Source organism: Streptomyces roseofulvus (genome assembly GCF_039534915.1).
Lineage (GTDB): Bacteria > Actinomycetota > Actinomycetes > Streptomycetales > Streptomycetaceae > Streptomyces > Streptomyces roseofulvus.
The window spans coordinates 6,089,731-6,205,073 of the sequence record NZ_BAAAWE010000001.1 but is presented as its reverse complement, the minus strand read 5'-3'; the positions used below and the strand labels follow the sequence as shown (position 1 = coordinate 6,205,073).

Below are 115,343 nucleotides of genomic sequence, written 5' to 3'. Positions count from 1 at the left end.
GCGTCCTGGCATCACGCAGACCGCTGCGTGGTACTGAAAGCGGGTCCACACCTGTTCCGGCGGGAAGGCCCCCCTTCATGGCAGTGACACGACGTCAGATCCTGGCCCGCACCGGCGCCTCCGTCGCCGGGATCGCCTTCACCGGCGCCCTGGCCGACCTCTTCGCCGGCTCCTCCGCCGCCGCCGAACCGCGCGGCGGCTACGGCCCGCTCCTCCCCGACCCGGCCGGCCTGCTCGACCTCCCCGCCGGCTTCTCCTACCGGGTCCTCTCCCGCCAGGGCGACCCGCTCCGCTCCGGCGAGGGCACGGTCCCCGGCCGCTTCGACGGCATGAGCGCCTTCGCCGGACCCCGCGGCGGCGTCCGCCTCGTCCGCAACCACGAGAACCGCCCCGACGCGCCCCTCGCGGTCCCGCACGTGCCCGGCCTGGTCTACGACCGGGGCGGCAAGGGCGGCTGCACCGTCCTCGGCCTCGACGCCGCCGGCGCGGTGCTCCCGGGCGCGCCCGGCGAGCGCGTCGGCATCGCCGGCACCGCGGTCAACTGCGCGGGCGGGCCCACCCCCTGGGGCACCTGGCTGACCTGCGAGGAGACCGAGGACAAGGCGGGCAGCAAGGGGTACGAGAAGGACCACGGCTTCGTCTTCGAGGTCGACCCGGCCGACCCGCAGCGCACCGGGGCCGTCCCGCTCACCGCCCTGGGCCGCTTCGCGCACGAGGCCGTCGCCGTCGACCCGTACACCGGGATCGTCTACGAGACGGAGGACGCCTTCGACCGCCCCTTCGGCCTCTTCTACCGCTTCCTGCCCGAGCGCCCGCTCGGCGGCACCGGCTCGCTCCGCGCGGGCGGCACCCTGGAGGCCCTGCGGGTGCCCGGCGTGCCCGACCTCTCGGTCGTCCAGGAGGCCGGGACGGTCTTCGACTCCGTCGAGTGGGTGCCGGTGCCGGACCCGCAGGCGGTCTCGACGCCCATCCGCTTCCAGGACTTCGGGCGGGGCGGGATCACGCACGCGCAGAAGCTGGAGGGCTGCTACTGGGGCGGCCGCTGCGTCTACTTCGTCTCCTCCTTCGCCCGGGCCTCCGACGGCTCCGGCGCCACCCACTTCGGGCAGGTGTGGAAGTACGACCCGCACCGCCGGCGGCTCACCCTCGCGGTCGTCTTCGGCCCGGACACCGACCTGCAGCTGCCCGGCGAGTCCCCCGACAACATCTGCCTGGCCCCCACCGGCGGCCTGATGGTCTGCGAGGACGGCGACGGCGCGCAGCACGTCTTCGGAGTGAGCCGGCGGGGCGAGGTGTACGCGGTCGCCCGGGGGCGACAGGACATCGGAGGCCCCGGAGCCCCCGAGTGGGGCGAGTTCGCGGGCGTCACCTTCTCCCCCGACGGCGCCACGATGTACGTGAACTGCTACACCCCCGGCACCACCTTCGCCGTCACCGGCCCCTGGCGCTGACGCCCGGGCGATCCCGGGGCGCGCTCGCGGTCTCCCCCGATCCGGCGCAGGATCGGGGGAGGGCGAGCGGCACGGCGAAAGGGGCGCACGGTGGCGAAGAAGGACGGCGGCAGGAAGGACGACGGCCGGCGGGACGGCGGGAGGCACGGGGGTGCCGGGCCGGCCGCGCCGCTCGGCGACGCGCTGCGGCTCCCGCCGGGCGAGCCCGTCGACCTCTCCGCGTACGACCCCCGGGCCACCCCCCGCGCCCCGGAGGGCGGCCCCGACCGCAAGACGGCCGGGCGCGCCGCCACCGCCCTCCTCGCCCCCCGGCTCGCCGCCCTCCAGGAGCGGCTGTACGCGGCGAGCACGGCCGGCGACCGGCGCAGGGTGCTCCTCGTCCTGCAGGGCATGGACACCAGCGGCAAGGGCGGCACGGTCAAGCACGTCGTCGGCACCCTCAACCCGTCCGGCTGCCGGATCCACGCCTTCAAGGCGCCCACGCCGGAGGAGCGCGCCCATCCCTTCCTGTGGCGGATCACCCGGGCGCTGCCGCTGCCGGGCGAGATCGGCGTCTTCGACCGCTCGCACTACGAGGACGTGCTGATCGCCCGGGTGCGGGAGCTGGTCCCGCGCGAGGAGGTGGAGCGGCGCTACGAGGAGATCGCCCGCTTCGAGCGGGCGCTCGCCGACGAGGGGGTGACGGTCGTGAAGGTCTTCCTGCACCTGTCGTACGAGGAACAGCGCAGCCGCCTTCTCGAACGCCTGGACAACCCGGAGAAGCACTGGAAGTTCGACCCCGGCGACATCGAGGAGCGGACCCGCTGGCCCGCCTACCAGGAGGCGTACGAGCGGGCCCTGGAGCGGTGCTCGGACCCCGCCGCGCCCTGGTACCTGGTCCCGGCGGACCGCAAGTGGTACCGGAACTGGGCCGTCAGCACGCTGCTCCTGGAGCATCTGGAGGCGCTGGACCCGCAGTACCCGCCGGGCGGCTTCGACGTGGCGGAGTGCCGGCGCCTGCTGCTCGCGACCTGAGCCGCCGGGCCCTGGGTCCTGACGGGTGACGCGGCGCGCCGCGTGCCCGGGTCCGACGACGGGGCTTCATATCCGATCGGATAACTTCCGTTCGTGACCATTTCAGTACGTAATGTGGCGGCGCTCGGTCTGCTGGGCGCCGTTCTCGTCGGCTGCGGCGGGGGCGCCGACACCGTTTCCTCCCCGGCGGCGGGCGCCTCCCCCACGGCGGCGACGGCGAAGCCGACCGCGGCCCCGGGCCCGAAGCACGCGCGGCCGGCCCCCGCCGCGCCACCCACGATGGCGGCCGGGCCCCAGGGCCGTACCCCCGTCTACGAGCGGCGGACCGGACGCGGTGCCGAGAAGGTCGTCGCGCTCACCTTCGACGCCGACATGACCGCCGACCAGGGCCCCCGGGCGGCGCGCGGCGAGCGCTTCGACAACCCGGAGCTCATCGCGACCCTGCGCCGGCTGCGGGTGGACGCGACGGTCTTCATGACCGGCCGCTGGGCGGAGGAGTACCCCGACCAGGCGCGGTCCATCGGCACCGACCCCCGCTTCGAGATCGCCAACCACTCCTACAGCCACTACGCCTTCGCCGAGCCCTGCTACGGCCTGCCGACCGTCGCCGAGCCGGACATGGCGGCGGACGTGAAGCGCGCCTTCGACTCCTTCCGGGACGCCGGCGCCGTCAACGTCGTGCCGTACTTCCGCTTCCCCGGGGGCTGCTACGACGACGCGGCGCTGCACGCGCTCGCCCCGGCGCGGGTCACCGCCGTGCAGTGGGACGTGGTCGGCGGGGACGCCTTCGCGAAGGACCCGGACGCGGTGGCGGAGCAGGTGCTCTCCGGCGTCCGCCCGGGCTCGCTGGTGGTGCTCCACTGCACCCGCAGCGCCGCCCCCGCCACGGAGCGCGCGATCCGCCGGATCGTCCCCGAACTCCGCGCCCGCGGCTACCGCTTCGTGAAGGTCTCCGAGCTGATGCGCGCGGGCTGAGCGGCGCGCCCCGGGTCAGCCGGAGCAGGCGGTGCGCTGGGCCTCCTGCCACTCGCAGACCGGGCACAGGACGACGCCCTTCACCGACTCCGCGTACTCGGTCGGCTCCAGGCACAGCACGCAGCGCGCGTACGGGCCCTCGGCCGCCTTCGGCGGGCGGGGCGCGGGCTCGGGGGTGCAGAAAGCGCCGGATTCCGTGGTCATGACACCGAGGCTACTCCGGTGCGCACCCTGGACCGGAGCGGACGGGACTCACTCCAGGCGCGCGGCCGCCAGGCAGGACGCGGCCGCCGTCGCCGCGGCGGCGAGGACGGCGGCGGCGCAGGCGGCCCACGGCGGGCTCGCCGCCCCCTCGGCGGCGACCAGGGCGGTGACCGCGTGCTTCGCGGGCGAACCCGTGGTCACCAGGACCAGCAGCGAGCCCAGCAGCAGCGCCGCCACCGACCAGCCCGCCGCCCGCACGAAGGGGCGGGCGGCGAGCGCGCCGACCGCCCCGCCGGTGAGGGCACAGGCGGTGGCGGCCAGGACCCCGGCGAGCAGGGCGTCCGGCCCGCTCGTCCCGGCGTGGTCGCCGGTGGCCGTCACCGCGACCGTCGCGACCGCCCCGGCGAGCACCGGCCAGCCGGCGCCGGTGAGCAGGGCGGCCAGGTGCGCGCGGGACCGGCCGCCGGCCGCGGCGGCCACGGCGCGGGCGGCGGCCGGTTCCTGCGTCAGACAGATCCGCACCGACCAGGCGGAGACCGGCACCAGACCCGCCGCCGCGATGCCGAGCGACCCGAGGACGGGATCGCCCGGCCGGACGCCGACCGCGACGAGGGCCGCGTACAGGAGCAGCGGGGCGAGCCACCGCTGGGAGCGGAAGAACAGGGCCGAGTGGTACCGCAGCAGCGCCGTCACGCCCGCTCCCCCGCCCGGCCGGACTCCACCCGGTGCACGTGCCAGGCGGCGTCGAGCAGCACGCGGAGCAGATCGTCGGAGGCGGCGGCGTCCACCCGGAAGAGCGTGCCCTCGCCGGTCGCGGCCGGGACGGCCCCGCCGGGGAGGCGGTCGGGCAGCGGCCGGTCCCCGGAGGCGACGATCCGCACCGGGGCGGGACCGGCCGGGTGCGCCTCCGCACGCACCCGGCCGCCCTCGACGCGCAGGGTCGTGTCCGCCTCGCCCGCCAGCCGGCGCGGGTCGTGGTCGACGAAGACGACCGTGGCGCCGGCCGCGACCCGCTCGCGCACGGCGCGGTCGAGCTCCGCGCGGGCCCCGGCGTCGAGCCCCGTCCACGCCTCGTCGAGGACCAGGAGGCCGGGCGCGGCGAGCAGCGCCTGGGCGACGGCCACCTTCTGCGCGCTGCCCTTGGACAGGCCGGCCAGGGCGGTCCCGGCGTACGCGCCCGCGCCGAACCGTTCCAGCCACTCCCCCGCCCGGGCCCGGGCCGCGGCGCGGCCGAGGCCCTGGAGGCGGCCGAGGTGGACCAGATAGCCGAGGGCCGTGAACGGCAGGGCGGGCGGGAAGCGCTCGGGGACGTACGCGGTGCGGGACGGGCGGCCGGTGATCCGGCCCTCGGCGGGGGCGTCGACCCCGGCGACCAGGCGGAGCAGCGTCGACTTGCCGGTGCCGTTCGCGCCGGTGGCCCGGACGAGCCGTCCGGCGGCCAGGTGCAGGTCGACCCCGCGCAGCACCCACGGGCCGCGCGCGCCGTACCGGCGCCCGACCCCCGCGAGCCGCACGGGCTCCCGTTCCCTCACCGACGTCGTCATGCCGCCGATCCTCGCCCGGCCGCCGCCCCGGCGACAAGATCCGGCGGTCGGGACCGGCCACAAGATCCGGCTGTCGGACCGCGGTGGCAGACTTGCCGGGTGAGCAGCCACGACACCGACCCGAGCACCGAACCGAGCGCCGATCCCCGCGACGAGAAGCCGCAGTTCGTCCTGCCCCTGGTGGTGCGCATCGAGAAGGACGCGCCGCCGGCCCGTACCGACGCCCTGGAGACCGCGGCCCGGGCCGTGCTCCGGCTCCTGACCGACGGGCGGGCGGCCGGCGAGGGCGCGTGGGCGCGGGCCGTCGCCGACTGGGAGGACGCCCGCATCCGCAAGGTCGTCCGGCGGGCGCGCGGCGCGGAGTGGCGGCGCGCCGGGGCCCTGCCCGGCATCACCGTGACCGGCGCCGGGGCGGAGGTACGGGTCTTCCCGCCGGTGCCCCTGGACGGCTGGCCCAAGGACCTGGCCAGGCTCCAGGTCTCCGGCACCGACCTCGACGACCCGGCCGCGCCCGGGCCCGTCCCGGACGGTGCGGCCGTGCTCTGGCTCAACCCGGGGCTCGCGATGTCGGCCGGCAAGGCGATGGCGCAGGCCGGGCACGGCGCCCAGCTCCTGTGGTGGGCGCTGGACGAAACCGCCCGTACGGCCTGGCGGGAGGCCGGCTTCCCGCTCGCCGTCCGCACGGCGGCCGAGGCCGACTGGCCCGCCCTGGCCGCGAGCGGCCTGCCGGTCGTCCGCGACGCGGGGTTCACGGAGATCGCGCCGGGCAGCGCCACGGTGGTGTCGGCGTTCCCGGGCGTCCTGGACGCTCCCGGGGCGCCGGTGGCCGGGAACCTCAAATGAAGCTCTGAACCTCTTCCCTCCGGGGTTCGACCGGCGTCGCCGGGGTCATCACGTGGATGACTGAGGACCGAAGGAGGGGGACATGACGGAACTCGGCATCGGCATCGGCTGGCGTCCCGAGATCGCGGACGCGGTCGGGGAGCTGCCCGTCGACTGGGTGGAGGTCGTCGCGGAGAACGTGTGCGCCGGCCATCTGCCCGACGCGCTCGCCCGGCTGCGGGCGCGCGGCGTCACCGTCGTACCGCACGGGGTGTCGCTCGGGCTCGGCGGTGCGGACCGCCCCGACCCCGAGCGGCTGGCCGCGCTCGCCGCGAAGGCGGAGGCGCTGGGGGCGCCGCTCGTCACCGAGCACATCGCCTTCGTCCGGGCCGGCGGCCCGCTGACGGCGACCCCGCCGCTGGAGGCCGGGCACCTGCTGCCGGTCCCGCGCACCCGGGACGCCCTGGACGTGCTCTGCGAGAACGTGCGCATCGCGCAGGAGTCCCTGCCGGTGCCGCTGGCGCTGGAGAACATCGCCGCGCTGTTCTCGTGGCCGGACGAGGAGCTGTCGGAGGGGCGCTTCCTGGCGGAGCTGGTGGAGCGCACGGGGGTACGGCTCCTCATCGACGTCGCCAACCTGTACACCAACCACCGCAACCGGGGCGAGGACCCGGCGCGGGCCCTCGCCGAACTGCCGGTGGAGGCCATCGCGTACGTGCACGTGGCGGGCGGGGTCGAGCGGGACGGGGTCTGGCACGACACCCACGCCCACCCGGTCCCGGCGCCCGTCCTGGACATCCTGGCCGACCTCGCCGGCCGGGTCGCCCCGCCGGGCGTCCTCCTGGAGCGCGACGACCACTTCCCGGCGGCGAGCGAGCTGGCCGCCGAACTCGCCGCGATCCGCACCACGGTGACGACGGCCCGCCGCGCCGCACGCCCGGCCCCGGCCGGCCCGCTCGCCGCCCGCCACGGCGTCGGCGCCGCCGCCCTGCGCGCCGGCCGCGCCCTCACGGGTGGCGACGCCCTGCACATCGGCGCGGGCGCCCGCGTCTCGGGCGGTCCGATGCCGACCTCCCGGCCGGCCGCTTCGGCTCCGGAGCCGGGCCGGGCCCCCGTGGCCGGCGGCCCGGACACGGACACGGCCCCGTCCGACGGCCCGCTGGCCGTCCTGACGCGCCCCGGCCCGCCGGCCGGGACCTCCGGAGCCGCCGTGGCCGCCGACGAAGCCGAGCCCTCGGCGACCGGGGCCGCGCGGCAGCGGCTCGGGGTCGCGCAGGCGGCGCTGCTGTCGGCGCTGGTCGCGGGGACCCCGGTGCCGGAGGGCTTCGACGTGCGGCGGATCGGCGTGCAGAGCCGGGCGCTCGCCGCCAAGCGGGCCTCCGTCGTGGCGCGGATCGCGCCCGAGCTGCCGAGGATCCTCGGCGACGAGTTCCGGCCCGCCTTCCTGGCCTACGCCCGCAGACGGCCCATGCCCGGGAGCTACCGGCGGGACGCGCTCGACTTCGTCGAGGGGCTGCTCCTCGACGGGCAGCGTCCCGACCGGCGGGAGCTGACCCGCTGGTGGCGGGAGCGGACCGAGAGCCGGCCGCCCGGCCTGGTGACGCGTGCCGCCCGGCGCGTGTTCGGGGGGCGGTGACCGTCATGGACCTGCTCCTCCTGGCGCTCCACCTCGCCGCCGCGGCCGCGCTCGTCCGGCTGTTCGTGCTGGCCCGCCGCATCCGGGGCGGGGGCGGCGGACCGCTCCACGACGTCTACGAGGCCGCGTTCCTCGGCGGCGGCCCCGGCCGGGTCGCCGACACGGCGCTCGCCGCCATGCACCTGGACGGCCGGATCGTCATCGGCGGGCCCGGCGTGGTCGCCGTCGTCCACCGGATCGCCCACGACCCGGTGGAGCGGGCCGTGCTCGACACCCACGCGGCCGCCCCGAGCGGCTCCCTGCGCGGGTTGCGCCTCGGGGTGATGACCCACCCGGCGGTGCAGGAGATCGGCGACGCGCTCGCCGACCGGGGACTGGTGACCGCGCCGGGTCCCCGCCGCGCCCTGCGGCGCTGGTGCGTCGGTCTGGCCGTCGGCTCCGTGCTGCTGTTCCCGGTCGGCATCGCGGCGACCGTCGTCCAGTTCGCGGCGGACGGGCCCACCGTGCCGTTCTTCGTGATGCTGCTGCCGCTCTTCTTCGTCTGCTTCCTCACCGCGCTGATCTGCGGCACCGGCTCCACCCGCCAGGTGAGCACGGCGGGGCTCGCCGCGCTGGCCGCCTACCGGAACGCGTACGGCCACGGCGGCGCCAACACCGTCGCCCTCGGCGGGATCCGGGCGCTGCCCGACCGCGACCTGTGGGAGCGGCTGCGGAACGCGGCCCGGCCCGGCGGTCCGTCCCGCGGCGGCCGGAGCCGTACCGGGTCGTCGACGCACTCCTCCGACGCGACCGCCGCCGCGGCCGTGGTCGTGTGGTGCGCGGGCGCGGCCACGGGCGGCGGGGACGGCTGGGGCTCGGACTCCGGATCGGGCGGCTCGTCCTGCTCGTCCTCGTCCTGTTCGTCCTCCTCCTGCGGTTCCTCCTCCTCGTCCTGCGGCTCCTCGTCGTCGTCCTGCGGGTCGTCGTCGTCCTCGTGCGGCGGAGGCGGCGGCTCCTCCTGCGGCGGGGGCGGCGGCTGAGCCGTTCGGGTGGCGGGGCCGGCGGTCCTGCCGTACAACTCGATCATGGTCTGGATCCCGCTGCTCCTCGTCGCGTGCGCCGTGACCGCCGTCGCCTGCGCCCGGCTCTGCCGGGCCGCGGTGGCCGCCGGCGGGACCGGCGCCGGGACGCCCGGGGAGGCCGAACTCACCCTGGGCGAGGCCGCGTTCCTCGCGGGCGGGCCGCGCCGGGTCACCGATCTGGCGCTGGTCTCGATGCACCGGGCGCGCCGGCTGCTGCTCGCGCACACCGGCTGGGCCACGGTCGTCGACGGCTCCGGCGGGGACGAGCTGGAGCGGGCGGTGCTCGGCGCGATCGGGCCGGACGGCCAGGCACCGGTGCCCCGGCTGCGTCCCGCGGTCGCCGCCGCCCCGTGCGTACGCCGGATCGAGGAGGGTCTGGTGGAGCGGGGACTCGCGGTGCCGGGGGCGGGCCGGCGGGAGGTCGCGGCCGGGCTGCGGGCGGTGCGCGGGGCGTTCCTGCTGACGCCGGCGCTGGCGGCGGTCTCCGTGCCGCTGGCGGCGGAGGCCGAGAGGGCTCCGGCACTCGCCGGGTTCGCGCTGCCGCTGACGGCCGCGGGGCTCTGCTGGGCGATCGGCCGGCACCCGCGCGGGCGGTGGGCCTCGCACGCCGGTCAGCGGCTGCTCGCCGGGCTCTCGGCGGAGGATCCGCTCACGGCGCTCGCCACCCGGGGGCCGGCGGTGCTGGAACCGGAGCTGCGGGACGCGCTGGGAGGGCCCTGAGGGGAGGGGACGCCGGTGCGGCGCGCTCGCGCGCGCCGCACCCGGTGCCGGACCCGGTGTCGCTGGAGCGGCCGGCCATGGCGTGGCGGCCGTCTGATCTTCCGGGTCGAGGGGCGAACGCCCCGGCTGGGAGCCGGGGCGCCACCAGGTCGTGGGGCGGCCGTCAGGCCAGGCCCGCCACCAGGTCCGCGACGCTCTTGCGGCGGCCGGTGTAGAAGGGGACCTCCTCGCGGACGTGCATCCGCGCCTCGGAGGCGCGCAGGTGGCGCATCAGGTCGACGATGCGGTGCAGCTCGTCGGCCTCGAAGGCGAGGAGCCACTCGTAGTCGCCGAGCGAGAAGGAGGCGACCGTGTTGGCCCGGACGTCCGGGAAGCCGCGGGCCATCTTGCCGTGGTCGGCGAGCATCCGTCGGCGGTCCTCGTCCGGCAGCAGGTACCAGTCGTAGGAGCGGACGAAGGGGTAGACCGAGACGTAGTCGCGCGGGGTCTCGTCGGCGAGGAACGCCGGGATGTGCGACTTGTTGAACTCGGCCGGGCGGTGCAGCGCCATGTTCGACCAGACCGGCTCCAGGGCGCGGCCCAGCTTCGTGCGGCGGAAGAGGTTGTACGCCGCCTGGAGCTCGTCGCTCGTCTCGGCGTGCCACCAGATCATGACGTCGGCGTCGGCGCGCAGACCCGAGAGGTCGTACGTGCCGCGGACGGTGATGTCCTTGGCCGCGAGCTGGTCGAACAGCTCCTGGACCTCGTCGGCGTAGCCGGCTCGGTCGGCGGGCAGGACGTCGCGCAGCTTGAAGACGGACCACAGGGTGTAGCGGATGACCTCGTTGAGGTCCTTCGCCTTCTTACCGGCGTTCGGGATCTTTTCGGGCGCACTCATACGCCTATTCTCGCCCGTCACGAGGAGTGCCCCGCACCGGGGTGCCCCGTTTCCGACGTGGCGATGATCTCGTCCGCGACGGCGTCGGCCGCGCGGTGCGCCGAGGCGACGCAGGCGGGGATGCCGACACCGTCGTACGCGGCCCCGGCGAGGCGCAGTCCGGGCAGTCCGGCGAGGGCGGCACGGGCCCGGGCGACGCGGTCCAGGTGGCCGACGGGGTACTGGGGCAGGCCGCCGGTCCAGCGGGTGACGGTGGTGGCGACCGGGCGGGCGGCGAGGCCGGTGGCGGCGCCCAGGTCCTTGAGGGAGGCGGCGACCAGGTCCTCGTCGTCACGGTGCAGCCAGCTCTCCTCGCCGTGCCGGCCGACCGAGGTGCGGAGCACGAAGAGCTCGGGGGCGGCCTCGCCGACCCAGCGCCACTTCTGGCTGGAGAAGGTGGACGCCTTGATGGTGTGGCCGTCGACCGGCGGCACGAGGAAGCCGGAGCCGGGCAGCTCCGGCAGGTCCGCGCGGCGGAAGGCGAACGTCACCAGGGCCATGGAGGCGTAGGCGATCGCGTCGAGGAGCGCGGCGGCCTCGGGGGCGAGACCGCCGAGGAGGCGGGCGGCGACCGGCGCGGGGGCGGCGAGGACCACGGCGTCCGCGTCGAGGGTCCGCTCCGGGGTGACGACCCGCCAGCCGGTCCCGGCCCGCAGCAGCGCGGTCGCGGGGGTGTCGGTGAGGATCGTGCCGCCGGCGGCACGGACGGCGTCGGCGACGGCGCCGGGGAGGATGCCGATGCCGCCGACGAGGCCGGCGAAGGCGGACCCGCCGAGGCCGGTGGCCGCGCCCGCCGCGTCGGCGGGGACGGCGGCGCCGGCGGCCTGGACGGCCCGGACGGCGGCGGTGAGGGTGGGGTGGCGGCGGGCGGCCTCGAAGAGGGCGGGGACGGCGGCCCGCATCGAGATGCGGTAGGCGTCGCCGGCGTAGACGCCGCCGAGGAGCGGTTCGACGAGCCGGTCGACGACCTCGCGGCCCATGCGCTCGGCGACGTACGCGCCGATGGCGGTGTCGTCGCCCGGCTCGGTGGGCGGCAGCTCCAGGTCCCGGCCGATCCCGCGCAGCCCCTCCGCGGAGAGGAGGCCGGCGACGGCCGCGGCGTCGCCGGGGACGCCCATGACGTGGCCCTTGGGCATCGGGACGAGCCGGCCCCGGGACCAGACGGAGGCGGTGGTGGTGCCGGGGGCCTGGAGCCGGTCGCCGAGGCCGACCGCCTCGGCGAGGGCGACGGCCTCGGGGCGGCGGGCGAGCAGCGACTCGGCGCCCAGGTCCACGGGGGCGCCGGCGATCTCCCCCGCGAGGAGCTTGCCGCCCAGCCGGTCGCCCGCCTCCAGGAGGGTGACGCGCGCCCCGGCGGCGAGGAGCCGGCGGGCGGCGGCGAGGCCGGTGATGCCGCCGCCGACGACGACGGCGTGAGGTCCGGCGTGGGGTCCCGTGGTGTCCGCGTTCATGGGACCACTCTCTCAAATCGCCCGCCCGGTCCGTTCCGAGGCCGGAACGTGACCGCATCGCTACCGGGAAACGCAAACCCGCGGCGGGTCCCGTGCGTCCTAGGAGCATCGATTCCGGCGACCCTGGGGGGCTCGGTGCACGTTTCGGACAGGACGAAGAGGTCGTCCCGGCGCGGCAGAGCGGGGGCGGCGCTGCTGCTCGCCGCCTCGCTGGCGCTGACGGCCGGCTGCGGCGCGGACTCCGCGGACGGCGGCAACGACGGCAAGGCGGCCGCCGCGCAGGGCAAACTCGACCACAAGGGGGCGGCGGACGGGACCACGGGCGGCTCCTCGGGCGCGGAGGCCGACGCGAAGCCGGGCGCGACGAAGCCGGGCGGGACGCGGGCGCCGGCCGTGCAGCACCTGATCCGCACGGCCTCGCTGTCGGTGGAGGTCGAGCGGGTCGCGGAGACCGCCGGCCGGGTGCGGGCGGTGGCGACGGCGGCGGGCGGCCGGGTGGAGTCCGAGTCCACCGAGCGCGTCGACGAGCGGTACGACCACTCCACCCTGGTGCTGCGGGTGCCGCAGGACCGCTACGACCAGGTCCTCGCCGACCTGGCCGGCACCGGGAAGCTGCTGTCGCGCGAGGCGAAGGCGCAGGACGTCACCGACCAGGTCGTGGACGTGGAGAGCCGGATCGCCACCCAGCGGGCGAGCGTGGCCCGGGTGCGAACGCTGATGGACCGGGCCGAGCGGCTGGCCGACGTCGTGACGCTGGAGGGCGAGCTGAGCCGGCGGCAGGCGGACCTGGAGGCGCTGCTGGCCCAGCGGGCGTCGCTGAAGGACCGGACCTCGCTGGCGACGATCACGGTGAGCCTGAGCCAGCAGGAGCGGCCGGCCGCCGGGGACGAGGTGACCGACGACAGCCGCCCGGCGTTCGGCGACGCCCTGTCGGGCGGCTGGAACGCGCTGGTCGCCGTGGTCGCCTGGACCCTCGTGGTGCTCGCCGCGCTCGCGCCCTGGCTGGCGGTCGCGCTGGCGGCGTACGCGGTCTGGCGCTGGGGCGTCCGTCCGCGCCGCCGGGCCCGCGCCGCCGTCGCGGCGCCCCGGCCGGAACCCGTCCCCGCCGCCGTACCGGGGCAGGGGGCGCGGACGAACGCGGCCGGGCTCCCGCTGCCCGAGGAGGAGCCCGCCGGAGCACCGGACGAGGAGGGCTCGGCGCCGTAGCGTGGGCGCATGAGCGAACGACTGGTGGTCATCGGGGGCGACGCGGCGGGCATGTCCGCCGCGTCGCAGGCGCGCAGGCTCAAGGGGCCGGAGGAGCTGGAGATCACGGCCTTCGAGCGGGGCCGGTTCTCCTCGTACTCGGCCTGTGGCATCCCGTACTGGGTCGGCGGGGACGTGACCGGGCGCGGGGAGCTGATCGCCCGCTCCCCCGAGGAGCACCGGGCGCGCGGGATCGACCTGCGGACCCGGACCGAGGTGACGGAGATCGACCTCGCCGGACAGCGGGTTCTGGCCAGGGACCTGACGGCCGGTACGGAGGCGTGGACGGGCTTCGACAAGCTGGTGATCGCGACCGGGGCGCGCCCGGCCCGGCCGGCGGTGCCGGGGATCGACGCGGCGGGCGTGCACGGGGTGCAGACCCTGGAGGACGGGCAGGCGCTGCTCGACTCGCTCGCGGGGACGGCGGGGCGGCGGGCGGTGGTCGTCGGCGCCGGGTACATCGGCGTGGAGATGGCCGAGGCGCTGCTGAACCGGGGCTACGAGGTGACGGTCCTCAACCGGGGCGAGCAGCCGATGGCGACGCTCGACCCGGACATGGGGCGGCTCGTGCACCGGGCGATGGACGGACTGGGGATCCGTACGGTCGGCTCGGCGCCGGTGACGAAGATCCTCACCGGTGACGACGGCCGGGTCCGGGCGGTGGCGACGGACGCGGACGAGTACCCGGCGGACGTGGTGGTGCTCGGTACGGGCGTGGTGCCGGAGACCTCGCTGGCGGAGGCGGCGGGGCTGCCGCTCGGCGCGCACGGCGGCCTGCTGACCGACCTGGCGATGCGGGTGCGGGGGCACGGGAACGTGTGGGCGGGCGGCGACTGCGTGGAGGTCCTGGACCTGGTGTCGGGCCGGGAGCGGCACGTGCCGCTGGGCACCCACGCCAACAAGCAGGGGCAGGTCATCGGCTCGAACGTGGGCGGCGACTACGCGACCTTCCCCGGTGTGGTGGGGACGGCGGTGTCGAAGGTCTGCGACCTGGAGATCGCCAGGACCGGGCTGCGGGAGAAGGACGCCCGGGAGGTGGGGCTGCGGTTCGTGGCGGTGACGGTGGAGTCGACCAGCCGGGCCGGCTACTACCCGGGGGCGGCGCCGATGACGGTGAAGATGCTGGCCGAGCGGCGGACCGGGCGGCTGCTCGGGGTGCAGATCGTGGGCCGGGAGGGCGCGGCGAAGCGGGTGGACGTCGCGGCGGTGGCGCTGACGGCCGGGATGACGGTGGAGCGGATGACCGCCCTGGACCTGGGGTACGCGCCGCCGTTCTCCCCGGTGTGGGACCCGGTGCTGGTGGCGGCCCGGAAGGCGGTGGCGGCCGTTCGGGCGGCCGGATGACCCGAGCGGCAGAGTCACGCGCGGTGACGGGTTGCGCGCTTTTCGTCACCGTGCGTGACTCTTCACATGATCAGACACACCGCGCGTGCGCTCTGCGCCGCCTCGCTCGTCATCGCCCCGCTCGCCCTCACCGCGACGCCCGCCCACGCGGCGACGGTCTGCCGCGTCAACGGCGTCCCCGCCTCGGGCCCGACGGTCAACGGGACCGCCGGGGACGACTTCATCGAGTGCTCCTCGGTGGACCCCGGCCACACCGTGAACGGCCTCGGCGGCCGTGACCACATCGCGCTGACCGGCCCGACCGCCGGCACCGTCACCGGCGGGCTGGGCCGCGACTACATCACCTCGCGGTCGGACGTCGTGGTCAGCGGCGTCCTCGACGGCAACGAGGACTCGGACTACCTCGTCGTCGACGGCCTGCTGGCCGCCGGCGGCATCGTCCGCGGGAACTTCGGCAACGACTACCTCAAGGTCGACGTCAGCGACGGCACCACCAACGGCGGCCCGGGCTTCGACGTGTGCCGGGTGACCACGGGCAACCCACCGGTCAACTGCGAGTACTGACCCCGTCCCGGCACCGCCGCGCGGACGGCTCGCCTCAGCGGGCCGTCCGCGTGTGCACGTACTCGACCAGACGGGTCAGGGCGTCCGGGTCCATCGACGGCATCACGCCGTGGCCCAGGTTGAAGACGTGGCCCTCCAGGTCCTTCGCGGCGGCCAGCACCTCGTCGGTCTTGGCCTCGACGACCTCGGTGGCGGCGAAGAGGACGGCCGGGTCGAGGTTGCCCTGGAGCGCCTTGCCGGGGCCGACGCGGCGGGCGGCCTCGTCGAGCGGGACGCGCCAGTCGACGCCGACGACGTCCGCGCCCGCCTCGCCCATGAGGCCGAGGAGCTCGCCGGTGCCGACGCCGAAGTGGATGCGGGGGACGCCGTAGCCGGCGACCGCGTCGAAGACCTTCGAGGAGGCCGGGAGGATCGAGCGGCGGTAGTCGGCGGGGGCGAGGGCGCCCACCCAGGAGTCGAAGAGCTGGATCGCGGAGGCGCCGGCCTCGATCTGCACCTTCAGGAAGGCGGAGGTGATCTCGGCGAGGCGGTCGAGCAGGTCGGCCCAGAGCTGCGGGTCGCCGTACATCAGCGCCTTGGTGTGCTCGTGGTTGCGGGACGGGCCGCCCTCGACGAGGTAGCTCGCGAGGGTGAAGGGCGCGCCGGCGAAGCCGATCAGCGGGGTGTCGCCGAGCTCCTCGGTGAGCATGCCGATGGCCTCGGTGACGTAGCGGACGTCGTCCGGCGTGAGGTCGCGCAGCCGGTCGAGGTCCGCCCGGGTGCGGATCGGGTCGGCGACGACGGGGCCGACGCCGGGCTTGATGTCGAGGTCCACGCCGATGGCCTTGAGCGGGACGACGATGTCGCTGAAGAAGATGGCGGCGTCGACCTTGTGGCGGCGGACGGGCTGGAGGGTGATCTCCTTGACCAGCTCGGGCCGCATGCAGGACTCCAGCATGGGGATGCCCTCGCGGACCTTCAGGTACTCGGGGAGCGAGCGCCCGGCCTGCCGCATGAACCAGACGGGGGTGTGCGGCACGGGCTCGCGCCGGCACGCCTTGAGGAACGCGGAGTCGTACGTCCGCGACTGCTGCTTCGTCTGCTGGCCCGTCGGGCTGTTCATGGCGCTCACGCCCAAATCTTCGCATGTGGCCGGAAGCCGCTCGTGCCGGGCGGGTGTCCCTCCCCGCATGGCGGCCCCGTTCCGCCTACTCTTCCCCGCATGGCTGCGGCTCAGGGACATTTTTCCGATCATTCCGACGGCATTCGAGGGACGGGCGACAAGGCGGACAGTACGGCGGGGACCCCGGTGCCGGCGGCGTTCCGGAGGGCGGTGGACGCCCTGCGGACGGCACGGCTGCGGTCCGAGATGGAGGTCGAGCCGACCCGCCCGCCGCAGCGGCTCGCGCCGTACGCGTACGCGGTGGAGGCGGCGGTCGTCGACGGCGAGGAGGACCTCGCGGACGGGCGCCTGGTGCTGCTGCACGACCCGGCGGGCCACGAGGCGTGGAAGGGCACCTTCCGGCTGGTGACGCTGGTGCGGGCGGAGCTGGAGCCGGAGATGGCGGCGGACCCGCTGCTGCCGGAGGTGTGCTGGTCCTGGCTGACCGGCGCCCTGGAGGCGCGCGGCCTGGCGTACGGGGAGGCGAGCGGGACCGTCACGATGGCGGGCTCGCACTACTTCGGCGGGCTCGCGGAGCGCCGGCCGGCCACCCAGATCGAGATCCGGGCCTCCTGGACGCCCCGGGAGGGGCTCGGCGGGGTACCGGACACGGCGGCCCACCTGGCGGCCTGGTCGGACCTGCTCTGCCAGATCGCGGGCCTGCCGCCGGCACCGGTCGAGCCCCCGGGGGCGACCGGCCCGACGGGGGCGACGGGTCCGGCGGGGACGGTGTCGGGGGCGGGGGTCGTCTCGTTGCCCCAGCGCCGGGGGCCGCAGGGGGCCTGAGCGCCGTCCGGAGCGTGTGCGCGAGGGGCCCTTCGGGGCCCCTTCCCGCGTTCGTACAGGGGTCCCCCGTGGGGGTGAGAGAACGGGGGCTGCTCGTAGGATGATCGATCGCGCGTCCGAATTGCCCCAATTGTTACTCACTAAATCGTGATCTTTCCCTAAAGGCGGGCGCCCCTGCTGCCGAAGGATTCCTTGACCCCTTCAGAGCACGGGTTCGCCCCCGGCTTCTTCCCCGAGCCGGCTCCGTCCCGCACCTTCCCCCCAGGAGGCCGAGTGTCCGTTCTGCTCGAGCAGCCCGCTAGCCTGGTCGCCTACCGCCCGAACAAGCCGACGGCCATGGTCGTCGTGGCCGACCCGCGCGTCCGCTCCACCGTCACCCGCCACCTGTGGGCGCTCGGCGTACGGGACGTGATCGAGGCGTCGTCCATCGCGGAGGCCCGTCCCCGCGTCGGGAACCCGCGCGACATCTGCGTGGCCGACGTCCACCTTCCCGACGGCAGCGGCCTCACCCTGCTGTCCGAGACCCGCGCCGCCGGCTGGCCCAACGGCCTCGCCCTCTCGGCCGCCGACGACATCGGCGCGGTGCGCAACGCGCTCGCCGGCGGCGTGAAGGGCTACGTCGTCACCGGCACGCGGACCAATATCGGCCACCCGACGCGCCCCGGCGCCGCGCCCATCGGCGCCGCGGCCGCCCGGCTCGGCCACCGCCGCCCCCCGGGTGCCCCGAGCCACCCGGGCGGCTACCGCGAGCTCTCCGGCCGCGAGGTCGAGGTGCTCCGCCTGGTCGCCGAGGGCCAGTCCAACAAGGCCATCGGCGTCTCCATGGGGCTCTCCGCGCTCACCGTGAAGAGCCACCTCGCCCGGATCGCCCGCAAGCTGGGCACCGGCGACCGGGCCGGCATGGTCGCGGTGGCCCTGCGGACCGGGATCATCCACTGACACGAGGGTGACGGAGACGCGGCGCCTGCCGACGGAACGTTCCGTCGGCAGGCGCTTGCCGTCGGCGGATACCCTTGACAGGTGACCGACGCCCAAGAGACCGCAGCAGACACCGCACTGCGCACCACCGGGGGCGGCCCCCCGGACGAAAACGTCCCTGCGAATGGGCTTCCGATCCCGTTGCTGGAGCCCCGTGAGGGCATCCCGCCGGTCGTCGCGAGCGAGCAGGCCCTCGCCGAGGTGATCGCCGCCTTCGCCGCCGGGCGCGGGCCCGTCGCCGTCGACGCCGAGCGCGCCTCCGGCTACCGCTACGGCCAGCGCGCCTACCTCGTCCAGCTCCGCCGCGAGGGCGCGGGCACCGCGCTCGTGGACCCGGTGGGCTGCCCCGACCTCTCCGGCCTCGGCGCGGCCCTCGACGGCACCGAGTGGATCCTGCACGCGGCCACCCAGGACCTGCCCTGCCTCCGCGACATAGGCATGCGCCCCTCCTCGCTCTTCGACACCGAGCTGGCCGGCCGGCTCGCCGGCTTCCCCCGGGTCGGCCTCGGCGCGATGGTCGAGTCCGTCCTCGGCTACGCCCTGGAGAAGGGCCACTCGGCGGTCGACTGGTCCACCCGCCCGCTCCCCGAGCCCTGGCTGCGCTACGCGGCCCTCGACGTCGAGCTCCTGGTCGACCTGCGCGACGCGCTGGAGAAGGAGCTGGACCGGCAGGGGAAGCTGGAGTGGGCCCGCGAGGAGTTCGACGCCATCGCCGCCGCCCCGCCCGCCCCGCCGCGCAAGGACCCCTGGCGCCGCACCTCCGGCATGCACAAGGTGCGCCGCCGCCGCCAGATGGCGGTCGTCCGCGAGCTGTGGACGGCCCGCGACCGGGTCGCCCAGCGGCGTGACGTCTCCCCCGGCAAGGTGCTCAGCGACGCGGCGATCGTCGAGGCGGCGCTCGCCGTCCCGGTGAACGTCGCCGCCCTCACCGCCCTGCCCGGTTTCGGCCACCGGATGGGCCGGCGCCAGCTGGAACAGTGGCAGGCCGCGGTGGACCGGGCCCGCGCCCTGCCCGAGAACGAGCTCCCGCAGCCGGGTGCCCAGGTGGCCGGGCCGCCCCCGCCGCGCGCCTGGGCCGACAAGGACCCGGCCGCCGCCGCCCGCCTCTCGGCCGCCCGGGCCGGCGTCACGGCCCTCGCGGAGGAGCTGAACCTCCCGCAGGAGAACCTGATCACCCCGGACACCGTCCGGCGCATCTGCTGGGAGCCCCCGGCCCCGCCCACCCCCGACACGGTCGCCGCCGCCCTCACCGCCCACGGCGCCCGCCGCTGGCAGGTCGGCCTGGTGACCCCGCTCCTGGTGGAGGCGCTGTCGGCGGGCGCGTAGCCCTGCCTGCGAGAGCCCCCGGCGCCCCTCCGGGCGCCGGGGGCTCTCGCCGTTCCCGGGAGGGGTTTCCGGGAGGGCCGGGAGGGGTTACGGGGCCGGACTGAGGATGCCGTCGGGGTCCATGTCGAAGACGCCCTGGGTCTTGCCGTCGACCTTGAGGTGGTCGAGCCAGTGCTTCGAGAGGTTGTGCAGGTTCTTGTGCTGCATCTCCCACACCACCGAGTGCCCGGCGCAGGCCAGCCTGACCATCAGCTTGTGGGAGCCCGCGATGGAGTCGTAGAGCTCGGGGACGGAGAAGTTGAGCTCCGGGTCGGGGTTGTGCGGCGAGGTGTTCGCCTGGGTGTCGTTGTCGCCGTACACGATGAGCACCGGCACGCTGCCGCCCAGCACGCCGCCCTGCGCCGCGGTGGTCCTGTTCCAGCCCCACCGGACGAAGTTCCTGATCCGGTTGAACCCGGTGGGCGGCCCCCAGGTGCTGCCGACCGGGTCGCACTTCATGATCGTGGCCCATGCCGCGTCGGCGACGCCGGGTTCACGCTGGTCGACGCAGTGCACCTCGCTGTCCAGGGCCCGGACGAAGCCCGTCTTCCCGCCGATGAACATCGGGAAGCCGGGCTGGGGCAGCGGGGACGGCGGGGTGGACGAGCCGTCCGCCGGGAAGATCGGGGCCAGCAGGAACAGGCTCGCGACCCGGTCGGGGTGGTCGATCGCGTACGGCCCCATGTGGAAGGCGGCGGCGGACCAGCCGATGAAGGCGACCTTCGCGGCCCCGGTCTGGTCCAGGACGAACTGCACGACGGTGTCCAGCTCGTCCCGGTCGCTGGAGGAGTTGGTCAGCTGGTACGGGTAGCTGGGTGGGCCGGGGGTGAATCCGGGTGGCCTCGGCGTCAGCAGCTGCTGCTGGGACGGGTTCACGTTGTGGGGGTCGTCCATCTCGGGGCGCGGCGACAGACCGGATCCCTGGAGCTCCATCAGGAAGACGTCGTACCCGGCCTTCGCCAGCGACTCGGCCCAGCTGTACGTCTTGTACGGGAGGTCGAAGCCGGCGACCGCCGGGACGCTCCGGCCGTGAAGCATCAGGACCGGCTTGCGCGGCTGCCCCGGGGGCGTGCCGTTCCGCTCCCGCACGAAGAGCTCGACGATCTCGTCCTTGTTCGCCGGAACGGTGGACTTGTGGGTGACCTTGTGGTCGGTCGTGACGACGGGCATGGAGGTCCCTTCTGTGCGCCGGTCGCCGGGTCTTCGCGCCCGGCTCCCGGCCAGCCTCCGTTCGGCCCGGAAGCGGCGCCACGGCACGGCTTCGCGTCTGGGCCCATCGGGTTGTGGAACCCTCCGATCGGGCGGGCGCGCGGCGGGGGCGCGCGCCCGGGCCGGATGTGACCTTCGCCGCTTGGCCCCCAAGGGGTGGGCAGTCTGGTTACCCGCAAGTAGCATGGGGGAAGCAAGCGCACGCTTAGTGGTGCGCCGCAGCAGTGCCGTCCCGCACCTGGAGGAGAGCCATCGTGCCTCGTACCGTCAGGGACGTCGTCTTCGTCGACGGCGTCCGCACCCCGTTCGGCAAGGCGGGCCCGAAGGGCATCTACCACGAGACCCGCGCCGACGACCTCGTCGTGAAGGCCATCCGGGAGCTGCTGCGCCGCAACCCGGCCCTCGACCCGGCGAAGATCGACGAGGTCGCGATCGCCGCGACGACCCAGATCGGCGACCAGGGCCTCACCCTCGGCCGTACCGCCGGCATCCTGGCCGGGCTGCCGCAGTCCGTGCCGGGCTACTCCATCGACCGCATGTGCGCCGGCGCGCTGACCGCGGTGACCTCGGTGGCCGGCTCCATCGCCTTCGGCGCGTACGACGCCGTCATCGCCGGCGGTGTCGAGCACATGGGCCGTCACCCCATGGGCGAGGGCGTCGACCCGAACCCGCGGTTCGTCAGCGAGAAGCTGGTCGACGAGTCCGCCCTCTTCATGGGCATGACCGCCGAGAACCTGCACGACCGCTACCCGCACATCACCAAGCGCCGCGCCGACGAGTACGCCGTGCGCTCGCAGGAGAAGGCCGCCAAGGCGTACGCCGACGGCAAGATCCAGCAGGACCTGGTGCCGATCTCGGTGCGCCGCACCGACGCCTCCACCGGCGAGACCGGCTGGGGCCTGGTCACCGCCGACGAGCCGATGCGCCCGGGCACCACCCTGGAGTCGCTGGAGGGCCTGAAGACGCCGTTCCGCGTCCACGGCAACGTCACCGCGGGCAACGCAGCCGGCCTGAACGACGGCGCCACCGCGTCGATCATCGCCTCCGAGGAGTTCGCCCGCGAGAACGGCCTCCCGGTCAAGATGCGCCTCGTCTCGTACGCCTTCGCCGGCGTCGAGCCGGAGGTCATGGGCTACGGTCCGATCCCGGCCACCGAGAAGGCCCTGGCCAAGGCCGGTCTGACGATCGACGACATCGACCTGTTCGAGATCAACGAGGCGTTCGCCGTCCAGGTCCTCGCCTTCCTCGACCACTACGGCATCGCCGACGACGACGCGCGCGTCAACCAGTACGGCGGCGCCATCGCGTTCGGTCACCCGCTCGCCTCCTCCGGCGTCCGTCTGATGACGCAGCTGGCCCGCCAGTTCGAGGAGCAGCCCGAGGTCCGCTACGGCCTCACCACCATGTGCGTCGGCTTCGGCATGGGCGCGACGGTCATCTGGGAGAACCCCCACTGGGAGGGCAAGTGAGCACCACCGCCGAGCTTCTGAAGGGCGCCGCCGAGCTCTTCCCCGACGAGGTCGTCACCCAGGCCCACGTGCGCCACTTCGAGCTGCCCTTCGGGGCCGGCCGGTTCGCGCTCATCACCCTGGACAACGGCTTCGACCACACCAAGCCGACCACCTTCGGCCCGCAGTCCCTCGCCAACCTGAACGCGGCGATCGACCAGGTCGAGGCCGAGGCCGCCAACGGCGAGATCGTCGCCGCCGGCCTCACCGGCAAGCCGTTCATCTTCGCGGTCGGCGCCGACCTCAAGGGCGTCGAGCTGCTGAGGAAGCACGACGAGGCGCTCGCCATCGGCAAGGGCGGCCACGACGTCTTCAAGCGGCTCTCCGCGCTCGCCGTGCCGACCTTCGCGTACTACAACGGCGCGGCCATGGGCGGCGGCGTCGAGGTCGGTCTGCACTGCACCTACCGCACCGTGTCGAAGGCCCTCCCGGCCTTCTCGCTCCCCGAGGTCTTCCTCGGCCTGGTGCCCGGCTGGGGCGGCTGCGCGATCCTCCCGAACCTGATCGGCGCCGAGAAGGCCGTCCAGGTCATCATCGAGAACTCGCTCAACCAGAACCGTCAGCTCAAGGGCAAGCAGGTCTTCGAGCTCGGCATCGCCGACGCGATCTTCGAGGGCGCCGACTTCCTGGAGCAGTCGCTCGTCTGGACCGCCGGTGTCCTCAACGGCACCGTCACGGTCGAGCGTCCGGAGATCGACCGGGGCGAGGGCTGGGACGCCGCCGTCGCCAAGGGCCGCGCGATCGCCGACTCCAAGGTGCACGGCGCCGCCCCGGCCGCCTACCGTGCCCTCGCCATCATCGAGGCCGCCAAGGACGGCGACCTCCAGAAGGGCTTCGACGCCGAGGACCAGGCCCTCGCGGACCTGATCATGGGCGGCGAACTCCGCTCCGGCATCTACGCCTTCAACCTGGTGCAGAAGCGGGGCAAGCGCCCCGCCGGCGCCCCGGACAAGAACCTGGCCCGCCCGGTCACCAAGGTCGGCGTCGTCGGCGCCGGTCTGATGGCCTCCCAGCTGGCCCTGCTCTTCCTGCGCCGCCTCGAGGTGCCGGTCGTCCTGACCGACATCGACCAGGAGCGCGTGGACAAGGGCGTCGGCTACGTCCACGGCGAGATCGAGAAGCTGCTCGGCAAGGGCCGCATCAACCAGGACAAGGCCAACCGTCTCAAGGGCCTGGTCTCCGGTGTCCTCGACAAGGCCGAGGGCTTCGCGGACGCGGACTTCATCATCGAGGCCGTGTTCGAGGAGATGTCCGTCAAGCAGAAGGTGTTCGCGGAGGTCGAGGCGGTGGCCCCGGCGCACGCGATCCTCGCCACCAACACCTCCTCGCTGTCGGTCTCCGAGATGGCGTCCAAGCTCCGGCACCCGGAGCGCGTGGTCGGCTTCCACTTCTTCAACCCGGTCGCCGTCCTGCCGCTCCTGGAGATCGTCAAGGGCGAGCAGACCGACGACGCCTCCCTCGCCACCGCCTTCGGCGTGGCGAAGAAGCTGAAGAAGACCGCGGTCCTCACCAAGGACGCCCCGGCGTTCGTCGTGAACCGCATCCTGACCCGCTTCATGGGCGAGATCCAGAACGTCATCGACGAGGGCACCCCGGTCGAGACGGCGGAGAAGGCGGTCGAGCCGCTGGGCCTGCCGATGTCGCCGCTGGTCCTCCTGGAGCTCGTGGGCCCGGCCATCGGCCTGCACGTCTCCGAGACCCTGAACCGCGCCTTCCCGGAGCGCTTCACGGTCTCCCCCAACCTGAAGGCGGTCGTCGAGGCCGGCAAGCGCGGCTTCTACGTCTACAAGCCGGAGAACGGCTTCAAGCCGGAGCTCGACCCCGAGGTCGCCGCGCTGCTCAAGCAGGGCGACACCGTCCTCACCGAGCAGCAGGTCCGCGACCGCGTCCTCGACGCGGTGGCGCAGGAGATCGGCCTCATGCTGGAGGAGGGTGTCGTCGCCGAGGCGCAGGACATCGACCTCTGCCTGATCACCGGTGCCGGCTGGCCCTTCCACCTGGGCGGCATCACGCCGTACCTGGACCGCGAGGGCGTCTCCGAGCGCGTCAACGGCAAGCGTTTCCTGGCGCAGGGCGTGGCGAGCGTTCCCGCGTAAGACCCGGGACCTCATGAGGAAGGGGCCGGTGGCAGTCGCCACCGGCCCCTTCTTCCGTTCTCTCCCGCCCCGGGTCCTACAGCCGCGTCCAGGCGGCCAGGGCGAGGCCCGGCTCGGCCTTCTGCCGGGTGACGACCACGCCGCCGTCGGCCGCCAGCGCGGCGACCGCCGCCGCGCCGTCGGCGTCGGCCGTCAGCGTCGGCGGGCCGAGCACGGGCGGGCCGGACGGGGTCCAGTGCAGGCCGGTGTCCTCGCGCTCCGTGAGGTACGCCGCCAGGGCCGCGCCGCCCTGGTCGTCGCACTGGGCAAGCAGGGTGCAGTCGTAGCCGTCGATCATGCAGCGCCCGGCGTTCAGCGGGCCCGCGCCGACCGCGTCGGCGAACGGGGTGGGCTCCAGGCCGCGGCCCGGGGACCAGGCGCAGATCCGACCCTCGCCGTTCGCGTAGAAGAGCGTCACGTGCCCGGACTCGCCGGTCACCGCGGCCAGGGTGCCCTGGACGACCGGGGTCGTCAGCAGCGGTTCGAGGACCGGGCGGGCGCCCGGCTCCTTCTGCACGTAGCGGAGCAGTCCGCGGTCGGTGGCGGTGTACAGCTCGACGAGGCCGTCGCCGTTCACCGCGGCCACCGGGTTCTGGTCGGTGCGGCCGCCCTTCAGGTCCCACCAGGGGTGCCAGCCGCCGGCGTCCTTCTGGACCCGGGCGCTGACGCCGCCGCCGCGGTTGCGGACGAAGACGTGGACGCGGCCCTTGGCGTCCACGGCCACCGCCGGGTTGCCGTACCACTCGGCCTTGCCGTTGGCGTTGCCCACGGACTTCCACTCGACGTTGGGTCGGCCGGTCTGGAACTGGACGCTGTGCACCAGCTCGACGTGGTCCTCGCCGGCCTCCGCGCCGGTGTCGGTGGGCCGGAGGCCGACCAGGTGCACATAGCGGTCGGGGCCCTGGGCGGCCGCCAGGAAGGGCAGCAGACCGCCGCCGCCGAGCTTCTCGGGGCCGGTGAACCGGCCGTCGGCGCCCTCGGTCCAGCGGACCACCTCGCCGTCCCGGGGGACGTACACGCTGAAACGTCCTTCGGCACCCCGGGCCAGCCAGCCGCCGTGCATGCGGGGGGCGCGCGGGGTGCCGCGGGAGGGGTCGGCGGGGGCCTGGGGTCGGTTCACCATGGGGGGATCCAGCGCTCCGGGTCGAGTGGGGGTCGGTTCCCACCGACTGTATCGGCCCGGCCCGGCCGCCTTCCCCGCGCCCGCCGCTACGCGGCCGGAACCGGATCTAGTACGGGGCGTCCCGGCCCTCCCGGCCCAACCGGCTGTGCCCGCGCCCGTACAGGAAGTACACGACGATGCCGATCGCCATCCAGACCGCGAAGCGGAACCAGGTCTCGCCGGGCAGGTTGAGCATCAGCCAGAGCGAGGCGGCGATGGAGAGGATCGGCAGCACGGGCACCCACGGGGTCTTGAAGGCGCGGTGCAGGTCGGGGCGGGTGCGGCGGAGGACCATGACGCCGGCGGCGACCATCACGAAGGCGAAGAGGGTGCCGATGTTCACCAGGGTCGCGAGCTCGTTGATGCTGGTGAAGCCGGCCACGACGGCGATGATCACGCCGAGCAGGATGGTCGGGCGGTACGGGGTCTTGAACCGCGGGTGGGTGACCGAGAAGAAGCGGGGCAGCAGTCCGTCGCGGCTCATGGCGAAGAAGACGCGGGTCTGGCCGAGCAGCAGGATCAGACAGACCGTGGTGAGGCCGACGGCGGCGCCGAAGCTGATCACGCCCGCGTAGAAGGGATGGCCGGCGGCCTTGAAGGCGTCGGCGAGCGGGGCGCTGACGGACAGTTCGGTGTAGTGCTGCATGCCGGTGACGACCAGGGCGACCGCCACGTACAGCACGGTGCAGATGAAGAGCGAGCCGAGGATGCCCCGGGGCATGTCGCGCTGCGGCAGCTTGGTCTCCTCGGCGGCGGTGGCGACCACGTCGAAGCCGATGAAGGCGAAGAAGACGATGGAGGCGGCGGTGAAGATGCCCATCACGCCGAAGTTGGTGGGCTCGTAGCCGAAGAGGAGCTGGACCAGCGGGGAGTCCCAGTTCGAGCCGCCGCCCTCGGGCGTCACGGCCGGCGGGATGAACGGCTTGTAGTTGTCGCCGACGATGAAGAACAGGCCCGCGACGATCACGATCATCACCACGGTGACCTTGATCGCCACCACGACGGCGGTGATCCGGGCGGAGAGCTTCATGCCCAGGACCAGGATCACGGTCAGCACCAGCACCAGCAGGAAGGCCAGGATGTCGAAGGTGCCTCCCGGCGCGTCCGGTCCCTCCAGAGCGGCCGGCAGATGCCAGCCGATGTTGTCCATCAGCGAGCGCACGTACCCGGACCAGCCGACCGCCACCACCGCCGTGCCCAGCGCGAACTCCAGGACCAGGTCCCAGCCGATGATCCAGGCCGGCAGCTCGCCGATGGAGGCGTACGCGAAGGTGTACGCCGATCCGGCCACCGGCACCGTCGAGGCGAACTCGGCGTAGCAGAGGGCGGCCAGGGCGCAGACGATGCCGGCCGCGACGAAGGCGAGCGCGGTGGCCGGTCCGGCGTTCTCCTTGGCGACCTTGCCGGTCAGGACGAAGATGCCGGTGCCGATGATGACGCCGACGCCGAAGACCGTGAGGTCCCAGGCGGACAGGGACTTCCGGAGCGCGTGCTCCGGTTCCTCGGTGTCCCGGATGGACTGCTCGACCGACTTGGTCCGGAACATTCCGGTGTTGGCCCGTGGGGGGCGTTGGTCCGTGCTCACCGTCGTACCTCCGCGTCGTCTCTGACGTCGGGTCTCGTGCCCCGCGGACGGGGGTGCGAGGGGACGCTGCCCGCGGTGAAGCCAGGATGCACGCGAAAGGGCCGGTCGGCACCCCGGAGGGTGAGCCGCCCGGCCCCATGGTGACGCCGTGTGAGCGGTCCGCCGGGGCGGAGGTCAGTCGCGGGCGGGCTCCACGGCCTGCTCCCGGGCCTCGAAACGTCCGTCGAGGCGCGAGACCAAACCGGTGACCTGGCGCGCGATGTCGGGGGCGGTCAGGCCGATCTCGGCCATGACCTCGCCGCGGGAGGCGTGGTCGAGGAAGACCGGCGGGATGCCGAAGTCACGCAGCGGCACGTCGACGCCCGCGTCGCGCAGCGCCTGGGCGACGGCCGAACCGACGCCGCCGACGCGGCTGTTGTCCTCGACCGTGACGACGACCCGGTGGTCGGCGGCGAGCGGGGCGAGGGCCTCGTCGACCGGCTTGACCCAGCGGGGGTCGACCACGGTGGTGGTGATGCCCTGCCGGTCGAGGAGGCCGGCGATCTCCAGGCACATCGGGGCGAGCGCGCCGACGGAGACCAGCAGGACGTCGGGCCGGTCGGTGCCGGCCTCGCGGAGCACGTCCATGCCGCCGACCCGGCCCACGGCGGGGACGGCGGGGCCGACCGCGCCCTTGGAGAAGCGGACCACGGTGGGGGCGTCGGTGACCTCGACGGCCTCGCGCAGCTGGGCGCGGACCTGGTCGGCGTCGCGCGGGGCGGCGAGCCGCAGGCCGGGGACGACCTGCAGGATCGACATGTCCCACATGCCGTTGTGGGAGGCGCCGTCGGTGCCGGTGACGCCGGCCCGGTCGAGGACGAAGGTGACACCGCACTTGTGCAGGGCCACGTCCATCAGGACCTGGTCGAAGGCGCGGTTGAGGAAGGTCGCGTAGACCGCGAAGACCGGGTGCAGACCACCGGTGGCGAGGCCCGCCGCGGAGACCGCGCCGTGCTGCTCGGCGATGCCGACGTCGAAGACGCGCTCCGGGAACTCCTTGGCGAAGCGGTCGAGGCCGACCGGCTGGAGCATGGCGGCGGTGATCGCCACGATGTCCTCGCGCTCCTTGCCGAGCGCGACCATCTCGTCGCCGAAGACGCTGGTCCAGTCGGCGCCGGAGGTGGCGATCGGGAGGCCGGTGTCGGGGTGGATCTTGCCGACGGCGTGGAAGCGGTCGGCCTCGTCCTGCAGGGCGGGCTGGTAGCCGCGGCCCTTCTCGGTGAGGCAGTGCACGATGACCGGGCCGCCGAAGCGCTTGGCGCGGGTGAGCGCGGACTCCAGGGCCTCGATGTCGTGGCCGTCGATGGGGCCGACGTACTTCAGGCCCAGGTCCTCGAACATGCCCTGGGGGGCGATGAAGTCCTTGAGGCCCTTCTTGGCCCCGTGCAGGGTCTCGTACAGCGGCTTCCCGACGACCGGGGTGCGCTCCAGGATGTCCTTGCCGCGGGCGAGGAAGCGCTCGTAGCCGTCGGTGGTGCGCAGGGTGGCCAGGTGGTTGGCGAGGCCGCCGATGGTGGGCGCGTACGAGCGCTCGTTGTCGTTGACGACGATGACGAGCGGGCGGTCCTTGGCGGCGGCGATGTTGTTGAGCGCCTCCCAGGCCATGCCGCCGGTGAGGGCCCCGTCGCCGATGACGGCGACGACGTGGTCGTCCTTCTTCAGGATCTGGTTCGCCTTGGCGAGGCCGTCGGCCCAGCCGAGGACGGTCGAGGCGTGCGAGTTCTCGATCACGTCGTGCTCGGACTCGGCCTGCGAGGGGTAGCCGGAGAGGCCGCCCTTCATCTTGAGCTTCGAGAAGTCCTGGCGGCCGGTGAGCAGCTTGTGCACGTAGCTCTGGTGGCCGGTGTCCCAGAGGACCTTGTCCTTCGGGGAGTCGAAGACGCGGTGCAGGGCGATGGTCAGTTCGACCACGCCGAGGTTGGGGCCGAGGTGTCCGCCGGTCTTGGACACGGCGTCGACGAGGAAGGTCCGGACCTCCGCGGCCAGCTGGTCCAGCTGTTCCGGGGAGAGCCGGTCCAGGTCGCGCGGTGTCCTGATACGGGTCAGCAGGGCCACCCGTGCCTCCTTGCGTTCTGAGCTGGTCGAGCTTGCCGATTTTGCCGAGTCTAATGTTCCGTCTTGGATCGTGGGCATCGGGCCAGGCGGAGCGGCGTCACCCGGATGGGGGATGTACTGCTCCGGACGCGACGGTGCCCGGCACCGGTTCACCGGTGCCGGGCGAATGTGGCGCGTCTTACCCGAGACGTGTCACACGCGTCGCGCGTGTCCCGCGTGTCACGCCCGTCCCGCCGACTTCTGGGTCTTGCGGGAGACGGAGTCGATGATCACGGCGATGAGGAGCACCGCGCCGGTGATCATGTACTGGATGGCGTTGGACTCCAGGTTGAGCTGGTTGAGGCCCTGGACGATCGACTGCAGCACCAGGATGCCGAGGAGCGCCGACCAGACCTTGCCGCGGCCGCCGAAGAGGGACGTGCCGCCGATGACCGCCGCGGCGATGCACATCATGAGCTGGTTGCCGCCGCCGAGGGAGCGGTCGGCGCCGCCGGTCGCGGAGGCCAGGAAGAGGCCGCCGATGGCGCCGAGGGTGCCGGAGATCATGAAGACGGAGATCCGGATCCAGGCGACGTTGATGCCGGCCCGGCGGGCCGCCTCGATGCCGCCGCCGACCGCGAAGACCTGGCGGCCGTAGGTGGTGCGGCGCAGGACGAAGTCGGTGACCAGCAGGATCACCAGGAAGATCACCAGGGAGAGGGGCAGGCCCTTCTCCTGGTTGAAGCCGTACGCGGCGACCAGGACGAGGGCCGCGAGGACGCCGGTGCGCAGCAGGATCTCGCTGTGCGGGCGGTGCGGCAGCTCGGCGGCCTTGCGGCGGCGGGAGTCGCGCAGCTGGGCGAGGTAGAAGGCGGCGACCACGACGACGGCGAGGCCGTAGGCGGCGGCGACGTCGGAGAAGTAGTACTTGGTGAGGTCGCCGACGAAGCTGCCGATCGGGGTGGGGATGGTGGAGCGCTCGCCCATCACCCAGGTCTGGAGGCCGGCCCAGCCGAGGAAGCCGGCCAGGGTGACGACGAAGGCGGGAACGCCGATCTTGGCGAAGACCAGGCCGTGGAAGGCGCCGAGGAGGGTGCCGGAGAGGATGCCGAGGAGGATCGCGAGGGAGTCCGGCATGTCGGTGGCGAAGACGCCCCAGACGGAGCCCGCGAGGCCGGCGACGGAGCCGACGGCGAGGTCGATCTCGCCGAGCAGCAGCACGAAGACGATGCCGACGGCCATGATGCCGGGGCCGGCCGCGTACAGCGTGATCTGGTCGAGGTTGTACGAGGTGATGAAGTTGCCGGTCAGCGCCTGGAAGACGATGCCGATGACGATGAGGCCGACGACGACGGGCAGGGAGCCGATCTCGCCGGAGCGGATCTTGCGCTTGAACTCGTCGACGTAGCCCTTGAAGCCCTGCTCGCGGACGAGGAGGCGGGGGTCGACGGCGGGGATCGCGGCGGCGGCCGGGGCCTCGGTGGCGGCGTCCTCGGAGGTACGGGGCTCGGGCACGGGCGCCTCGTCGGTCGCCTTCGGGGTCGTGCTCACTGGGCTACCTCCGCGGTGCGGGCCTGCCGGCGGGTCACGGCGTTGTCCGTGGCACCGGTGATCGCGGCGATGATCTCTTCGTGCGTGGTGGTGGCGACCGGGAAGGTGCCGTTGTTGCGGCCGAGGCGCAGGACGGCGACGGTGTCGGCGACCGCCTTGACGTCGGCCATGTTGTGGCTGATGAGGATGACGCCGAGGCCCTGCTCGCGCAGCCGCTCGACCAGGTCGAGGACCTGGGCGGTCTGCTCGACGCCGAGGGCGGCGGTGGGCTCGTCCAGGATCACGATCTTGGGGTCGCCGACCAGGGCGCGGGCGATCGCGACGACCTGGCGCTGGCCGCCGGAGAGGGCGGCGACGGGGATCCGCACGCTGGGGATGCGGATGGAGAGGGTGGAGAGCAGGTCCTTGGCGCGCTTCTCCATGGCGACCTCGTCGAGGACGCCGCCCTTCTTGAGCTCGCGGCCGAGGAAGAGGTTGGCGACGACGTCGAGGTTGTCGCAGAGGGCGAGGTCCTGGTAGACGGTCGCCACGCCGAGGTGCTGGGAGTCCTGCGGGCGGGAGATCTCGACCGGGCGGCCCTCCCACTCGATGACGCCCTCGTCGATCGGGTGGACGCCGGCGATCGTCTTGACCAGGGTGGACTTTCCGGCGCCGTTGTCGCCGACGAGGGCGACGACCTCACCGGCGTGGACTTCGAGGTCGACACCGGAGAGGACCTGGACCGCTCCGAATCGCTTGAAGATCCCGCGCAACGCCAGGACAGGCGTCTGGGACACGTGAACCAACTCCTTCGCCGCCCGTGCGGTGGGCGGCGGCATGTCGCGCCGTGCGGCGCCGAGTTCGAGGGGGGCTGTGCTCGTCCGGCCCCGGACCGACAGCGGGGTCTGGGTCGGCCGGGGCCGGACGGGTCGAGGGCGGAACCGCGGCTCGGGAGCGCGTTCCGCGCCCTGCCGGGGCCTGACGCCCCCGGCGGGCGGGTCGGGCCCGGAAGTCCGGGCCCGGGGGCCTTACTTGATGCCCAGCTCGGCGCACTTGGCGGCGAGGTCCGCGGAGCAGATGTCGGCGGCGGCGTAGATGCCGTCCTTGATCACCGTGGACTGGATGTTGGTCTTGTCGACGACCACCGGGGCGAAGAGGGTGGACTTCACGCCGTCGGTCTCGCCCTGGGCGCCGAGGTCCTTGCCCTTGAGCAGGTTGACCGAGAACTTGGCGGCCTCGGGGGCCAGCTGGAGCGGCGACTTGTAGATGGTGAAGGTCTGGGTGCCGGCGACGATGCGCTGGATGCCCGCGACCTCGGCGTCCTGGCCGCCGACCGGGATGCCCTTGATGCCGGCGTTCTCCAGGGAGGTGATGATGCCGCCCGCCATGCCGTCGTTGGCGGAGTAGACGGCGCCGATCTTGTCCTTGCCGACGGAGGAGATGGCGGCGGCCATCTTCTCGCCCGCGACCTTCGGGTCCCACTCGCCGGACGCCTCGTAGGCGATCTTGCCGACCTTGCCGTCGAGGGCGGTGTGGGCGCCCTTCTTGAACAGACCGGCGTTCGGGTCCTTCTCGTCGCCGTTGATCATGACGATCTGGGCGGTGGCGGCCTTGGCGCCGAGGGCGGAGAGCAGGGCCTGGCCCTGGAGCTCGCCGACCTTGTTGTTGTCGTGGCTGACGTAGGCGTCGGCGCCCTCGATCGCGCGGTCGTACGCGACGACCTTGACGCCCTTGCCCTGCGCCTCCTTGACCCAGCCGGCGGCCTTGGCGGAGTCGACCGGGTCGAGCGCGATGACCTTCACGCCGTCGGCGATGAGCTGGTCGAACTGCTGCTTCTGCTTGACGACGTCGGCGACGGCGTTGTTGTACACGACCTCGCAGTCGCCGCAGGCGTCCTTGACGGCCTTCTCGAACTGCGGCTTGTCCAGGGCCTCGTACCGCGCGGTCTTGTTCTCCGGGAGGAGCAGACCGATCTTGGTCGAGCTGCCCTTGTCCTCGCCGTCACCGCCGCCGGCCTGGCCACAGGCGGAGAGCGCGAGGGCCATCGAGACCGCGGCCGAGCCTATGACGACACGACGAGTCATTGCGTTCATGTGGGGTTGCCTCCCTGACGAGGCCGCGACGGTGCGGCCGAGGTGTCACGAAGTCAACTCGGCCGCAACACCGTCGTCAAGAAGTGAAAACTTAACGAGATGACAACGGTGGTTATCGTTCTCTAAGTGAAGGCGGGCACCGATACCGGCAGCGTGGTCGGCTGAGCACTCTCCGTTCCCGCCAGCAGGGTCGCGTCCCCCATCTCACTCAGCACCAGCGCCAGCGCGCCCAGCACCTCGGCGCGGCCGCCCAGCGCCCCCTGGACCAGGGAGAGCTGGCGGGCGGCGCTGGGGATCGCGTAGCGGCCGACCGAGTCCCGGATGGGGGCGAGCACCAGCTCGCCGGCCTCGGCGAGGTCGCCGCCCAGCACGACCCGGCTCGGGTTCAGGAGATTGCAGAGGTTGGCGATGCCGCTGCCGATGTGGCGCCCGACGTCGGCGATGACCCGCCGGCAGCCCGGGTCGCCCTCGCGGGCCAGCTGCACCACCCGCTCCATGGTGAGGTCCGGCCCGTGGCTGGGCTGGAGCAGCGGCAGCACGTACCGGGCGGCGGTGAAGGTCTCCAGGCAGCCGCGGTTGCCGCACCGGCAGACCGGGCCCGACTCGTCCAGGGTGATGTGGCCGATCTCGCCGGCCGTGCCGCCCGGCCCCCGGTAGACCCGCCCGTCGATCACCAGCCCGGCGCCCACACCGCTCGCCACCTTGATGTACGCCAGGTCCTTCACGCCCCGGCCGCTCCCCCACACCAGCTCGCCGAGCGCGCCCAGGTTGGCGTCGTTGTCGACGTGGACGGGGACCCCGAGCCGGGCGGAGAGCTCCTCGGCGGGGTTGATGCCGCTCCAGCCCGGCAGGATCGACGTCGAGCCGAGCGTGCCGGAGGAGACGTCGATGGGGCCGGGGACGCCGAGACCGACGCCGATCACCTTGTCGCGGCCGATGCCGGTGGCCTCGATCAGCCGGTTGACCAGCTGTTCCGCCCGGTCGAAGCCCTCCGCGGCGGAGGCGTCCACGTCGAGCGGTTCGGCCTCCTCGGCGAGCACCTGGTGGGCGAGGTTGCCGACCGCGACCCGCAGGTGGGTGTGGCCGAAGTCGACGCCGATGACGATGCCGGCGTCGCCGGAGAGGGAGACGCTGCGGGCCCGGCGGCCGCCCGCCGAGGTCGGGGTGACCTCGACCGTGCCGCCGTCCTTGAGCTCGCGGACGATGTTGGAGACGGTCGCCGCCGACAGTCCCGTCGCCCGGGCGATCTCCGCCTGGGTCAGCGAACCGGCCATCCGCACCGCCCGCACGACCCGCTCCAGATTGGCCCTGTGCAGCGACGTCTGCGACCCCGGAGTCTCCATCGACTCTCTCACTCCCACCGTTTTCTCCAACATGTGAACTCTAAGGGGACGCTTTCGCCTTCGCTTCCGTCAAGACCCGGAGCACCCCAGGGGGCGCGCGGAGACAGGCGAAGGCCCCCGCGCGCCGAAGCGCGCGGGGGCCTGAGAGCGCTCTCCCCCTTCCGGGGCGCCTTTTCTCCTACTTGACGGCGCCGGCCGTGAGTCCCGCCACCACCTGCCGCTGGAAGACGATGTACGCGGCGAGCACCGGCAGCATCGCCATCACCAGGCCGGCGAAGAGCCCGGACCAGTCGCCCTTGTAGCCCTGGCTGACCGCGAGCTGCACCAGGCCCTGGGAGAGCACCTTGTTCTCCGGGTCGGTGTTGAGCACCGTCGGCAGCAGGTACTGGTTCCACTGGCCCAGGAAGTTGAAGATGCCCACGCTGATCAGGCCCGGCTTGGCCATCGGCAGCATCACCTGGAAGAAGGTGCGGGTGTGCGAGGCCCCGTCGATGAAGGCCGCCTCCGCCACCGAGGTCGGCAGCGTCCGGAAGAAGGCGGTCAGGAAGAAGACGGTGAAGGGCAGCGAGTACGCGATGTAGACCAGGATCAGGCCGTGCACGGTGTTCAGCAGGGCCATGTTCTGCATCACGTAGAAGAGCGGCACCAGCGCCAGGATGATCGGGAAGCTCATCCCCCCGATGAAGAGGAAGTAGAGGAAGCGGTTCCCGGGGAACTCGAAGCGGGCCAGCACGTACGCCGCCATCGAGCCGAAGAGCAGGGTGCCGGCCAGCGAACCGCCGACCACCAGGATCGTGTTGAGGAAGTAGTCGCTCATGTGCGCCTGGGTCCAGGCGCGCGACCAGTTCTCGAAGTGCAGGGTGTCCGGCAGCGACCACGGCGAGGTGAAGATCGCCCGGTCGGCCTTGAAGGAGGTCATGACCGCCCAGAGCAGCGGCAGCACCACCATGATCGCCCAGATGATCAGGACGCCGTGCGAGAAGACGTTGAGGACGGCGCCCTCGCGCTTCTCCCCCGCGGGGGCGGCGACCTTCCTGACCTCGGGGCCCTGGCCCGCCCGGGGGGCGGGGATCTGCGCGTCGCCGGTGGGCGGGGTGTCGGTGGTCTTCATCAGAACTCCAGCCGCTCGCGCCGGCCCAGCTTCATCACGACCGCGGCGAAGGCGAGCGTGACGAGGAGGAGCGCGACACCGATGGTCGTGGCGTAGGCGGCCTGACCGTCCCGGAACGCCTTCTGGTACACGTACAGCGGCATGACGATGGTCGAGTAGTCGGGCCCGCCGCCGTTGGGGCCGACGGTCATGATCTGCACGACCGCGAAGGACTCCGCGCCGAGCGCGAGGATGCCCATGTAGATCCAGCCCGACTGCACGGTGTCCCAGAGCAGCGGGAGGGTGATGCGGAAGAAGGTGGTGAAGCGGCTGGCGCCGTCGAGCAGCGCGGCCTCGTAGAAATCGCGCGGAATGGACGCCATGCCCGCCGAGAAGAGGACCACGAAGAAGCCGACGGTGGACCAGACGAGAACCACCATCACGCAGATCAGGGCGAGATCCGGGTCACCGAGCCAGTCCGGCTGGATGGCGCCGAGACCGACCGCCTTCAGGAACGAATTGATGGCCCCGCTGTTCGGGTTGTACGCGAACTGGAAGAGCAGCGCCACGATGACGATGGACAGCACCTGCGGGAAGAAGTAGACGATCTTGTAGAACGAGGAGCCGCGCACACCGGTGACCGCCGCCCCCTTCCTCCGCCGGCCGCCGACATTCAGCATGAACGCCAGGAAGAGCGCGAATCCGACCGTCACCAGCGGAAGGACGACCGCGAAGGTCAGACTGTGCTGGAGCGACTTCCAGAAGATCTCGTCCTGGAACAGCCGGGTGTAGTTGTCGAGTCCGACGAACCCGAATTCGGGACTCAGGCCGGTCCAGTCCGTGAGCGAGTAGTAGATGGACTGGATGAACGGCCAGATGACGAAGAGCGCGTACAGCGCCAGGGGGACCGCCAGGAACCCCACGATGAAACGGTACTTGCCGTGCTGCATTCCTAACCGACCCCGATCTCCGGCGAAGGGCGCGCCGCGGCGCCGCGCGCCGAGGGGCCGGGGCCCGCTCCCGGTCGGCGGGAAGGGGCCCCGGCACGGCTGTCACTGGTGCTTGTAGTGCTTGATGTTCGGGTCCTTGGCCGCGTCGTCGGCGAACTTCTGGATCTTCTTGATCGTCTCGGCCGGAGTGGCGCGGCCCGCCATCATCTCGCCGATGCCGGCGACGCCGATCTTCTCCTTCTGGAGGGCCACGTACCAGTCCTGGAGGCGCGGGTTGACGACGTTGGCGCCGGCCTTCTCCAGGGCCGCGACACCGGACTTGAGGCCCGGGGACAGCTCGATGCCGTCCGTGCCGCCGTTGAGCGCGCTGAGCGACTTCACGGACTGGGTGAAGTTCTTGGAGGAGGCCTCGCTGAGCATGATGCGCAGCTGCTCCATGGCGCCCTCGGGGTTCTTCGCCTTCGCCGGGACGATGAAGGGCTCGCCGCCGGCCGCCCACAGGGTGCCGAACGGCATCTTGTCGGAGGAGTCCAGGCCGGTCGGCGCGGAGACCGCCAGGCCGAAGTCGGCCGGCATGGTCTTGGCGGCCTCGTTCTCGACCCAGGAGCCGTTCGGGATGAACAGCGCCTTGCCCTCGGTCCAGGCGGTCTGCGACTGGATGTGGTCGAGGCCGGGGGTGCCCTGGAGGATGTACCCCTTCTTGTAGAGCTCGTAGTACGCCTCGAAGCACGCCTTGACGGCGGGGTGCTCCCAGGCCTTCGGCTCCAGGTTGTCGATGGCGTCGAGGACCTCGCGGCCGCCGACCTTGCCGATCATCGGGTAGAGCGAGAAGGGGATGTAGTACGGGTGCTTGCCCGCGTACGTCCAGGGCGCGATGCCCTTCTTCTTGGCCTTCTCGCAGAGGGCCAGCATCTCGTCCCAGGTCTCGGGGTACTTGGCGTCCAGCGAGTCCAGCGCCTTCTGCGAGTACCACACGCCGTAGACGGTGTAGGCGTAGTTGAGCATCCAGCAGGGCTCGCCGTCGAACTGGCCCATCTCGATGATGCCGGGGCGCAGGGTGTCGCGGACCTTCTTCGACGGGTCGTCGACGGAGGGCGCGTCGAGCAGCGGGGTCAGGTCGGTGAGCTGCTTCTGGCCGACGAGGACGCCCATGTCCATCTGCTCGGCGCCGGAGTTGTCGATGAGGTCCGGCGGGGTGCCGCCGTTGAACCGCGGCTGGAGCTCCGTGGTGATCTTCTGCGTCGGGGTGAACTTGACCTTGGCCTGGGGGTGCGCCTGCTCGTAGAGCTTGATCGCGTCCTTGGCGTACTGCTGGCCGAATCCGCCGTCGAAAAGGACGAAATCGAGCTCGGCCGTCTCATTGACCCCGAGCGGGTTCTTGTCGGACTTGACGCCCTTCTCGACCTTGTCGTTGGTCTTTCCGCCGCCGCTCGCGCAGGCGGAAAGGAAGCCCATGGCCGGCACGGAGACCAGACCGAGAGCGGCGGAACGCTTGATCAGATCACGACGGCCGAGGCCGCCCTCGTTCGAGTGGGCGGAGGTGGATCCCATGCTCAAGTCCTCGCCTTCATTCAGGACTCAGGCGGTGTGCCGGTCGCCCGTACTTCGTCTCGCCACCGGCGAAGGGCCCCGCCACCGCGGTCATTTGAAGCTGGGTCGTGCAGGCGTCGGGCCGTCGCCGGAGGATTCCGACGGGCTGGACGCCGACAGGTATAGTCCACTTCCCTCGACCGGAGCAAGATCGAAAGCAGCATTCGTCAGGCTTCTTTCCCGAGTTGAGACCTCGGGGATTTCCCGGCCCCCTCCGCGGCAAGCCTGCCCCGCCGAGCCGGAGCGCATCCCTCCGTAACGCCTTCAGAAGATGAATGGTCCATTCGAAATCCGGCGAAGCGGACGGGACCCGGGAGAAGTTGCGGTGTGGCTGGAACCGGAGGGGCGCGGGCGCCGTCTTCCTGTCATGTACGGACTCGCCGCCGGGTGGGTGGAAACGGGGGAAATCCCGCCGAACCGGGCCGAGTTCGGTGGCCGTCCGTACTGTCCTGTTCTCGATACGGATCTGGAGATTTACGTGGCCAAGACTTCTGGCCTGAACCGCACGGGCGTGCTCGCCCGTGTCACGGTCGCCGCGCTGACCGCCGCCCTGGTGGGCACCACGACGGCCGCCGTGGCGGCGGAGCCGGGCCCGACGTTCAAGCCCGCGCAGCAGGCGGACCTCGCGGGCTCCGCGAGTGCCGCCTCGGCGACCTCCGCGGCCGCCGCGGCCGCCCCGGCGGCGCTCAACAACCTCTACGGCGTGCACAGCAACGGCGACGTCGTCGGCTACACCCCCGTCGGCGGGGGCGCCATCCAGCGCATCGCCGGCCTCTCCGGCACCGGCTGGGTGAACTACAAGCACATGAACCAGGCGGACACCGACGGGCGTCTGGAAGGCGACTGGTACCACTCCGACGGCTGGTACGCCGTCACCACCGGCGGTCGGCTGCACTACGCCAGCGACGGCCCGGTCCGGGACCTCGGCGGCGGCTGGAACATCTACAACAAGGTCGTCTCGGCCGGCAACACCGGTGGCGGCGCCCCGGACGACGTGCTGGCCCGCGACTCCTACGGCGTGCTCTGGCACTACCTGGGCAACGGCAACGCCTCGCTGACCCAGCGCTACCGCGTCGGCTCCGGGTGGAACGCGTACACCCAGATCGCCGGCAAGGGCGACGTGACCGGCGACGGCCGCGCCGACGTCGTGGCCCGCGACCGGAACGGCATCCTGTGGCTGTACAAGGGCACCGGCAACTACCGGGCGCCGTTCACCACCCGGACCCGGGTCGGCTCCGGCTGGAACACGTACAACCTGCTGTTCTCCCCCGGTGACCTGACCGGCGACGGCCGCGCGGACCTGGTCGCCCGCGACGGCGCCGGCGCGCTGTGGCTGTACAAGGGCAAGGGCAGCTCGACCTCGCCGTACACCACCCGCACGAAGATCGGCACGTCGGGCTGGAACGGCTTCCGCATGATGTTCTGATCTCTCCGGAGAGACGGAAGGGCCCCGCTCCTCGTGACGAGGAGCGGGGCCCTTCCCGCTTGCTACCGGATCAGCGGGGTCAGCCGCGACTGTGCTTAGCCACGAATGAGGTTGCGGAGCACGTACTGCATGATGCCGCCGTTGCGGTAGTAGTCCGCCTCGCCGGGGGTGTCGATGCGGACGACCGCGTCGAACTCGACACCGGTGTCGGTGGTGACCTTCACCGTGCTCGGGGTGGTGCCCTCGTTCAGCTCGGTGATGCCGGTGATGGAGAAGGTCTCCTCGCCGGTCAGGCCGAGCGAGTCGGCCGACTGGCCGGCCGGGAACTGGAGCGGGAGGACGCCCATGCCGATGAGGTTCGAGCGGTGGATGCGCTCGTACGACTCGGTGATGACGGCCTTGACGCCGAGGAGCGCGGTGCCCTTGGCGGCCCAGTCGCGGGACGAGCCGGAGCCGTACTCCTTGCCGCCCAGGATGACCAGCGGGGTGCCGGCGGCCTGGTAGTTCTGCGAGGCGTCGTAGATGAAGGAGACCGGGCCGCCCTCCTGCGTGAAGTCACGCGTGAAGCCGCCCTCGGTGCCCGGCGCGATCTGGTTGCGCAGGCGGATGTTGGCGAAGGTGCCGCGGATCATGACCTCGTGGTTGCCTCGGCGCGAGCCGTAGGAGTTGAAGTCACGACGCTCCACACCGTGCTCGGTGAGGTACTTGCCGGCCGGGGTGTCGGCCTTGATGGCGCCGGCCGGGGAGATGTGGTCGGTGGTGACCGAGTCGCCGAGCTTCGCGAGCACGCGGGCGCCCGTGATGTCGGTGACCGGGGTGGTCTCCATCGTCATGCCCTCGAAGTACGGGGGCTTCCGGACGTAGGTGGACTCGGCGTCCCACTCGAAGGTGTTGCCGGTCGGGATCGACAGCGCCTGCCACTGGGCGTCGCCGGCGAAGACGTCCTGGTAGGACTTGGCGAACATGTCCTCGCCGATCGCGTTGGCGACGACGTCGTTCACCTCGGCCTCGGAGGGCCAGATGTCCTTCAGGAAGACCGGGTTGCCCTCGGTGTCGACACCCAGCGCGTCCTTGGTGATGTCCACCTTCATGGAGCCCGCGATGGCGTACGCGACGACCAGCGGCGGGGAGGCCAGGTAGTTCATCTTGACGTCGGGGTTGATGCGGCCCTCGAAGTTGCGGTTGCCCGAGAGCACCGAGGTCACGGCCAGGTCGTGGTCGTTGACCGCCTTGGAGACCTCCTCCGGCAGCGGGCCGGAGTTGCCGATGCAGGTGGTGCAGCCGTAGCCGACGAGGTTGAAGCCGACCTTGTCGAGGTACGGGGTGAGACCCGCCTTGTCGAAGTAGTCGGTGACGACCTTCGAGCCCGGGGCGAGGGTCGTCTTGACCCACGGCTTGCGGGTCAGGCCCTTCTCCACGGCCTTCTTCGCGACGAGCGCGGCGGCGACCATGACGTACGGGTTCGACGTGTTGGTGCAGGAGGTGATGGCCGCGACCGTCACCGCACCGTGGTCGAGGGTGTAGGTCGAGCCGTCGGGGGCGGTGACCTCGACCGGGTTCGACGGGACCGTGCTGGAGACGGCCGGGGCGTCGGAGGCCGGGAAGGACTCCTTGCCCGCCTCGTCGACCGAGTCGACGTAGTTGCGCACGTCCTGGGCGAACTGCGCGGCGGCGTTCGCGAGGATGATGCGGTCCTGCGGGCGCTTCGGGCCGGCGATGGACGGGACGACCGTGGAGAGGTCGAGCTCCAGCTTCTCGGAGAAGTCGGGCTCGGCCTTCGGGTCCAGCCAGAGGCCCTGCTCCTTGGCGTACGCCTCGACGAGCGCGACCTGCTGCTCGGAACGGCCGGTCAGCTTCAGGTAGTTCAGGGTCTCGTCGTCGATCGGGAAGACCGCGGCGGTGGAGCCGAACTCCGGCGACATGTTGCCGATGGTGGCGCGGTTGGCGAGCGAGGTGGCGGCGACGCCCTCACCGTAGAACTCGACGAACTTGCCGACGACACCGTGCTTGCGCAGCATCTCGGTGATGGTCAGCACCAGGTCGGTGGCGGTGGTGCCGGTGGGCAGCTCGCCGGTCAGCTTGAAGCCGACGACGCGCGGGATGAGCATGGAGACCGGCTGGCCGAGCATGGCGGCCTCGGCCTCGATGCCGCCGACGCCCCAGCCGAGCACACCGAGGCCGTTGACCATGGTGGTGTGGGAGTCGGTGCCGACGAGGGTGTCGGGGTACGCCTGGCCGTTGCGGACCATGACGGTGCGGGCCAGGTGCTCGATGTTCACCTGGTGGACGATGCCGGTGCCCGGGGGGACGACCTTGAAGTCGTCGAAGGCGGTCTGGCCCCAGCGCAGGAACTGGTAGCGCTCCTTGTTGCGGCCGTACTCCAGCTCGACGTTCTGCGCGAAGGCGTCGTTGGTGCCGAACTTGTCGGCGATGACGGAGTGGTCGATGACCATCTCGGCCGGGGAGAGCGGGTTGATCTTCGCCGGGTCGCCGCCGAGCGCCGCGACGGCCTCACGCATGGTGGCGAGGTCGACGACACAGGGGACACCGGTGAAGTCCTGCATGATCACGCGCGCCGGCGTGAACTGGATCTCCTGGCTCGGCTGGGCCTGCGAGTCCCAGTTGCCGAGGGCCCGGATGTGGTCGGCGGTGATGTTCGCGCCGTCCTCGGTGCGGAGCAGGTTCTCCAGGAGGACCTTCAGGCTGTAAGGGAGGCGCGCGGAGCCCTCGACCTTGTCCAGCTTGAAGATCTCGTACGACTCGTCGCCCACGCGCAGCGTGCTGCGGGCGTCGAAGCTGTTCGCCGACACGACAGTCTCCTTCATCAATGTGCGCGTACTACCGTCATGCTGCCGCCACGGCTCCTCGCCGATCCGCTAAGGTAAGGCTAAGTTAGGTAACCCTCACCGACCAGGCGGCCACGGTGCGCCGTAAGCAGTTATCTCGATGTCGAGATAACTCTAGTGCATCCCCGCCGATCGGTCATGCCTGGGCCGGGGTGGATGTGCCGTGGCGCGGGCCGACGTGCGGCGGCGCGGGCGAAGCCGTGCCCCGCCGGCCTCAGCGGCACCGGGGCCCACGCACCACGGGTATCCGGCGGCACCGGCGGATCCCACGCACCACAGGCATCCGGCGGCACCGTCGGATCCCGCGCACCACCTGCACCCGGCGGCACCGGCGGATCCCGCGTACCACCGGCGGGTCGCGCGCCGCCGGTCGCCCCGAGGCTCCCACCCGTCCGGCCGCGCGCGCGTTGCCGGGATGGCGGGGCGGGCCGAGGATCGGGGCATGTTCAGCGGCGCGCACGTGATTCTGTACACCCGGGACGCCGAGGCCGACCGGGCCTTCCTCCGGGACGTCGTCGGCTTCCCGCACGTGGACGCCGGACGGGGCTGGCTGGTCTTCCGGCTGCCTCCCGCCGAGGTCGCGGTCCATCCGACCGACGGCGAGCCGAAGCACGAGGTCTATCTGATGTGCGAGGACCTCACCCGCACCCTCACCGCCCTGGAGGACAAGGGCGCGGAGATCTCACGGGCCATCACCGACCAGGGCTGGGGCCTGCTGGCGGCGGTACGACTGCCGAGCGGGACGGAGCTTCCGCTCTACGAGCCGCGCCACCCCACGGCGCTCGACCTCCCGGCATGACCCGAACAGGGCCTATAGCCTGATTCCTCACGAGATGTCACCCGACTGGCGCACCCCGATGATCGCCACATCTCATATCTGAGATAACGTGACGGCATGGCAGACGACTACCTCGTACGCATCGGCAAGCTCATCCGTGACGCCCGGCAGCACCGTGGCTGGACCCAGACGCAGCTCGCCGAGGCCCTGGCCACCAGCCAGAGCGCGGTCAACCGGATCGAGCGCGGCAACCAGAACATCAGCCTTGAGATGATCGCCCGCATCGGCGAGGCCCTCGACAGCGAGATCGTGTCCCTGGGCTACGCCGGACCGATGCACCTCCGCGTCGTCGGCCGCCGCCGGCTCTCCGGCTCCATCGACGTCAAGACCAGCAAGAACGCCTGCGTCGCCCTGCTCTGCGCCACCCTCCTCAACAAGGGCCGCACGGTGCTGCGCCGGGTCGCGCGCATCGAGGAGGTCTTCCGCCTCCTCGAAGTCCTCAACTCCATCGGCGTCCGCACCCGCTGGATCAACGACGGCGTGGACCTGGAGATCGTGCCCCCGGCCGAGCTGGACATGGAGTCCATCGACGCCGAGGCCGCCATCCGCACCCGCTCCATCATCATGTTCCTCGGCCCGCTGCTGCACCGCATGGACCGCTTCAAGCTGCCGTACGCCGGCGGCTGCGACCTCGGCACGCGCACGATCGAGCCGCACATGATCGCGCTGCGCCGCTTCGGCCTCGACATCACGGCCACCGAGGGCCTGTACCACGCGCAGGTGGAGAAGGCGGTGGCCCCCGACCGCCCGATCGTCCTGACCGAGCGCGGCGACACGGTGACCGAGAACGCGCTGCTGGCCGCCGCCCGCCACGACGGCGTCACGGTCATCCGCAACGCCTCCTCCAACTACATGGTCCAGGACCTGTGCTTCTTCCTGGAGGCGCTCGGCGTCCGCGTCGACGGCGTCGGCACCACCACGCTGACCGTGCACGGCATCCCGGAGATCGACGTGGACGTCGACTACTCCCCCTCCGAGGACCCGGTCGAGGCGATGAGCCTCCTCGCCGCCGCCGTCGTCACCGAGTCCGAGCTGACGATCCGCCGGGTGCCGATCGAGTTCCTGGAGATCGAGCTCGCGGTCCTGGAGGAGATGGGCCTCGACCACGACCGCTCGGCCGAGTACGCCGCCGACAACGGCCGCACCCGCCTGGTCGACCTGACGGTCCGCCCCTCCAAGCTGGAGGCGCCGATCGACAAGATCCACCCCATGCCCTTCCCGGGCCTCAACATCGACAACGTGCCCTTCTTCGCGGCGATCGCGGCCACCGCGCAGGGCCAGACCCTCATCCACGACTGGGTCTACGACAACCGCGCCATCTACCTCACCGACCTCAACCGCCTCGGCGGCCGGCTCCAGCTCCTCGACCCCCACCGCGTCCTGGTCGAGGGCCCCACCCGCTGGCGCGCCGCCGAGATGATGTGCCCGCCGGCCCTCCGCCCCGCCGTCGTCGTCCTCCTGGCGATGATGGCCGCCGAGGGCACCTCGGTCCTGCGCAACGTGTACGTCATCAACCGCGGCTACGAGGACCTGGCGGAGCGCCTGAACTCGATCGGCGCGCAGATCGAGATCTTCCGCGACATCTGAGCAGTCTCGGATACAACGCCGCTGATCCCCTCCTGACCTGCATGTATGCGAGCCAGGAGGGGATTCGTCGGCGTCTGTGGGACTTGTCTGGGACTTTGGGTCGGGATCGGGAGACACGCACCGGCTCAGGTATCCGAGAAACTCCCAGAGGGCGCACTGCCCTGAAGCGACATTGCTGAGCCGTGAAGCATGCGCCGAGCCAGTGCGTCGATCTCGGCAAGCAACCCCGCGGGCTGCTGTTCCAAGTCAATGGCGTGTTGGTGGAGGACCGTACCGACATGTCGCACACGGTGGCTGATGTGTGGAGCGTTGCCCTTCGCGTACACCAGGTGCCCCTCCGGCAGCCCCATTGCAGTGCAGTAAGCCAGCATTTGGTACAGATCCTCATTCGGGAAGCCGCGTTTTCTGCGGGCCTTGTACTTGGCGTCCGCGACGATCAGTGGGGTGCCGGACTCTCCGTACCAGACGAAATCGGGTCGCAGGCGGATCGCATCCCCTTCGTCCATGTGGATGTTCCGGGCCTGGAGGACACTTCTGCCGCCGTAGGGGCGCATGGCTTCCCGTAGTGCCGTACAGATGAAGTCCTCGTAGATGCCGTTCATGTCGAACAGGAATCCGTTCACGCGCAGCTGCCCGGGCAGGTGCTCGGCCGACCATCCCCTCAGCACCGTTTCGGAGAGGTGGAGTGCCGGGTGATAGCGGGTGTTGAGCCGCGTCGGATGCCAGCCGGGTGGTGTCTGCCCCCGGGTGAGCGGTGTGATGTCCACCAGCCGGGACCGCTGGTGCATCAGGCGCGTACGTACGGTCCGGGGGACACCGGGGAGGCGCAGCAGCCGGTCGACAGCCGCGCGGAGGAGGCGGTTCTCGGCGATGTCCGTGGTGAATTCGTCGTACGTCACCTCTGCGGGCACGGGCATGCCGAACCGGCGGCGGATCTGTTCGGACTCGCGGAGCCGGCCGCGTACGACGGGGGACGACTTCTCGGCCGTCCGGTAGCCCTGGAGCAGGCCCTGCCGCAGTGCGCGGTCGATCTGGCGCTCGACGGCGTGCGCGAACGCCGGGAGGAGGTCGTCGTGCGCGGCCAGGTCCACGGCGCCGTCCCGCCAGCCCCGGGGGTCGCTGCTGTAGCCGAGCAGGAAGAGCAGGCGGGCGATCGGCACCTTGGGGGTGATCCGCACCGTGACGCCTTCGCCGCCGGGGACGGCGAGCGTGACGGCGCCTACCCTGCTGCCGGCGCGCAGTCGCCAGGCGCCCGGGTCGTAGGGATCCGGACCGGCCTCTTCCAGGATCCTGGAGGCGGCCAGTACGCGGCCCACGGCGCCGGGGAGCCGGACTGAGCGCGCGGGTCCGTGTTCGACGAGCGGGACGTCGAAGGTCACTGCGCGCTGGTCCCGTCGCTCGGTTCGGGCGGGGTGGTGCGTGACGCGAGCGTCCTGCGGAGTGCCGGCAGGCCGTAGCGGCCCTCGATGTCCACACCTTCGCCGTAATGGTGCTCCTCCAGGAGCGGGAGGATCTTCGTCCGCCAGGTCCGTTCCAGTCCGCCCTCGCGGTAGACGCCGGGCTTCATCAGGTACGACGGTCCGATCTTGAAGTCAGGTTCGTCGATGCGGGCGTTGAGGGCATCGAGCAGGTCCGCGGGTTCGGGGTCCTTCTCCTCGGACTCCAGCCAGGAACGCAGCAGTCCTCGGGTCGGATCGATGCGCGGGGACAGCTCGACGAACGCGAAGCGCCGGCGCATCGCCGCGTCGACGAGGGCGATCGAGCGGTCGGCCGTGTTCATGGTGCCGATGACGAAGAGGTTGGGGGGCAGGAAGAAGTCCTCGTCCGAGTAGGTCAGCCGCACCGACAGGTCGCGGTATTCGAGGAGGAAGTACAGCTCGCCGAAGACCTTGGCGAGGTTGGCCCGGTTGATCTCGTCGATGACCAGGAAGTGTGGGATGTGCCGGTTGCCCTCCTTGCGGGCCAGTTCGGCGAACTCGCGCAGCGGGCCGGCCGTGAGCCGGAAGGCGACCTCGTGCGTGCCGGGATCCTCTCGGGGGCGGAAGCCCTCGAAGAAGTCCTCGTAGGAGTACGACGGGTGGAACTGGACCAGTTCGACCTGTTCCGGTCCGCCGCCGAAGAACACGGCGAGCTTCTGCGCGAGGAAGGTCTTGCCCGTCCCGGGAGGGCCGTAGAAGATCAGCTGCTTCTCGTCGTGGAGCAGTTGCCTGATCTCCTGCAGCCATTCGAGGCGGTGCACGTGGAGCTCTTTCCGCAGCTCCTCGGTGGGCTCGGGCAGCTCCACCTCGCGGCGGGCGGCGACGGCCAGGGGCTCGACGCTGATCCCGGTGCCGTCGGCCAGGGCCTCCTCCACCAGTTCCTCGTCGCTGACCCCGAGGCCGTCGACGACGGCCTTGACGGTGGTGAGGTCGACCACGTCGTGGCGCGACGAGAGCTTCTGACGCAGTTCCTGAGGCAGTTCGTCCAGTGGGAAGCTCTCGCCTCCCCACTCCACGGGGCGCCACAGGACGCGGCTTCCGTCGTCGGCGACGAGGTGCTCGACGTTGCCGGTGATCTTTCCGGTGTGGAGCCGGCCGTCGGCGAGTGCGCACACCGTGTCGCCCGGGCGCATCCTGGAGAGGAAGGTGTGCAGCTCGTCGACGAGCTGCGGCTTCTCGGTGTACGTCGCCGTCGACCCGTAGTCCTCGTCGACGAAAGTGCGCAGCTCTTCCTTGCTGATGCCCTGGGTGGCGGCGGGACGCAGGTGGGCGGCGGTCAGGGACACCCTGCCTTCGGGGAGCCACGCACGCCGGAACAGGTCAGGGCCGGCCGAATGCGGCCCCCGCACCAGCCAGGCGCGGCTCGGACCCGACCACACCTGGCCGAGGAAGTCAGCCAGCGGCCGACCGTCCTCGGTCTTCCACTCCATCCACCCGTTGCTGCTGCGGCCCAGGAGGATCTCCCCCGCAGCGGAGGGTGAGTTGCACTCCACATCCTCGACCACTTCGAGCCAGCCCGGCCACGTGGACGTTTCGCGTATCACCCCGTCCGCGATGAGCCGTTCGCGCAGGCGGTACGAGGAAGGCGTCTTCGCCGGGAACGACGGGACGACGTCGGGTCGCGCCGGGGAGCCCGCGAGCACCACCATCTTCTGGCTGCCGTTGGTCCCGCTCTCGGTCAGCAGCCGGCCTCTGGCCGTGGGCCCGCCATACGGCAGGCGCAGCTGGAACTCCGGGTACGAATCGGGCATCGGTGTCCTTGGATCGGAGGGTAGGGCCGGGTGCATTGTGGAGTGCTCGTGATCCACTTCGGCGTCGCTTCGTGTATTTCCGGCCAACTCCGACGCCTCGGCCGACACAGATCCGGCCGCGCGTTGCCGTGCAGGGCGGCCGACGCCCATGATCGGGAGCGGAGCACCGGCACGGCGAGGGGGAACGGTGGGCACCGGAACGACGAGCGGACCGACCAGGCAGCGGCACACCGAGGACCTGCCGGCGGCGCTGTCCATGACGCCCGCGCAGCTCGCCCAAGCGGTCGGCCGGTTCGACGGCGACACAACGGCCATGGTGACGGCCGCCATCCGCGCAGCCGGGCGCGCCTTCGAGGAGCTCGACGCCTGCTACGAGGTCATCGACGACGCCTCGGTCACGAGCCGGGCGATCGCCGCCCGGCTGAGCGCCCTGCTCGCGGCGGAGGACGAGCCGGGCGTCGGTCGGGAGCTGGACGCCCTGGACGCGGTCTCCGCTCGCGCCCGCGGCACGGACCGCGCCCGAGAGCTGCTGCACCGCGTCCTCGGACGGGAGGAGGCGACCGAGCGCGCCCTGCCGGCGGTGCGCCGTCTCACCGGGGCGGACCTGCCCGCTCTCCCTTCCGCGTACGCGGACGACGCGGGTTTCGACGACCTGATGGCCTTGGCCGCCCGCGAGGAGGAGCTGGCGCCACGGCTGCGTGAGGCGCATGCCGAACGCCTCCGCGAGGTGGCCGCGCACCTCGTCCACGTGGTGGAGCAGGTCGCGGTCGTGGGGTTCACCGACGAGGCCTTCCCCCGGGAATCGGCGCACGAGGCCCGCCGGGCCCACGCACTGTGGGTCCGGTGCCTCGCGGAGCGCAGGCGCGACCTCGGATAGCGGGCCGTCTCCGCGCCCGTACGGCATCGGTCTCCGGCCGGATACCGTGTGCGGTGCGACCGGACACGTCAGCTCCGTCCTCCCGCTCACGAGCAGAAAGGCCCCTCGTGCACATCGCTCCCCTCAGCCCGCATGACCCCGTCGAGCTGGGCGGCTACGAGCTGCTCGGCCGCATCGGGCACGGTGGCATGGGGCAGGTGTACCTGGGCGAGTCACCCGGCGGGGAGCCCGCGGCCGTCAAGGTGATCAAGCCGTCGGTCGTGGACTCCGAGACCCGGCAGCGCTTCGCCCAGGAAGTGGAGATCCTCAAGACGATCTGGGGTGCGCGGATCGCGGCGCTGCTCGACGCCGACGCGGAGGCCGATCCGCCGTGGCTGGCCACCGAGTACATCGAGGGCCCCGACCTGAGCCGGCACGTGGCCCTGCACGGCCCGCTGCCCTCGCTGCTCGCCGCCTCCCTCGGGGCGACGCTCGCCGAAGCGCTCGCCACCGTGCACAAGCAAAGTCTGCTGCACCGTGACCTCAAGCCCGCGAACGTGCTGCTCGGCCCCAACGGGCCGAAGGTCATCGACTTCGGTCTCGCGGTGTTCGCCGAGTCGAGCGTGTCCCTGACCGCTCCCAACGCCGTGGTCGGCACCCCGGCCTGCATGGCGCCCGAGCAGGCGCGGGGCGACCGGCCGCTGACGCCCGCGGTCGACGTGCACGCGCTCGGCGCCGTGATGCTGTTCGCCGTCTCCGGCCACCTCCCGTACCAGGCCGCGAACATCCACGTCCTCTTCCACCAGGTCACGGACCCGGAGACGGCTCCCGACCTGTCGGGGGTCCCCGACGAGCTGGTGCCCCTGCTGACGGCGATGCTCGCGCACCGGGCCGAGGACCGGCCGGCGCTGAGCGACGTCGTCCAGCAGTGCCGGGCGGTCATCGAGGCGCAGGGCTTCAAGGTCGCCCAGGCACGGCGCCGGCTCACGACGCACACGGCGGCGGCTCCCTCGCATCCGCTGGACAACCTGCCGCCGACGGTCGCCCTCCCGCTGCCGCCCACCGTCCCGGCGGCCCCGGCGGTTCCCGGGCCGAGCACGTCGCCGACGACAGGGCCGACCGTGGCGCTTCCCCCGGACACCGTAATGCTCCCCCCGGACGCCACCCCGCCGGCCGTCCCCGCGCCGGACACCGACGAGCAGGTCGTCCCCGAGCCGACCCCCACGCTCGTCGACCGTCCCACACCGCGGTCCGGAACCGCCGCGCCCTCGTCCGCGCCCGCCGCTCCGCGGCCCTCCACGGACACGGACGGCCCGTCGTCCACTCCCCGCGCTCCCCGCGGCCGCTCCGGGCAGCGCCTCCCTTCCGCCCAGGCCCGGATCACCGCACAGCGGCTCCGCGAGGTGTACGCGGCCCAGGCGCCGTTCTGACACCGGCGGGCTCCCGATGCCGGCGGACCCGCGATACTGAGGGGTCTGCCACCACCGTCACGAAACACCACAGGAGGACACGGGTGACCGCCGTCCAGACCAGCCCCGAGCAGCACGGCGACGCGGCGGGGCAGGAGCAGTTCCCGGCAGGCGCGCAGGTGCTCGTACGCGACGAGGTGTGGCTGGTCAGGAACGCGGTGCCGACCGCCGACGACGGCACCCGGATCGAGGTGGTGGGGGTGTCCGACTTCGTGCGGGACCAGGAGGCCGTGTTCTTCACGGGCCTGGACACCGTCGAGCTCATCGATCCGCGCGACACCCGGCTGATCGCGGACGACTCCCCCACCTACCGGCGCTCCCGGCTGTTCCTGGAGGCCGTGCTGCGTCGCACGGCGCTGCCCCAGTCCGAGCGGCGGCTCGCGCTCGCGGACTCCTTCCTCCTGGACCCGCTCCCCTACCAGCGCCGCCCCGCCGAGCTCGCGCTCTCCGGCGCCAATCTGCGCCCCCGGCTGCTGATCGCGGACGTGGTGGGACTGGGCAAGACGCTGGAGATCGGTCTGACGCTCGCCGAGCTCATCCGGCGCGGCCGGGGCGAGCGCATCCTCGTCGTCACGCCCCAGCACGTCCTGGAGCAGTTCCAGCACGAGCTGTGGACGCGGTTCGCCATTCCACTGGTCCGCCTGGACTCGGTGGGCATCGAGCGGATCCAGCGCGAGATCCCCGCGGGACGGAACCCGTTCACCTTCTTCAAGCGCGTGATCGTCTCGATCGACACGCTGAAGAACACCGACCAGTACCGCCACCACCTGGAGCAGATCCGCTGGGACGCGGTCGTCATCGACGAGTCGCACAACCTGATCAACCGCGGTTCCCTGCGCAACCAGCTCGCCCAGACCCTGGCGCCGCGCACCGACGCCCTGATCCTCGCCTCCGCCACGCCGCACAACGGCGACGCGAGGTCGTTCGCCGAGCTGATCGCCCTGCTGGACCCGGCCGCGATCCGCGACCCGGAGAACTACCGTGCCGAGGACATCGAGCACCTCTTCATCCGCCGTACGAAGGTCAGCACCGAGGTCCGCGAGCAGATGAAGGGCCAGTGGGCGGACCGCGGCCCGTCCCAGGCCGTGCACTGCCCGGCCACCCCGGCCGAGGAGCGGATCTTCGAGGAGCTGGCGGCGGTCTGGCTGCCGCGCGACGGCAGCCCGTCCGTGAGCTCGGTCCCGCTCTTCCCGTACACGCTCCTCAAGTCCTTCCTCTCCTCGCACGCGGCGCTCAAGGCCACCGTGAGCGCCCGCATCAAGACCCTGGAGAAGAAGGACGACGCCCGCGCCACGGCGGCGGAGCTGGCCGCCCTGCGCCGGCTCGCGGAACTGACCGCCGACCTGACGGAGGCGGACTCGGCGAAGTTCGGCGGGCTGGTGGAGCAGCTGAAGGGCATCGGCGTCGGCCCGTCCTCCGGCACCCGCGTCGTGGTCTTCTCGGAGCGCGTCCAGACCCTGGAGTGGCTCGCCACCGTCCTGCCCGCCGCCCTCGGCTTCCGGGGCCGGACCGCGAAGGACTGCCTGCGCGTGATGCACGGCGGCCTGTCCGACGAGCAGCAGATGCGGGTCGTGGAGGAGTTCGGGCTGGCCGGCGCCCCGGTACGGATCCTGTTGACGGGCGACGTGGCCTCCGAGGGCGTCAACCTGCACCGTCAGTGCCACCAGCTGGTCCACTACGACGTTCCGTGGTCGCTGATCCGCATCGAGCAGCGCAACGGCCGCATCGACCGCTACGGACAGGCCCACCCGCCGCAGTTCCGCGCCCTGATCCTCACCAGCGACACCGAGGGCGCGAAGGACGACACCCTGGTCTCCGAGCGGCTCCTTGAGCGCGAGGACCAGGCGCACCGTTCGCTCGGCACGGCGGAGGCCGTCACCGGCCTCTACCGCGCGGAGGCCGAGGAGAAGTCCCTCATCCAGGATCTGCTGCGCGGCAGGACCGTGGACGAGTCCCTCGACGGGCGCCGGTCCGGCGAGGGCGCCGGCACGGATGCCATGGACGACTTCCTGGCGGACTTCTTCGGCTCGGTCGGGGACGAGCCGCAGGCGGAGGACGGCACCGCGGCCGAGGAGTCCGCCCCCGAGGCGGCGGCCGGAGGCGCTGCCGGCGCAGGTACGGGCGAGGGCACGGGCTCCGTCCTCCCCCGTCTCTTCGACTCGACCGCCCACTTCCTGGACGAGGCGCTGCGCGAGGTGTACCCGGACGCCCGGGACCGCCTGGACCTCGACCGTGACGAGCAGTCGGGCCTGCTGTCCTTCCGTCCCCCGGCCGACCTCCTCCACCGCCTCAAGGCGCTGCCCGTGGACTACCTGCGCGAACAGCGACTGCGGGAGCGGCTGCTGGTCACGTTCAACCGGCGGCTCGCCCAGCACTCGCTCCAGCGGGCCCGCGGGGCGGGTTCCACCTCCAGCTGGCCGGAGATCTCGCTGCTGACCGACCTGCACCCGGTCGTCGAGTGGCTGACGGACAAGGTCCTCGTCCGGCTCGGGCGCCAGGAGGCGCCGATGATCACGGCCGAGGTGGCGGAGCCCACCTATCTCGTCCAGGGCGTGTACTCGAACGCCCTGGGCCGGCCGACGGTCGTCAAGTGGATGGGCGTGACGCGCGGCGGGACCGTGGACGACGACATGGTGTCGCTGCTGCGCCGCTCCGGGGTCGGCCCGACGATGGCGAACAAGCTCCGCCACCGGGACCCCGCCCCGCTGGCCGCCGCCATCCCCGCCGTGCTGGAGGCCGCCGAGGCCTTCATGGAGCGGCACCGGGACGCCTGGGACCGGCCGCTGCGCGAGTCGATCGAGCGCCACAAGCTGCGGCTCGGCGACTGGGAGCAGCCCACTCTGGCGGGCGAGCACACCAAGCGGCGGCTCACCGACCTCGCCGACGACCTGCTGACCACCGGGCAGCGCCCGATGCTGCGCGTCCTCGCGGTGCTGCTGCCCGACCCCGACGCACCACCGGCCGCGTCCGCACCCCTGTCCGCCACGCCCGCCGCCCTCTGAGAGAGCCACTGTCATGACGTACGACTCCCTGGTCAACCGCGGCGACTACTTCTCGGCCCACTACCTCGCCGAGGTGCTGCCCAAGGACCTCAGGACGGGCCTGCTCCAGACCTGGAAGGAGCGGGAGGAGGCCGCGAAGCCCCCGATCGGGACGGACGACGCCGGGGCGGCGCCCTCCGAGGGTCCCGACATCCTGCGCGAGGACACCAAGCGGGCCCTGCCCGTCACTCCGCGGGCCGGTCTCCGGGCACTGCGCCGCGACTACTTCCGGGCCCGCTCGTTCTTCGCCCTCCCCGAGGACGCCGAGGGCACCGCCTCCACGCCCGACGCGGGCGACGACGCGCTGACGTACGACGCCCCCGCCTGGCGGGAGCGGGTCCACGCGCTGAACGCCGAGGTCCTGCACGCGCTGGGCTACGACGCGAAGCCCGGCAGCCTCACCGTCTGGCGGGCGGGCCAGAGCCATGAGATCACGGTCGCGCACGCCGAGAAGGGCCTCGTCGCCCTCGACTGCGGCTGGGCCGCCGAGGCGGACGCCGCCCTGGACCCCGACGGCCCGGGGCGCCTTCTCGACCCCGTCGTCCTCGACGGCTCGAACAGCCTGACCACCGGTTCCAAGCTGGCCTCGTTCCTGTTCGCCTGCGACGAGGCACCGCGCTACGTCCTGCTGCTCGTCGGCGGCGTCGTCGTCCTCGCCGACCGGATGGCGTGGGGCGAGGGCCGCTACCTCGCCGTCTCCCTCGACATCGCGCTCCAGCGCAACGACACCCGCCCGGGCGGCGAACTCGACACCGTCGCCGCGCTGTTCGGCGCCGACTCGCTCCGCACCCCCGAAGAGGGCGGCGAGAACCCGCTCGCCGAACTCGTCGGCAAGTCCACCAAACACGCGGTGGGCGTCTCCAGCGAGCTGCGCGACGGCCTGCGGCTGAGCGTCGAGCTGATCGCCAACGAGGTCCTGGAACGCCTCCGCGAGCAGGGCGTACGCCCCCAGGACATCGGCGAGCTCCCCGAACTCGGACGCCAGCTGACCCGCGAGTCGCTGCGCTACCTCTACCGCATCCTGTTCCTGCTGTACGCCGAGGCCCGCCCCGAGCTGGGCATCCTGCCGTCCGACTATCCGGAGTACCAGCTCGGCTACGGCCTCGGCCGGCTCGGTGAACTCGTCGCGGAGCGCGACCTCGTCGACGAGAAGTCCCGCCGCGGCTTCTATCTGTACGAGTCCCTGGACCTGCTGTTCCGTAAGGTCCAGGACGGCTACCGGCCGCGCCGCACCCACGGCGAGGCGGCGGAGCCGACGGAGAGCGCCGAGGCCTTCGGTACCGTCGGCGCGAAGACCAGCGAGGACCTGGGCCTGCGCTTCGAGCCCCTGCACTCCACGCTCTTCGAGCGGGACTCGATCAAGCTGATCGGCGCGGACGCCGTCGTCGACCCCCGTCACGACGCCGACGAGGCCCTCGCACGCGGCGAGGCCGTCCGCTACCTCGACACCCGGCTCCGCAACGCCACCCTGTACGAGGTCCTGCACAAGCTCATGCTCACCAAGGGGAAGAAGGGCGAGCGCGGCGGGTTCATCTCGTACGCCCAGCTGGGCATCAACCAGCTCGGCGCCGTGTACGAGGGCCTGATGTCTTACTCCGGCTTCATCGCGGGCGAGGAGCTGTACGAGGTCGCCAAGGGCGGCGACCCGAAGGACGGTTCCTGGCTGGTGCCCAAGTCGAAGGCCGACGAGTACCCGGACACGGTCTTCGTCCGGCGCCCGGACCGCGACACGGGCGAGGAACTGCGCGTCCGGTACGCCCCCGGCTCGTTCGTCTACCGGCTCTCCGGTCGCGACCGCCAGACCTCGGCCTCCTACTACACCCCGGAGTCCCTCACCAAGGTCACCGTGCAGCTCGCCCTCCAGCACCGGCTGGACCAGGACGGCACGGACACCGAGGCGCGCGAGCTGCTCGACTGGAAGATCTGCGAGCCGGCCCTCGGCTCGGGCGCGTTCCTCAACGAGGCCATCAACCAGGTCGCCGCCGAGTACCTCCGGCGCCGGCAGAAGGAGCTCGGCCGCTCCATCGACACCGAGCAGTACGCCGTCGAGCTCCAGAAGGCCAAGGCGTACATCGCCCTCCACAACTCGTACGGCGTCGACCTCAACGAGACCGCCGTCGAGCTGGCCGAGGTGTCGTTGTGGCTCAACACCATGCACCCCGGCATGGAGGCCCCCTGGTTCGGCCTCCATCTGCGGCGCGGCAACTCCCTCATCGGCGGCCGGCGCGAGGTGTACGGCCCCGAGCGCCTGAAGAAGGGCGGCTGGCTGGGCTCTACCCCGGAGCGCTACCCGCTGGCGGACGCGCAGGCGGGCGTCCCGCTGCCGGAGGGCGCGGTGCACCACTTCCTGCTCCCGGCGAAGGAGTGGGGCGCGGTCGCCGCCGAGAAGGAGGCGAAGGCACTGGCGCCGGAGGCCGCGAAGGCGCTCGGCTCGTGGCGCAAGGCGGTCACCAAGTCCCCGACGGCCAAGCAGACGGCCCGCTTGCAGGGCCTCGCCCGGCGCGCGGAGTACCTGTGGGACCTGGTCGTGCAGCGGCTGACGATCTCCGAGCGAGAGATCTCGCGGCGGGTCGACGTGTGGGAGGCGGAGCCGGAGTGGCTGCGCCGCCCGAAGGAGGCCGTGCCCCGGGAGAAGGTGCTGGCCGACCTCACGGCGGTGGACACCCCGTACTGGCGGCTGAAGAAGCTCATGGACACGTGGTGCGCCCTGTGGTTCTGGCCGGTGCAGGAGGCTGCGCTGCTGGACGGGACGGACGCGCGGTACGAACGGGCGGAGGTCGTGCCCGCGCCGCAGGGCGGGGCCGCTGCGGAGTCCGGAGCGTCGGACGTGATCCGTACGTACGAGGAGGTCGACCTTCTCGGGAACATCACCGTGAAGGAGGTCAGGCGCGGCGACATCGACAAGCGGCGGAAGGGTACGAGGAAGGGCGAGCAGTCCTTTGCTGGCCAGCGCCGCGAGGTCATCCCGCTGGCGAACCTGGACGACTGGCTGGACTTCGCGGAGGCGCTGCTTGGCACGCACGACGTGCCGGCGGAGTCGCTGGTGGCGTCTTTCGATTCGCTCGGCGACCTGGAGCGGTACGAGGACGAGCTGCCGGACTGGATGGGCATGGACCGGTCGTATTGGCTGGAGGGGCGGTTCCCGTGGGTGGGAGTTGCCGGGGATGTGGCCAAGCGGCAGGGGTTCTTCCATTGGGAGTTGGAGTACGCCCAGGTGTTCTCGGGGCGGGGTGGGTTTGATCTGCAGGTGGGGAATCCGCCTTGGGTGAGGCCAAGGTGGGAAGAGAACGTTGTTCTTGCGGAGCTGGAACCGTGGTTTGTCTTGGCCGACAAGCCCAGCGCTGCGGAGTGGAGGCTACGTAAGGACGAAACTCTGGTCCCTGGAGAATGCGGACGGAGCTACTTGCTAGGCGAACTGGCCTCCCATGCTGGAGCTGTGGGCGTGCTTAGCAGCCCAGTCACCTACCCGCTCCTTGTCGGCACCCAAGGGGATCTGTATCGGGCGTTCATGACACAAGTGTGGCGACACATTGCGGTAAACGGCAGCTCAGGGATGCTTCACCCGGATACACACTTCGGCGGGGCGAAGGAGGGACGAATCCGAGCTGCGGCATATCGCCATCTACGGGTGCACGCACACTTCGTAAACTCGGCTAACTGGGCTTTCGAAGATCTTGACCGCGGGTGGGAGTTTGGGGTGCATATCTATAGTACTCCGCAGACACCCGACTTCTTGCACCTCAGCGAGCTACGTGACGCAGACGTGCTACCTAACTCCCTCACCCATGACGGCCAGGGCGAGGCGCCAGGTATCAAGCACAACGGCTCATGGGACATCCGACCACACGCCGAGCGAGTGGTGCATGTGAATTCCAGCCTGCTGGCCAGCTGGCAAAGGCTGACAGGCTCAACAGGAAGCACCGCAGAGGCACCCCTACTCTACCCGGTACTGCAAGGCGAGCAGGGAGCAATCCAATCGCTGGCTTCCTACGGTGCCCGCCTCGGGGATTCTCAGCCTCCCATCACGCGCGGGTTTGATGAGGCCAACGCGAAGAAGGACGGCCTAATTCGCTGGGAGAACAAGGCTGTCCAAAATTTGTCCGACGTCATCCTTCAGGGGCCACACTTTGCCGCCACACTTCCCTTCTCGAAGCAGCCCCGAATCCCCTGCCGAAGCAACCGGGACTGGGACCTGGTCACTCCGATGGATCTTCCTTCTTCCTATGTCCCCGTAACCAACTACGTTCGGGCCACCGACGAGAAAAATTACCTTGCGGCCCAGGACTCATGGAGTGGAGAGCCGCCCACCTCCTACTTCCGCTTGGCCTGGCGGAGGATGATTCCCTTCAACAGCAGTCGCTGCCTACATGCTGCACTCATCCCGCCAGGCCCGGCGCATGTTAATACAATCCAGTCCACAGCCCTGGAAAGCAACCACTCGACAGCGCTGAACGCTGGCTTCTGGGCCTCGCTTCCTGTCGACTACCTGCTGCGTATCACTGGCCGTTCCGACCTTCATATCGCCGAGGCCCGGAAGATGCCCGCTCCCGACTCAGAACAGCATCCTCTCGCCCCTGCTCTACTCCTCCGAACCCTCCGCCTCAACGCTCTTACGAACCACTACGCCCCCCTTTGGCAGGAACTCTTCGATCCTCGTTGGGCGGGCTACGAGGACTGGGCCAATCCCAACTGGCCGTGCCTGGCGCCGCTCGCTGCAGGCCTGAAGCCCACCTGGGAGTACAGCACCCCGCTCCGCACCGAGCACGAGCGTCGCGCCGCAATGGTCGAGCTGGACGCCCTCGTCTCCGTATGGCTCAGCATCACCGCCGACCAGCTCGTCGCGATCTTTAAGTCGCGCTACCCGCAACTGCACGACTACGAGGCGAAGACCTGGTTCGACGCCAACGGTCGGAAGATCGCGGAGAACTTCAACACCTACGGCCACGACCAGACCAAGCAGGACTGGCTCGACTTCGAAGCCCACCTCGCGGACCCGACCAACACCCCGCCCCCCGCCGGCTACGTCGGGCCCTTCTACAAGGCCGACCGTGAAGCCGAGATGCGGGCCGCGCATGCGCACTTCCAGGCGCGGCTGGATAAGGAGATCGAGCTCGGGCGTTGGACGCCTCCGGCGCGCAAGGCAGCCGTCGAGAACGTGGCATGACATGCGGCTGCCCCGGACCCTTCAAGGTCCGGGGCAGCCACGTCGTTGCACTACCGGCTTGCGAAGCCGAGGAAAGCGGTCCATGCAGAACCGTCGACCACGAGCCCGGGGCGGGTCGTGTCCTTGGAGTCGCGCACGTGGACGTTGCCCAGGCGTTCAGCCGCCTCGACGCACTGGCCGCCCTCGCCGCTGCTGTAGCTGCTCTTGACCCACCGCAGGTCCGGCCCGCTCGGGTCAGGTGTTGCCTTCTTCATGTCGCTCCAAGCAACTTCTCAATGAGGTCCAGCGATTCACGCGGAGTGAGGGCCTGGGCGCGGAGAAGGCCGTACTGTTCTTCAAGCTCCCGGACAGACTTCCGCTCCGTGTAGAGGCGACTGTGTTTGTAGGCCTCCACGTAGGCAATCCTCCGTCCATCGATCGTTTCGATCAAGGTGAAGGGTCCGGCCAGGCCGGCATGCTCCTCCCGCCCGTTCGGCATCACCTGAATCTCCACGTTACGCCGCTGGCCGCTGAGCAGGAGATGCTCTAACTGGCCTCGCATCACGCCTCCGCCACCGAGGGGGCGCGTGAGTACCGACTCCTCGATGACGAAGCTTGTGGTCGGCAACGGCTGCCGGATGAAGATGCCTTGCCTGGCCAGTCGGGCCTGCACGCGCTCTTCAATGGTGTCCTCGCTCAGGAGCGGCCGCCTCATGGTGAAGACGGCTCTGGCGTACTCCTCGGTCTGCAGCAGCCCGTTGACGATGTGCGTGTCGTACACATGAAGCTCAACCGCCTCCGCCTCCAGCTTCGCCGCGTCCCGGAAGAACGCCGGGTACTGCGCCCGCGCCACCTCCTCCTTCATCTCCTTCAGGACCTCGCCCGCGTCCAGCAGCTCGTCCGCCTGGTCGATGAAGCGCGGCGGCGGGACCCGCCGCCCCTGTTCGTACGCGGCGATCGTGGACGCCGAGTACCCCAGCCTCGCCCCAAACTCCGACCGCTCCACCCCGGCCCGTACCCGGAACCGTTTCAGCTGGCGGCCGAAGACGCGCAGGATGCCCGAGCCCCCGTCCGGGCCGGCGGCGTCGCCTGCCGCATCGTCATCGTCTGCCCGCTGGATGGATTCGTTCATGCCCGCCCTCACCTCCACCGGCCAACGCCGCTCCGCGTCGGCCGTCACGCTCCGCGCCGCCTACAGGCACCGACACCGCGCCTACCGCTGCCCCCTGTACGCGCATCGAGCCTTACTCAGCGTAAGCGGCAGGCGCCAGCCTGTGTCCCATGAACAGCGAAACTTCCTCCGCGTCCAGCGCCCTTCAGTTCGCGATGCGCTTCACGTCCTCCCCTCGCGGGGCCCGCCTCGCCCGGCGGCTCGTCTCCCACCGTCTGGACAGCTGGGGGCACCCGTACACCTCGACCGCCAACGAGACCATGACGCTGATCGCCGCCGAGCTGACCGGTAACGCCGTGCGTCACGGGCACGTGCCCGGGCGGGACTTCCACCTCAGGCTCACCGACTCGGCGGACACCCTGCGTATCGAGGTCACCGACACCCGTACCGAGCGCGTACCGCTGCTCTCCTCCCATGAGCCGCCCGGGGAAGCCGAGTCGGGGCGGGGGTTGCTGGTCGTGGCGCGGCTGGCGAGTCGGTGGGCGGTGACGCCGCGCGTGGGTGCTCCCGGCAAGACCGTCTGGGCCGAACTGTGCCTTTCACGCCAATGACCAGCGAGTTTTCGGAAATTGGCCGACGGTCTGTCGGCGCGTGCCGCTAGGGTCGTGCGTCCGTGTGTGCACTGCACGGGGGAGCCCAAGGGGGGAACAGCGCACGTGAGCAGCACCACCCACACCGACCCGGCCGCCGGTTACCGCATCTCCATCGTCGACGAGGATCCGCTGCGCGCCCGGCGTGAGGCCCGCGAGTTACTCGCCGCCCTCGCCGAGGCGGACCCGCAGGCCGCGCTCGACGTTCCGGCCGGCCCCGCACCCACTGGCACCACCACCGACAAGGGCGGACCGGTCGCGGAGCTCCTCGGTCTGGTGTTCGGCGGCGGGTCCCTGGCCGCCGCCGCCCTTCAGGTCTGGCTGGCGCGCGTGCCGCAGCGGACGATCGTCGTGACGCGGCCCGACGGGGCGACCCTGACGATCTCCGGGAAGCAGGCCCGTGCGGACGACGCACAGATCGAGCGGTTCCTCAACGGTGGTGCGGGTTCGGCGGACGACGACGGCGCGCAGGGCGGGCCGGGCGCGGCGTGAGTGACAACGACCGGTACGCCGTGCTCATCGGCGTATCCACGTACGACAGCGACCGGTATCACGACCTGCCGGCGGTGCGGGCGGACCTGCACTACATGCAGGCGGTCCTGGAGAGCACCGAGATCGGCATGTACAACGACTGCGCGATGGTCGCGGAGCCGACGCGCGCCGAGATGCTGCACGCCGTGGAGACGTTCCTGGAGGAGCGGCAGGCCAGCGAGACGGCGCTGCTCTACTTCAGCGGGCACGGAGAGTTCTGCGAGGCGGACGGGCAGCTGTACTTCCTGACCCGGGACGCCGATCCGGACGACCTGCCCGGTACCGCCGTGCCGGCCGAGTTCCTGGAGCGGATGCTCACGTCGTGCCGGGCCTCCTCGAAGGTCGTGCTGCTCGACTGCTGCTCCAGCGGGTCCGTCGTGCAGGGCTGGACGGCCAAGGGAGCGGCCGACGACGTACGTCCCGCGCCCAGCACGCTGCTGCGGCCGACCGGCGTGTACTTCATCACCGCCTCGGACGCCCTCCAGCCCGCCTCGGCGCTGGCTCCGGCCGGTTCCTCGCTCGGCACGTCACGGTTCACCGGGGAGATCGTCGAGGGGCTGCGCAGCGGGCGGATCAAGGACAGCGGCTGGATCACGCCGGACGACCTGTTCGAGTACCTGACCGCGCAGATGGTCCGCATCGGCGTGCCCGAGGAGCAGCGGCCCACCAAATCCACCATCCGTGCGACGCATTCCCTGCCGCTGGCCCGCTCGGTGGCGCGGTCCGTCCAGCTCCCCGAGCCGCCGCCGGAGGCCGGTCGCGGTCTGCCGGTCTCCTCGGCGCTGTCGAAGGCCCGCGGCCTCGTCGCGCAGGACGCGCACGACGGCGTGGACCGGGAGCGTCTGCTGCGCTACTACGCGCACTGCCTGCGGGCGCAGGCCGAGTCGAAGATGCTGCCCGACCGGGACGGCGGCCGGAACTCCGATTACTTCCTGCTGGGGCAGGGGCCGGAGACGATCCAGTCCGGACTGGGCTCCGGTCTTCCCGCGCCCGGTGGACTGCCCAAGGCGAAGAGCACGGGTGCGAAGGTCGACGAGGCCGGACTGCAGGAGTACTGGTACGGGTACCCGGCCGTGACGCTGCCCGAGCGCGGCGGGAACGGCGGCCGGCGGGCCGCGGTGCGCATCGCGCCGCTGCTGGTACAGCCGATGGAGCTGGCGCCCGACGAGGACGGGCGGGACCGGCTGCGGCCGAGCGGGGTGCCGTCGCTGCACAGCGGTGTGCTCGCGGAGCTGCTGGAGGACGAGGAGGCGGCCGACCTGCTCGGCCGCTGGCAGCCGACCTGGCAGGAGGGCAACGCCGCCCAGATGGTGAAGGCGGTGCGGGAGCTCCTGACGCGGCTCGAACTCCCGGAGCTGGAGCCGCTCGACCTGTCCGCGCTCAGCGAGCGGTCCGTCATGGACTCGCTGCGTCCGGGCGCCCACAACGCCGCTGTCCTCCTCACGCCCTCGGGGCTGGAACGGACCGCGTCCGAAGGGCTCGTGGAGAATCTGCTCCAGATGTCCACGCGCGCCGACCGGATCCCCGGCACCGCCCTGGACGCACTGCTCACCGGTGGTGGCGACGGCGGACCGGCCGGGCTCGACGCGCCGCCCGTCCTGGTCTCCCCCGGGCCATGCAATGAGAGCCAGGCGCAGGTGATCACGTCGGCGATGACCCGACCGCTCACCGTCTCCACCGGGCCGCCCGGCACCGGGAAGAGCGAGGTGGTGGCGGCGGTGGTCGCCACCGCGGTGGCCGCCGGGCAGTCCGTCCTCGTCGCGTCCACGAACAACGAGGCCGTGAACGTGGTGGCCGAGCGCTGCGACGCCATCTCCCCCGGGCTGCTCATGCGGACGGGGAACTCCGAGGCCCTGGAGGCCGAGGCCGCGAAACTGGAGCGGCTGCTCGCCGAGCCCGTCGAGGCCCCGGCGCGAGGTGCGGCGACCGTGGCGGGCGACCTCAGGAACCGGCACGCCCGGGCCGCCGTGCACGAGGCCGAGGCGGCGCGGCTGGTCGGGGAGGAGGCGCGGCTGCTGGAGCTGCTGCGGGAGCGGGCGCGCCGCGCGGACGAGCTCGGGCTGCCGGTGGAGCTCCTGGAGCGGGCGTGGTTTGAGGGCGGGGCCCCGTCGCTCGCCGACTGGGAGGACCGGGCGCGCAGGGCCGCTGTCGCCCGCTGGTACTCCTTCGGCCGGTGGCGCAGGGGGCGGGCGCTCTCCGCGTTCGTCGCCTCGGCCGGGGAGGGCGGTGCGGGCGCGTGGCCGGACTGGGCCGCGGAACGGCCCGTACCGTCCGAGCTGCTGCTCGCCCTCGCCGAGGCCGCCGGAGTGGAAGGCGCGCTCAGGAGCCTCGTACCGGAGCATCTCGCCCTGGACGAGGAGGCGCTGAAGCGGGCGCGGCTGGAGAGCCGGGCGGGTCTGTCGGAGGTGTCGGGCGAGCTGGCCCGGGCCGTGTCCGCCGAGGCGATGACCCGGGGGCGGTCGCTGATGGCCCAGCGGCTCCAGGCCCTGCGCCGGCGCTCCGGCTTCTGGAAGAGCCAGCGCAATCTGATGGCGCACCTGAAGGGCTGGGCCATCAGCACCCACTCGGTGCGTCAGCTCGAACTGGTCCCGGAGCTCTTCGACCTCGTCGTGATCGACGAGGCCAGCCAGTGCTCGATCCCGTCGGTGCTGCCGTTGCTGTTCCGGGCGAAGCGGGCGCTGATCATCGGGGACCCGATGCAGCTCGGGCACATTCCCGGGATCACGGCGCAGCAGGAGCGGCAGGCCCGTGTGCGGGCGGGGCTGAGCGCGGCGCAGCTGGAGGATCACCGGCTCGCCTACCACGTGTACTCCGCGTACCACGCGGCGGCGCAGCACGGCGAGGAGACGCTGCTGCTCGACGAGCACTACCGGTGCCACCCGGCGATCGCCGATGTCGTCAACGGTCACTGCTACGCGGGGCAGTTGCAGGTCCTCACCGACGTCAGGAGGCAGGTTCCGGCGCTCGATCCGATCGGGTCGGGCGGCCCGGCGCCGGCCCTCGGCTGGGTGGACGTGCCGGACGGCGCGTCGGCACTGGGCCCGGGTGGCCGGTCGTCGCGGAACGCGGCGGAGGCCGCCCGGGTGCGGGAGACGGTGGACGAGCTGCTCGCGCGGCTTCCCGAGGACGCGACGGTAGGCGTGGTGACGCCGTTCCGTGCCCAGAAGGACGCCCTGGCGCGGGTGTGGGCGGACGACGACCGCGTGCGGGTCGGCACGGTGCACGCCTTCCAGGGCGGCCAGCGGGACGTCATGGTCCTCAGCCCGGTGGCCACCTGCAACACCCCGCCCCGGACGACGCACTGGGTGTCGAGCCAGGTCAACCTGTGGAACGTCGCCGTCACCCGGGCGAAGTCGCAGCTGATCACGGTGGGCAGCCACGACTTCTGGCAGGGGCAGTCGGGGCTTCCGGCGCTCCTCGCGGGGCGGTCGGAGGTGCTGGGCGCGGGATCGTCGGCGGACCGGCCGGGCGCGGGCTTCGGCGCGAGGTCGCGGAGCACCTTCCGGGAGGAGCTCACGGACCGGCTCCAGGACTTCCTGGGGCGCCGTGGTGTGACCGACCTGGAGCGCGAGGCGGTGGTCGGCGGGCACATCGTCGACCTGCTGTTCACGGTGGACGGCGCCAACACCGCCGTCCTCGTCGACACCGGGCCCGAGCACGGGCAGGACCCTGCCCGCCACCTGCGTCTGACGCACGCGCGCGGCGACCTGCTGTCCGGGCTGCCGTCCGGCGGCTCCGGCGCGAAGCCCGGACCGGTGGCACGGACGGTCCGGGTGCCGGCGTGGCGGATCCTGGCGGGCGAGACGATGCTGGAGCCGCTCTTCGCCTGAGGGCGGACCGCGACCGGGTCAGGGCTGCAGGCTCCGGGCAACATACGTCATGTGCTGGACGTTGCCCATCTGCAGCCAGACCGCTGCGTTTCCGGTGCCTTGCGGGCCCTGGCCTCGCGCGCAGTCGCGCAGCCAGGTCTCGCCCGCGCCGGCCGTCGTGCCGCGGAAGTCCGGTAAGGCGAGGATCTCCTGAGCGGCTGCCCGGATGGTGGCGGCCCGGTCGTCGCCTCGCGTCGGCACCTTCATGAGGACGAACGACTCGTCAGTGGTGTACCGCAGTACGCCCCAGGGTGGACCGCCCTTGCCGGAGGAGGGTCCGCGAGTGATGCCGCGGGTGGAGTCGATGCCGTAGTCACCGTACACAAGCCGGCGGACGAACTCGCGGGAGCTGCTGGTCAGCTCGCGCCAGGCGAGCCAGTCCCAGCGGGGCTCCACAGCCGTGCCGTGCTCCAGGAGTCGGGCCGTCACATCGGGGAAGCCGCCACCCAGGACGGCGGCCGTCCGCCACGGCATCAGCGGTACCAAGGCGTCGAGCGCGCGCAGAGACTCCTTCGCCGCGTCGGGCCGGTCGGCACGCACGGCGCCCAGGTCGAGCAGGAGGTCCGCCTCGACTGCGGGATCGACGCGGGCGACCAGATCACGGACGTCATGACCGACGGCGTCGTCCCACTCACCGGGCATCATCACCCGTATGGCGAGCCCGTTCCCCGTGGACCGAGCGTGCTCCAGCGTCGCGGCTTGATGCCCCTCAGGACGCTCGGGACCCGTCACGGGGCGCAGCGGACTCACTTCGGCGTCCACAGACAACACCTCAGCCAGGGCCGACAGTTGTGCTTCGTCGGCGAACGGGGCGTCGACCCAGGCCGGATGGTGGCGCTGGACTCTGCTCACGTCGCGTACGTCCTGTCGCACGTCGGTGACGAGTACGTCAGGGTGCAGGCCCGCACGGGGCGGAAGGTTCCACAGCGGCACGACAGCCACCTGTACAGCTGGACTCAGCTGCCGGTACGCCTGACGAGCGTGCGGCTTCGCCGGCAGGACGGGAACGTACAGCGGTCCGGACATGGCGGCTCCCCCTCGGCTCGGCCCGCGTCCTCTTCCCTCGCGCTTCTCCCTCGTTCCTTCTTGCTCGCCGCTTCAGGATCCGCCGCATCGCCGCTGTGCGTAATGACGCCTTTTCAGCCTTCTTGGCTGGAACGTTCAAGAACCTGGTAGCGCTGTGACCAGCGAGGTACTGTTCGTGAAGCTCGGCAGCCGACCCCCACGACGTCTGCACGTACATGACCGTGCGTCTGCCGTGGCACCGCTTGTCGACACCGGCCGTGCTGCGCCCGGCTGCTCCACGATTGGGCACGCGTTTGAACCACCGGATTCTCGGACTGACGGTCCGGAACTTCCGCACCCTGACGGACGTGAAGCTGCCGCTGGGCCCGCTGACGGTCATGGTCGGACCCAACGCCGCGGGCAAGTCGAACGTCCTGCACGCCCTGAACTTCCTGGGCGATGTGTCCCGTGAGGGGATCGAACCGGCGCTGAACACCCAGGGCGGGTTCGATGTGCTGGCCTTCCGCGGCGGCCCGAGGCCGGTGTCGCGTATATCGGTCGGCATCGAGGGCATCTGGTCGGACTTCGCCTCGGAGGACGAGCCCGACCGGTACGAGCTGAGCATCGACCGCCGCCGGCTGCCGGAAGGCTCCCGGCAGAGCCACACCATGTACCGGCGTGAGCGGTTCACCCAGCATCCGCTGGAGGGTGTCGAGACCACGGTCGGACTGACGAATGATGCGCTGACAGTCGACAGCCCGCTCGAGGCGGACCATCCGTGCGGGACGGCCAAGATCGGTCGACTGTCCTCCGCCCTGCAGGGCGATCGGGCACTACCCCTTCACAGAGACAGCCCGTCGGCCAGGGCCATTGGCAACGTACGGCATCATCTCGCCCGGATCCGCGTGTTCGACCCGGACGTCAGGCTCGCCCGCAAGCCGTGGGGCATCAGCGAGTCCGGCGGGCACCTCAGAAGCGACGCCGCCAACCTGGCCGACTTCCTGCGCGGGCTCAAGGAAGACGGGGACGCCTGGGAGCTGCTTGTCGAGGACGTCCGGAAGGTGGTTCCTCAGATCCGGAACATCCATCTCGTGGACCCGCCCGGTCTCGTGTCGCATCGAACCGCGGTGGAGCTGGAAGAGAATGGGCTACGAGGTCGAACCCGCCTGGCGGAGGCGTCTTGGGGCACCGTCCGTATCCTGTGCATGCTCGCGATCTTCCATGATCCGAACCCTCCGCTCCTCACCTGTATCGAAGAGATCGACCACGGAATCCATCCGCACGCCTTGAGCCTGATGTCGGAGCGACTCCGCGAGGCGAGCGAGAGAAGTCAGTACCTGGTCACCACCCATTCACCTGTCTTCGTCAGCGAGCTGGAGCCCGAGGAGTTCGTCCCCTGTGAGCGCGGCCCCAATGGAGCCTCCGTCATCCCCGCCCGCAGGCTCAAGGACCTACGTGAAGTGATCGAGGAGTCCGAGTACGAGCCCATGGGCAACCTCTGGTACTCCGGGTCCCTGGGAGGCGCCCTGTGAATCAGCGGTCTCGGAAGCCCCCATCCGTCATCATCGTCGCCGGCGAGAGCGACAACGACCGTGAGGTTCTCCGGCATCTGATACGCGCGCTGCATCCCGGTCCGTGCCCGAAGATCGAAATGATCAAGGACAAGATCAAGCTGGCGGCGGCAATCAATCAGCTCAGCCCTCGCGTCGAGACCCTCCGCAAGAACGCTCTGGCCAAGGCGAAGGACTGCAAGGCCGAACTGGCCGGTGTCGTTGTCCATGCGGACCTCGACGGTGTGGCCGACGAAAACTACGACAGAGTCCGAGCCCGGGTCTCTGCTCAACTGGCCAACGGCCTGCCCTGCCCGTCCGCTCTGGCATTGGCAGCAGTGGAGATGGAGGCGTGGCTAATGCAGTTCCCCGACGCCTTCCCGAAGGTGCGACGAGGCTGGGCGATGCGCCCCGAGGACTGCCGCAGAGACCTCGCGTATGTGCCGAACCCCAAGGAACATCTGCGACGACACCTGGGCAAGCCTCCGTATCGCGAATCCGACTCGCCGCTGATCATGGAGGCAGCCGTACAGAACGGCCATGTCAGCGCTAAACCCAAGGGCAACAATCGGTCATTCCGGGACTTTGCTGCAGAATTGGCCACTTGGGCTACGTAGGTCACCTCCACCGCTCCCCTCCTGCAGAGGGGCGTCAGTGTAGGGATCGGCTTCCTTATACGGTGGTATCGATCATCAGGGCATCGGCAAGAAAAAGGGGACCGTCGTGAAGCCCACCATGGCCGCCGCCCAGTTGCGCGGCAGTCTGACGCAGTACCTCACGACGACGTACGCCCTCGCCGACGAGGGCACCCGGCGTGCCCTGGAGCGCTTTCTCGGGCATCCCGAGACGGGGATCTTCCGGGGGCCGTACCTCCGGATCCGGACGCCGTTCCACGTGGCCGACGACGGCTGGCAGCGGGAGCTGGAGTGGACGGCCGGGTTCCCCGGCTTCGCCCCGTACCGGCACCAGGCCCGGGCGTGGGCGCGGCTGTCCACGCTGCACGGTCCGGCCCGGCCGACGCTGGTGACCACCGGGACGGGCTCCGGCAAGACGGAGTCGTTCCTGATCCCGGTGCTCGACCACTGCCGCCGCGAGCGGGCGCGCGGCAACCGGGGCGTCAAGGCCGTCCTGCTGTACCCGATGAACGCGCTCGCCACCGACCAGGCCGGCCGCATCGGCGACTACCTGGCGCGGCCCGAGCTGGCGCAGGTGACGGCCGGTCTGTACATCGGCGACCGTCCCGACACGGACTTCCGCCGGGTGATGACCCGGCGCGAGGAGATGCGCGTGTCGCCGCCGGACGTGCTGATCACCAACTACAAGATGCTCGACCTGCTGCTCCAGCGCGGCGAGGACCGCTCCCTGTGGGAAGGCGCCGACCTCACGTACGTCGTGCTGGACGAGTTCCACACGTACGACGGGGCGCAGGGCACCGACGTGGCCATGCTGCTGCGGCGGCTGGCCGCGGCGACCGGTGCGTCACGGCCGGGCCGGCCGCTCGGGTCGATCTGTCCGGTGGCGACCTCGGCGACCCTGGGCGAAGGCCCGGCGGACGCCGCGGGCAAGGAGGCCGGCGGCATCCTCGACGTGGCGTCGCGGGTGTTCGGGATGCCCTTCCCGGCGGACGCGGTGGTCGGCGAGGAGCGGATGTCGGCCGAGGAGTTCACGGGCGCCGTGGACTACGAGCTGCCCGAGCCGCCGACACCGCAGGAGGTCATCACGTGTTCGGGCGGTCCCGGTGTGGAGGCCCAGCCCGATCTGCTGGACCTGGACGGGCTGGCGGAGCGGCTGCTCGGCCGCTCCGGCCTCGACGCCTTTCGCATCGGACGGCTGCTCAAGCGCCACGACTTCACCCACGGCGTGCTGTCGCTGCTCGGCGGGGATCCGCTGGACGAGTGGGGGCTGCGGGACCGGCTGGCCCGCTTCGGGTACGCGTGGGGCCGCACCGCGCGGGAGAACCCGCAGCTCGTGCTCCAGGCGCTGTCGCGGTTCGTCGCCCTCCTGTCGGCAGCGCGCGACCCGGAGTCCGACGAACGCCGGCCCCGGCCGCTGCTGCACATCGAGGCCCACCTGTGGGTCCGGCCCGTCACCCGGGTGCTGCGGGGCGTGGGGGCGGCCCCGGAGTTCCGCTGGTACGAGGACGACCGCACGGCGGCGCGCCGTGCCGCGCTGCACGCCGCCCCGGCCGGCGACGAGGAGTCCGACGGGTCGTCCGCCGGCTGGCCATCGGCCTCGGCGCGGCCGCAGCCGCTGCCCGGGGCGGACACCGCGGTCCGGCCGGCCGAGGTGCATCTGCCAGCGGTGTACTGCCGCAACTGCGGCCGTTCCGGCTGGGCCGCGCTGTCCCCCGAGGCGGACCCGCAGCGGCTGGTCATGGCCCAGGACCGGATCTGGCGGGCGTCCGTGGGCCGGGACAAGCGGCGCCTGCGCTACTTCATCGCCGCCACGCAGAGCGAGCGGCAGCAGACATTGGACGCGCTGACCGGTGCGCGCCCGTCGGACGGCGGCGGGGTCGACCCGCTGTCGGTCGTGGTGCTCGACGGCGGGCAGGGCACCTACCGGCTGCCGACGCCGTCGGACGCGGGCGACCTGATCGACGCCTGGTTCGCCCTTGCCGTGCTCGACAAGAAGTCGGCCGACCGGGCCGCCAAGGACGACCGCTGCCCGGCCTGCCACACCGACAACAGCATCCGCTTCCTCGGCACCGCGCAGGCGGCGCTCGCCTCGGCGACCGTCACCCAGCTGTTCACGGGCGGCGACATCGCGCTCGTACCGGAGGAGCGCAAGACGCTGCTCTTCAACGACTCCACGCAGGACGCCGCCCACCGGGCCGGATACGTCGCGAACGCCTCGTACAAGTTCTCGCTGCGCTCGCTGCTCGCCCACAACCTGGACGAGTCGGGCGCGCCGACCGCGCTCAACGACCTGATCGGGCACGTCCTGGAGTCGGTGGACGACCCCGAGGCGCTGGCCGCCGTCGTGCCTCCCGACCTGCACGACGAGCCCGGAGTCGACCGGCTCCTGTCGGGACGCGGCACCGGCGACGCACGGACGTGGAAGCTGATCGGCGAGCGTCTCGCCTTCGCCACCGTCATGGAGTTCGGGCTGCGCAGCCGCATGGGCCGCACCCTGGAGCTGACGCGGACCGCCGCGGCCGAAGTGGTCGTCGCGGAGCCCGAGCGCGTCACGGCGCTCGCCCGCGACATCCACCTGGCCCTGCCGGGCCAGCTCCTCGTCGCCGGCGGACTGCCCACGCCCGACCGCTACCTCGCCTACGTCCGCGGCCTGCTGGAGCGGCTGCGGCTGCGGGGCGCGGTGCACCACCGGTGGCTCGACACCTGGATGAAGGAGGCCGGCACCAACCGGTACCTCATCTCCGGCCGCAGGCCGGAAGGCATGCCCGCGTTCCCCGAAGGCGTGGCTCCGCCCCGCTTCCTGCTGGACGGGCAGAAGGACAGGTCGGAGTTCGACGCGATCACCGGCCGGCTGGGCTGGTACCAGGACTGGACCCGCCGCTGTCTCGGCCTGGACGCCGCCGGCGCCACCGAGTACCTGCGGCGGCTGCTGCCCGCCCTCGCCGACGAGCGGGTCCTCGCGGTGCGCACCGCCCGGGACCGGCAGACACGGCTCTACGGACTGCAGCCGGGGCACATCGAGGCACGACTGCTCGACGACGCCGTCGTCAACAAGGCGTTCGTCAGCTGCGAGGACTGCGGCTGGCAACAGGTCGTGGCGCCGGAGCGGCGCACCCGCTGGTACGGGCACCCGTGCCCGCGCTACCGGTGCAAGGGACTGTTGACCCCGCCCCAGGCGGGCATGCCGCGCAGCGGGTCCGGTACCTCCGGGTTCGGATCGGCGGTCCGCGAGCGGGACTACACCGGCGACTACTACCGCCGGCTCTACCTGACCGGCGGGACGTTCCGCGTGGTCACCGCGGAGCACACGGGCATGCTCACCAGGCCGGAGCGGGAGCGCGTCGAGCGCAGCTTCAAGGCGGGCACGCACTACACCGACCCGAACGTGCTGTCGTGCACGCCGACGCTGGAACTCGGCATCGACATCGGCGAGTTGTCCGCCGTGCTGCTCGGTTCCCTGCCCAAGGGCCCCGCCAACTACGTGCAGCGGGCGGGCCGCGCGGGACGCCGGACGGGCAACGCGCTGGTGGTCGCCTTCGGCGGGCGCCGCGCCCGCGACCTGTACTACCTGGACGAGCCGTCGGAGATGATCGCGGGGGCGATCCTTCCTCCCGGCTGCTACCTGTCGGCCGTGGAGATCCTGCGCCGCCAGTACACGGCCCGGCTCCTCGACCTCGCGGCGAGCGGCGGGCTGCGGACGTCCGACGGCGAACTCCTGCAGCCGGTGCCCCGGTTGTCCTCCGCCCTGTTCGGCACCACGGGCTGGTGCCAGGACCTGGCGGACGCCGCACAGACCCACGGCGCCACGCTGGTCGAGGAGTTCCTCGCCCTGTTCCCGGGGGGCGGCGACGATGCCGACGGCGGCGTCTCGCCGTACGCGGCGGACGAGCTCAGGGCGTACGCCACCGGCGGCATCGTCCGGGCGCTGCAGGAGGCGGAGGAGGACTGGACCGGCCGGCGCGAGGAGCTCCGGCGCCGGATCGCCGCGATCGACGAGGCCGCCGAGCACCTGGTCCGCACGGACGTCGTCCAGGACCGCGAACGCCGGGAACTGCTCGCCGAACGGCGCAGCGCGGGCGACCTGCTGCGTGAACTCAGCCAGTCGAGCGCGCACGGCACCCTGGTGGAACTCGGACTGCTGCCGAACTACAGCCTCACCGACACCACCACGCAGCTGGAAGCGACGCTGTACTGGACGGAGACGGCCGACGACGAGGAGGACACCCGGCCGGAGAACCCCGCGGGGGACCCGGCCAAGCGGGTGTATCGCAGCGAGACGCGGGACTACGAGCGCTCCCGCAAGCTCGCCCTGACCGAACTGGCCCCCGGGAACAGCTTCTACGTCAACGGCTACCGGCACGTGGTGCGCGCCCTCGACGTGGGCACCCCGGACCGACGGGCCTGGGCCGAGTGGCGGCTCTGCCCGGCGTGCGGGTACGTCCGTACGCACGACGCCAGGAAGGACACCAGCCCGTGTCCCCGCTGCGGCGGGCGGGAGATCGCCGACGCGGGCTGCGTGCAGTACGTGCTCCAGCCGCGGCGCGTCGTCTCCCGTGACAAGCGGGACGATGCCCGGGTGCGGGACGACCGCGACGAGCGGGACCGCCGGCACTACGCGGTGCTGACGACTGTCGACGTCGACCCGGAGCGGATCACCCCCGGGTCGTGGCGGCACGAGACGGCCGTCTTCGGCGTGGACTTCACCCGGCACGCGAAGATCCGCACGCTCAACCTGGGTCTCGACCGGGAGGAGGGCAGCAGCACCGTGCCGCTCGCCGGCGCGGACGTGCGACTCAACCCCTTCTACGTGTGCACCGGTTGCGGCGGCGCGACGGCCGAGGGCCGTCCGGTCGTGGACGTGCCCCAGCACGCGCTGACGGACTCCAGCGCGGCGAGCACCGCGGCCGCCGCCCACCACCTGCTGTGGTGTCCGCGCCGCCGCACCAGGGAAGCACCGGCAGCCGGACCGGCCGAGCAGCAGGGCAAGAGGGAGGACGTGCCGCTGCTGCTCGCGCACGAGCTCACCACGGAGGCGGTGCGCATCCTGCTGCCCGCATCCGTGGCCCGTGCCAAGGAGCGCCTCGCGTCGTTCACGGCGGCGCTGTTCGCGGGCATCGCGGCCCAGTACGGCGGCGATCCCGACCACATCGACATCGCCGAGGCGACGATGCCCGACCACCTGGGCGCCGACGGCTCCGACTGGCCTCGGCGGTTCCTCGTGGTCTACGACCGCCTCCCGGGAGGCACCGGCTACCTGCACCGGCTCGCGTCCGCCGACGGCTTCCGGGACGTGCTGCTCAAGGCGCGGGACGTCATCGAGGACTGCGGGTGCCGCGAGAAGGGTCTCGACGGCTGCCACCAGTGCCTGCTGCGGCGCGTGCCTGCGGCCGACTACGACAAGGTCAGCCGCAACGAGGTGCGGCAGATGCTGGAGGACCTCCTCGGCGAGGACGGTTCGCGCTGGCGGACCTCACCCGTCGCGACGACCCGGCACATCCCGCTGGAGCGGCAGGCCGAGAGCGATCTGGAGATCCTGTTCATCGAGACGCTCCAGGAGTGGGCGAGGCTCGCCGATTCCGGAGCCACCGCCGACGCGTACACCACGTCGGCCGGCACCTACGCGCTCGACCTGCGGCTGACGGGTGACGACGGGACGACGGTGAGCTGGCGTGTCTCGCAGCAGCGCGCCCTGGACGGCACCCGGCCCGACATACTCCTCGAACGCCTCGACGCGCCCGGCCCCCGCGTCGCGGTGTACCTCGACGGCTTCGCCTACCACGCGACCCCCGAGCACAACCGGCTGGCCGACGACGCCACCAAGCGGACCGGCCTGCGCAGCGAGGGACTGCGGGTGTTCCAGCTGTCGTACGACGACGTCAAGGAATGGCGCGAGCGCGTCCGGGACACCGGATACGCGGCGGCGGGCCCGGCCGACCCGGTCTGGCAGCCCTACCCCGCGGACGCGCAGAACCGGGCACGCGACTACTACAGCCGCATCGGCGGAGGACTGCCCGGCGAACTGTCCGACGCCGTCTGGGTCAACCCCGCCCGGCTCCTGCTCGCCTATCTGCGCACGCCCGATGCCGCACGCTGGCAGCGGCGGACCGAAGCCGCCGCCGCGGGGCTCATCGGCGCGGCCGGCGTCCGCGCCGCCGCCCTCGGGACGGACGGCCTCGGGCCGGCCCTGCTGTCGGCGCTGGGCGGCGGTACGGTCACGGGTCCGGCGGGACCGGTCCGGCTGGTGTACGGGCCCGACGCCTCCGGCTGCCGGCTCGTCCTGGCCGCGGACGGCCGGCGCACCCCGCCGGTGTGGACGGGTCTGACCGTGCTCGACGACAGTGCCGAGGCCATCGCCGACGCGCGGGCTCACCGGAGGCGCTGGCGGGCCTGGTTGTACTGGAGCAACGTGCTGCAGTTCCTGGACCACGGGGGCGGCGACAGCGCCCAGCTCACCACGAGCCTCGTCGACGGCTTCGCCACCGAAGCGCTGACCGTGACCGGCGGCGAGGGATGGCTGCAGTCCGCCAGGACCGAGATTCCCCGGAAGGAGTCGGCGCCGGTCGCGGCCGAGGCGGCGGCGGTCGAGGTCGGCGCCGTCCGGGACGGCACGCCGGCGGCCGCGGTCGCCGCTGCCGCGGCCTCCGCCGGAGTGACGGCAGCGGCCGCCGAGCCGGTCGCGGCAACGGTGACCGGCCGGGATCCGGGCTGGGACCCGGTGCTCGAATTCCTCGACCCCGACGAGGCGGGCCTGGCCGAGCTGGCCCTGTCCCTGGCGGAGGCCGGGGTGCCCGCGCCCGAGGACGGTCACGAGCTCGACGAGCGGGGCTGGCAGGCCGAACTTGCGTGGCCCGCGGCTCGCGTCGGCGTGGTCCTCGCCGCCCGCGACGACGGCCCGGAACCCGACCACGAGGCCGCGGACCGGGACAAGGCCTTCGCGGCGGCCGGCTGGGACGTCCGTACGGCGACGGCCTGGGACGCTGCCGAACTGGCCGCCCGGCTGCTCGGACGGGGCCGGGACACGAACCATGACAGCACCAGTGACGGGGAGCACACACGATGACCGCCTCGGGCGTGACGCTGCGCCTGCTCGACAAGGCCGACAAGGAGATCCTCAAGCTCCCCCGCACGGTCAAGGGCGCCTTCTTCGACTTCCAGCACAAGTTCAAGGCCAACCCGCACACCACCGGCCTCAAGCTCCAGCAGCTCAAGGGAGACAGCCGGCTGTGGTCGGCGCGCGTCAGCGACGACTACCGGGCGCTGCTGATCCGGCTCGCCGAGGACGACTGGCTGATCGTCTCCGTCAAGCATCGCAAGGACGTCTACGACCAGCTGTCGGCGCAGGTCAACCAGGTCACCGGTGGCATCGAGTACGTCGACCTGGAAGTCGTGGAGGAGAGCGTCCTCCGCCGGCTTCCCGCCCCGTCCGCGCCGTCGCCGGCCGCACCCGAGGCTCCCGCGCCCGAAACGGCCAAGCCGCAGGAGCTCTTCGCGTCCTGGACCGACGCCCAGCTGTCGGAGCTCGGCGTCGCCGAGCCGCTGCTCCCGGTCATCCGGACGCTCACCACCGAGGACCAGCTCCTCGGCCTCGTCGAGTACGCGCCCCAGCTCACCGGCGAGGTCCTGCTCGCCCTCTTCGACGGCAAGGCGTACGACGAGGTCCTCGACCAGGTGACGACGCCCGTCGCCGTCGCCGAGCCGGTCGACCCCGACGACTTCCAGGCCGCGGCGCAGCGCCCGGCCACGGTCGTCACCACCTCCGACGAGGCGCTCCGGGAAGCCTTGGAGGGCGGCGACTTCAGCCGCTGGAAGGTCTTCCTCCATCCCACTCAGGCCAAGCTCGTGGAACGGCGTTATTCGGGTCCGGCCCGGGTCGGCGGCGGTCCCGGCACGGGCAAGACCATCGTCGGCCTGCACCGGGTGCGTCATCTGGTGCGGCAGCTGCCGCCCGGCCGCGACAAGCCGATCCTCCTCACCACCTACAACAAGAACCTCGCCGCGGACCTGCGCTCCCGCCTGCTGGAACTGGGCGGCGAGGAGCTGCTGGCACGGGTCGAGGTCAGCCACGTCGACCAGCTGGCGCTGCGCATCGTGCGCGAGGCCGAACCGGGCAGCGGCAAGCAGGTGATGGACGACAGCCAGGCCGTACGGGAATGGCGGGCGCTGCTCGACGAGCTGGGCGAGGAAGGCTGGGACCCCGAGTTCCTGCACGACGAATGGACCCAGGTGATCCTGGGGCAGGCCGTCGCCACGCGCACCGACTACTTCCGCGCCCGGCGGGCCGGCCGCGGCCGGAACGTCACCCGAGGCGAGCGCGCCGCAATCTGGCAGCTCGCGGAACGCTTCACCCAGCGCCTGGACCGGCTCGGACGCCAGACCTGGGACCAGGTCGCCGAGCGCGCCGCCCGGCTGGAGATGGGCCGCGAACAGCGCATCCTCTCCCTCGTGCGGCAGCGGGAGGAGGCCGGCGGCCTCGACAACATCCACGTCGCGGACGGCTCCGGCGGCTGGCTGCGCTACCGGTACCGGCACATCGTGGTGGACGAGGCCCAGGACCTGCGCCCGGCGCACTGGAAGATGCTGCGCGCGATGGCGCCCCGAGAGGCGGACGACCTGTTCCTGGTCGGCGACACCCATCAGCGCATCTACAAGAACCAGGTGACGCTGGGCAGCCTGGGCGTCAACATCCGGGGCCGGTCGTCGAAGCTGAGCCTGAGCTACCGCACGACGCGGCAGATTCTCCGCTCCGCGCTCGACGTGCTGGGCGAGACGGACTACGACGACCTCGACGGCGACAAGGAGACGCTGGCGGGCTACCGGTCCGTACTCAGCGGACGGCAGCCGTCAGGGCACTCCTACCCGGACTGGGCCGCCGAGCGGGAAGGCATCGCGGCCCTCATCGCAGGCTGGGACGCCGACCCCGATCTGGCCATTCCGCACGAACAGATCGCCATCTGTGTGCCGACGAACCAAATGGCCGCCGAGATCGGCTACACGCTCGGCACGCACGGAATCCGGCCGGTGGAGATCCGTGCCGACGGCCCGCAGGGCGACGGCGGCGTGCACATCGGCACGATGTTCCGGTTCAAGGGACTCGAATACCAGCGGATGATCATCGCGGGCGTGTCGGACGGCCTGGTGCCGCGCGAGGCGGTGAGCCGGCTGCGCACGAGCGACCCGGTGCGGTACCGCCACGAGATGCAGCGGGCCCGGTCGCTGCTGTTCGTGGCAGCCACCAGGGCTCGGGACAGCGTGGATGTCTTCTGGCACGGCAACCCCAGTCCGTTCCTGGGCCCCGGGCTGACGCAACAGGAGTAGCGCGGAGCTGGGCGAGAGCCCACGAACACGCCCGGTGGGTGCCCTCTGGGACTTCTCTGGGACTTTCGGCCGAGTCAACGAGCACGACCGTGAAACAGCCGAAAGACGATCTGCACAGGTCAGCGACTCAGGAAGACGGATCGTGGCAGGTCACAGAACCGCGGAATCCTTTCCGGGACATCTGACGCCCGATCCGCCACGACGGTGCGCCGCCGGCTCGGCGGCGCACCGTCGTCGCACGTCCCCTCCAAGGCGAAATCCCGCCAAGGTCGACCTGCCCGCCGGGAGCGCGTTGACCTCGCCGACACGCCTCCCTACGGTGGTTGTCGCTGCGTCGGGGGCGGAGCGAGGGGGGCACGGGCTTGCGGGTGGACACGAACGGCGGGGGCGGTCCGCCCGTCACGGCGGAATCCCTGCTGGACGCCGCCGTACAGGCTTTCCTGCGCGCCGAGTTCGACATCGTGCGGCCCCTTCTCCACCGGCTCCGGAGCGAGTTCGGCGCGCCCGGCGCCGATCCCGCCGCGGTGCGGTACGACGTGCTCCTCGGCGCCCTGGCCGCGCGGGCCGGCAACTGGCCGGAAGCGGTCAGGCGCTGCCCGGACGCGCCCTACGGGGCGGAGACCGGCGTCGTCCACGCCCTCGCCGTCAGCGCGCTGCGCGAACTGGCCCGGGAGGGACGGCACGAGGACGCCGGCGTCGCCGCGATCGTGATCGTGCTGTGGGCGTACCTCCTGGAGGACGAGGACCTGGGCGGCTTCCGCGCCCTGCTCCAGGAGCGGCGGGGCGCGCCCGTGTCCGACGAGCTCTGGGAGCAGGCCATCGGACAGCTCCGGGGCCGCGTCGCCGAACTGCTGCGCGCCCACGACGCGCGGGCCGGGCGGGACGCGCTCGCCGCCTGGCACACGGCCTGGGAGGCCGAGTGCCAGATCGGTGCCGTCTTCCTCGCCGACGTGCCCACGGACGCGGGACCGCACGCCCTGGTCTCCGTCGAGGAGGCCGCCCGGCAGCTCGCCCACCACGGACGCGGAGACGACCTCCTCGCCGCCTACGCCACCCGCCACCCGGCTGTGGGCCGTTGGTCCGAGGAGGCTCCCGAACACCGCGCGTGCGCGCCCTTCCTGCGCCGGGCCCTGGTGGACCGGGGCCGGGACCGGGTGCGGGCCGGCGCGTGGGGCGAGGCGCTCGCCGACCTCGGCGCGGCGGTACGGCTCGGGCACCCCCTCGGCGCCGAGGAGCGGGCCGACGTCCTCCGCGCCGGGAAGAACGTCGGGCGCAGCCGCACCGGGCGCGACAACGCCCCCCTCGCCCGGATCGAAGGCCTCGAACAGGCCCTCGCCCTGCTGCCGGAGGACGAGCTCCTGGCCGGAGAGCTCACCGCCGAGCTGGTACGGCAGGGCGAGCGGACCGCCGCCACCGATCCCCGGGCGAGCCGAGACTGGTACGCGCGCGCCCTCGCCGTGACGCCGGGTCACCCCGCCGCCCTCGCGGGCCTCGACGCCCAGCTGCGGGCGGACCTGGAGAAGGCGCTCCAGGGGACCTACACGGGGGACGGCATCCCGGCCGACCAGGTGCGCGGGCTGCTCAGCCGCCACCCGGGCCACGGGCCGGCCCGGCGGTGGCTGGAGAACCACTACACCGAGCACGCCGTGACCGCAGCCGTCGCCGGACGCTCCGACGAGGCCCGGGGCGCCGTCCTCGCGCTGCTCCGCCACCAGGACCCGGCCGGCGCGTACGACGGCGAGCTCGTCGACGACCGGCTCGCGGCCCTCCTGGTCGCCGCGGCCCGGCGCACGGACACCGGGACCCCCCTCGCCGGCCCGGAGGACGGCGCCGCCCTGGAACGCCGGGTCGCCTCGGAGGTCGCGGCCGCCCGGCAGCGCGGCGTCCTCCTCGCCCGCCGCGCCGCCCTGGAACGCCGGGCCGCGCTGCTCTCCACGGCGGCGGCCATCCCGGGCCCCGGCCGGGGCGACGTCGCCAGGATGGCCGACGGGGCGCTCCTCCACCTCGCCCTGCACCTCCAGGCCGACGCGGCCTGGACGGACCTCATCGACCTGTTCCTCGGGGGCCGGATCCCGACCGGCGCCGACCCGGCCCTCGCCCGGGCCGTGCGGGGCGCCTACCTGTGCCGCGCCCGGGCCCGCGAACAGGCCGGCGACACCGAAGGGGCGCGGCACGACCGCGCCTGCGCGGACGGCGTCCGCGCCGGGACGCCCGCCCGGGCCCCCCTCTACCGGCGCGAGCGCCGCACCCCCCGACCCTCCTCCGACTCCGGACAGGACACCCTCTGGTGAGCACCGGCGGCGAAAGCCCGCGGACCTCCTCCGCCCCCTCCCCGCTCCCCTGGTTCGGGCCCACGCTCCACGAGCTCCTGCCCGACGCCCCGCCCGGCACCCGGCCCGTGGACCTCCGCAGGAGGGCGGCCCCGGAACTGTCCGCCGCCGCGGCCCGGAAGGACCCGGCCAGGCACGCCCTGGTCCACGGGGCCAACCAGCACTCCCGTACGCCCGTCGCCGCGCTCGTCGCCGAGATGCTCACCCCGCCCCTGCCGCCCCACGCCCCCGAGGAGCGCCCATGACCGGCCCAGGTCCCCTCCCCGCCGAAGCGGGCGGCCCGCCGTCCGAACTGGACCGGCTGCGCCGCCGGGTCGCCGCGCTGTCCGAGAAGCGCGACGAGGCCGAGGCCCGGCTGCACGCCCTGCTGGGCGCGCTGCTGTCGCTGGACGACGTGCTCGCCGACACCCGTCTCCGGGCCGGGGTCCTGCACGAGGCACGCTCCGCCCGGGAGACCGCCTCGGCGGCGCTCGCGCTGGGCGAGCAGATCGACGCGGCGCATCTGATGCTGCGCGCCGAGTTCGAGCGGCACGACGTCAGCCCGATGGAGGTCGTGGGCAGGGCCGTCGACCCCGCCGAGATGCGGGTCGTCGGCACGGAGCCGGACCCGGACCGTCCGGGCGGAACCGTGCTGCGGGAGACGGTCACCGGCTTCCGCCGGGGGCCCGTCACCCTGCGGGCGGCGCAGGTGGTCGTGTCGGTGCCGGGGCCCGCGCCGGTGCCCGCGCCCGATCCCGTACCGGAAGCCGGGGGGACGGCCGAGCCCGTGCCGGGAGCCGGGGCCGCGCCCGATCCCGTACCGGCAACCGGGCCCGCGATCAAGCCCGTACCGGAAACCGGAGCCGCCGCCGAACCCGTACCGGAAACCGGGCCCGCCGCCGAACCCGTACCGGAAACCGGGCCCGCCGCAGAGCCCGTATCCGATCCCGTAGCGGAGTCCGGGGCCGCGGCCGAACCCGTGCGTGCCCAGGCTCGGCGCACCAGTCGTGCGCAGCGGCGGCTGCTCCGCAAGCCGTCGGTGCGCCGGACGCGCCGGCCCCGGCGGCCCCGCCGCACCGACTGATCCTCCCCCGTCACCGTCCCTTCCGACCACCGCCCCCCGCCTCCGCCGGACCACCACGATCAGGAAGCGCCCCGCCATGCACCGGACCCTCGGCATCGACCTCGGCACCACCAACTCCGTCACCGCCTGGATGCGCGAAGGAGTCCCCGTCGTCCTGCGCAACCGGGACGGCGGCCAGGCGACCCCGTCGGCCGTCGGGGTGGACCCGCTCGGCACCCTGCTCGTCGGGCAGGAGGCCCTCAACTGGCGCTCCGCGCAGCCCGGTTCCGTGATCACGGAGGTCAAGCGGCTGATCGGGCGGCGCTGGGACGACGACCTCGTCCAGAAGGCGCTGGCGACGCGCCCCGCCGACGCGCCGCCCGTCCGGGAGGGCCCGGACGGCACGGTGCAGGTGCGGCTCGGCACCCACTGGCTCTCCCCCGTGCAGGTCTCCGCCGTCCTGCTCCGCCGGCTCCGGAAGGACGCCGAGGACGCGGCGGGCGTGCCGTTCCGGCGGGCCGTGATCACCGTGCCCGCCTACTTCGCCGAGCCGCAGATCGCGGCGGTGCGCGAGGCGGGCCGGCTGGCCGGGTTCCACGTGGCGCGGGTGGTGCAGGAACCGACGGCCGCCGCGCACGCCTTCGGGGTCCGGACGGGCGAGGACGGGCTCAAGGAGTACGCCACCGTGCTCGTCTTCGACCTGGGCGGCGGCACCTTCGACGTGTCGCTCCTGACGATCGGCCCGGGCCACTTCTCGGTGGCCGGACTCGGCGGGGACAACCTCCTCGGCGGCGCCGACTTCGACGCGGTGCTCGACGGCTACCTGCGGGACCGGCTCGGCGGCCGGGAGCCCAACGGGGAGGGCGACGCCTTCCGGATCCGGAACGCCGCCGAGCGCGCGAAGATCGAACTGTCCGGGCAGGACGCCTCCGAGGTGGTCCTCTCCCCGCTCGGGCGCCAGGGCGGCTCCTGGGCGGGGACCGTGCGGCGCGCCGAGTTCGAGCAGCTCCTCACCGGCCACCTGCGCAGGATGCGGGAGACGGTCGAGCAGGTGCTGACCGAGTACAGCGCGACGCCGGAGGACGTCCAGCGGGTCCTGCTGGTCGGCGGCTCCACCCTCGTGCCGGCCGTCCGGCGCGGCCTCCAGGACCTCTTCGGCATGGACACGGTGTCGGACGCCGTGGACCCCATGACGGCGGTCGCCCACGGCGCCGCCGTGGAGGCCGGGCTCCTCGACACGCTCGACTGCCCGTCGGAGACCTGCACCCGGGAGGGGATCCCCGTCGACTCCGACGCGTGCCCGGCCTGTGCCACGCCGCTGCTCGGCCCGGCCACCGTCGACTGCCCGGGCTGTCACGTCCCCGCCCCCGAGGCCACCGCCGCCTGCCCGGTCTGCGCCGCGGACCTGTCCGGGCTGCGCGCGGCCGCCCCCGCCGTCGCGCTCGTCACCTGCCCGGAATGCGGCCGCGACGACAACCCGGCCACCGCGGCGGTGTGCGGCGACTGCGACACCGCCCTGGACACCGGCGGCCTGAAGTGCCCGGGCTGCGACATGATCAACGCCCCCGGTCTGAGCGCCTGTTCGAACTGCGGGAGCGACTTCGGCACCGCGCTCGCCGAACAGGTCACGGCCCAGCCCATCGGCATGGAGCTGCGGGACGGCACCCTGAAGGTGCTCTTCCCCGGGGGCACCCCGTACCCGACCGACTGGCACCGGATCGACGACCTCGCGATCCGCGGCGACAACGGCACCGCCGTGCGGTTCAACCTCTGGGAGGGCCGCCACCTCCGCTCCGCGCAGCGCAACGACTTCTGCGGCGGCTTCCTCCACGAACAGCCCGAGGGGCTCCGGGGCGACCTGCCGCTCACCCTGTACGTACGGCTCGACGCCGACCGGACCATCGCCCTGAAGTACCGCATCGGCTCCGGCGACGAGCACGGCGCCCGGCTGCGGCGCAGCGTCGTCTCCGCGTCCGTCGGCCGGAAGGCCGCCGCCCTCCGGGCCGGCTACGCCACCTTCCTGGACACCTGGCGGCAGGAGCTCACGCACGCCGAGCTCGATGCCCTCACCGAGATCGCGGACGACCTCGCGGCCCTGGGGCGCGGCGAGCCGGTGAACCGCTCCCTCGACGGGTTCCTCGACACCGCCCGAGACGCCCTGGACCTGTGCACCCGGGCCAGGAGCGCCCAGGTGGGTGCGTGGCTCATCTCCCGGGGCGGCCCGGGCCTGCTGGCGCCCACGCTCCTGGACGACCTGCGGAAGGCGGGCGAGGCCGTCAAGGACGCGCGCGAGACGATGGACACCGAGGCCATGCGGACGGCCACGGAACGGGTCGAGACCCTGTGGCCCGGCATCGACCCTGCGGTCCGCACCGCGCTGTACGCCATCCGCTTCGCCGAGCAGGACTCGTACCCCGCCACCCTGCGCACCGAGGTGCTCGCCGCCCGGGACGCCCTGCGGAGCGCCATGGCCTCCGGCGACCGGGCGGCGCAGGACACGCAGCTCGTCCGGCTCGGCCGGCTCGGCGAGCAGGGCCGCGGGCAGTTCGCCGAGGACCGCGACCTCACGACCCCGACGAGCGTCCTGCCGTCGCAGCGGTGACGCGCGGACCCCGCCGGGTGGTGGTCACCGGCGGGGCGGGGCGGGGCCGGCTGCCCGGTCGGGTGAACCCGCCCGGGGCGGGTTCACCCGGGCGGCATCATCCCTCCGCCCTTCAGGCGTTCGATGTCCGAGGGGCGGACCTGGATGACGAAGAGGGCGATGAGGAAGGCCACCACCGCGAAGGCCGCGGCGACGATGAAGCCGGCCGAGACGCCCGCGGTGAGGACCTCGTCGCCCCAGGGGGGCGGGAGCTGGCCGGTCTCGGCGAAGCGGGCCTTCTCCGGGGGGCTCGCCTGGGCGAGGAAGGCGGGGACCTGGTCGTCGGCCTCGTTGCGGCTGGCGGTGCCGAAGACGGTGACCAGGATGGAGAGGCCGAGCGAACCGCCCACCTGTTGGGTCGCGTTGAGCAGACCGGAGGCCGCGCCGGACTCGGCGGGCTGGACGTTGGAGAGGGCCATCAGGGTCAGCGAGACGAACATCAGGCCCATGCCGGCGCTGAAGACGAGCATCGGGCCGAGGATCGAGCCCACGTAGGTGGAGTGCACGTCCGTCAGAGTGAGCCAGGAGAGGCCCGCCGCCAGGCAGAGCGCGCCCAGCACCATGAAGGGCTTCGGGCCGAATTTCGGCAGGAGCTGGGAGGTGATGCCGGCCACCACCGCGATCACCGCGCTGACCGGCAGGAAGGCGAGTCCGGCCTCCAGGGCGCTGAAGCCGAGGACCTGCTGCACGAAGAGGGTCAGGAAGAAGAACATCCCGAAGATCGCCGCCGCCAGGCAGAGCATCATGCCGTACGTGCCCGCCCTGTTGCGGTCCGCGAACATGTGCAGCGGGGTGATCGGCTGGCGGCTCCTTCGCTCCACCAGGATGAACGCAGCCAGCAGGACCACCGCCGCGCAGAACGAGGCGATCGTCCACGGGTCGCTCCACCCCTCCTGGGCGGCCCGGATGAAGCCGTACACCAGCGCCACCATGCCGAGCGTCGACGTCAGTGCGCCGGCGAGGTCGAAGTGGCCGGGATGCCGCTCCGACTCCTTGACGTGACGGGGCGTCAGCAGGGCGATCATCAGCGCGATCGGCACGTTCACGAAGAAGATCCAGCGCCAGTCGAGCCATTCGACGAGCATCCCGCCCGCGAGCAGACCGATCGCTCCGCCACCCGCCGAGACACCCGCGAACACGCCGAACGCCCGGTTGCGTTCCGGGCCTTCCTCGAAGGTCGTGGTGATGAGCGACAGCGAGGTCGGCGAGGCGATCGCGCCGCCGACGCCCTGGAGGGCTCGGGCCGCGAGGAGTTGCCACGACTCCTGCGCGAATCCGCCGAGCAGGGAGGCGAGTCCGAACAGCAGCACGCCGAAGATGAAGACGCGGCGCCTGCCGAGGATGTCGCCGGCCCGCCCGCCGAGCAGCAGGAGACCGCCGAAGGTCAGCGTGTAGGCGTTGACCACCCAGGAGAGGCTGGTGGTCGAGAAGTCGAGGGCGCTCTGGATGTGCGGGAGCGCGATGTTGACGATGGTGATGTCCAGGACGACCATCAGCTGGCAGGAGGCGATGACGAAGAGGGCGATGCCCTTGCCGTCGCCCGAGCTGGTGGGAGTGGAGGCCACCGCCGGATCCGTCCGCTTCGGTGTACTACTCATGATCGTTCATGGCGCGTCGCGCCCTCACCGCAGGCTCCGTGGGCCGGTTGGTCCACCTTTCGACCCTAAGCCCGGCCCCCGGCCGCGACCAGTCGATCAAGCACGAGGCCCCAAGCGTCCGCCGGTGGGCGCCGGTCAGGCACCGCCAGGCTCCTCCAGGACGGCGAAGCCGTCGAGTTCGACGAGCGCCCGCTCCTCCCGGAGCCGTACGACCTCCACCACCGTCAGCGCCGGATAGTCGATGCCCGCCATCCGGCGCCAGACGCGGTCCAGTTCGGCGGACTCGGCGCGGTAGGCCGCCATGTCGGTCGTGTGGACCGTGAGCCGGGCCAGGTCCGCGGGGGCGCCGCCGGCGTGCCGCAGGGCGACGAGGAGGTTGCCGAGCGCCGCGGCGAACTGCTCGGTCAGCGTCGCGCCGACGACAGCGCCCGCGCCGTCGAGCGCCGTCTGCCCGGAGAGGAAGACCAGCCGGCTGCCGTTGGCGGTGACCGCGTGCGCGAAGCCGGTGGGCGGGGCGAGTTCGGCGGGGTTGTGGCGGTGCAGGCTCATCGGGCGGCTCCTCGACCGGACGGGGGATGAAGGGACGCGGGGTGCGAGGTGAGGGGTGCGGGGTTGCGGGGTTGCGGGGTGAGGGGTGAAGGGCGAGGGAGGAGGGAGGAAGGGAGAGACCCTCCCGCCGTCAGGCCGTCGCACTCGCCCCGCCGGGTCCTTTGCCAGGTTTTGGGCGAGAATGCCGGCATGCGGGCTCTCTCCGACGTCCTCGGGCGTCCCGGTCGCCGTCTCCGGCCCGGACCAGGCGGTGCGGTGGTGCCACCCTGTCGCGGATCAGTGACGTCCGTCATCGACACGATACGCCGCCTGGCCGCCACCCGCCTGTCCCACCCGCCGCGCGGAGGACGGGACCCGTGGAACTGACGCCCTCCGGGCACCTGGACGGCTTCGCCCGGGACCGGCTGCCGCCCGCCGCGCACTGGCCTCGCCTGCTGTTCGAGCTGCCGGGGCTCGCCTACCCCGAACGGCTCAACTGCGCCGCCGAACTCGTCGACGCGACGGCGGAACGGTTCGGCGCCCCCCGCCCCGCCTTCCACGACGGCGAGGGCGGCACCTGGAGCTACGGGGAGCTGCGCCGGCACGTCGACCGGATCGCCCACGCCCTCACCGGCGACCTGGGGCTGCGGCCCGGCAACCGGGTGCTGCTGCGCGGGCCGACCACGCCCTGGCTCGCCGCCTGCTGGCTCGCGGTCGTGAAGGCCGGCGGGATCGCCGTCACCGTCCCGGCCCAGCAGCGGGCCGCCGAGCTCGCGTTCACCGCGGAGACGGCCGCCTGCTCGCTGGCGCTGTGCGCCGCGGACGCGCTCACCGAACTGCGGGCCGCCGGGGTGCCGGGCCTGGCGGTCGTCCCGTACGGCGGCGACGGGCCCGGCGACCTCCTCGCCCTCGCCCGGCGCCGGACCGCCCGCCCGTTCCGGGCGGCGGACACCGCGGCCGACGACGTGGCGCTGATCGCCTTCACCTCCGGCACCACCGGCCGGCCCAAGGGCTGCGTCCACTTCCACCGGGACGTCCTGGCCGCCGCCGACACCTTCTCCGCCCACGTCCTGCGGCCCCGCCCCGACGACGTCTTCGCCGGCTCCCCGCAGCTGGCCTTCACCTTCGGCCTGGGCGGGCTGCTCGTCTTCCCGCTGCGCGCCGGGGCCAGCTCCGTCCTCCTCGACCGGGCCGGGCCGCAGCAGCTGCTCGCCGCGATCGGCCGGCACCGGGTCTCGGTCCTCTTCACCGCGCCCACCGCCTACAAGGCGATGACCGGCCTGCTCGACGGCGGCTCGGCCGCCGACCTGTCCTCGCTGCGGCGCTGCGTCTCGGCGGGCGAGAACCTGCCCGACGCCGTCTGGACCGCCTGGTACACCAGGACCGGCCTCCGCCTCATCAACGGCATCGGCACCACCGAACTCCTCCACATCTTCGTCGCCGCCGCCGACGCCGACAGCGGCCCCGGCACCACCGGCCGCCCGGTGCCCGGCTGGCAGGCCGCCGTGCTCGGCCCGGACGGGCGGCCCGTTCCCGACGGGCGGGAGGGGCTGCTGGCGGTCCGCGGCCCGGTCGGCTGCCGCTATCTGGCCGACCCCCGGCAGACGGAGTACGTCCGGCACGGCTGGAACATCACCGGCGACCGGTACGTCCGCGAGCCCGACGGCCGCTTCCGGTACGTCTCCCGCGCCGACGACATGATCATCTCGGCCGGTTACACCATCGCCGGACCCCAGGTGGAGGAGGTGCTCCTCGGCCACCCGGACGTGGTCGACGCGGCCGTCGTCGGCCGCCCGGACCCGCTGCGCGGCCAGATCGTCGTCGCCTACGCGGTGGTACGGGACGGGGTGCCGCGCGACGCGGCCACCGCCGCCGCGCTGCGCTCCTACGTCCGCGCCCGCCTCGACCCGTACAAGTCGCCCCGCGCGGTCGTCTTCCTGGACTCCCTCCCCCGCACCGCCACCGGCAAGCTCCAGCGGCACCGGCTGCGCGACCGGCGGGGACCGGAAGCGGACCCCGCGCGGCGGGGACCGGGAGCCGCCCCCGCGCGGCGGGGACCGGGGGCCGACCCGGCCGCGCGCGGCACGGCCTAAAGTGATCACGTGGCCGAGCAGCACACCCCCCGTTCCCTGATCGTCTCGCTCTACGGCGCCTACGGCCGCCCGTCCGAGGGGACGCCGATGCCGGTCGCGGCGCTGATCCGGCTGCTCGCGGCGGTCGGCGTGGACGCGCCGTCGGTCCGCTCCTCGGTGTCCCGGCTGAAGCGGCGCGGACTGCTGCTGGCCCGCCGGACCCCCGACGGCGCGGCCGGCTACGCGCTCTCCGACGACGCCCGGCGGCTCCTGGAGGACGGCGACCGGCGGATCTACGCCCAGACGGAGCCGTCCCTCGCGGACGGCTGGGTCCTCGCCGTCTTCTCGGTCCCCGAGCAGGAGCGGCACAAGCGCCACCTGCTGCGCTCCCGGCTCGGCCGGCTCGGTTTCGGCACGGCGGCGCCGGGCGTGTGGATCGCGCCGGCCCGGCTGTACGAGGAGACCCGCCACGCCCTGGAACGGCTGGAGCTCTCGTCGTACGTGGACTTCTTCCGGGGCGAGCACCTGGGGTACACGGCCACGGCGGAGGCGGTGGCCCGCTGGTGGGACCTGCCGGCGATCGCGCGGCTGCACGAGGAGTTCCTGGCCGGTCACGAGCCGGTCCTCGCCGCCTGGCGGACGGCCCCGGGGACGCCGGCGGACGCCTACCGGGACTATCTGCTGGCCCTGGACTCCTGGCGCCGACTGCCGTACGCGGACCCGGTGCTGCCGGCCGAGCTGCTGCCCGCGGACTGGCCGGGGCGGCGGTCGGCGGAGGTCTTCGCGGAGCTGCACGCGCTGCTGTGGGAGCGCGGCGCGGAGCACGTACGGGCCGTGGAGAAGGACCTGTAGGGCGGGCCCTCCTAGGTCCCGCCCCGGCGGGGCCTCGGTCCCGGGGGGCTCGGGAGGGGGGCCTCTATGGCCGGGAATCGCCCCCCTCTATGGTTGAAACCAGGACGTCTCGGGTCGTCCCCCTGTCCTTTCCCGTCGCCCGCGCCCACCCCCGGCAAAGGGAGCCCGCCCCCATGCCCGACGTCATCGGTCCCGCGCCCGCCGCGCCCGTGGCAGCCGCCGCGCCCGGAGCCTGCCGGCGCCTCACGCTGCCGCGTACCACCGCCGCGGTACCGCTCGCCCGCGCCCTGGTCCGTACCGCGCTCGGCGAGATCGGCTCCGACGTGCCCGAGCGGCCCGACCGCGACACGGCCGAGCTGCTCACCGCCGAGCTGGTGGCCAACGCGGTCGAGCACACCTCGGGCGAGGGGCCCATCGAGCTGATCGTGGAACTGCTGGCCGCGCCGGGCGGCTGTCAGATCGAGGTGCACGACCCCGACCCGGCCGCTCCCGGGCAGCTGGCGTGCCCGGATCCGGACGCCGAGGTCGACCCCTGGCAGGAGCACGGCCGCGGGCTGCTGCTGATCCGGGCGCTCAGCAGCGACTGCGGCCACCGCCCCACCCCGCACGGCAAGGCGGTCTGGTTCACGCTCCCGCGGGTGCCTTGCCAGCGGAGCCGGCCGCGGAGGTGAGGGGCGGCGGTTGCGGCGGGGGAGGCGAGCGGCGGGCCTGAGCGGCGGGGCGCCTCAGGCCGGGGCGGGTCCGGCGAGGGTCGCGACGAGGACCGCCTTGATGGTGTGCAGCCGGTTCTCGGCCTCGTCGAAGACCACCGAGTGCGCCGACTCGAAGACCTCGTCGGAGACCTCCAGCTCGGCGAGCCCGTACCGCTCGTGGATCTCGCGGGCGACCTTCGTCCCCAGGTCGTGGTAGGCGGGCAGGCAGTGCATGAACTTGACGTCCGGGTTCCCGGTGGCGCGCAGCACGTCCATGGTGACGGCGTACGGGGCGAGGGCGGCGATCCGCTCGTCCCACACCTCCTTGGGCTCGCCCATCGACACCCACACGTCGGTGACGACGAAGTCGGCGCCCCGGACGCCGTCGGCGACCGACTCGGTGAGGGTGAGGGTGGCGCCGCTCTTGGCGGCGAGCTCACGGGCGGCGGCGACGACCTCGTCGGCCGGCCAGTACGCCTGGGGGGCGACGATCCGCACGTCCATGCCGAGCAGGGCGCCGGTGACGAGGTAGGAGTTGCCCATGTTGAAGCGGGCGTCGCCGAGGTAGGCGAAGCCGATCTCCTCCAGCGGCTTGTCGCTGTGCTCGGTCATGGTGAGCACGTCGGCGAGCATCTGGGTGGGGTGCCAGTCGTCGGTCAGACCGTTGAAGACGGGCACGCCGGCGAAGGCGGCCAGCTCGTCCACGGTGGCCTGGCTGTCGCCCCGGTACTCGATGCCGTCGTACATGCGGCCGAGGACGCGGGCGGTGTCCCGCACCGACTCCTTGTGCCCCATCTGCGAGCCGGAGGGGTCGAGGTAGGTGGTGGAGGCGCCCTGGTCGGCGGCGGCGACCTCGAAGGCACAGCGGGTGCGGGTGGAGGTCTTCTCGAAGATCAGGGCGATGTTCCGGCCGCGCAGCCGCTGCACCTCGGTGCCGGCCTTCTTGGCAGCCTTCAGCTCGGCGGCGAGGTCGACCAGGCCGCGGAACTCCTCGGCGGTGAAGTCCAGCTCCTTGAGGAAGTGGCGGCCGGAGAGATCAAGGGCCATGGCGGGGCGCTCCTGGGGGTTACGGTCGGGACGGTGACGGTGACGGTGGCGGACGAGGCGGCCTGCGGGACCGCGGGACTGCGGCACCTCGGGACGGTGGAAGTCTATACGTAACCAGGCATGCTTATACAGGCCCTGGGTGCGAGACCCCTCACACCCCCCGCCGCGCAGGGGCACAGGGCCGCCGGCGCGGCGCCGCGCCCCTCGTCGTGGCAGGGGGCGCGGCGCCGGCCGGCGCCCCCTCACACCGCGTCCCGCACCACCGGGCAGCTCATGCAGCGCGGGCCGCCCCGTCCCCGGCCCAGCTCGCTGCCCGGGATCTCGATCACCTCGATGCCCCGCTTCCGCAGATGCGTGTTCGTGGTCACGTTCCGCTCGTACGCCACCACCACCCCCGGCTCCACCGCCAGCACGTTGCACCCGTCGTCCCACTGCTCCCGCTCCGCCGCGTGCACGTCCTGCGTCGCCGTCAGCACCCGGACGTCCTGCAGTCCCAGCGCCGCCGCGATCGCGCTGTGCATGTGCTCCGGCGGGTGGTCGGTGACCCGCAGCGCCTGCCCCTCGTCGCCCGGCTCGATCGTGTACGAGCGCAGCATCCCCAGCCCCGCGTACTGGGTGAAGGTGTCCCCGTCCACCATCGTCATCACCGTGTCGAGATGCATGAACGCCCGCCGCTTCGGCATGTCCAGCGCCACGATCGTCCGCGCCGAACCCGCCGCGAACAGCCCCCGCGCCAGCATCTCCACCGCCTGCGGAGTGGTCCGCTCGCTCATCCCGATGAGCACCGCGCCGTTGCCGATGACGAGCACGTCCCCGCCCTCGATCGTCGACGGGTAGTCCGCCTGACCCTCCGACCAGTGGTGGAACGGCCCCGCCTCCGGCCCGGTGAAGAGCGGATGGTGCTTGTAGATCGCCTCGAAGTGGACCGTCTCGCGCTGCCGCGCGGGCCAGCGCATCGCGTTGATCGACACCCCGTCGTAGATCCACGCCGAGGTGTCCCGGGTGAAGAGGTGGTTCGGCAGCGGACCGAGGACGAAGTCGTCCAGTTCGAGCGCGTGGAAGCGGACCGACGTCGGCTCCCGGTGCGCCGCCAGGAACTCACGCTTCGTCATCCCGCCGACCAGCGCCTCCACCAGTGCCCCCGGATCGAGCGAGTCGAACGCGGCCCGCAGGTGGTCGGCGGCGAGCGGACCGTACTCCTTCTCGTCGAAGACCCGGTCGAGGACGAGCGCCCGGGCCGCCGGCACGCCCAGCGCCTCCCGCAGCAGATCCCCGAACAGGTGCACCTCGACGCCCCGGTCGCGCAGCACGTCCGCGAAACCGTCGTGCTCCTGGCGGGCCCGCCGCACCCACAGCACGTCGTCGAAGAGCAGGGCGTCCTTGTTGGACGGGGTCAGCCGCTTCAGCTCCAGATCGGGGCGGTGGAGGATCACGCGGCGGAGCCGGCCGGTCTCGGAGTCGACATGGAATCCCATGCGCCCATCCTGACGGAGCGGACGGCCGTGCGCGTGGGACGCGCACGGCCGAATTCCGCACCGGGGCGCTCCCGGTGGGGCTCGGGGGGGGTGGGGCCGTGGCCAGGGTCGGGCGGGGGGCGGGCCGGAGGTGAGGGCCGGAGGTGAGGGGACGTGAGGGCCGGACGTGAGGGGCGGACGTGAGGGCCGGAGGTGGGGGCCGGAGGTGGGGGCCGGACGTGAGGGGCGGAGGTGGGGGCCGCGGGCCGAGTGTGGAACCGGGCGGGCGGTGCCGGGATACGGACCGCTCACGGTCGGGCCCTCCCGGTGGGCCCCGGGTGGACCGCTCCCGGTGGACTCCGGGGCGGCCTCTCTCGGTAGGGCTACCCGCCGACCCGTCCCGGTGGGACGACCGGCCGACCCCTCTCGTGGGGCTACCGGCCAGACCCACCCGGGGCCCCGGGTCGGCCTCTCGCGGTAGAGCTACCCGCCGACCCCTCCCGGTGGGGCCGCCAACCGGCCCCACCGGGGTGGGCTCCGGGGCGGGCCCCTCCCTGTAGGGCTACCCGCCGACCCCTTCCGCTGGGGCCGCCAACCGGCCCCGCCCGGCGGCCCCCGCGCCTACAGGCGCGGGTCCACCGGCTCCGACTCCAGCGCCAGCACCGCGAAGACCGCCTCGTGGACCCGCCACAACGGCTCCCCGGCCGCGAGCCGCTCCAGCGCCTCCAGGCCGAGCGCGTACTCGCGCAGGGCGAGCGAGCGCTTGTGCCCGAGGAACCGCTCCCGCAGCCGGGCCAGGTTCTCCGGACGGGTGTACTCGGGGCCGTACACGATCCGCAGGTACTCCCGGCCGCGCACCTTCACGCCCGGCTGCAACGGGCGGCCCGAGCCGTCCTTCACCAGCGCGGCGAGCGGCTTCACCACCATGCCCTCGCCGCCGGCGCCGGTCAGCTCCAGCCACCAGTCGGTGCCCGCGCGGACGGACGCCTCGTCGCCGGTGTCGACGACGATCCGCCGCGTCACCTGGAGCAGCCCCGTCGGATCGTGCTCCACGAGCCGGTCCAGCCACCCCAGCTGGGTGTCGTGCGGCACGTCCGCGAGCATCCGGCCGCGCCCCGCGAGCAGCTGGAACGGCGCGAACCGCACCCCGTCCAGCCCCTCCGTCGGCCAGCAGTACCGTCGGTACGCCTCCGTGAACGCGCCCGCGTCCGCGGCCCGCTCCCGCTGCGCGGCGAGCAGCCCGTCCAGGCCCTCGACCCCGCGCGCCACCGCCGCCTCCAACGCCCTTACGGCATCCGGAAGTACGGCCCCGGAGGCCGCACCGACCGCCGCGTACTGGTGCCGCAGCAGACCGCCCGACTTCAGCGACCACGGCATCAACTCGCCGTCGAGCAGCAGCCAGTCCGTGTCCAGCTCGTCCCACAGCCCGGCCGCGCCGATCGCCGTCCGCAGCCGCGCCAGAACCTGCTCGGTGGCGTCCGGGTCGTCGAAGAACGGCCGGCCGGTACGGGTGTGCAGCGCGCCCGTCGGCCCGTCCACCCCGAACCGCTCCCGGGCCGCGTCCGCGTCGCGGCAGACCAGCGCCACCGCCCGCGAACCCATGTGCTTCTCCTCGCACACGACCCGCTCGACACCGTCCGCCCGGTACTGGGCGAACGCCTCCGCCGGGTGCTCCAGCCAGCCCTCCGCCCGCGCGGTCGGCGTCGGCGCCATCGTCGGCGGCAGATACACCAGCAGCCGGGGATCGACCGCGAACCGGCTCATGACCTCCAGGGCCGCCGCCGCGTTCTCCTCCCGCACCGCCACGTTGCCCAGGTGCCGGGTCTCCACCGTGCGCCGCCCGTGCACGTCGGCCAGGTCCAGCGGCCGGCCCTGGTGCCCGCCGGGCGCCTCCGACGCCAGCGGACGGGCCGGCTCGTACCAGACCCGCTCGGCCGGCACGTCGACGAGCTCGCGCTCCGGCCAGCGCAGCGCCGTCATCCGCCCACCGAACACGGCCCCCGTGTCCAGGCAGATGGTGTTGTTGATCCAGGACGTCGTCGGCACCGGCGTGTGCCCGTAGACGACCGTCGCCCGGCCCCGGTACTCCTCCGCCCACGGGTAGCGCACCGGCAGCCCGAACTCGTCGGTCTCCCCCGTGGTGTCGCCGTACAGCGCGTGCGACCGTACCCGGCCCGACGTACGCCCGTGGTACTTCTCCGGCAGACCGGCGTGGCAGACCACCAGCCGGCCCTCGTCCAGGACGTAGTGGCTCACCAGACCGTCGATGAACTTCCGCACCTCGTCGCGGAATTCGGCCGACTCGCGCTCCAGCTGCTCGATCGTCTCGGCCAGGCCGTGGGTCTGCTGGACCTTGCGGCCCTTCAGCCAGCGCCCCAGCTTGTTCTCGTGGTTTCCCGGCACGCACAGCGCGTTCCCGGACGCCACCATGCCCATCACCCGGCGCAGCACGCCCGGCGAGTCGGGCCCCCGGTCCACCAGGTCGCCGACGAAGACCGCCGTACGCCCCTCGGGGTGCACGCCGTCCACGTAGCCGAGCCGGCCGAGCAGCGTCTCCAGCTCGCTCCGGCAGCCGTGGATGTCACCGACGATGTCGAACGGGCCCGTCAGGTGCCGCAGGTCGTTGAACCGGCGCTCCAGCCGGACCTCCGCCGCCTCCACCTCCTCGACCGACCGCAGGACGTGGACCTTGCGGAAGCCCTCCCGCTCCAGCCCCCTCAACCCCCGGTGCAGTTCCCGCCGGTGACGGGGGATCACATGGTCGGGCATGCCGGACCGGTCGGCCCGCAGCGCGTTCCGCGCCCGGCAGACCGACTCCGGCAGGTCGAGCACGATCGCGATCGGCAGCACGTCGTGCGCCCGCGCCAGGTCGACCAGCTGACGGCGCGCCTCGCGCTGCACGTTGGTGGCGTCGACGACGGTCAGCCGGCCGGCGGCGAGCCGCTTGCCGACGATGTAGTGCAGCACGTCGAAGGCGTCCCGGGACGCCGACTGGTCGTTCTCGTCGTCCGCGACGAGCCCCCGGCAGAAGTCCGAGGACACCACCTCCGTCGGCTTGAAGTGCCGCCGCGCGAAAGACGACTTGCCGGAACCGGTCGCACCGATGAGCACGACGAGGGACAGGTCGGTGACGGGCAACACCCGGCGGTCCACGGTGTCCGCCGTGGCGGTGGTGGTCGTGGTCGTGGTCGTGGTCGTGTCGGCACTCATGCCCGGTCCTCCCTCTTCGTCTCGTCGTCCCCGGTGCCGGCGCCGGCACCGGCGCGGGTGAACACCGCCATCTGCGTGGGCGCGCCGACCTCGGGGTCGTCCGCCCCGACGGGCGCGAACTCCACGCCGTACCCGTACTGCCCGGCCACTCCCTCGGCCCACTCCCGGAACTCCGCCCGGGTCCACTCGAACCGGTGGTCCCCGTGCCGGACGTGCCCGGCGGGCAGCGACTCCCAGCGCACGTTGTACTCGACGTTCGGCGTGGTCACGACGACCGTACGGGGCCTGGCCGAGCCGAACACCGCGTACTCCAGGGCCGGCAGCCGCGGCAGGTCCAGATGCTCGATGACCTCGCTCAGCACAGCGGCGTCGTAGCCGCCGAGCCGCTTGTCCGTGTACGTGAGCGAGCCCTGCACCAGCTTCACCCGGGCCGCCTGCCGCTCCCCCAGCCGGTCCAGCCGCAGCCGGCGAGCGGCCACGGTCAGCGCGCGGACGGACACGTCCACCCCGACGATCTCGGTGAACCGCGCGTCCTTCAGCAGCGCCTGCACCAACTGGCCCTGCCCGCAGCCCAGATCGAGGACACGCGCCGCGCCCGCGGACCGCAGGGCGGCCAGGATGGCGGTCCGCCGGTGCTCGGCGAGCGGCACCGGCCGCTGCTCCGTGTCGCTCGTCTCGTCCACGGCGTTGTCGACGTCCTCGACGTCGAGCCCGTCGGCCTCGGCCAGGCGGACCAGTTCCAGCCGCTCCGACGCCTCACGGGCGAGGCTCCGGCGGCGCGACAGATAACGGGTCGTGATCAGCTCGCGCCGCGGGTGCGACGCCAGCCAGCCGTCACCGGCCCGCAGCAGCTTGTCCACCTCGTCGGGCGCCACCCAGTAGTGCTTGGCGTCGTCGAGGACCGGCAGCAGCACGTAGAGCTGGTTCAGCGCGTCCGCCAGCCGCAGCTTCTCGCTCTCCAGCACCAGCCGCACATACCGCGAGTCACCCCACTCGGGGAACTCGGCGTCCAGCGCGACCGGTTCGGCGTCCACCGTCGTCCAGCCCAGCGGACCCAACAGCTCCCGCACCAGCTCGGCACCGCCCCGGGCGGGCAGCACCGGCACCTCGATCCGCAACGGCAACGGTTCCGCCGCCCGCTCGGGCAGTGCCTTGCACACCCCGTGCAGCGCCGTCTTGAAGACCTGCGCCAGGGCGACCGCGAGCAGCGAGGACGCGGCGTACGGCCGGTCGTTCACGTACTGCGCGAGCGCCGCGTCCGGGGCGCCGCCCCGCCCCTTGCCCTTGCCGCGGCGCACCAGCGCCACGGGGTCCACCTCCAGCAGCAGGGCCGCGGTGCAACGCTCCGCGGTCGCCTCGGGGTAGAGCACGTGCGCGGTGCCGTGCGAGGTCGAGAACGCCTGCGCCCGCTCGGGATGCTTGTGCAGCAGAAAACCGAGATCGGTCGCAGGACGCTCCGGGGTGCCGGTGGTACTGATCGTCAGGAACACACGCCCGAGTATGGGTGCGCCACCCCCAGCCCGACCATTGGTTTTCCCTCCCCGACCACGCCACCGGACCGCCCCACCCCGGGCCCGGCCGATCCGCCGGGCAACCGCGCCACCCCGGGGAATCCCGCTCCGGCGGACGGCCATGCCTACCCGGGGGCGGCAGGTCCGGCGGGCGGCAGGTCCGGCGGGCGGCCGGGCCCGGGGGTCCGTTCGGCCAGGGCGGCGATCGTGTCGGGGCCGACGCGGCAGCAGCCGCCGACGAGGCGGGCGCCGGCGCCGGTCCAGGTGGCGGCGAGGCGCGGGGCGGCGGCCGGGCCGTAGGCGGGAGCGCCGCGCCAGCCGCGGGCACCGGCGTCCCAGCGCTCCCCGCTGTTCGGGTAGACGACGGCCGGCAGGCCGGTGGCGTCAACGGCCGCCGCGACGGCGTCGACGGCCTCCGCCGGTTCGCAGCAGTTCACCCCGACGGCGACGACCTGCTCGTTCCCCGCCGCGACCGCGAACGCCTCCGCGAGCCCCTGCCCGGCCCGGGTCCTCCCCCCGGCGACCGTGTACGACAGCCACACCGGCACCCCGCACCCCTCGACCGCCCGCAGCAACGCCTCCGCCTCGTCGGCGTCCGGCACCGTCTCCAGCGCCATCACGTCCGGCCCCGCCGCCGCGAGCGTCTCCACCCGCGGCCGGTGGAAGGCCGCCAGCTCCCGCACCGACAGCCCGTACCGTCCCCGGTACTCACTGCCGTCGGCGAGCATCGCACCGTAGGGGCCTACGGAGGCGGCCACCCACACCTTCCGCCGCGTCCCGCTTCCCGGGGGCCCCTCCCCCTCCCCCACCCCTCCCTGCCCCGTCCCCTCTCCCCCCTGCGGCCCCTCGGCCCCCTCCCGCCCCTCTGGCCCCCGGCCCGCGTGCAGCGCCGCCGCGCGGGCCAGGGTGACGCTGCGGGTCAGCAGCGCGGCGGCTTCGTCCCGGCCGAGGCCGTGGCGGGCGAAGCCTTGGCAGGTCGCCTGGTAGCTGCCGGTGATCAGCACCTGGGCACCGGCCCGGACGTAGGCGGTGTGGGCCGCCTCGATCTGTTCGGGCGCGTCGGCCAGCAGCCGCGCCGACCAGAGCGCGTCCGACAGATCGCAGCCCTGGGCCTCCAGCTGGTTGGAGAGGCCGCCGTCGAGGACGAGCACGTCGTCGGCGAGTGCCTGGGCGAACGTCCGGGCCGGTGTCATCGGCTCAGCCCAGCTGCGGTGCGACCTGGGCGGAGATCAGCTCCAGGTGGTCCAGGTCGTCCAGGTCCAGGACCTGGAGGTAGACCCGGGAGGAGCCGACCGCCGCGTAGCGGCCGAGCTTGTCGGCGACCTCGGCGGGCGAGCCCGCGAGGCCGTTGGCCTTCAGTTCCTCCACGTCCCGGCCGATGGCGGCGGCGCGCCGCGCCACCTCGGCGTCGTCCTTGCCGACGCAGACGACCAGCGCGTTGGAGTACACGAGCTCGTCGGCGTTCCGGCCGGCTTCCTCGGCGGCGGCCCGGACGCGCCCGAACTGCCGCTCGGTGTCCTCCAGCGACGAGAACGGCATGTTGAACTCGTCCGCGTACCGCGCCGCCAGCCGGGGCGTGCGGCTCGCGCCGTGACCGCCGATGAGGACCGGGATCTTCTGCTGGGCGGGCTTGGGCAGGGCGGGCGAGTCGGCGAGCCGGTAGTGCTTCCCCTCGTAGGAGAAGGTCTTGCCGGTCTCGGTCCCCCACAGGCCCGTGATGATCGCCAGCTGCTCCTCCAGCCGGCCGAACTTCTCCTTCGGGAACGGAATGCCGTACGCGCTGTGCTCCTCCTCGAACCAGCCGGCGCCCAGGCCGAACTCGATCCGGCCGCCGGACATCTGGTCGACCTGGGCGACCTGGATGGCGAGGACGCCCGGGAGCCGGAAGGTGGCGGCGGTCATCAGGGTGCCGAGGCGGATCCGGCTGGTCTCGCGGGCGAGGCCCGCGAGGGTGATCCAGGCGTCGGTCGGCCCGGGCAGCCCGTCGCCCGCGCCCATCCGCAGGTAGTGGTCGGAACGGAAGAAGGCGTCGAAGCCGAGGTCCTCGGTGGCGCGGGCCACCTTGAGGAGGGTGTCGTAGTCGGCGCCCTGCTGGGGTTCTGTGAAGATGCGAAGATCCATGCCTCCATCCTGCACCGTCGGGTGCGTGTCAAGCCGCGCGTCAGCGCGAGAGGCCGCCCGGCCCGGTCGGGTGAATATCCGTCCCCCTGGCGGGACGCCTCGCCGCGGGCCAGTGACCGTCACCGGGCGTCGTCGTTGGCTCGGGCGGAGCCGGACCGCCCGGCCCGCGTGCCGGCGGCAGCAGCCGGTGCGTCGTTCTTCTCCCGTGATCCCGTCCGCACCGGCCGGGGCTCGGGTCGAGGAGGCCGCGATGTCCCAGGAAGCCGCGTCGGAGCAGGCCCTGCCCGAACAGCAGATGCCGGAGTCCGTGCCCGGCCAGCAGGCTCCCGGAGCGCCGAAGGGGCTGCTCCAGCAGATGGAGGAGCTCATGGCGGCGCTCTCCGCCGACCTCTCCCAGCTGGACGCCGACCTCCAGACCAGTGGACGTGAGGACCGGTACGACGGCCGTGACGACGGCGGTGCCGGACTGCGCTGAGTCCTCTTCCCTCCCCTCTGCCGGGCCCGGGACCGTCACCGGTCCCGGGCCCGGTCGCGTTCCCGCTCCCGGTCCTGGTCCCGTTCCTGGCTCGGCTCCCGTTCCTGTCCCGGGTCCCGCACGGGCTCGGGGTCCGGGCGGGGTGTCTGGGGGACGGGCGTGGGGGCCGGGGTTCGGGGGCCGGGGTTCGGAATCGCCGGCAGGGGTCCTGCGCGGCCCCGGGGCGGGTCGGGAGGCCGGGCCCGGGTCTGTTCGCGCACGTCGAGGCGGCGCAGCATGCCCCGGACCCGGTCGCCGGCCTCGTCGGCGGCGTCGATGGCCTCCATGCACTGCCAGTACAGCCCCTCGTCGTCGGTGACCGAGGCCACCCCGACGAGGGCGATGCCGACCTCTCCCAGGAGCTCCCCGAGCGCGGTCAGCGCCGAGCGCGGGTCACCGACCTCGGTGAGCCGGGCGGCGCGGGGGCCGGCCGAGCCCCACGCCGGGTACTCCCCGGCCTCGCTCAGTCCTCGTGCCTCCCCGCGCAGCTCCAGCGGGCCGCAGAGCGCGAGGTGACTCCCTATCGCCTGGGCGAGAGCCCGGGCCTCCCAGGCTTCCGCCACGATGTCGTGTGCCGTCCGGCTCTCGGCCAGTGCGTGCAGGCCGGCTTGGACGAGCCGCTCCGCTTCCATCAACTCCGCCCCCGTTCGTACGACTTGCCTTCCCTTCAATCCACTACCCAGAGTGAGGCCGCCCGAGCCTTCGCACCAGAGGAATTCGGAAATCTGTGGACAGGCGGCTCGATGGAGGTAAGGCGATCACTCCGAAGAGTGACGACCGTCGCCGATGCTGCCCGACTCGTCCGTTCCGTCCCTTCTGCGGGCCGGGAAGCGGAGCTCGTTCCGGTCGATCTTGGCGGCGAGGGCGGCCAGCGGGTCGATGCCCAGCACCTGGCAGAACTGGAGGAGGTAGGCGAGGACGTCGGCGACCTCGTCGGTGACCCGGTGGGCCGAGTCCGGGTCCTCCATCACCCGCTCCGCCTGCTCGGGCGTCGACCACTGGAAGATCTCCAGGAGTTCGGCCGCTTCGACGCTCAGCGCCGCCGCCAGGTTCTTGGGCGTGTGGTAGGGCTGCCAGTCGCGCGCCGCCGCGAAGTCGGCGAGGCGGCGCTGGAGCCCGGCCACGTCGTGTTCGGTGTCCGTCACGGGGTCAGGTCTACCACTGCCACCCCGGGGATCCGTCGGGCGTCCGCCGCCGCGGCCGCCCCGACCGAGCCGACGAGCCGCATGTGGCCGTCGGCGGAGATGGTCGCCGCGAGCCCGAGGAGTGCGGCGGTCTGGCGGGCGTCGCACCCCCGGTCGAGGTCGTCGGCGAGGAGGGTGAGGCACTGCATGGCGTCCGGCACCTCGGCGATCCGGTCCATGGCGAGGACGCCCGGGCCGGTGAGCAGCGTCAACGCGAGCGCGAGATAGCGGAGTTCGCCGTCGCCGAGGCGTCCGAGCGGGGTGGCGGGGCCGGCTCCCCTGGCGAGGAGGGCCTGGACCGCGCCGTCGGGGAGTTCCTGGACGGCGACGGCGGTGACGGGGCCCGCGCAGCCGGCGCCGGCGACGGTCGCGAGGCGCTGGTGGCGGCGGGGGCAGGCGGTGTGGGTGCGGTGCAGGACCTCGGCGAGGTTGCCGCAGTGGCGCAGGAGCCGTCCCTCGCCGGGGAGGACGGGGGCCCGCATCCTGGCCGGGTCGGGGGTGCAGGGGAAGAGGGAGCGGAGGCCGACGACGGTCTGTTCGGCGGCGGCGAGGACCTCGCGCTGGCCCGCGGTGGCGCCGGCGACGCGCAGCGGGAGGAGGGCGGTGCCGAGGAGGTCGTCGGGGAGCGGGGCCCGGGTGACGGGGGTGGCGCCGGCGGTGAGCCAGGCGGCTTGGACGGTGGCGCGGCCGGGGTCCCTGAGGGCGGTGGTGAGGAGGGTGCGGCCGTGGCAGGTGAGGCGTTCGCCGGCGATGCGGAGTTCGGGCTCGGCCTGGACGGCGAGGTCGAGGCGGACGGGTCCGACGGGGCCGTCGACGGTGCAGCCGATGCGGAAGCCGCGGCGGCCCTGGTTGTCGGGCCGGGCGCCGTCGGGGACGAGGGCGGCGGGGTCGGGGAAGACCTCGCCGAGCGGGTCGCCCGCGCCGAGCCGGGCGAGGGCCTCGTACGCGCCGAGGACGGTGGACTTGCCGCTGCCGCTGGGTCCGGCGAAGAGGGTGACGGGGCCGAGGGGGTGGATCGCGCGCCGGCGTCCGGCGTAGGCGGAGAGCCGCAGTTCGGTCACGACGGGCCGTGCGACGGCCGGCCGTTCGGCGCCGGTTCCCGCTCCGGCTCCGGCCGCGGGCAGGCCGCGCTTCCCGGGCGCCGCGCCGTGGCCGGGGCGGGCGTCGCGGTCGGCGGCCGCCGCCGGGGGCCGCGCGGGGGCGTGCGTACGGACGCGGCTGCGCGATCCGGCACCGGCCGCGCTCGCGCCCGTACCTGTCCCGGCACCCAGCCCCGTCCCCGTACCCGTACTCGTACGCGCGTCCACGTCCGCGCCCGGACTCGTACCCGATCCCGATCCCGATCCCGGACGCGGCCTCGTGTCGGCGCCGGTGCCCGGGCCGGGTCCTGCGGCAGCGGGTGCCGGGGGCTGGGCTGGGGCAGAGCGCGGGGGCGGGGTCGGGCGGGGATGGGGGACCGTGTCCGGGCACGGGGTCCGGGGGGCGGTCGTACGGGGATCGGGGGTACGGGGGCCGGGGGTGCGGGCGAGGGTGGGGCCGCCGGTGAGGTCCATGATCGGACCGTATGCGGGGGCCGAGCTGACGAACCGTTACGGCGAGATGACCTTCCTACGATCGGGGGACGCTCGCACGAGGGGCGCCGACCGGCTCGTCCTCCTCGTCGGCCGCGGGGGCGTCGCCGGTGTTCTCGACCTCGGTGCCGGGCGGGGCGAGCAGGAAGACGTTGCGGTCGACGCGGTGCATGCCGCTGCCGAGGCCGAAGACGACGCCGCTGCTGAAGTCGAGGACGCGCTTGGCGACTTCGGGGTCGGCGCTGGTGAGGTCGAGCAGGACCGGGATCTGGGCGATGAGGTACTCGGCGACCTCGCGGGCGTCGGCGAAGACCTGGACCCGCAGCACGACCATGCGGCGCTGCTCGACGGACTCGTACTGCTCGGGGATGGTGCGGTGATCGACCCTGGACGGCCATTCGTCGCGGCCGCGCAGGGGCAGGACCTGGGCCAGACCCTCCCACTGCTCGTCGGTGACGTCGTACCTCTCGTACCTACTCATGGCACCATCCTCCCGCCCCTCACCCGTTCGGCCCAACAACGACACGGGTGAAGGGGCTCCGGGGTGCCGGGCGGGGCCGGGGGACGGAGCCGGGGGCTCACGCGAAGGCCTTCGCCAGGCGGCGCAGGCCCTCGGCGATCTCGTCGGGGGCGTGGGTGGTGAAGGAGAGGCGGAGGGCGGCCGGGTCGGGGGTGCCGCAGAAGAAGGGGGCGCCGGGGACGTAGGCGACGTGGTGGCCGACGGCGGTGGCGAGGAGGGCGGTGGCGTCGTGGCCCCCGGGGAGGGTGGCCCAGACGAACATGCCGCCCTCGGGCCGGTTCCAGCGGCTGCCCTCGGGGAGGGCGGCGGGCAGTCCTTCGAGCATGGCGTCGCGGCGGGCGCGGTAGGCGGCGCGCACGCCGGCGACGTGGGCGTCGAGGTCGCTGTCGCGGAGGTAGCGGGCGGCGGCGGCCTGGTCGACGCTGGAGGTGTGCAGGTCGGCGGCCTGCTTGGCGATGACGCAGGCGCGGCGGAGGGCGGCCGGGGCGCGCAGGTGGCCGAGGCGGAGGCCGGGGGCCATGACCTTGGAGAAGGACCCGAGGAGGGCCGTGCGGTCGGCGGCGGCGGGGTGGCCGGCGAGGTACGGGACGGGTTCGCCGTCGAAGCGGAGTTCGCCGTACGGGTCGTCCTCGGCGATCCAGAAGCCGTGGCGGGCGGCGGCCTCGGCGACGGCGGCGCGGCGCGCGGCGGGGAGGGTGCGGCCGGTGGGGTTCTGGAAGGTGGGGACGACGTAGAGCAGGGTGGGCTTCTCGCGGGCGGCGATCTCGTCGAGCGCCTCGGGGAGGATGCCGTCGTCGTCGGTGGGGACGGGGACGACGCGGGCGCCGGCGAATCCGAAGGTCTGGAGGGCGGCGAGGTAGCAGGGGTCCTCGACGAGGACGACGGCGCCGGGTTCGAGGAGCGCGGTGGCGAGGAGGGCGAGTGCCTGCTGGGAGCCGGTGGTGACGAGCAGGTCGTCGGCGTCGGTGGGGAGTCCGCGGGCGGTGAGCCGGGCGGCGACGGCCGTGCGGAGCGCGGGGTCGCCCTCGGTGGTGGAGTACTGGAGGGCGGCGTGCGGGTGGTCGGTGAGGACGGCCTGGTAGGCGGCCCTGATGCCTTCGGTGTCGAAGAGTTCGGGGGCCGGGAGGCCGCCGGCGAACGAGATGACCTCGGGTCGTGCCGTGAGCGCCAGGATCTCGCGTACGGGCGAGGAGGCGACGTTTCCCAGCCGGGCGGCGAGCGGGGCCGTGGGGGCCGTGCCGGGCGGGACGGCGGGGGTCGGGGGCGTCGTGGCGGCGGAGGGCATGCGGTTCAGTGTAGGGAGCAACTGTTTGGTGTCCAGGGTTGTCTCAGGGTCCGGCTGCGGGGCGGGTGGGGGGCGTCGGGGGCGCCGCCGGCGGTGAAGGTGCGGGTGTACGGGATGTGGTGGGCGTCGAGGGCGCGGCGGGTCTCGTCGGCGCGGGCCGCGGCGCCGGGGGTGTGCGGGTCGTGGAGGACGCCGGCGACGGAGCCGCTGTGGGAGATCTGGACGCCGACGGCGCCGGTACGCCGGGCGAGGGCGACGAGCGCGTCGAACTCCGGGTGCCCGAGCGTGCGTTGGGCGCGGCGGGCGCTGGCGGTGGCGACCCGGCCGACGAGCGCGGTGTCGCCGTCGGCGAGGGCGCGGCGGAGCCGGTCGCGGAGGTGGGCGTAGGCGCGGAGGTCGGCGTCGTCGGCCGTGGGGGCGGGGAGGGCGAGGGTGTCGACGGGGGTGCCGCCGCCGAGGAGGCAGCCGACGACGAGGAGCGGCGGCAGGGCGGGGCCGAGGACGTCGAGGACGCGGCCCTCGCGCTGGGCGAAGAGGACGGGCCGGGCGTCGAGCATGAGGGGGTCGCTGGCGCGTTCGGCGCGGACGGCGAGCCGGGCGGTGGTGCCGGGGTCGAGGCGGAGCCCGTACGCGTCGGCGACGGCGCGCACGGTGGCGAGGACGTCGCTGGTGGAGCTGCCCATGCCGAGGCCGAGCGGGACGGCGCCGGTGAGGTGGAGGGTGCCGCCGTGGGCGGGGCGGCCGGTGCGGGCCGCGCAGGCGGCGACGGCGAGCCGGGCGGCGCGGGCGGCCTTGGTGCGGTCGGCGGGGACGACGGTGACGGCGTCGGGCGGGGTGCCGGGGTGGGGGGTGAAGTCGGCGCGGGTGCCGGGGGTGGTCGTGGGGAGGGTGACGAGGCCGGCGCACGGGCGGCCGTCGGAGTCGGCGAAGACGCCCTGGAGGAGCTCGCCGTGGTGGGAGGGGGCGTGACCGGTGCCGGGGCGGGGGTGGAGGTGGGGGCGGAGGTGGGGGCCGTTGTCGGGGGCGGGGATGGGCCGGTGGGCGGCGGAGGAGGTGCTGGTGGTCACGAGGGAGAGTGTGACCTCTGGCGCGGGAGCGGCGCGGCGGCGGGGTCGGCCGACGGGCGGCCGAGGCCGCGGCGGCGGCGCTCGCGGAGGGAGGTGCGGCGCCGCGGCGGCGGACACCGCCGGGCCCGGACCCGGGCGAGCCCGGCGCTCGAGGTGGCGCACGCGCGCGTGGCGGCGGGCCGACGCCTGCGGGCCGCGCGGGCTGCGGGGTGGGGACTGCGGGGTGCGGGAGCTGCGGGGCTGCGGGGTGGGGTGGCCGCGGTGCCGGGTGGGGTGGTCGGCGCCGACATCGTGCCGGCGTCTGGACGCGCGTCCGCGCGCGGTGCCGCCGGGTGCCAGTGCCTCAGGCCCCAAGGCCCCAGGGCCCGGGGCCGCCGGGTCACGGCCGAGGGGGCACGACGCCGCCGGGGCGGTGAGGGGGCTCTCCGACCGCCGGCGCGCCGCCGGCGGGTCGGCCGACGTCCTCGACGTGTCGACGGTGCCGTTGCCGGCCGCCCTGAGCGAGCGGCCGGAACTGGTCACGCGGGCCCCCTGCCACGAGGGCCTGGAGGCGTTCGTCGACGGGCTGCTCGCACAGCTGGTGGGTCCCCGGCCGCCGAGCGGTGGCGGGTGCCGCCCCGCGCCGGCCGGGCACGCGTCGTCGGCCGGACCGCGTGCCCCATACCGGCCGTTCCTATGGCTGATTGACGACGGTGGCCGGAGCTGTGCCGGTGGTGTTGTGTGAAGCTGGCGTCGACACCGCTCCGGTGCGGATTCTCCTCAGTACGGTGACGACGAGAGGCATGGCGCTATGCGTGTTGCGGAGTGCGTTCCCCCACTCACCGCGTCAGGGCCCGCGTTACGCGGAGAGGGCCCCCGGATCCACGCGCGGGCTCCCTTCCCTGCGTACGGACGCCCGGTCGTGGCGGCCGGTCGCGGGGTGCGGCGGTCGGCGGGAGCGCCGGCATGACGACGCGCAAGGCGCCCGTGATCGGCATCATCGGGGCGTACGGCGCGGTCGGCCGGCACGCGGCCCGCAGCCTCGCCGCCGAAGGCCGGTACCGGCTCCGGATCGGCGGGCGTCACACGGACGCGGCGCGCGCCTTCGCGACCTCGCTGCCCGGGCGCGCCGAGGCCATGTGGGTGGACGCGAACAACGCCGACAGCCTGGTCCGCTTCAGCGAGGGCTGCCGTACCGTCCTCAACTGTTCGGGCCCCGCCTACCTGCTGGTCGACCGGGTCCGCCGGGCGGCCTTCGAGGCCGGGGCGGACTACGTGGACGTCATGGACGACGGCAGTGCGTCCGAGCCGGTGCCGGAGCGCACCGCGGTCCTGTCGGCCGGGCTGTCCCCGGGACTCTCCGGGCTTCTGCCCGAACTGCTGGCGCACGGTCTGGGCAGCGGTGGGACGTTCACGGGCTGCTACGCGGGGGTGGGGCCGCTGACCCGCGCCGGGGCGGTGGACGCCCTGCTGAGCGTCGACCGCGGCTACGGCACCCCGTCGGCGGTGTGGCGGGGGCGGGTGGTGCCCTCGGCGCTGGAGATCGAGCCGCGCTTCATGGTGCCCGGGGTGTCGCGGCCGCTCACGGCGCATCCGTTCCTGACGGAGGAGCTGGTGGACCGGGCGCGGACGCTCGGTCTGCGGGAGGCGAAGTGGTACAACGCCTTCGACGGACCCACGCTGCTCGACACCCTGGTCCGGTCGCACGGTGAGCACTCGGCCGGGCTGAGCCTCGCGGCCAGGGCCGACGTGCTGGTGCGTTCCAGCGCGCTCGACGCGGCCGGCCGCACCCCGTACCACGTGCTGTGGGGACGTCTGGACGGCTGGAACCAGGAGGGCGTCCCGGTCACCCGGGCGGTGGTGATCCGCGGCGACGACGCCGCGCGGCTGACCGGGGCGGTCGGGGCGTTCGCCGCGGCCGCGGTGACCAACCGGCAGGTGCTGCGCGGGATCCACCAGGCCGCGGCGGTGCTGTCGCCGCAGGCCGTGGTCGACTGGCTGCGGCGCCGCGTCCCGGGGGTGACGGTGCAGCAGACCACCGTCCTGTCCCCCGTGGACGCGCCGGAGGCGGCCGACCCGACGACGTCCGGGGAGGGCGGGCCGGAGCCGGAGGCAGGGCTTCAGTGATCGGGCGCGGCGGGCGGCACGGTTCACCGCGCGCCGGGGCCGGGCCGAGTCCCTCCGGCCGGGGCACGAGGTCCTGAGCCGGGCCGTGTCCTCCGGCCGGGGCACGTGGTTCTGAAGTCCCGGGTCGCGTCCGACCTGGGTACGGCGGGTCCGCCTGTCCGGCGGAATGCGATGCCATGCCGTGCCGTGCCATGCCGTGCGGTGCCGTGCCATGCCGTGCCGAGCCGTGCCGTTGAGCGCGCCGCGGTCCGTCTGACGGCGCGGGAGGCGCAGGCCGGGACGGCGGGACGGTCGGCTCGATGATCCTGCGGGGGCGGCGGCCTCGCCTTCCAGCAGACCCGTCGCGGACGGCGTCCGGCAGTCGGGTTCCCCGTTCCGGCTCGGTCCGGTCGACCTGGGCGGTCCGCTCGGCCGGTACGCCGGTGCTCGGGAGCAGCCCCGCGCGCAGCGGCGTCGAGTTCCTGCCGTTCGCGTTCGGCGTCGTCCTCGGCTCGGTGCTCGCCGTCAGGCCGGGCGGCGCCCTGGTTCCGCGGACGGTGCCGGCGATCGGCGGTCCGCTGACCGGCGTCGGCTTCGCCTGGTTCAGCCTCTTCACCGCCGACGGCTCGTTCGCCGTCGACGTCCTCGGGCCGTCGCTCGTCTCCGGCGTCGGCATCGGTCTCTGTCTCGCCCCCATGGCCTCGCTCGGCACGAGCGGCGTCGAGGAGCACGAGGCGGGCTCGGCCTCGGCCCTCCTCACCGGTTCGCGCCGGATCGGTGCCGCGCTCGGCCCGGCCGCCCTGGGCACCGTCGCCGACGCCCGCGCCGGGGACACCGGCACCCCGGAAGCCCTCGCGGACGGCTGTGCGCTCGGCATGCCGACCGGTGCCGCGATCGCGGCGGCCGGCGTCCTCATCGCCCTCGCGGTGCTGCCCGCCATCGCCCCCGACACCGAGGACGGGCGACGCGCCCGTGACCACCGCCATCAGGTGAAAACCGCACACACACACGTGGAATGACACCGTGTTCGGACGACAAGCCCGCTGGTAACGTCGACGGCGTTCCCGGGATCCAGGCACAGGCCGACGTCGCAGCACGGCTCGGAAAACTCCAGATGAAGCCCCCGTCACCCCATCCGGTCGCGGGGGCCGCGCTTCACCTCGGCGGCCGCCGCGCCGCCCGACGTACCCCGGGTGCACCCGGGGCCGAACCCCACACCGTGCCGGACCCGGCCGTGGTCGCCCGTGTGACGACGCGGCTCCTCGCTCGTCGGCGCGACCGCACGCCCGGACCGAACGCCACGGCTCGAAGAGAGACAGCCACGGCCGCACAGCCCAGGAGGATGCCATGCACCACGCGAACTTCCGGAGTCGGTTCGTTCGTCGCCGACGACCGGACCGGCGAGTGGCGACTCCCTGCCCGGCGCCCCGCGCTCGTCGGCGGGTCCGTCCTCTGCCTGCCGCCTCCTGCCCTCCACTCCTCCCCTTACCCACAACTCCTCTGTGCAGATACTGAGTTGGGATTCTCGACGACAGGGTGAGCGCATGGAGTCGCGTCGGTGGGAGCACCTCGCGGCCGTGGCCGGGACGGCCGGCGCCACCCCCACCACCGCACGCCTGCCCGTCACCCGCCGCTGATCGCAGCGGCGGGGTGCCGGGGGCTTCGGCCCCGGCACGCCTTCTCCGGCACCACGTGACCGGGGGGACACCCACCTGGAGTTGGTTCGTATGCGTTCCCGAAGACAGCTGGACGTCGCCTCCGAGGAGTTCAACGCGGAGGTGGCACGGCTCGATCCGCTGCACCTCGACGCGGACCTGCGGCGCCTGCCCAAGCTGAACGAGACCGCGGACGTCGACGCGTTGACGCGGGTCCTCGGCGAGGCGCTCCCCACGGAGGAGCGCGTCGCGGGCTTCACGCTGCCGGAGTGCCTCGCCGCGATGCGCGACCTCGGGATGTACCTCGGCAGCCTGAAGCGGCACGGCGTGGTCGCCTTCGACGTCCTCCCGGACGCCGGGGTGCCCTTCGAACTGCTCGGCCGGCGGACGCGTCTGATACCGCGCGACACGGTCTACCACTACACGTCCTGGAACCCCCCGGGAGAGCGGGAGCGGCTCTACACCGGGCACGCGATGGAGCGCGGCCTCATCGGCGCGGTGCGGACGTGCGTACCGGAACTGGCGCGGGCTCTGGAGGCCGGCCGCTCGCTGTGCGCGGCGGATCCGCGCCGGTCCGGGCACGACGACGACTGGGCGTGCCTGGTCGCGTGCCTCGGCGCGGTCGACGCGACGATGAAGCGCGTGCTGCTGGGCGTCTCCCCCGAGTTCTTCGCCCGCGAGCTGCGGCCCTACTTCGAGGACGTCCGCGTGGCGGGCCGCCTGTACATGGGCCCGGCCGCGGCCCACATCCCCCTCTTCCTGGTCGACGTGCTGCTGTGGGCGTCGGACCGGGGCGGGGCGGAATACCTGGCGTTCTGTGACGAGGTCGCCGCGCACACGCTGCCCGACTGGCGGGACCGGTACGCGGAATGGCGGGCCTCGCCGTCCCTGGCGTCCCGTTACGCCGAGGCCCTGGAGGACTCCCTCTCCCCGGACGAGACGCGGCACGTGCAGGCCGGGGCGAGGGCTCTGCGGGAGGCGCTCAGAACGCTGGCCTCGTTCCGCGGAAAGCACCTGGTCATGGCGCGGCGCGCCTATCAGGAGGAGCTGCGGCTCTACGAACTGGGCAGCGGCGGCGGAAGCACGGAGCTCCTCGACGAGATCCTCGCCCTCACCCGGCAGAACCACGCCGCGTTCGGGCCGACCGCCGCGCGGTGAAGCCACCGTCACGATCCGGAGTGAGAGCACGGGCCATGAGAATCACGATAGTCGGGGCCGGAATCGGCGGGCTGGCCACCGCGACGAGCCTGCACGCCGCGGGGTTCGAGGACGTCACCGTCTTCGAGGCCGCCGCCCGTCCGCGCCCGCCGGGGTTCGGTCTGAACGTCCTGCCCAACGCCGTCCGCGAACTGGCGGAGCTCGGACTCCTCGACGCGCTGCGCCACCATGCCGTGCAGACCCGGGAGCTGGTGCTGTGCACCCCGGCGGGCCGCCTGGTCTGGCGGGAGGACCGGGGGCTGTCGGCGGGTTACCGCTGGCCCCAGCTCTCGGTGTCGCACGCCCGTCTGCACGCGGTGCTGGAGGCGGAGGTACGGCACCGCCTGGGCGACCGCGCGCTCGTCACCGGCGCCCGGTTCACCGGCCTGGACGACGGGCCGGGCGGGACGCGGGCCGTCTTCGCGGACGAGGGCGGCGGCACGCGCGGAGTGGAGACGGACGTCCTGGTCGGGGCGGACGGCATCCACTCGGCCGTGCGCGCGTCCTTCTACCCGGACGAGGGCCCTCCCCCCGGCAACGGCGTGACGATGCACCGGGGGACCGTGTGGGCCCCCGGGTTCCTCACCGGGGCCTCCATGACCGTCCTCGGCGACGACCGGAGACGGCTGGTGCTGTACCCGATCGACCGGGACGAGACGACGGGCCGGTGCCTCGTCAACTGGGTCGCCGCCTTCCCGGACGCCTCCCCCGGCGGGCGCTCCGCCGCGGACGTCGACGGCCTGCGGCGACGCCTCCTGGGCGAGTTCGGCGACTGGTCGCCGCCGGAGGTGGACCTCGCCCGGCTGTTCGCGGACACCGAGCGGATCCACCGGTACCCGATGACCGACAGGGACCCGCTCCCCCGGTGGACCTTCGGCCGCGCGACCCTCCTGGGGGACGCCGCCCACGCGATGTACCCCGCCGGGTCCAACGGCGCCACCCAGGCCGTCGTCGACGCGCGGGTGCTGGCCCGGCACCTCGCCACGTGCTCCGACCCGGGCGACGCCCTGCGCGCGTACGAGGCGGACCGGCTGCCGCAGATGACGGAACTGCAGAGGAGCAACCGCTCCATGGGGCCGGAGAAGGTGCTGACGCTGGCGCACCAGCGGGCGCCGGGGGGCTTCGAGCGGATCGAGGACGTCTTCGGCGCGGAGGAGCTCGCGGAGATCTCCCGCGGCTACGCGGCGACAGGGAAGTTCGATCAGGACTGGGTCAATTCGCGGCCCACGCTCTCCGTCGGCCCGCGTCGGCGGCCGGCCGTGCGGCGCGAGAAGGAGAGTGCGGAATGACGGACACGGACACGGGTACGAACACGGGCGCGGGCACGGTCACGGCCACGGCCACGGGCACGCGGGGCGACGAGGCCGCCGCCGTCAAGGAGACCGGCTTCATCACGGCGGTCATCAGGGCCATGGAGCACGAGCGCCCCGACGCCTACCTGGCGGACCACCACGCCGAGCTGCTGAGCACGCCGCGGTCGCGGCTGATGGCGCGGGAGGCGCTGGCGGCCGGCGGCACGGTCGGCTCGGTGATCGTGCGGGGGCGGTTCGGCGACATCGCTCTCCAGGAGGCCGTCGCCGACGGGGTCACCCAGGTGGTGTGCCTGGCGGCGGGCAGCGACACGCGGGCCTGGCGGCTCGGACTCCCGGCCCGCACCCGGTACTTCGAGGTCGACCTGCCGGGCCAACTGGAGGCGAAGGAGGCCCTGCTGGCCCCGGTCGCGGACCAGCTCGCGTGCGACCGGGTGGCGTTGAGCGAGGACCTGCGCGGCGAGACGTGGCCGCGGCGGCTGAGGGAGGCGGGTCACGAGCCGGGCCGCGCCACGGTGTGGATCGTCGAGGGACTGCTCCCGTACCTGCGCCTCGAGCACTTCGCCGGGCTGCTCTCCCGGATCAGGAGCCTGTCGGGCCCGGGTTCCGTGCTGCTCGTCGACGCCCCGCACAGCGCGTACTTCCGGGACCCGGCCAATGAGGAGTTCCTGGCGTTCATGGCGTCCCGGGGGTCGGCGTTCCGGCTCGGCCTGGACGACCTGGGCGGTCTGCTGGGCGCGCACGGCTGGCGGGCGGAGGCGTACACGCTGGGCGGGCTCGCCGAAGGCACCTGCTCCTGGGTGCCGGCGCCGCCCGCGCGGCTCTGCCCGCCCCGCGACCACCACTGGGTGGCCCGCGCGCGGCTCGCCTGAGGTCCCGCCGCGGCTCGTCCGCACCCGTGCGCGACACCGGGGGCGCCACGACGCACCGCCGACCACCGGCGCGGGGTGAAAAGCCCACGTGCACACGTGCAATGACACCGTGTCGGGGCGACGACCCCGCTGGTAGCGTCGACGGCGTTGCCGGGATCCAGGCACAGGCCGACGTCCGGGCACGGCTCGACGAACCTCAGAGACGAAGCCCCCGTCACCCCCTGGTCGGGGGCGCTTCACCCTGACAGCCGCCGGGCCGCCCGGCGCTCTCCGGGTAGCACGACCCGGGCCGGCGACCCGCACCGCGCCAGACCCGGCGGTGGCGCCCGCGTCACGACGCGGCGTCACCCCAACTCCTGTGTTCGAATGCCGAGTTGAGATCTTCGTCGATAGGGTGAGCACATGGAGTCGCGTCAGTGGGAGCGCCGCGCGGCCGATGCCGGGACAGCGGGCTCCCCCCACACCACCGCACGATTACCCGTCGCCCGCTCCTGGGCGCATGCCGCCGACCACAGCGAGGAACGCCCCCGTGAACACTGCTGACCTCGCCCGCCTCCAGTTCGCCGTGACGGCCGGGCTGCACTTCCTCTTCGTCGCCCTGACCCTGGGCCTCGTCACCGTCGTGGCCGTGACGCAGACCCGCGCCACCCGGGCCCGCGATCCCGAGGCACGGGCCACGGGCCTGCGGCGGGTGCGCTTCTGGGGCGGCCTGTACGTCATCAACTACGCGCTCGGCATCATCAGCGGCATCGTGCAGGAGTTCCAGTTCGGTCTGAACTGGTCCGGCCTGTCGCACGCGATGGGCAACGTCATCGGCGCCCCGGTGGCCATCGAGACCATCGTCGCCTTCTTCCTGGAGTCCACCTTCCTCGGCATGTGGGCCTTCGGCTTCGGGCGCCTGTCCGCCCGCGCCCACCTCGTGCTGATCTGGCTGGTCGCGCTCACCGCGTACCTCTCCACCTTCTGGATCATGGTGGTGAACGGCTTCATGCAGAAGCCGGTCGGCCACGAGACGAGCGGCGGCGTCACCCGCGTCACCGACTGGGGCGCGCTGCTCACCAACGGGGCGACCTGGTACGCGCTGGTGCACATCGCCGGCGCCGTCGCCCTGCTCGCCGGCCTCTTCCTCGCCGCCGTCAGCGCCTCCCACCTGCGCCGTGACCACGAGGTCGCGTTCTTCCGGCCCACCCTGAAGCAGGGCGGCATCCTGGCGGCCGCCGGCGCGCTCGTCACCGTCGTGGCGGGCCTCGTCCACCTGGACGAGCTGAAGAGCTACCAGCCGGCCAAGCACGCGGTGGTGTCCGGGGAGGGTCCCTCGCCGGAGGAGCTGAACGCCGCCCAGGTGGCGCAGTACGGCCCCGGTGACTGGCTGCCGCCGGAGTGGGTGGCGACACCCGCCCTGATCATGATCTTCATCGGCATCGTCATGCTGTTCGTGTCGTGGATCCCGGCGACCGCCGCCCGCCGGACGGCCGTGCCGCCGTCCCGCAAGCGCATCCGGATGTGGTTCGCCATGGCGCTGCTCCCCTTCGGGTTCATCGCCCTGCTCGGCGGCTGGCTCACCCGCGAGGTGGGCCGCCAGCCGTGGGCGGTGAACGGCGAGCTCACCGTGGCGGAGGCCGTGTCGGACACCTCCTTCGGCGCCATGCTGGCCACGGTCGTCGCCCTGACGACGGTCCTCGTGCTCCTCGTCGTCGTCGACTGGGCGCTGATCACCCACTACGCCCGGCTGGGCCCCGACGCGGCCTTCATCGGCGGGGCGGACCCGCTGCCCGGACCCCGGGACCCGTCGGACCCCGACTCCCCGCGGGACCCCTTGGACCCCGCCGCCCCCGGCGGTGCCGATGTCCGCTTCTCCTACTGACCGACCGACCCCACCATCTGACGGGACGCCACCGTGGAAGTCTTCTGGTACGCCCTGACGGGCCTGTTACTCGCCGGATACCTGGCCCTGGAGAGCATCGACTTCGGCATGGGCATGCTGCTCCCCTTCGCCCGGTCGGAGCGGGACCGCGAGCGCGCCCGCCGGGCCGTCGTCCCTCTGTTCCTCGCCAACGAGGTGTGGCTGGTCGCCTTCGCCGGCCTGCTGCTGGGCGCCCTGCCGCTGCTGGAGGGCCCGCTGCTGACCGCCCTGCGGATCCCGATGGTCCTGGTGCTGGCCGCCTGGGTGCTGCGGGACGCCGCCCTGTGGTTCCGTGCCGCGCTGCCGTCCGACGGCTGGCGCCGCCTGTGGGACGTCGTCCTGCCCGCCGCCAGTCTGGTGCTGGCCATGGCGTGGGGGACGCTCCTGGCGGCCCTGATCCGCGGGCTGTCCACGGACGGCGACGGGCAACCGGTGGCCGCCCTCTCCGATCTGGCCCACCCCTTCTCCCTCGCCTGCGCGGCCGTCGTCGTCGTGGGCGGCCTCCGCCAGGGCGTGCTCTTCGCCGCCCGGCGGCTGCCCGGGGCCGACCCCGAGCAGGCCCGGCTCGCCCGGCTCGCCGGCCGGCTCCACTGGCCCCTGGTCGGTCTGGTCCTGCTCGCCGCGGTGACGGCGGCCGGAGTGACCGGCGCCCCGGTGGCGGTGACCCTGGTGGGCGTGGCCGCCGCGCTCGGCGTCTTCGCGTCCGAACGGCTCCGTACGGCGGGCCGCCCCGGCGCGGCGCTGCTGCTCGGCACCGCCCCGGTGCTCGCGCTGCCCGCGGCGGTCGGCGTCGTCAACGGCACCACGGTCCTGGCCACCCGCTCCGGCACCGGCGCGCTCACCCTCACCGAAGCCGTGGCGGACTCGGCCTCCCTCGGCCTCCTGGCCGTGGTGGTGCTGCCCGTCCTGGCCGCCATCGCCTACGGGCAGGTCTGGATGTGGCGCGTCTTCGCCCCGCAGGGCCCCCGGGCCCACTGAGCGAACACCCGGAGCCGCGCACGCGCCCGCATCCGTCGGGCCGTCCGCTCCGAAGTACAGGTGAGGCACGGCGGTCGAGCGGTGGGGCGAAGGGCGGGAGCGGACGTGGTGGAACGACGCAAGGCGGCGGTCGTGGGCGCGGGGGTGGCGGGTCTCACGGCCGCCTACGTCCTGGCGGCCTCGTACGAGGTCACCCTGTACGAGGCGGAAGGGCGGCTCGGGGGGCACGCCCACACCCGGGAGCTCCCCGGACCCGGCGGGCGGGCGATCGCCGTGGACTCGGGGTTCATCGTGCACAACGAGCGCACCTACCCCACCCTGCTCCGGCTGTTCCGGGAGCTGGAGATCGGTACGCAGGACGCCGAGATGAGCATGTCGGTGCGGTGCGACGGTTGCGGTCTGGAGTACGCCGGCGCCCGGGGCCCGGCGGGGCTGTTCGCCTCGCGGGCCGCGCTGCGGGGCAGGTACCTGCGGCTCCTCGCCGAGGTGCCGGCCTTCCACCGCGACGCCCGGCGCCTGCTGGCGCGCGGGGCCCCCGCGGACGTCACCTTCGGGGACTTCCTGCGCGAGGGCGGGTACTCCTCCTACTTCGTCAGTCACTTCGCCCTGCCGCTCGTCGCCGCCGTGTGGTCCTGCCCCGCCCGCACCGCGCTGTCGTACCCGGCCGCGTACCTGTTCGCCTTCCTGCGCCACCACGGGCTGCTGTCGATCACCGGCTCCCCGCAGTGGAAGACCGTCACCGGCGGTTCGTCCGCCTACGTCGCCGCGGCCGCCAAGAGCGTCCACCGCGTCCGTGCCGGCAGCCCGGTCGAGGCCGTCCGGCGCACCGGCGGCGGCGCCCTCGTCACCACCGGTGACGGCGCGGGCGAGGCGTACGACGCCGTCGTGATCGCCACGCACCCGGACCAGGCGCTCCGCCTGCTCGCCGACCCCACCGACGACGAACGGCGGCTCCTGGGCGCCTTCCGCTACTCCCGCAACCCCACCGTGCTGCACACCGACACCTCGCTCCTGCCCCGCTCCGCCGGCGCACGCGCGAGCTGGAACTACCGCATGACCGGCTGCGAGCCGTCCACCGCTCCCGTGCGCGTCAGCTACGACATGGAGCGCCTCCAGCGCCTGCCCGCCGGCTCCGGTTACGTCGTCACACTGGGCGGCGACGACGGCATCGCACCGGACCGCGTGGTGGAGCGGATGGTGTACGAACACCCCGTCTACACGCCCGCGTCGGTCGCGGCGCAGAAGGAACTGCCCCGCCTCAACACCGGGGTGACCGCGTACGCGGGCGCCTGGCACGGATGGGGCTTCCACGAGGACGGCTGCCGCTCCGGCGTCGAGGCCGCCCGCTCCCTGGGAGTCCGCTGGTGACCCGCACCGGAGGCGGCGTCGTGTCCACGGCCCCCGTGCGCGGGACCTCCGCGGCGCTGTACGAGTGCGTGATCACGCACGTCCGCCGCACGCCGCTGCACCACGCGCTGCGGCACCGCACCTACCTGTGGTGCGTGGACCTCGACCACC

Annotated in this window: 82 protein-coding genes and 1 pseudogene (1 of these 83 running past the window's edge); 46 read left to right on the top strand and 37 right to left on the bottom strand. The window is 73.1% G+C overall.

Translation table 11 applies throughout. The annotated features are described in order from the left end of the window. Positions 1-77 precede the first annotated feature (77 nt). The 3 genes from ABFY03_RS28530 (at position 78) to ABFY03_RS28520 (ending at position 3,440) form a co-directional block, all read left to right on the top strand. A complete protein-coding gene (locus tag ABFY03_RS28530) occupies positions 78-1,451 on the top strand; it encodes an alkaline phosphatase PhoX (RefSeq protein WP_346171140.1) in 1,374 nt (457 codons plus the stop codon). 90 nt (positions 1,452-1,541) lie between these two features. Then, entirely contained in the window at positions 1,542-2,465 is a 924-nt protein-coding gene (locus ABFY03_RS28525; RefSeq protein ID WP_319010803.1) for a PPK2 family polyphosphate kinase, read from the top strand. 93 nt (positions 2,466-2,558) lie between these two features. After that, a complete protein-coding gene (locus ABFY03_RS28520; RefSeq protein ID WP_346171139.1) occupies positions 2,559-3,440 on the top strand; it encodes a polysaccharide deacetylase family protein in 882 nt (293 codons plus the stop codon). A gap of 15 nt (positions 3,441-3,455) precedes the next feature. Here ABFY03_RS28520 and ABFY03_RS28515 read toward each other — a convergent pair whose 3' ends face one another. From ABFY03_RS28515 to ABFY03_RS28505, 3 genes are read right to left on the bottom strand one after another with little or no spacing between them, the layout of a single operon-like run. Then, positions 3,456-3,644: a hypothetical protein gene (locus ABFY03_RS28515; RefSeq protein WP_319010805.1), complete on the bottom strand. Its 189-nt coding sequence runs from the start codon at positions 3,642-3,644 to the stop codon at positions 3,456-3,458. 48 nt (positions 3,645-3,692) lie between these two features. Further along, entirely contained in the window at positions 3,693-4,337 is a 645-nt protein-coding gene (locus tag ABFY03_RS28510; RefSeq protein WP_319010806.1) for an ABC transporter, read from the bottom strand. Continuing rightward, positions 4,334-5,188 carry an ABC transporter ATP-binding protein gene (locus tag ABFY03_RS28505; protein ID WP_346171138.1) on the bottom strand — a complete coding sequence of 285 codons (855 nt, stop codon included), beginning with the start codon at positions 5,186-5,188 and terminating at the stop codon, positions 4,334-4,336. Before ABFY03_RS28505 ends, ABFY03_RS28510 begins: the two co-directional genes overlap by 4 nt. Positions 5,189-5,287: 99 nt before the next feature. Here ABFY03_RS28505 and ABFY03_RS28500 point away from each other — a divergent pair, with 99 nt between their 5' ends. From ABFY03_RS28500 to ABFY03_RS28485, 4 genes are all read left to right on the top strand, one after another. Beyond that, a complete protein-coding gene (locus ABFY03_RS28500; RefSeq protein ID WP_319010808.1) occupies positions 5,288-6,031 on the top strand; it encodes a peptidyl-tRNA hydrolase in 744 nt (247 codons plus the stop codon). An 82-nt stretch (positions 6,032-6,113) separates the two neighbouring features. Further along, on the top strand, positions 6,114-7,646 hold the full coding sequence (locus tag ABFY03_RS28495) for an MbnB/TglH/ChrH family RiPP precursor modification enzyme (RefSeq protein WP_346171137.1): 1,533 nt from the start codon (positions 6,114-6,116) through the stop codon (positions 7,644-7,646). 5 nt (positions 7,647-7,651) lie between these two features. Then, positions 7,652-8,665, top strand: a complete 1,014-nt coding sequence (locus ABFY03_RS28490) for a TIGR04222 domain-containing membrane protein (protein ID WP_346171136.1) — start codon at positions 7,652-7,654, stop codon at positions 8,663-8,665. A gap of 45 nt (positions 8,666-8,710) precedes the next feature. Further along, a complete protein-coding gene (locus ABFY03_RS28485) occupies positions 8,711-9,427 on the top strand; it encodes a TIGR04222 domain-containing membrane protein (protein WP_346171135.1) in 717 nt (238 codons plus the stop codon). A gap of 163 nt (positions 9,428-9,590) precedes the next feature. Here the strand turns inward: ABFY03_RS28485 and hemQ are convergent, their stop codons facing one another. After that, positions 9,591-10,304, bottom strand: a complete 714-nt coding sequence (gene hemQ / locus ABFY03_RS28480) for a hydrogen peroxide-dependent heme synthase (protein WP_319010812.1) — start codon at positions 10,302-10,304, stop codon at positions 9,591-9,593. Between the two features lie 17 nt (positions 10,305-10,321). Beyond that, a complete protein-coding gene (gene hemG / locus ABFY03_RS28475) occupies positions 10,322-11,794 on the bottom strand; it encodes a protoporphyrinogen oxidase (RefSeq protein ID WP_346171134.1) in 1,473 nt (490 codons plus the stop codon). 135 nt (positions 11,795-11,929) lie between these two features. Here hemG and ABFY03_RS28470 point away from each other — a divergent pair, with 135 nt between their 5' ends. From ABFY03_RS28470 to ABFY03_RS28460, 3 genes are all read left to right on the top strand, one after another. Next, positions 11,930-13,000: a DUF4349 domain-containing protein gene (locus ABFY03_RS28470; protein ID WP_346171133.1), complete on the top strand. Its 1,071-nt coding sequence runs from the start codon at positions 11,930-11,932 to the stop codon at positions 12,998-13,000. A 9-nt stretch (positions 13,001-13,009) separates the two neighbouring features. Further along, positions 13,010-14,383 carry an FAD-dependent oxidoreductase gene (locus tag ABFY03_RS28465; protein WP_346171132.1) on the top strand — a complete coding sequence of 458 codons (1,374 nt, stop codon included), beginning with the start codon at positions 13,010-13,012 and terminating at the stop codon, positions 14,381-14,383. Positions 14,384-14,449: 66 nt separating this feature from the next. Continuing rightward, positions 14,450-14,947, top strand: coding sequence for a hypothetical protein (locus ABFY03_RS28460; RefSeq protein ID WP_346171131.1), 498 nt, complete (start codon positions 14,450-14,452; stop codon positions 14,945-14,947). Between the two features lie 34 nt (positions 14,948-14,981). On the opposite strand, the gene hemE is transcribed toward ABFY03_RS28460, so the two are convergent. Beyond that, positions 14,982-16,058 (bottom strand): uroporphyrinogen decarboxylase, encoded by a 1,077-nt coding sequence (gene hemE, locus ABFY03_RS28455; protein WP_386723617.1) that lies wholly within the window; start codon positions 16,056-16,058, stop codon positions 14,982-14,984. A 90-nt stretch (positions 16,059-16,148) separates the two neighbouring features. Between hemE and ABFY03_RS28450 the strand changes: the two genes are divergently transcribed. The 3 genes from ABFY03_RS28450 (at position 16,149) to ABFY03_RS28440 (ending at position 19,178) form a co-directional block, all read left to right on the top strand. Then, entirely contained in the window at positions 16,149-16,874 is a 726-nt protein-coding gene (locus ABFY03_RS28450; RefSeq protein ID WP_319010817.1) for a DUF3000 domain-containing protein, read from the top strand. Between the two features lie 273 nt (positions 16,875-17,147). Beyond that, the gene (locus ABFY03_RS28445) at positions 17,148-17,813 is read left to right on the top strand and encodes a response regulator transcription factor (protein ID WP_015037008.1); all 666 of its coding nucleotides are present in this window, start codon (positions 17,148-17,150) and stop codon (positions 17,811-17,813) included. An 81-nt stretch (positions 17,814-17,894) separates the two neighbouring features. Continuing rightward, entirely contained in the window at positions 17,895-19,178 is a 1,284-nt protein-coding gene (locus ABFY03_RS28440) for an HRDC domain-containing protein (RefSeq protein WP_346171130.1), read from the top strand. A gap of 87 nt (positions 19,179-19,265) precedes the next feature. Here ABFY03_RS28440 and ABFY03_RS28435 read toward each other — a convergent pair whose 3' ends face one another. After that, positions 19,266-20,387 (bottom strand): alpha/beta fold hydrolase, encoded by a 1,122-nt coding sequence (locus tag ABFY03_RS28435; RefSeq protein ID WP_346171129.1) that lies wholly within the window; start codon positions 20,385-20,387, stop codon positions 19,266-19,268. A 293-nt stretch (positions 20,388-20,680) separates the two neighbouring features. Here ABFY03_RS28435 and ABFY03_RS28430 point away from each other — a divergent pair, with 293 nt between their 5' ends. Together ABFY03_RS28430 and ABFY03_RS28425 are read left to right on the top strand one after the other, a co-directional pair. Continuing rightward, positions 20,681-21,895: a thiolase family protein gene (locus ABFY03_RS28430; RefSeq protein WP_319010820.1), complete on the top strand. Its 1,215-nt coding sequence runs from the start codon at positions 20,681-20,683 to the stop codon at positions 21,893-21,895. Further along, positions 21,892-24,030 (top strand): 3-hydroxyacyl-CoA dehydrogenase NAD-binding domain-containing protein, encoded by a 2,139-nt coding sequence (locus ABFY03_RS28425; RefSeq protein WP_346171128.1) that lies wholly within the window; start codon positions 21,892-21,894, stop codon positions 24,028-24,030. Before ABFY03_RS28430 ends, ABFY03_RS28425 begins: the two co-directional genes overlap by 4 nt. 76 nt (positions 24,031-24,106) lie before the next feature. Here ABFY03_RS28425 and ABFY03_RS28420 read toward each other — a convergent pair whose 3' ends face one another. The 10 genes from ABFY03_RS28420 to ngcE all read right to left on the bottom strand — a co-directional run bounded on the left by ABFY03_RS28420 (position 24,107) and on the right by ngcE (position 37,446). Next, the gene (locus ABFY03_RS28420; protein ID WP_319010822.1) at positions 24,107-25,192 is read right to left on the bottom strand and encodes a DUF8189 domain-containing protein; all 1,086 of its coding nucleotides are present in this window, start codon (positions 25,190-25,192) and stop codon (positions 24,107-24,109) included. Between the two features lie 106 nt (positions 25,193-25,298). Then, positions 25,299-26,777, bottom strand: coding sequence for an amino acid permease (locus tag ABFY03_RS28415; RefSeq protein WP_346172321.1), 1,479 nt, complete (start codon positions 26,775-26,777; stop codon positions 25,299-25,301). A 213-nt stretch (positions 26,778-26,990) separates the two neighbouring features. Then, complete coding sequence (dxs, locus tag ABFY03_RS28410; protein ID WP_346171127.1) at positions 26,991-28,910, bottom strand: 1-deoxy-D-xylulose-5-phosphate synthase; 1,920 nt, start codon at positions 28,908-28,910, stop codon at positions 26,991-26,993. A 219-nt stretch (positions 28,911-29,129) separates the two neighbouring features. Continuing rightward, on the bottom strand, positions 29,130-30,440 hold the full coding sequence (locus ABFY03_RS28405) for a sugar ABC transporter permease (RefSeq protein WP_386723616.1): 1,311 nt from the start codon (positions 30,438-30,440) through the stop codon (positions 29,130-29,132). After that, positions 30,437-31,216: an ATP-binding cassette domain-containing protein gene (locus tag ABFY03_RS28400; protein WP_031005377.1), complete on the bottom strand. Its 780-nt coding sequence runs from the start codon at positions 31,214-31,216 to the stop codon at positions 30,437-30,439. The genes ABFY03_RS28405 and ABFY03_RS28400 overlap by 4 nt, the downstream gene beginning before the upstream one ends. A 231-nt stretch (positions 31,217-31,447) precedes the next feature. Continuing rightward, positions 31,448-32,512: a sugar ABC transporter substrate-binding protein gene (locus tag ABFY03_RS28395; protein ID WP_319010824.1), complete on the bottom strand. Its 1,065-nt coding sequence runs from the start codon at positions 32,510-32,512 to the stop codon at positions 31,448-31,450. A gap of 122 nt (positions 32,513-32,634) precedes the next feature. Then, positions 32,635-33,855 carry an ROK family transcriptional regulator gene (locus tag ABFY03_RS28390; protein ID WP_319010825.1) on the bottom strand — a complete coding sequence of 407 codons (1,221 nt, stop codon included), beginning with the start codon at positions 33,853-33,855 and terminating at the stop codon, positions 32,635-32,637. Between the two features lie 178 nt (positions 33,856-34,033). Continuing rightward, on the bottom strand, positions 34,034-34,966 hold the full coding sequence (locus ABFY03_RS28385; protein WP_319010826.1) for a carbohydrate ABC transporter permease: 933 nt from the start codon (positions 34,964-34,966) through the stop codon (positions 34,034-34,036). Further along, the gene (locus ABFY03_RS28380) at positions 34,966-35,895 is read right to left on the bottom strand and encodes a carbohydrate ABC transporter permease (protein ID WP_319010827.1); all 930 of its coding nucleotides are present in this window, start codon (positions 35,893-35,895) and stop codon (positions 34,966-34,968) included. The genes ABFY03_RS28385 and ABFY03_RS28380 overlap by 1 nt, the downstream gene beginning before the upstream one ends. 102 nt (positions 35,896-35,997) lie before the next feature. Next, complete coding sequence (ngcE, locus tag ABFY03_RS28375; RefSeq protein WP_319010828.1) at positions 35,998-37,446, bottom strand: N-acetylglucosamine/diacetylchitobiose ABC transporter substrate-binding protein; 1,449 nt, start codon at positions 37,444-37,446, stop codon at positions 35,998-36,000. 517 nt (positions 37,447-37,963) lie between these two features. Here ngcE and ABFY03_RS28370 point away from each other — a divergent pair. After that, positions 37,964-38,911, top strand: coding sequence for an FG-GAP repeat domain-containing protein (locus ABFY03_RS28370; protein ID WP_346171126.1), 948 nt, complete (start codon positions 37,964-37,966; stop codon positions 38,909-38,911). Between the two features lie 95 nt (positions 38,912-39,006). On the opposite strand, the gene acnA is transcribed toward ABFY03_RS28370, so the two are convergent. Then, complete coding sequence (gene acnA, locus ABFY03_RS28365; RefSeq protein WP_386723615.1) at positions 39,007-41,721, bottom strand: aconitate hydratase AcnA; 2,715 nt, start codon at positions 41,719-41,721, stop codon at positions 39,007-39,009. Positions 41,722-42,199: 478 nt separating this feature from the next. On the opposite strand from acnA, the gene ABFY03_RS28360 reads away from it, so the two are divergent. Both ABFY03_RS28360 and ABFY03_RS28355 read left to right on the top strand, forming a co-directional pair. Continuing rightward, entirely contained in the window at positions 42,200-42,556 is a 357-nt protein-coding gene (locus ABFY03_RS28360; protein WP_319010831.1) for a VOC family protein, read from the top strand. A 96-nt stretch (positions 42,557-42,652) separates the two neighbouring features. Beyond that, positions 42,653-44,182: a helix-turn-helix domain-containing protein gene (locus ABFY03_RS28355; protein WP_319010832.1), complete on the top strand. Its 1,530-nt coding sequence runs from the start codon at positions 42,653-42,655 to the stop codon at positions 44,180-44,182. Positions 44,183-44,307: 125 nt separating this feature from the next. Here ABFY03_RS28355 and ABFY03_RS28350 read toward each other — a convergent pair whose 3' ends face one another. Continuing rightward, entirely contained in the window at positions 44,308-45,561 is a 1,254-nt protein-coding gene (locus ABFY03_RS28350; RefSeq protein WP_346171125.1) for an McrC family protein, read from the bottom strand. Continuing rightward, on the bottom strand, positions 45,558-47,411 hold the full coding sequence (locus tag ABFY03_RS28345; protein ID WP_346171124.1) for a DUF4357 domain-containing protein: 1,854 nt from the start codon (positions 47,409-47,411) through the stop codon (positions 45,558-45,560). Before ABFY03_RS28345 ends, ABFY03_RS28350 begins: the two co-directional genes overlap by 4 nt. Positions 47,412-47,598: 187 nt before the next feature. On the opposite strand from ABFY03_RS28345, the gene ABFY03_RS28340 reads away from it, so the two are divergent. The 4 genes from ABFY03_RS28340 (at position 47,599) to ABFY03_RS28325 (ending at position 57,941) form a co-directional block, all read left to right on the top strand. Continuing rightward, positions 47,599-48,288, top strand: coding sequence for a hypothetical protein (locus ABFY03_RS28340; RefSeq protein ID WP_346171123.1), 690 nt, complete (start codon positions 47,599-47,601; stop codon positions 48,286-48,288). A 107-nt stretch (positions 48,289-48,395) separates the two neighbouring features. Next, positions 48,396-49,697 (top strand): serine/threonine-protein kinase, encoded by a 1,302-nt coding sequence (locus ABFY03_RS28335; protein WP_346171122.1) that lies wholly within the window; start codon positions 48,396-48,398, stop codon positions 49,695-49,697. A gap of 83 nt (positions 49,698-49,780) precedes the next feature. Next, complete coding sequence (locus tag ABFY03_RS28330; RefSeq protein ID WP_346171121.1) at positions 49,781-52,738, top strand: DEAD/DEAH box helicase; 2,958 nt, start codon at positions 49,781-49,783, stop codon at positions 52,736-52,738. Positions 52,739-52,751: 13 nt separating this feature from the next. Then, a complete protein-coding gene (locus ABFY03_RS28325; protein WP_346171120.1) occupies positions 52,752-57,941 on the top strand; it encodes a class I SAM-dependent DNA methyltransferase in 5,190 nt (1,729 codons plus the stop codon). Positions 57,942-57,991: 50 nt separating this feature from the next. On the opposite strand, the gene ABFY03_RS28320 is transcribed toward ABFY03_RS28325, so the two are convergent. Both ABFY03_RS28320 and ABFY03_RS28315 read right to left on the bottom strand, forming a co-directional pair. Continuing rightward, positions 57,992-58,195 carry a DUF397 domain-containing protein gene (locus tag ABFY03_RS28320; protein ID WP_346171119.1) on the bottom strand — a complete coding sequence of 68 codons (204 nt, stop codon included), beginning with the start codon at positions 58,193-58,195 and terminating at the stop codon, positions 57,992-57,994. Further along, positions 58,192-59,052, bottom strand: coding sequence for a helix-turn-helix domain-containing protein (locus ABFY03_RS28315; RefSeq protein ID WP_346171118.1), 861 nt, complete (start codon positions 59,050-59,052; stop codon positions 58,192-58,194). The genes ABFY03_RS28320 and ABFY03_RS28315 overlap by 4 nt, the downstream gene beginning before the upstream one ends. Positions 59,053-59,201: 149 nt before the next feature. On the opposite strand from ABFY03_RS28315, the gene ABFY03_RS28310 reads away from it, so the two are divergent. The 3 genes from ABFY03_RS28310 (at position 59,202) to ABFY03_RS28300 (ending at position 64,042) form a co-directional block, all read left to right on the top strand. Beyond that, a complete protein-coding gene (locus tag ABFY03_RS28310) occupies positions 59,202-59,642 on the top strand; it encodes an ATP-binding protein (protein ID WP_346171117.1) in 441 nt (146 codons plus the stop codon). Between the two features lie 105 nt (positions 59,643-59,747). Then, positions 59,748-60,173, top strand: coding sequence for an effector-associated constant component EACC1 (locus tag ABFY03_RS28305; RefSeq protein ID WP_346171116.1), 426 nt, complete (start codon positions 59,748-59,750; stop codon positions 60,171-60,173). After that, positions 60,170-64,042, top strand: coding sequence for a caspase, EACC1-associated type (locus ABFY03_RS28300; protein ID WP_346171115.1), 3,873 nt, complete (start codon positions 60,170-60,172; stop codon positions 64,040-64,042). The genes ABFY03_RS28305 and ABFY03_RS28300 overlap by 4 nt, the downstream gene beginning before the upstream one ends. 18 nt (positions 64,043-64,060) lie before the next feature. Here the strand turns inward: ABFY03_RS28300 and ABFY03_RS28295 are convergent, their stop codons facing one another. Next, positions 64,061-65,107: a beta family protein gene (locus tag ABFY03_RS28295; protein WP_346171114.1), complete on the bottom strand. Its 1,047-nt coding sequence runs from the start codon at positions 65,105-65,107 to the stop codon at positions 64,061-64,063. Between the two features lie 257 nt (positions 65,108-65,364). Between ABFY03_RS28295 and ABFY03_RS28290 the strand changes: the two genes are divergently transcribed. The 8 genes from ABFY03_RS28290 to ABFY03_RS28255 all read left to right on the top strand — a co-directional run bounded on the left by ABFY03_RS28290 (position 65,365) and on the right by ABFY03_RS28255 (position 82,560). Then, positions 65,365-66,618: an AAA family ATPase gene (locus tag ABFY03_RS28290; protein WP_346172320.1), complete on the top strand. Its 1,254-nt coding sequence runs from the start codon at positions 65,365-65,367 to the stop codon at positions 66,616-66,618. Continuing rightward, the gene (locus tag ABFY03_RS28285) at positions 66,615-67,253 is read left to right on the top strand and encodes a hypothetical protein (RefSeq protein WP_346171113.1); all 639 of its coding nucleotides are present in this window, start codon (positions 66,615-66,617) and stop codon (positions 67,251-67,253) included. Before ABFY03_RS28290 ends, ABFY03_RS28285 begins: the two co-directional genes overlap by 4 nt. A 106-nt stretch (positions 67,254-67,359) precedes the next feature. After that, on the top strand, positions 67,360-74,331 hold the full coding sequence (locus tag ABFY03_RS28280; RefSeq protein ID WP_346171112.1) for a DEAD/DEAH box helicase: 6,972 nt from the start codon (positions 67,360-67,362) through the stop codon (positions 74,329-74,331). After that, on the top strand, positions 74,328-76,586 hold the full coding sequence (locus tag ABFY03_RS28275) for a UvrD-helicase domain-containing protein (protein WP_346171111.1): 2,259 nt from the start codon (positions 74,328-74,330) through the stop codon (positions 76,584-76,586). The genes ABFY03_RS28280 and ABFY03_RS28275 overlap by 4 nt, the downstream gene beginning before the upstream one ends. Positions 76,587-76,948: 362 nt before the next feature. After that, positions 76,949-78,877 carry a hypothetical protein gene (locus ABFY03_RS28270; protein ID WP_346171110.1) on the top strand — a complete coding sequence of 643 codons (1,929 nt, stop codon included), beginning with the start codon at positions 76,949-76,951 and terminating at the stop codon, positions 78,875-78,877. Then, positions 78,874-79,161 (top strand): hypothetical protein, encoded by a 288-nt coding sequence (locus ABFY03_RS28265; RefSeq protein ID WP_319010834.1) that lies wholly within the window; start codon positions 78,874-78,876, stop codon positions 79,159-79,161. Before ABFY03_RS28270 ends, ABFY03_RS28265 begins: the two co-directional genes overlap by 4 nt. Further along, the gene (locus ABFY03_RS28260) at positions 79,158-79,979 is read left to right on the top strand and encodes a nucleotide exchange factor GrpE (RefSeq protein WP_346171109.1); all 822 of its coding nucleotides are present in this window, start codon (positions 79,158-79,160) and stop codon (positions 79,977-79,979) included. Before ABFY03_RS28265 ends, ABFY03_RS28260 begins: the two co-directional genes overlap by 4 nt. A gap of 76 nt (positions 79,980-80,055) precedes the next feature. After that, positions 80,056-82,560, top strand: coding sequence for an Hsp70 family protein (locus tag ABFY03_RS28255; protein ID WP_346171108.1), 2,505 nt, complete (start codon positions 80,056-80,058; stop codon positions 82,558-82,560). An 83-nt stretch (positions 82,561-82,643) separates the two neighbouring features. On the opposite strand, the gene ABFY03_RS28250 is transcribed toward ABFY03_RS28255, so the two are convergent. Both ABFY03_RS28250 and ABFY03_RS28245 read right to left on the bottom strand, forming a co-directional pair. Then, positions 82,644-84,197, bottom strand: a complete 1,554-nt coding sequence (locus ABFY03_RS28250; RefSeq protein WP_319010837.1) for an MFS transporter — start codon at positions 84,195-84,197, stop codon at positions 82,644-82,646. Positions 84,198-84,332: 135 nt separating this feature from the next. Next, on the bottom strand, positions 84,333-84,746 hold the full coding sequence (locus ABFY03_RS28245; RefSeq protein WP_319010838.1) for a RidA family protein: 414 nt from the start codon (positions 84,744-84,746) through the stop codon (positions 84,333-84,335). Positions 84,747-85,102: 356 nt separating this feature from the next. On the opposite strand from ABFY03_RS28245, the gene ABFY03_RS28240 reads away from it, so the two are divergent. From ABFY03_RS28240 to ABFY03_RS28230, 3 genes are all read left to right on the top strand, one after another. After that, on the top strand, positions 85,103-86,818 hold the full coding sequence (locus ABFY03_RS28240; protein WP_346171107.1) for an AMP-binding protein: 1,716 nt from the start codon (positions 85,103-85,105) through the stop codon (positions 86,816-86,818). A 9-nt stretch (positions 86,819-86,827) separates the two neighbouring features. After that, a complete protein-coding gene (locus ABFY03_RS28235; protein ID WP_346171106.1) occupies positions 86,828-87,649 on the top strand; it encodes a PaaX family transcriptional regulator in 822 nt (273 codons plus the stop codon). 173 nt (positions 87,650-87,822) lie between these two features. Next, complete coding sequence (locus ABFY03_RS28230; protein ID WP_346171105.1) at positions 87,823-88,320, top strand: ATP-binding protein; 498 nt, start codon at positions 87,823-87,825, stop codon at positions 88,318-88,320. Between the two features lie 54 nt (positions 88,321-88,374). Here the strand turns inward: ABFY03_RS28230 and argF are convergent, their stop codons facing one another. The 6 genes from argF to ABFY03_RS28200 all read right to left on the bottom strand — a co-directional run bounded on the left by argF (position 88,375) and on the right by ABFY03_RS28200 (position 97,684). Then, on the bottom strand, positions 88,375-89,388 hold the full coding sequence (gene argF, locus ABFY03_RS28225) for an ornithine carbamoyltransferase (protein ID WP_319010842.1): 1,014 nt from the start codon (positions 89,386-89,388) through the stop codon (positions 88,375-88,377). Positions 89,389-89,630: 242 nt separating this feature from the next. Next, on the bottom strand, positions 89,631-90,863 hold the full coding sequence (locus tag ABFY03_RS28220) for an arginine deiminase (RefSeq protein ID WP_319010843.1): 1,233 nt from the start codon (positions 90,861-90,863) through the stop codon (positions 89,631-89,633). Between the two features lie 600 nt (positions 90,864-91,463). After that, positions 91,464-94,052 carry a polynucleotide kinase-phosphatase gene (locus tag ABFY03_RS28215; protein ID WP_346171104.1) on the bottom strand — a complete coding sequence of 863 codons (2,589 nt, stop codon included), beginning with the start codon at positions 94,050-94,052 and terminating at the stop codon, positions 91,464-91,466. After that, entirely contained in the window at positions 94,049-95,542 is a 1,494-nt protein-coding gene (locus tag ABFY03_RS28210; RefSeq protein ID WP_346171103.1) for a 3' terminal RNA ribose 2'-O-methyltransferase Hen1, read from the bottom strand. The genes ABFY03_RS28215 and ABFY03_RS28210 overlap by 4 nt, the downstream gene beginning before the upstream one ends. A gap of 146 nt (positions 95,543-95,688) precedes the next feature. Continuing rightward, positions 95,689-96,756, bottom strand: coding sequence for a homocysteine S-methyltransferase (gene mmuM / locus ABFY03_RS28205; protein ID WP_346171102.1), 1,068 nt, complete (start codon positions 96,754-96,756; stop codon positions 95,689-95,691). A gap of 4 nt (positions 96,757-96,760) precedes the next feature. Next, positions 96,761-97,684 carry an LLM class F420-dependent oxidoreductase gene (locus ABFY03_RS28200; protein ID WP_319010847.1) on the bottom strand — a complete coding sequence of 308 codons (924 nt, stop codon included), beginning with the start codon at positions 97,682-97,684 and terminating at the stop codon, positions 96,761-96,763. 250 nt (positions 97,685-97,934) lie between these two features. On the opposite strand from ABFY03_RS28200, the gene ABFY03_RS28195 reads away from it, so the two are divergent. Beyond that, on the top strand, positions 97,935-98,159 hold the full coding sequence (locus tag ABFY03_RS28195) for a hypothetical protein (RefSeq protein ID WP_319010848.1): 225 nt from the start codon (positions 97,935-97,937) through the stop codon (positions 98,157-98,159). Between the two features lie 182 nt (positions 98,160-98,341). On the opposite strand, the pseudogene ABFY03_RS28190 reads toward ABFY03_RS28195, so the two are convergent. The 6 genes and pseudogenes from ABFY03_RS28190 to ABFY03_RS28165 all read right to left on the bottom strand — a co-directional run. Then, a pseudogene (locus tag ABFY03_RS28190) lies at positions 98,342-98,830 on the bottom strand (DUF6099 family protein); the annotation flags it as partial. A 126-nt stretch (positions 98,831-98,956) separates the two neighbouring features. Next, positions 98,957-99,343 (bottom strand): nucleotide pyrophosphohydrolase, encoded by a 387-nt coding sequence (locus ABFY03_RS28185; protein ID WP_319010849.1) that lies wholly within the window; start codon positions 99,341-99,343, stop codon positions 98,957-98,959. Next, complete coding sequence (locus ABFY03_RS28180; protein WP_346172319.1) at positions 99,340-100,506, bottom strand: AAA family ATPase; 1,167 nt, start codon at positions 100,504-100,506, stop codon at positions 99,340-99,342. The genes ABFY03_RS28185 and ABFY03_RS28180 overlap by 4 nt, the downstream gene beginning before the upstream one ends. 484 nt (positions 100,507-100,990) lie before the next feature. Continuing rightward, entirely contained in the window at positions 100,991-101,434 is a 444-nt protein-coding gene (locus tag ABFY03_RS28175) for a cell division protein SepF (RefSeq protein ID WP_319010850.1), read from the bottom strand. A gap of 97 nt (positions 101,435-101,531) precedes the next feature. After that, the gene (locus ABFY03_RS28170; RefSeq protein ID WP_346171101.1) at positions 101,532-102,758 is read right to left on the bottom strand and encodes an aminotransferase-like domain-containing protein; all 1,227 of its coding nucleotides are present in this window, start codon (positions 102,756-102,758) and stop codon (positions 101,532-101,534) included. 5 nt (positions 102,759-102,763) lie between these two features. Beyond that, positions 102,764-103,825: a GHMP family kinase ATP-binding protein gene (locus ABFY03_RS28165; protein ID WP_346171100.1), complete on the bottom strand. Its 1,062-nt coding sequence runs from the start codon at positions 103,823-103,825 to the stop codon at positions 102,764-102,766. Positions 103,826-104,770: 945 nt separating this feature from the next. Between ABFY03_RS28165 and ABFY03_RS28160 the strand changes: the two genes are divergently transcribed. The 9 genes from ABFY03_RS28160 to ABFY03_RS28120 form a co-directional block, all read left to right on the top strand. Beyond that, the gene (locus ABFY03_RS28160) at positions 104,771-105,931 is read left to right on the top strand and encodes a saccharopine dehydrogenase NADP-binding domain-containing protein (RefSeq protein ID WP_346171099.1); all 1,161 of its coding nucleotides are present in this window, start codon (positions 104,771-104,773) and stop codon (positions 105,929-105,931) included. 422 nt (positions 105,932-106,353) lie between these two features. Continuing rightward, the gene (locus tag ABFY03_RS28155) at positions 106,354-106,929 is read left to right on the top strand and encodes an MFS transporter (protein ID WP_346171098.1); all 576 of its coding nucleotides are present in this window, start codon (positions 106,354-106,356) and stop codon (positions 106,927-106,929) included. Positions 106,930-107,637: 708 nt separating this feature from the next. After that, positions 107,638-108,723, top strand: a complete 1,086-nt coding sequence (locus tag ABFY03_RS28150; RefSeq protein ID WP_319010855.1) for a monodechloroaminopyrrolnitrin synthase PrnB family protein — start codon at positions 107,638-107,640, stop codon at positions 108,721-108,723. A 35-nt stretch (positions 108,724-108,758) separates the two neighbouring features. After that, positions 108,759-110,051 (top strand): FAD-dependent monooxygenase, encoded by a 1,293-nt coding sequence (locus ABFY03_RS28145; protein ID WP_346171097.1) that lies wholly within the window; start codon positions 108,759-108,761, stop codon positions 110,049-110,051. After that, the gene (locus ABFY03_RS28140) at positions 110,048-110,944 is read left to right on the top strand and encodes a class I SAM-dependent methyltransferase (RefSeq protein WP_346171096.1); all 897 of its coding nucleotides are present in this window, start codon (positions 110,048-110,050) and stop codon (positions 110,942-110,944) included. Before ABFY03_RS28145 ends, ABFY03_RS28140 begins: the two co-directional genes overlap by 4 nt. Before the next feature lie 529 nt (positions 110,945-111,473). Continuing rightward, entirely contained in the window at positions 111,474-112,808 is a 1,335-nt protein-coding gene (locus tag ABFY03_RS28135; protein ID WP_319010858.1) for a cytochrome ubiquinol oxidase subunit I, read from the top strand. Positions 112,809-112,841: 33 nt separating this feature from the next. After that, positions 112,842-113,825: a cytochrome d ubiquinol oxidase subunit II gene (locus tag ABFY03_RS28130; RefSeq protein WP_319010859.1), complete on the top strand. Its 984-nt coding sequence runs from the start codon at positions 112,842-112,844 to the stop codon at positions 113,823-113,825. A gap of 108 nt (positions 113,826-113,933) precedes the next feature. After that, positions 113,934-115,193: an NAD(P)/FAD-dependent oxidoreductase gene (locus tag ABFY03_RS28125; RefSeq protein WP_346171095.1), complete on the top strand. Its 1,260-nt coding sequence runs from the start codon at positions 113,934-113,936 to the stop codon at positions 115,191-115,193. After that, a protein-coding gene (locus tag ABFY03_RS28120; protein WP_346171094.1) for a DUF1365 domain-containing protein crosses the window boundary here: on the top strand, positions 115,190-115,343 show its 5' end (the start). The gene runs 623 nt beyond the window's last position; only the first 154 of its 777 coding nucleotides appear in the window; the start codon lies at positions 115,190-115,192; its stop codon lies off the right edge, out of view. Before ABFY03_RS28125 ends, ABFY03_RS28120 begins: the two co-directional genes overlap by 4 nt.

Coding starts and splice junctions, on each gene's coding strand:
- ABFY03_RS28395 (WP_319010824.1), bottom strand. CDS start 32,512: ATGAACGCAATGACTCGTCGTGTCGTCATAGGCTCGGCCGCGGTCTCG.
- ABFY03_RS28460 (WP_346171131.1), top strand. CDS start 14,450: ATGATCAGACACACCGCGCGTGCGCTCTGCGCCGCCTCGCTCGTCATC.
- ABFY03_RS28490 (WP_346171136.1), top strand. CDS start 7,652: ATGGACCTGCTCCTCCTGGCGCTCCACCTCGCCGCCGCGGCCGCGCTC.
- ABFY03_RS28220 (WP_319010843.1), bottom strand. CDS start 90,863: ATGGGATTCCATGTCGACTCCGAGACCGGCCGGCTCCGCCGCGTGATC.
- ABFY03_RS28435 (WP_346171129.1), bottom strand. CDS start 20,387: ATGCCCGTCGTCACGACCGACCACAAGGTCACCCACAAGTCCACCGTT.
- ABFY03_RS28320 (WP_346171119.1), bottom strand. CDS start 58,195: ATGAAGAAGGCAACACCTGACCCGAGCGGGCCGGACCTGCGGTGGGTC.
- ABFY03_RS28515 (WP_319010805.1), bottom strand. CDS start 3,644: ATGACCACGGAATCCGGCGCTTTCTGCACCCCCGAGCCCGCGCCCCGC.
- ABFY03_RS28140 (WP_346171096.1), top strand. CDS start 110,048: ATGACGGACACGGACACGGGTACGAACACGGGCGCGGGCACGGTCACG.
- ABFY03_RS28145 (WP_346171097.1), top strand. CDS start 108,759: ATGAGAATCACGATAGTCGGGGCCGGAATCGGCGGGCTGGCCACCGCG.
- argF (WP_319010842.1), bottom strand. CDS start 89,388: ATGGCCCTTGATCTCTCCGGCCGCCACTTCCTCAAGGAGCTGGACTTC.
- ABFY03_RS28325 (WP_346171120.1), top strand. CDS start 52,752: ATGACGTACGACTCCCTGGTCAACCGCGGCGACTACTTCTCGGCCCAC.
- ABFY03_RS28250 (WP_319010837.1), bottom strand. CDS start 84,197: ATGAGTAGTACACCGAAGCGGACGGATCCGGCGGTGGCCTCCACTCCC.
- ABFY03_RS28295 (WP_346171114.1), bottom strand. CDS start 65,107: ATGTCCGGACCGCTGTACGTTCCCGTCCTGCCGGCGAAGCCGCACGCT.
- ABFY03_RS28150 (WP_319010855.1), top strand. CDS start 107,638: ATGCGTTCCCGAAGACAGCTGGACGTCGCCTCCGAGGAGTTCAACGCG.
- ABFY03_RS28380 (WP_319010827.1), bottom strand. CDS start 35,895: ATGCAGCACGGCAAGTACCGTTTCATCGTGGGGTTCCTGGCGGTCCCC.
- ABFY03_RS28420 (WP_319010822.1), bottom strand. CDS start 25,192: ATGGTGAACCGACCCCAGGCCCCCGCCGACCCCTCCCGCGGCACCCCG.
- hemG (WP_346171134.1), bottom strand. CDS start 11,794: ATGAACGCGGACACCACGGGACCCCACGCCGGACCTCACGCCGTCGTC.
- ABFY03_RS28450 (WP_319010817.1), top strand. CDS start 16,149: ATGGCTGCGGCTCAGGGACATTTTTCCGATCATTCCGACGGCATTCGA.
- ngcE (WP_319010828.1), bottom strand. CDS start 37,446: ATGGGATCCACCTCCGCCCACTCGAACGAGGGCGGCCTCGGCCGTCGT.
- ABFY03_RS28160 (WP_346171099.1), top strand. CDS start 104,771: ATGACGACGCGCAAGGCGCCCGTGATCGGCATCATCGGGGCGTACGGC.
- ABFY03_RS28245 (WP_319010838.1), bottom strand. CDS start 84,746: ATGAGCCTGCACCGCCACAACCCCGCCGAACTCGCCCCGCCCACCGGC.
- ABFY03_RS28315 (WP_346171118.1), bottom strand. CDS start 59,052: ATGAACGAATCCATCCAGCGGGCAGACGATGACGATGCGGCAGGCGAC.
- ABFY03_RS28175 (WP_319010850.1), bottom strand. CDS start 101,434: ATGAGTAGGTACGAGAGGTACGACGTCACCGACGAGCAGTGGGAGGGT.
- ABFY03_RS28260 (WP_346171109.1), top strand. CDS start 79,158: ATGACCGGCCCAGGTCCCCTCCCCGCCGAAGCGGGCGGCCCGCCGTCC.
- ABFY03_RS28465 (WP_346171132.1), top strand. CDS start 13,010: ATGAGCGAACGACTGGTGGTCATCGGGGGCGACGCGGCGGGCATGTCC.
- ABFY03_RS28415 (WP_346172321.1), bottom strand. CDS start 26,777: ATGTTCCGGACCAAGTCGGTCGAGCAGTCCATCCGGGACACCGAGGAA.
- ABFY03_RS28255 (WP_346171108.1), top strand. CDS start 80,056: ATGCACCGGACCCTCGGCATCGACCTCGGCACCACCAACTCCGTCACC.
- ABFY03_RS28345 (WP_346171124.1), bottom strand. CDS start 47,411: ATGCCCGATTCGTACCCGGAGTTCCAGCTGCGCCTGCCGTATGGCGGG.
- ABFY03_RS28215 (WP_346171104.1), bottom strand. CDS start 94,052: ATGAGTGCCGACACGACCACGACCACGACCACGACCACCACCGCCACG.
- ABFY03_RS28495 (WP_346171137.1), top strand. CDS start 6,114: ATGACGGAACTCGGCATCGGCATCGGCTGGCGTCCCGAGATCGCGGAC.
- ABFY03_RS28530 (WP_346171140.1), top strand. CDS start 78: ATGGCAGTGACACGACGTCAGATCCTGGCCCGCACCGGCGCCTCCGTC.
- mmuM (WP_346171102.1), bottom strand. CDS start 96,756: ATGACACCGGCCCGGACGTTCGCCCAGGCACTCGCCGACGACGTGCTC.
- ABFY03_RS28200 (WP_319010847.1), bottom strand. CDS start 97,684: ATGGATCTTCGCATCTTCACAGAACCCCAGCAGGGCGCCGACTACGAC.
- ABFY03_RS28275 (WP_346171111.1), top strand. CDS start 74,328: ATGACCGCCTCGGGCGTGACGCTGCGCCTGCTCGACAAGGCCGACAAG.
- ABFY03_RS28170 (WP_346171101.1), bottom strand. CDS start 102,758: ATGCCCTCCGCCGCCACGACGCCCCCGACCCCCGCCGTCCCGCCCGGC.
- ABFY03_RS28195 (WP_319010848.1), top strand. CDS start 97,935: ATGTCCCAGGAAGCCGCGTCGGAGCAGGCCCTGCCCGAACAGCAGATG.
- ABFY03_RS28355 (WP_319010832.1), top strand. CDS start 42,653: ATGGCAGACGACTACCTCGTACGCATCGGCAAGCTCATCCGTGACGCC.
- ABFY03_RS28360 (WP_319010831.1), top strand. CDS start 42,200: ATGTTCAGCGGCGCGCACGTGATTCTGTACACCCGGGACGCCGAGGCC.
- hemQ (WP_319010812.1), bottom strand. CDS start 10,304: ATGAGTGCGCCCGAAAAGATCCCGAACGCCGGTAAGAAGGCGAAGGAC.
- ABFY03_RS28385 (WP_319010826.1), bottom strand. CDS start 34,966: ATGAAGACCACCGACACCCCGCCCACCGGCGACGCGCAGATCCCCGCC.
- ABFY03_RS28485 (WP_346171135.1), top strand. CDS start 8,711: ATGGTCTGGATCCCGCTGCTCCTCGTCGCGTGCGCCGTGACCGCCGTC.
- ABFY03_RS28505 (WP_346171138.1), bottom strand. CDS start 5,188: ATGACGACGTCGGTGAGGGAACGGGAGCCCGTGCGGCTCGCGGGGGTC.
- ABFY03_RS28310 (WP_346171117.1), top strand. CDS start 59,202: ATGAACAGCGAAACTTCCTCCGCGTCCAGCGCCCTTCAGTTCGCGATG.
- ABFY03_RS28230 (WP_346171105.1), top strand. CDS start 87,823: ATGCCCGACGTCATCGGTCCCGCGCCCGCCGCGCCCGTGGCAGCCGCC.
- ABFY03_RS28390 (WP_319010825.1), bottom strand. CDS start 33,855: ATGGAGACTCCGGGGTCGCAGACGTCGCTGCACAGGGCCAATCTGGAG.